107 protein-coding genes and 1 pseudogene (2 of these 108 cut by a window edge) are annotated in these 115,343 nt (G+C 49.0%); 72 read left to right on the top strand and 36 right to left on the bottom strand.

Annotated features, from left to right (window positions below; genetic code table 11):
* Positions 1-1,060 carry the 5' portion of a hypothetical protein gene (locus HRI97_RS08920; RefSeq protein WP_253725118.1) on the bottom strand. The gene continues 188 nt to the left of window position 1, outside the view, so the window shows 1,060 of its 1,248 coding nt (coding positions 1-1,060); it begins with the start codon at positions 1,058-1,060; its stop codon lies beyond the left edge, outside the window.
* A gap of 121 nt (positions 1,061-1,181) precedes the next feature.
* Between HRI97_RS08920 and HRI97_RS08915 the strand changes: the two genes are divergently transcribed.
* The 13 genes from HRI97_RS08915 to HRI97_RS08855 all read left to right on the top strand — a co-directional run bounded on the left by HRI97_RS08915 (position 1,182) and on the right by HRI97_RS08855 (position 12,800).
* Positions 1,182-1,352 carry a hypothetical protein gene (locus HRI97_RS08915; RefSeq protein ID WP_253725117.1) on the top strand — a complete coding sequence of 57 codons (171 nt, stop codon included), beginning with the start codon at positions 1,182-1,184 and terminating at the stop codon, positions 1,350-1,352.
* A gap of 57 nt (positions 1,353-1,409) precedes the next feature.
* Positions 1,410-2,615: an ATP-binding protein gene (locus HRI97_RS08910; protein WP_253725116.1), complete on the top strand. Its 1,206-nt coding sequence runs from the start codon at positions 1,410-1,412 to the stop codon at positions 2,613-2,615.
* 27 nt (positions 2,616-2,642) lie between these two features.
* Positions 2,643-3,578, top strand: a complete 936-nt coding sequence (locus tag HRI97_RS08905) for a hypothetical protein (protein WP_253725115.1) — start codon at positions 2,643-2,645, stop codon at positions 3,576-3,578.
* On the top strand, positions 3,578-4,108 hold the full coding sequence (locus HRI97_RS08900; protein WP_253725114.1) for a hypothetical protein: 531 nt from the start codon (positions 3,578-3,580) through the stop codon (positions 4,106-4,108). The genes HRI97_RS08905 and HRI97_RS08900 overlap by 1 nt, the downstream gene beginning before the upstream one ends.
* Positions 4,105-4,899: a hypothetical protein gene (locus tag HRI97_RS08895; protein ID WP_253725113.1), complete on the top strand. Its 795-nt coding sequence runs from the start codon at positions 4,105-4,107 to the stop codon at positions 4,897-4,899. The genes HRI97_RS08900 and HRI97_RS08895 overlap by 4 nt, the downstream gene beginning before the upstream one ends.
* Positions 4,899-5,327, top strand: coding sequence for a hypothetical protein (locus tag HRI97_RS08890; RefSeq protein WP_253725112.1), 429 nt, complete (start codon positions 4,899-4,901; stop codon positions 5,325-5,327). Before HRI97_RS08895 ends, HRI97_RS08890 begins: the two co-directional genes overlap by 1 nt.
* A gap of 11 nt (positions 5,328-5,338) precedes the next feature.
* Positions 5,339-6,184 (top strand): hypothetical protein, encoded by an 846-nt coding sequence (locus tag HRI97_RS08885; protein WP_253725111.1) that lies wholly within the window; start codon positions 5,339-5,341, stop codon positions 6,182-6,184.
* A 184-nt stretch (positions 6,185-6,368) separates the two neighbouring features.
* A complete protein-coding gene (gene yajC / locus HRI97_RS08880) occupies positions 6,369-6,776 on the top strand; it encodes a preprotein translocase subunit YajC (RefSeq protein ID WP_180485440.1) in 408 nt (135 codons plus the stop codon).
* A 15-nt stretch (positions 6,777-6,791) separates the two neighbouring features.
* Positions 6,792-8,612 carry a protein translocase subunit SecD gene (gene secD / locus HRI97_RS08875; RefSeq protein ID WP_253725110.1) on the top strand — a complete coding sequence of 607 codons (1,821 nt, stop codon included), beginning with the start codon at positions 6,792-6,794 and terminating at the stop codon, positions 8,610-8,612.
* Positions 8,612-9,856: a protein translocase subunit SecF gene (gene secF, locus HRI97_RS08870; RefSeq protein ID WP_253725109.1), complete on the top strand. Its 1,245-nt coding sequence runs from the start codon at positions 8,612-8,614 to the stop codon at positions 9,854-9,856. Before secD ends, secF begins: the two co-directional genes overlap by 1 nt.
* A gap of 468 nt (positions 9,857-10,324) precedes the next feature.
* On the top strand, positions 10,325-10,777 hold the full coding sequence (locus tag HRI97_RS08865) for a hypothetical protein (protein ID WP_253725108.1): 453 nt from the start codon (positions 10,325-10,327) through the stop codon (positions 10,775-10,777).
* Positions 10,778-10,888: 111 nt separating this feature from the next.
* Positions 10,889-11,746, top strand: coding sequence for a 4-hydroxy-3-methylbut-2-enyl diphosphate reductase (ispH, locus tag HRI97_RS08860; RefSeq protein WP_253725107.1), 858 nt, complete (start codon positions 10,889-10,891; stop codon positions 11,744-11,746).
* Positions 11,739-12,800, top strand: a complete 1,062-nt coding sequence (locus tag HRI97_RS08855) for a Gfo/Idh/MocA family protein (RefSeq protein ID WP_253725106.1) — start codon at positions 11,739-11,741, stop codon at positions 12,798-12,800. Before ispH ends, HRI97_RS08855 begins: the two co-directional genes overlap by 8 nt.
* Positions 12,801-12,968: 168 nt before the next feature.
* Here HRI97_RS08855 and HRI97_RS08850 read toward each other — a convergent pair whose 3' ends face one another.
* Positions 12,969-14,084 carry a D-alanine--D-alanine ligase family protein gene (locus tag HRI97_RS08850; protein WP_253725105.1) on the bottom strand — a complete coding sequence of 372 codons (1,116 nt, stop codon included), beginning with the start codon at positions 14,082-14,084 and terminating at the stop codon, positions 12,969-12,971.
* A gap of 466 nt (positions 14,085-14,550) precedes the next feature.
* On the opposite strand from HRI97_RS08850, the gene lysS reads away from it, so the two are divergent.
* From lysS to asd, 11 genes are all read left to right on the top strand, one after another.
* Complete coding sequence (gene lysS, locus HRI97_RS08845) at positions 14,551-16,146, top strand: lysine--tRNA ligase (protein ID WP_253725104.1); 1,596 nt, start codon at positions 14,551-14,553, stop codon at positions 16,144-16,146.
* Positions 16,147-16,213: 67 nt separating this feature from the next.
* Positions 16,214-17,947: an ABC transporter ATP-binding protein gene (locus HRI97_RS08840; RefSeq protein ID WP_253725103.1), complete on the top strand. Its 1,734-nt coding sequence runs from the start codon at positions 16,214-16,216 to the stop codon at positions 17,945-17,947.
* Positions 17,948-17,950: 3 nt separating this feature from the next.
* Entirely contained in the window at positions 17,951-19,852 is a 1,902-nt protein-coding gene (locus tag HRI97_RS08835; protein WP_253725102.1) for an ABC transporter ATP-binding protein, read from the top strand.
* Positions 19,853-20,244: 392 nt separating this feature from the next.
* Complete coding sequence (gene aroF, locus HRI97_RS08830; protein ID WP_253725101.1) at positions 20,245-21,267, top strand: 3-deoxy-7-phosphoheptulonate synthase; 1,023 nt, start codon at positions 20,245-20,247, stop codon at positions 21,265-21,267.
* 39 nt (positions 21,268-21,306) lie between these two features.
* A complete protein-coding gene (locus HRI97_RS08825) occupies positions 21,307-22,224 on the top strand; it encodes a prephenate dehydrogenase (RefSeq protein WP_253725100.1) in 918 nt (305 codons plus the stop codon).
* A gap of 33 nt (positions 22,225-22,257) precedes the next feature.
* A complete protein-coding gene (locus HRI97_RS08820; RefSeq protein WP_180485459.1) occupies positions 22,258-22,791 on the top strand; it encodes an adenine phosphoribosyltransferase in 534 nt (177 codons plus the stop codon).
* 75 nt (positions 22,792-22,866) lie between these two features.
* Positions 22,867-23,898: an aspartate--ammonia ligase gene (gene asnA / locus HRI97_RS08815; RefSeq protein ID WP_253725099.1), complete on the top strand. Its 1,032-nt coding sequence runs from the start codon at positions 22,867-22,869 to the stop codon at positions 23,896-23,898.
* 30 nt (positions 23,899-23,928) lie between these two features.
* Positions 23,929-24,855: an RluA family pseudouridine synthase gene (locus HRI97_RS08810; RefSeq protein WP_253725098.1), complete on the top strand. Its 927-nt coding sequence runs from the start codon at positions 23,929-23,931 to the stop codon at positions 24,853-24,855.
* A 12-nt stretch (positions 24,856-24,867) separates the two neighbouring features.
* Complete coding sequence (locus HRI97_RS08805) at positions 24,868-25,827, top strand: D-2-hydroxyacid dehydrogenase (protein ID WP_253725097.1); 960 nt, start codon at positions 24,868-24,870, stop codon at positions 25,825-25,827.
* A gap of 65 nt (positions 25,828-25,892) precedes the next feature.
* Complete coding sequence (gene dapA, locus HRI97_RS08800) at positions 25,893-26,798, top strand: 4-hydroxy-tetrahydrodipicolinate synthase (RefSeq protein WP_253725096.1); 906 nt, start codon at positions 25,893-25,895, stop codon at positions 26,796-26,798.
* Positions 26,799-26,872: 74 nt separating this feature from the next.
* Complete coding sequence (asd, locus tag HRI97_RS08795) at positions 26,873-27,973, top strand: aspartate-semialdehyde dehydrogenase (RefSeq protein WP_253725095.1); 1,101 nt, start codon at positions 26,873-26,875, stop codon at positions 27,971-27,973.
* A gap of 260 nt (positions 27,974-28,233) precedes the next feature.
* On the opposite strand, the gene HRI97_RS08790 is transcribed toward asd, so the two are convergent.
* The 6 genes and pseudogenes from HRI97_RS08790 to HRI97_RS08765 all read right to left on the bottom strand — a co-directional run bounded on the left by HRI97_RS08790 (position 28,234) and on the right by HRI97_RS08765 (position 33,042).
* Positions 28,234-28,971 (bottom strand): DUF4469 domain-containing protein, encoded by a 738-nt coding sequence (locus HRI97_RS08790; protein ID WP_253725094.1) that lies wholly within the window; start codon positions 28,969-28,971, stop codon positions 28,234-28,236.
* Positions 28,972-29,335: 364 nt separating this feature from the next.
* Positions 29,336-29,773, bottom strand: a complete 438-nt coding sequence (locus HRI97_RS08785) for a DUF6884 domain-containing protein (RefSeq protein WP_253725093.1) — start codon at positions 29,771-29,773, stop codon at positions 29,336-29,338.
* A 14-nt stretch (positions 29,774-29,787) separates the two neighbouring features.
* Positions 29,788-30,966, bottom strand: a complete 1,179-nt coding sequence (locus HRI97_RS08780) for a leucine-rich repeat domain-containing protein (RefSeq protein WP_253725092.1) — start codon at positions 30,964-30,966, stop codon at positions 29,788-29,790.
* Between the two features lie 312 nt (positions 30,967-31,278).
* Positions 31,279-31,464: a hypothetical protein gene (locus tag HRI97_RS08775; RefSeq protein WP_253725091.1), complete on the bottom strand. Its 186-nt coding sequence runs from the start codon at positions 31,462-31,464 to the stop codon at positions 31,279-31,281.
* A gap of 117 nt (positions 31,465-31,581) precedes the next feature.
* A pseudogene (locus HRI97_RS08770) lies at positions 31,582-32,310 on the bottom strand (transposase); the annotation flags it as partial.
* 138 nt (positions 32,311-32,448) lie between these two features.
* On the bottom strand, positions 32,449-33,042 hold the full coding sequence (locus HRI97_RS08765; RefSeq protein WP_253725090.1) for a transposase: 594 nt from the start codon (positions 33,040-33,042) through the stop codon (positions 32,449-32,451).
* 240 nt (positions 33,043-33,282) lie between these two features.
* Here HRI97_RS08765 and HRI97_RS08760 point away from each other — a divergent pair, with 240 nt between their 5' ends.
* The 4 genes from HRI97_RS08760 to HRI97_RS08745 all read left to right on the top strand — a co-directional run bounded on the left by HRI97_RS08760 (position 33,283) and on the right by HRI97_RS08745 (position 38,081).
* Entirely contained in the window at positions 33,283-35,205 is a 1,923-nt protein-coding gene (locus HRI97_RS08760; protein WP_180485488.1) for a DNA topoisomerase IV subunit A, read from the top strand.
* Positions 35,206-35,220: 15 nt separating this feature from the next.
* Positions 35,221-35,823: an IMPACT family protein gene (locus HRI97_RS08755; protein WP_253725089.1), complete on the top strand. Its 603-nt coding sequence runs from the start codon at positions 35,221-35,223 to the stop codon at positions 35,821-35,823.
* A gap of 157 nt (positions 35,824-35,980) precedes the next feature.
* Positions 35,981-37,123 carry an FIST signal transduction protein gene (locus HRI97_RS08750; RefSeq protein ID WP_253725088.1) on the top strand — a complete coding sequence of 381 codons (1,143 nt, stop codon included), beginning with the start codon at positions 35,981-35,983 and terminating at the stop codon, positions 37,121-37,123.
* A 16-nt stretch (positions 37,124-37,139) separates the two neighbouring features.
* Positions 37,140-38,081: a methyl-accepting chemotaxis protein gene (locus tag HRI97_RS08745; RefSeq protein ID WP_253725087.1), complete on the top strand. Its 942-nt coding sequence runs from the start codon at positions 37,140-37,142 to the stop codon at positions 38,079-38,081.
* Positions 38,082-38,093: 12 nt separating this feature from the next.
* On the opposite strand, the gene HRI97_RS08740 is transcribed toward HRI97_RS08745, so the two are convergent.
* On the bottom strand, positions 38,094-38,864 hold the full coding sequence (locus HRI97_RS08740) for a histidine phosphatase family protein (RefSeq protein ID WP_253725086.1): 771 nt from the start codon (positions 38,862-38,864) through the stop codon (positions 38,094-38,096).
* A 3-nt stretch (positions 38,865-38,867) separates the two neighbouring features.
* Positions 38,868-39,713 carry a pyridoxamine kinase gene (locus HRI97_RS08735; protein WP_180485494.1) on the bottom strand — a complete coding sequence of 282 codons (846 nt, stop codon included), beginning with the start codon at positions 39,711-39,713 and terminating at the stop codon, positions 38,868-38,870.
* A gap of 162 nt (positions 39,714-39,875) precedes the next feature.
* Between HRI97_RS08735 and cimA the strand changes: the two genes are divergently transcribed.
* From cimA to HRI97_RS08685, 10 genes are all read left to right on the top strand, one after another.
* Positions 39,876-41,480 carry a citramalate synthase gene (cimA, locus tag HRI97_RS08730; protein ID WP_253725085.1) on the top strand — a complete coding sequence of 535 codons (1,605 nt, stop codon included), beginning with the start codon at positions 39,876-39,878 and terminating at the stop codon, positions 41,478-41,480.
* Positions 41,481-41,543: 63 nt separating this feature from the next.
* Complete coding sequence (gene leuB / locus HRI97_RS08725; RefSeq protein ID WP_253725084.1) at positions 41,544-42,629, top strand: 3-isopropylmalate dehydrogenase; 1,086 nt, start codon at positions 41,544-41,546, stop codon at positions 42,627-42,629.
* An 85-nt stretch (positions 42,630-42,714) separates the two neighbouring features.
* Positions 42,715-44,025 carry a sn-glycerol-1-phosphate dehydrogenase gene (locus tag HRI97_RS08720; protein ID WP_253725083.1) on the top strand — a complete coding sequence of 437 codons (1,311 nt, stop codon included), beginning with the start codon at positions 42,715-42,717 and terminating at the stop codon, positions 44,023-44,025.
* Positions 44,026-44,108: 83 nt separating this feature from the next.
* Positions 44,109-45,446 (top strand): sn-glycerol-1-phosphate dehydrogenase, encoded by a 1,338-nt coding sequence (locus HRI97_RS08715; RefSeq protein WP_253725082.1) that lies wholly within the window; start codon positions 44,109-44,111, stop codon positions 45,444-45,446.
* A gap of 12 nt (positions 45,447-45,458) precedes the next feature.
* Positions 45,459-46,721 carry an alcohol dehydrogenase catalytic domain-containing protein gene (locus HRI97_RS08710; RefSeq protein WP_253725081.1) on the top strand — a complete coding sequence of 421 codons (1,263 nt, stop codon included), beginning with the start codon at positions 45,459-45,461 and terminating at the stop codon, positions 46,719-46,721.
* A 97-nt stretch (positions 46,722-46,818) separates the two neighbouring features.
* Positions 46,819-48,393 (top strand): leucine-rich repeat domain-containing protein, encoded by a 1,575-nt coding sequence (locus tag HRI97_RS08705; RefSeq protein WP_253725080.1) that lies wholly within the window; start codon positions 46,819-46,821, stop codon positions 48,391-48,393.
* Positions 48,394-48,591: 198 nt separating this feature from the next.
* Positions 48,592-50,271 (top strand): dihydroxy-acid dehydratase, encoded by a 1,680-nt coding sequence (gene ilvD / locus HRI97_RS08700; RefSeq protein WP_253727312.1) that lies wholly within the window; start codon positions 48,592-48,594, stop codon positions 50,269-50,271.
* A gap of 82 nt (positions 50,272-50,353) precedes the next feature.
* Complete coding sequence (ilvB, locus tag HRI97_RS08695; protein WP_253725079.1) at positions 50,354-52,063, top strand: biosynthetic-type acetolactate synthase large subunit; 1,710 nt, start codon at positions 50,354-50,356, stop codon at positions 52,061-52,063.
* Positions 52,064-52,175: 112 nt separating this feature from the next.
* Positions 52,176-52,544, top strand: coding sequence for a metal-dependent transcriptional regulator (locus HRI97_RS08690; RefSeq protein ID WP_180485503.1), 369 nt, complete (start codon positions 52,176-52,178; stop codon positions 52,542-52,544).
* Positions 52,545-53,095: 551 nt separating this feature from the next.
* Complete coding sequence (locus HRI97_RS08685; RefSeq protein WP_253725078.1) at positions 53,096-54,595, top strand: carbon starvation CstA family protein; 1,500 nt, start codon at positions 53,096-53,098, stop codon at positions 54,593-54,595.
* A gap of 144 nt (positions 54,596-54,739) precedes the next feature.
* On the opposite strand, the gene murJ is transcribed toward HRI97_RS08685, so the two are convergent.
* Positions 54,740-56,347: a murein biosynthesis integral membrane protein MurJ gene (murJ, locus tag HRI97_RS08680; protein ID WP_253725077.1), complete on the bottom strand. Its 1,608-nt coding sequence runs from the start codon at positions 56,345-56,347 to the stop codon at positions 54,740-54,742.
* Between the two features lie 648 nt (positions 56,348-56,995).
* Here murJ and HRI97_RS08675 point away from each other — a divergent pair.
* Entirely contained in the window at positions 56,996-57,949 is a 954-nt protein-coding gene (locus tag HRI97_RS08675; RefSeq protein ID WP_253725076.1) for an L-lactate dehydrogenase, read from the top strand.
* 273 nt (positions 57,950-58,222) lie between these two features.
* On the opposite strand, the gene HRI97_RS08670 is transcribed toward HRI97_RS08675, so the two are convergent.
* Together HRI97_RS08670 and HRI97_RS08665 are read right to left on the bottom strand one after the other, a co-directional pair.
* Positions 58,223-59,365 (bottom strand): glycerate kinase family protein, encoded by a 1,143-nt coding sequence (locus HRI97_RS08670; protein ID WP_253725075.1) that lies wholly within the window; start codon positions 59,363-59,365, stop codon positions 58,223-58,225.
* A gap of 87 nt (positions 59,366-59,452) precedes the next feature.
* On the bottom strand, positions 59,453-60,085 hold the full coding sequence (locus HRI97_RS08665; protein ID WP_253725074.1) for an adenylate kinase: 633 nt from the start codon (positions 60,083-60,085) through the stop codon (positions 59,453-59,455).
* A 451-nt stretch (positions 60,086-60,536) separates the two neighbouring features.
* Between HRI97_RS08665 and HRI97_RS08660 the strand changes: the two genes are divergently transcribed.
* The 14 genes from HRI97_RS08660 (at position 60,537) to HRI97_RS08600 (ending at position 70,485) form a co-directional block, all read left to right on the top strand.
* On the top strand, positions 60,537-60,752 hold the full coding sequence (locus HRI97_RS08660; protein WP_253725073.1) for a hypothetical protein: 216 nt from the start codon (positions 60,537-60,539) through the stop codon (positions 60,750-60,752).
* On the top strand, positions 60,721-62,058 hold the full coding sequence (locus HRI97_RS08655) for a M23 family metallopeptidase (RefSeq protein WP_253725072.1): 1,338 nt from the start codon (positions 60,721-60,723) through the stop codon (positions 62,056-62,058). Before HRI97_RS08660 ends, HRI97_RS08655 begins: the two co-directional genes overlap by 32 nt.
* Positions 62,040-63,248, top strand: coding sequence for an SH3 domain-containing protein (locus tag HRI97_RS08650; protein ID WP_253725071.1), 1,209 nt, complete (start codon positions 62,040-62,042; stop codon positions 63,246-63,248). Before HRI97_RS08655 ends, HRI97_RS08650 begins: the two co-directional genes overlap by 19 nt.
* 175 nt (positions 63,249-63,423) lie before the next feature.
* The gene (locus HRI97_RS08645) at positions 63,424-64,512 is read left to right on the top strand and encodes an AAA family ATPase (protein ID WP_253725070.1); all 1,089 of its coding nucleotides are present in this window, start codon (positions 63,424-63,426) and stop codon (positions 64,510-64,512) included.
* 2 nt (positions 64,513-64,514) lie between these two features.
* Positions 64,515-65,015: a hypothetical protein gene (locus HRI97_RS08640; RefSeq protein WP_253725069.1), complete on the top strand. Its 501-nt coding sequence runs from the start codon at positions 64,515-64,517 to the stop codon at positions 65,013-65,015.
* Positions 65,016-65,056: 41 nt separating this feature from the next.
* Complete coding sequence (locus tag HRI97_RS08635; RefSeq protein ID WP_253725068.1) at positions 65,057-65,344, top strand: M23 family metallopeptidase; 288 nt, start codon at positions 65,057-65,059, stop codon at positions 65,342-65,344.
* Positions 65,341-66,462 carry an SH3 domain-containing protein gene (locus tag HRI97_RS08630; RefSeq protein ID WP_253725067.1) on the top strand — a complete coding sequence of 374 codons (1,122 nt, stop codon included), beginning with the start codon at positions 65,341-65,343 and terminating at the stop codon, positions 66,460-66,462. Before HRI97_RS08635 ends, HRI97_RS08630 begins: the two co-directional genes overlap by 4 nt.
* Entirely contained in the window at positions 66,438-67,289 is an 852-nt protein-coding gene (locus HRI97_RS08625) for a M23 family metallopeptidase (protein WP_253725066.1), read from the top strand. Before HRI97_RS08630 ends, HRI97_RS08625 begins: the two co-directional genes overlap by 25 nt.
* Positions 67,286-68,407, top strand: coding sequence for an SH3 domain-containing protein (locus HRI97_RS08620; protein ID WP_253725065.1), 1,122 nt, complete (start codon positions 67,286-67,288; stop codon positions 68,405-68,407). The genes HRI97_RS08625 and HRI97_RS08620 overlap by 4 nt, the downstream gene beginning before the upstream one ends.
* Before the next feature lie 82 nt (positions 68,408-68,489).
* Positions 68,490-68,795 carry a hypothetical protein gene (locus HRI97_RS08615; protein ID WP_253725064.1) on the top strand — a complete coding sequence of 102 codons (306 nt, stop codon included), beginning with the start codon at positions 68,490-68,492 and terminating at the stop codon, positions 68,793-68,795.
* A gap of 12 nt (positions 68,796-68,807) precedes the next feature.
* A complete protein-coding gene (locus HRI97_RS08610; RefSeq protein WP_253725063.1) occupies positions 68,808-69,161 on the top strand; it encodes a hypothetical protein in 354 nt (117 codons plus the stop codon).
* Positions 69,158-69,697, top strand: coding sequence for an RNA 2'-phosphotransferase (locus HRI97_RS08605; protein WP_253725062.1), 540 nt, complete (start codon positions 69,158-69,160; stop codon positions 69,695-69,697). The genes HRI97_RS08610 and HRI97_RS08605 overlap by 4 nt, the downstream gene beginning before the upstream one ends.
* 31 nt (positions 69,698-69,728) lie before the next feature.
* A complete protein-coding gene (locus tag HRI97_RS12575; RefSeq protein WP_301338883.1) occupies positions 69,729-69,857 on the top strand; it encodes a hypothetical protein in 129 nt (42 codons plus the stop codon).
* A 106-nt stretch (positions 69,858-69,963) separates the two neighbouring features.
* Positions 69,964-70,485 (top strand): hypothetical protein, encoded by a 522-nt coding sequence (locus HRI97_RS08600; protein WP_253725061.1) that lies wholly within the window; start codon positions 69,964-69,966, stop codon positions 70,483-70,485.
* Between the two features lie 323 nt (positions 70,486-70,808).
* Here HRI97_RS08600 and HRI97_RS08595 read toward each other — a convergent pair whose 3' ends face one another.
* On the bottom strand, positions 70,809-71,753 hold the full coding sequence (locus HRI97_RS08595; RefSeq protein ID WP_253725060.1) for a cation diffusion facilitator family transporter: 945 nt from the start codon (positions 71,751-71,753) through the stop codon (positions 70,809-70,811).
* A gap of 178 nt (positions 71,754-71,931) precedes the next feature.
* On the opposite strand from HRI97_RS08595, the gene HRI97_RS08590 reads away from it, so the two are divergent.
* Positions 71,932-72,768, top strand: a complete 837-nt coding sequence (locus HRI97_RS08590) for an SDR family NAD(P)-dependent oxidoreductase (protein WP_253725059.1) — start codon at positions 71,932-71,934, stop codon at positions 72,766-72,768.
* Positions 72,769-72,794: 26 nt separating this feature from the next.
* Here the strand turns inward: HRI97_RS08590 and HRI97_RS08585 are convergent, their stop codons facing one another.
* Positions 72,795-73,610: an aldo/keto reductase gene (locus HRI97_RS08585; RefSeq protein ID WP_253725058.1), complete on the bottom strand. Its 816-nt coding sequence runs from the start codon at positions 73,608-73,610 to the stop codon at positions 72,795-72,797.
* Positions 73,611-73,803: 193 nt separating this feature from the next.
* On the opposite strand from HRI97_RS08585, the gene HRI97_RS08580 reads away from it, so the two are divergent.
* The gene (locus HRI97_RS08580) at positions 73,804-75,060 is read left to right on the top strand and encodes a M48 family metallopeptidase (protein ID WP_253725057.1); all 1,257 of its coding nucleotides are present in this window, start codon (positions 73,804-73,806) and stop codon (positions 75,058-75,060) included.
* 82 nt (positions 75,061-75,142) lie between these two features.
* Here HRI97_RS08580 and HRI97_RS08575 read toward each other — a convergent pair whose 3' ends face one another.
* The 5 genes from HRI97_RS08575 to mgtE all read right to left on the bottom strand — a co-directional run bounded on the left by HRI97_RS08575 (position 75,143) and on the right by mgtE (position 80,596).
* Positions 75,143-75,748 (bottom strand): hypothetical protein, encoded by a 606-nt coding sequence (locus tag HRI97_RS08575; RefSeq protein WP_253725056.1) that lies wholly within the window; start codon positions 75,746-75,748, stop codon positions 75,143-75,145.
* Positions 75,738-76,460: a hypothetical protein gene (locus tag HRI97_RS08570; RefSeq protein ID WP_253725055.1), complete on the bottom strand. Its 723-nt coding sequence runs from the start codon at positions 76,458-76,460 to the stop codon at positions 75,738-75,740. Before HRI97_RS08570 ends, HRI97_RS08575 begins: the two co-directional genes overlap by 11 nt.
* Positions 76,461-76,521: 61 nt before the next feature.
* Positions 76,522-78,279 carry a S1 family peptidase gene (locus tag HRI97_RS08565; protein WP_253725054.1) on the bottom strand — a complete coding sequence of 586 codons (1,758 nt, stop codon included), beginning with the start codon at positions 78,277-78,279 and terminating at the stop codon, positions 76,522-76,524.
* Between the two features lie 168 nt (positions 78,280-78,447).
* A complete protein-coding gene (locus HRI97_RS08560) occupies positions 78,448-79,155 on the bottom strand; it encodes an SGNH/GDSL hydrolase family protein (RefSeq protein ID WP_253725053.1) in 708 nt (235 codons plus the stop codon).
* 61 nt (positions 79,156-79,216) lie between these two features.
* Positions 79,217-80,596, bottom strand: a complete 1,380-nt coding sequence (mgtE, locus tag HRI97_RS08555) for a magnesium transporter (protein WP_253725052.1) — start codon at positions 80,594-80,596, stop codon at positions 79,217-79,219.
* An 873-nt stretch (positions 80,597-81,469) separates the two neighbouring features.
* Here mgtE and HRI97_RS08550 point away from each other — a divergent pair.
* The 11 genes from HRI97_RS08550 to kduI all read left to right on the top strand — a co-directional run bounded on the left by HRI97_RS08550 (position 81,470) and on the right by kduI (position 91,951).
* Positions 81,470-82,372, top strand: a complete 903-nt coding sequence (locus HRI97_RS08550; RefSeq protein WP_253725051.1) for an Rpn family recombination-promoting nuclease/putative transposase — start codon at positions 81,470-81,472, stop codon at positions 82,370-82,372.
* Positions 82,373-82,836: 464 nt separating this feature from the next.
* Complete coding sequence (locus HRI97_RS08545; RefSeq protein WP_253725050.1) at positions 82,837-83,196, top strand: hypothetical protein; 360 nt, start codon at positions 82,837-82,839, stop codon at positions 83,194-83,196.
* A 1-nt stretch (position 83,197) separates the two neighbouring features.
* Entirely contained in the window at positions 83,198-85,156 is a 1,959-nt protein-coding gene (locus HRI97_RS08540) for a tRNA uridine-5-carboxymethylaminomethyl modification enzyme MnmG/GidA (protein ID WP_253725049.1), read from the top strand.
* A gap of 68 nt (positions 85,157-85,224) precedes the next feature.
* On the top strand, positions 85,225-85,776 hold the full coding sequence (gene lspA / locus HRI97_RS08535; RefSeq protein WP_253725048.1) for a signal peptidase II: 552 nt from the start codon (positions 85,225-85,227) through the stop codon (positions 85,774-85,776).
* Positions 85,766-86,167, top strand: a complete 402-nt coding sequence (locus HRI97_RS08530) for a hypothetical protein (RefSeq protein ID WP_253725047.1) — start codon at positions 85,766-85,768, stop codon at positions 86,165-86,167. The genes lspA and HRI97_RS08530 overlap by 11 nt, the downstream gene beginning before the upstream one ends.
* A 12-nt stretch (positions 86,168-86,179) precedes the next feature.
* Positions 86,180-86,902, top strand: coding sequence for a 5'-methylthioadenosine/adenosylhomocysteine nucleosidase (locus HRI97_RS08525; RefSeq protein WP_253725046.1), 723 nt, complete (start codon positions 86,180-86,182; stop codon positions 86,900-86,902).
* Positions 86,903-86,925: 23 nt separating this feature from the next.
* The gene (locus tag HRI97_RS08520; protein ID WP_253725045.1) at positions 86,926-88,434 is read left to right on the top strand and encodes a DUF1538 domain-containing protein; all 1,509 of its coding nucleotides are present in this window, start codon (positions 86,926-86,928) and stop codon (positions 88,432-88,434) included.
* Entirely contained in the window at positions 88,431-89,078 is a 648-nt protein-coding gene (locus HRI97_RS08515) for a P-II family nitrogen regulator (RefSeq protein WP_253725044.1), read from the top strand. Before HRI97_RS08520 ends, HRI97_RS08515 begins: the two co-directional genes overlap by 4 nt.
* Positions 89,075-90,085, top strand: coding sequence for a biotin--[acetyl-CoA-carboxylase] ligase (locus HRI97_RS08510; RefSeq protein WP_253725043.1), 1,011 nt, complete (start codon positions 89,075-89,077; stop codon positions 90,083-90,085). The genes HRI97_RS08515 and HRI97_RS08510 overlap by 4 nt, the downstream gene beginning before the upstream one ends.
* A 179-nt stretch (positions 90,086-90,264) precedes the next feature.
* Complete coding sequence (locus HRI97_RS08505) at positions 90,265-91,068, top strand: gluconate 5-dehydrogenase (RefSeq protein ID WP_197927102.1); 804 nt, start codon at positions 90,265-90,267, stop codon at positions 91,066-91,068.
* A 40-nt stretch (positions 91,069-91,108) separates the two neighbouring features.
* Complete coding sequence (gene kduI, locus HRI97_RS08500) at positions 91,109-91,951, top strand: 5-dehydro-4-deoxy-D-glucuronate isomerase (RefSeq protein ID WP_180486651.1); 843 nt, start codon at positions 91,109-91,111, stop codon at positions 91,949-91,951.
* Here kduI and HRI97_RS08495 read toward each other — a convergent pair.
* The 14 genes from HRI97_RS08495 to metA all read right to left on the bottom strand — a co-directional run bounded on the left by HRI97_RS08495 (position 91,948) and on the right by metA (position 107,803).
* The gene (locus HRI97_RS08495) at positions 91,948-93,024 is read right to left on the bottom strand and encodes an ABC transporter ATP-binding protein (protein WP_253725042.1); all 1,077 of its coding nucleotides are present in this window, start codon (positions 93,022-93,024) and stop codon (positions 91,948-91,950) included. The genes kduI and HRI97_RS08495 overlap by 4 nt on opposite strands.
* Before the next feature lie 13 nt (positions 93,025-93,037).
* Positions 93,038-94,753, bottom strand: a complete 1,716-nt coding sequence (locus HRI97_RS08490) for an ABC transporter permease (RefSeq protein WP_253725041.1) — start codon at positions 94,751-94,753, stop codon at positions 93,038-93,040.
* 189 nt (positions 94,754-94,942) lie between these two features.
* Positions 94,943-95,983: an ABC transporter substrate-binding protein gene (locus tag HRI97_RS08485; protein WP_180486648.1), complete on the bottom strand. Its 1,041-nt coding sequence runs from the start codon at positions 95,981-95,983 to the stop codon at positions 94,943-94,945.
* Positions 95,984-96,197: 214 nt separating this feature from the next.
* A complete protein-coding gene (locus HRI97_RS08480; protein ID WP_253725040.1) occupies positions 96,198-96,995 on the bottom strand; it encodes a response regulator transcription factor in 798 nt (265 codons plus the stop codon).
* Complete coding sequence (locus HRI97_RS08475) at positions 96,992-98,680, bottom strand: sensor histidine kinase (RefSeq protein ID WP_253725039.1); 1,689 nt, start codon at positions 98,678-98,680, stop codon at positions 96,992-96,994. The genes HRI97_RS08480 and HRI97_RS08475 overlap by 4 nt, the downstream gene beginning before the upstream one ends.
* A complete protein-coding gene (locus HRI97_RS08470; protein ID WP_253725038.1) occupies positions 98,673-99,698 on the bottom strand; it encodes an extracellular solute-binding protein in 1,026 nt (341 codons plus the stop codon). Before HRI97_RS08470 ends, HRI97_RS08475 begins: the two co-directional genes overlap by 8 nt.
* Before the next feature lie 131 nt (positions 99,699-99,829).
* Entirely contained in the window at positions 99,830-100,525 is a 696-nt protein-coding gene (locus HRI97_RS08465; RefSeq protein ID WP_252722112.1) for an MgtC/SapB family protein, read from the bottom strand.
* Between the two features lie 2 nt (positions 100,526-100,527).
* The gene (locus HRI97_RS08460; RefSeq protein WP_253725037.1) at positions 100,528-102,048 is read right to left on the bottom strand and encodes a tripartite tricarboxylate transporter permease; all 1,521 of its coding nucleotides are present in this window, start codon (positions 102,046-102,048) and stop codon (positions 100,528-100,530) included.
* Between the two features lie 17 nt (positions 102,049-102,065).
* Positions 102,066-102,512 (bottom strand): tripartite tricarboxylate transporter TctB family protein, encoded by a 447-nt coding sequence (locus tag HRI97_RS08455; protein ID WP_180486643.1) that lies wholly within the window; start codon positions 102,510-102,512, stop codon positions 102,066-102,068.
* Positions 102,513-102,629: 117 nt separating this feature from the next.
* The gene (locus HRI97_RS08450; RefSeq protein WP_180486642.1) at positions 102,630-103,613 is read right to left on the bottom strand and encodes a tripartite tricarboxylate transporter substrate binding protein; all 984 of its coding nucleotides are present in this window, start codon (positions 103,611-103,613) and stop codon (positions 102,630-102,632) included.
* Positions 103,614-103,751: 138 nt separating this feature from the next.
* Positions 103,752-104,528, bottom strand: coding sequence for a response regulator transcription factor (locus HRI97_RS08445; protein ID WP_253725036.1), 777 nt, complete (start codon positions 104,526-104,528; stop codon positions 103,752-103,754).
* Between the two features lie 2 nt (positions 104,529-104,530).
* Positions 104,531-106,228 (bottom strand): sensor histidine kinase, encoded by a 1,698-nt coding sequence (locus HRI97_RS08440; RefSeq protein WP_253725035.1) that lies wholly within the window; start codon positions 106,226-106,228, stop codon positions 104,531-104,533.
* A gap of 17 nt (positions 106,229-106,245) precedes the next feature.
* A complete protein-coding gene (locus HRI97_RS08435) occupies positions 106,246-106,866 on the bottom strand; it encodes an HAD-IA family hydrolase (RefSeq protein ID WP_253725034.1) in 621 nt (206 codons plus the stop codon).
* A gap of 28 nt (positions 106,867-106,894) precedes the next feature.
* Complete coding sequence (gene metA, locus HRI97_RS08430) at positions 106,895-107,803, bottom strand: homoserine O-acetyltransferase MetA (RefSeq protein ID WP_253725033.1); 909 nt, start codon at positions 107,801-107,803, stop codon at positions 106,895-106,897.
* Positions 107,804-107,850: 47 nt separating this feature from the next.
* Here metA and HRI97_RS08425 point away from each other — a divergent pair, with 47 nt between their 5' ends.
* Together HRI97_RS08425 and HRI97_RS08420 are read left to right on the top strand one after the other, a co-directional pair.
* Positions 107,851-108,855, top strand: coding sequence for an alpha/beta hydrolase fold domain-containing protein (locus HRI97_RS08425; protein WP_180486636.1), 1,005 nt, complete (start codon positions 107,851-107,853; stop codon positions 108,853-108,855).
* Positions 108,856-108,869: 14 nt separating this feature from the next.
* Entirely contained in the window at positions 108,870-110,348 is a 1,479-nt protein-coding gene (locus HRI97_RS08420) for a peptidase U32 family protein (protein ID WP_253725032.1), read from the top strand.
* Between the two features lie 40 nt (positions 110,349-110,388).
* Here the strand turns inward: HRI97_RS08420 and araD are convergent, their stop codons facing one another.
* Positions 110,389-111,114, bottom strand: coding sequence for an L-ribulose-5-phosphate 4-epimerase AraD (gene araD, locus HRI97_RS08415; protein WP_253725031.1), 726 nt, complete (start codon positions 111,112-111,114; stop codon positions 110,389-110,391).
* A 28-nt stretch (positions 111,115-111,142) separates the two neighbouring features.
* The gene (locus HRI97_RS08410; protein WP_253725030.1) at positions 111,143-112,747 is read right to left on the bottom strand and encodes a xylulokinase; all 1,605 of its coding nucleotides are present in this window, start codon (positions 112,745-112,747) and stop codon (positions 111,143-111,145) included.
* Between the two features lie 183 nt (positions 112,748-112,930).
* Between HRI97_RS08410 and HRI97_RS08405 the strand changes: the two genes are divergently transcribed.
* From HRI97_RS08405 to dxs, 4 genes are all read left to right on the top strand, one after another.
* Positions 112,931-113,590, top strand: a complete 660-nt coding sequence (locus HRI97_RS08405) for a hypothetical protein (RefSeq protein WP_253725029.1) — start codon at positions 112,931-112,933, stop codon at positions 113,588-113,590.
* A complete protein-coding gene (locus HRI97_RS08400) occupies positions 113,580-114,506 on the top strand; it encodes a hypothetical protein (RefSeq protein WP_253725028.1) in 927 nt (308 codons plus the stop codon). The genes HRI97_RS08405 and HRI97_RS08400 overlap by 11 nt, the downstream gene beginning before the upstream one ends.
* Positions 114,507-114,618: 112 nt before the next feature.
* Entirely contained in the window at positions 114,619-114,813 is a 195-nt protein-coding gene (locus tag HRI97_RS08395) for a DNA-directed RNA polymerase subunit omega (RefSeq protein ID WP_180486632.1), read from the top strand.
* Positions 114,814-115,104: 291 nt separating this feature from the next.
* Positions 115,105-115,343: the start of a 1-deoxy-D-xylulose-5-phosphate synthase gene (dxs, locus tag HRI97_RS08390; RefSeq protein WP_253725027.1), read on the top strand. Its footprint extends 1,705 nt past the window's final position; 239 of the gene's 1,944 nt are visible here — the first part of the coding sequence; it begins with the start codon at positions 115,105-115,107; its stop codon lies beyond the right edge, outside the window.

Raw genomic sequence — 115,343 nt, 5'->3', positions numbered from 1 at the left:
TTTCCGTTTCCAGCGCACGGTTATAGGGCGCTCTTACAATCGCAAGAAGACCGTGCATACCGCCGAACCTTATATATTCCTGCATATTTGAATACTCATAGATTTCATATCGATCGGATACCGCAAGCGTAATCTTTTTTCTATTGGGCAGAGATTCAATGATGCGGGTAACTTTTTTATCATTTGATAAAAACGAAGTGATCATTATAGAGTAGGTAGAATCCGAATATTGTACCGCTTTTATCGGAACCCGTATTTGAATCGATACGCTGCCGTCGGAGAGGTTGGAAAAACGGGGTTGGTCATCGGAAGCGAGCGGAAGCCATAATCCGAGTAAGCGCGAAAAAAAGCCCTTGCCGCTTTCCCGTTCCACGGGAAGAAAAACCTCCGTAAAGGGAACCTCTTCTCCGTCCTTATAATCAATAAAATTACCTTGTAAATTCAGCAGCAGCTTATCTTTTGCCGGATCCAAGCCGGTTGCATCATAATAATACAGTAAATCCGAAATCGCTCTTTTGGGCATCAAAGCCAATAATTCAGCATATGCATAATCGGCGATAAAATCGGGATGAAGTTTTTCCCGCGGAATCCGTTCTAAAATATATTCAAATTGCTTTATCGCTTCAAAAGGTCTGCCGGCATGCGCATAAAATAAACCTGAAAACCACTTATAGCGGTAATCTTTGTCTTTCAGTTTATCTATTGCATTATAGGCTCGTACGGTTTCTTCATAAGAATCGTCGGCATCCAAATGATACAGAGCTTCGCATACATAAGCTTTTAAAAGCAAATATTCCTGATTTTTATTTTCCGGATATTCGGAAAGTATTTTGAGAATACCTTTAAGTTTTTCCCTGTACTCGGCTTTGGATATCGGCGCCTTCCAATATTCATCGGGAATGAACCCGCTTAAAAACGGCGCATTTTTGTACAAAAAATCGAGTTCATCGGCATATTTTTGCACCTTTTTTATTTTTGACGTATCGATATACTGTATGTCAAAGCAAAAAATCTTGCAAAAAGTAAAGAACAGGACGAAAATAAAAAAACGTTTTTTCATTGCGGCCTCCCGTACAATTCTATAGAACCACGGTTTTTACTCTTATAGGGAACCTCTAAAAACTGCAGTTTTTAGAGATGCCCTATAGTATGTCAGCAAAGCGGTATTTTTACAAGGACGAATGTTGAGTTTTGAAGGCGCAGTCCGAAAAGATAGCTTTCGGCAGATCGGCGATACCGTTTCGACTATGATCGAAGTCGTATACAAGGTTTCGATTTTATCGACTATAATCGAAATTGTGTTGATTTTATCGATTGTTTCGACTATAATCGAAGTATGTAAAATCGGATAGCTAAGGCAAAAACCGCCGTCCGAAAGGTTGCGCTTTTATGTTGTTGGAGGTTCTTTTATGGATCGCATTATCAGACCGAAGTATATAAAGCAGATTGCGCAATTCGTAGACAAGCCGGTTATTAAAGTGTTGACCGGTATGAGGCGGGTCGGAAAGTCCACGCTTTTAACGATAATAAAAGACGAAGTTTTAAAAAATATATCCGACAAAAATAAAATATACCTCAATTTCGAGTCGTCCGAACTTTTCGATATAACTACCGCAAAGGCTTTGCGCGCTTATTTGCAGCCTATAATTCAAAAAACAAAAAAGAAACTATATTTTTTCTTCGACGAAATACAAACGGTTGCAGGCTGGGAAAAAGTCGTCAACAGTCTCAACGTGGATACAAATTGCGACATTTACATAACGGGATCGAACTCAACGCTTATTTCGGGTGATCTTGCAACACTGCTTTCGGGGCGGTATACGACCTTTGAAATTTATCCGTTTACCTTCGGCGAATTTGTGCAGGTTTTTAAAAATAAAAAAATATCTAAAGAAGCGCTGTTCGACAAATTTTTGCAGATCGGCGGAATGCCTTTTTTGCACTATTTCGATTTGGATGCTTCTCCCTGTTTTAAATATTTGAACGATGTGTATAATACCGTATTGGTCAAAGACGTTTTGCAGTACAACAATATTCGGGATGTCGACGGGTTTAACCGCATTTTATCCTATGTGCTTGAAAACATCGGGCACACCTTTTCGGCAAACGGCATTAAAAATTATTTTAAAAACGAAAAACGGAACATTTCAATCGATACGATTTTAAATTATTTGGAATATTGCAAAAACGCTTTTATCATTAAAAAAGTTCCGCGCTATGATATGGCTGGCAAAAAAATCCTCAAAGTGGATGAAAAATATTATGTAACCGATCACGGGTTCCGACAGGCGCAGGGATTTTCCAACACAAAGGATATCGAACGAACGCTGGAAAATATCGTGTTTATCGAACTTGCGTCGAGGGGCTATGAGGTAAAAATCGGAAAACTGAAAGACAGGGAAATCGATTTTATTGCACAAAAAAACGATCGGATTTTTTATTATCAGGTCGCCTATATGTTGACCGACGAAAAAACGCGCGAGCGTGAATTCGGGATGTATAAATCGATTGAAGACAATTTTCCGAAATACGTGCTGTCCATGGATCGAGTCGATTTCGGCAGGGACGGCATTATTCATAAAAACATCGTCGATTTTTTATCGGAGACGGTGTAGAGAAAAGGGGATGAGGAAAGGAAGGTTATGAAAAAAATATTGACTTCATTATTTTTTTTAATTTTTATTTGCTCAAATTGTTTCTGCGGCGATTTGGAAAGGAAATTTGAACAAATTTTAAGTACCCAAAAAGAATATGAATTAAAAAAGATAAAAAACGATCCCTACAAGATGATGCGGTTTCCCTATGATTTGACGGATCAAAAAATTCGGGAAATGAGCGCTACGAAAGTTGTTTCTACAAAAAAGGTGATTTTATCATCTTTTGACAAAGATTTTTATTATATTGCCTGGTATTATGTTTATAATCCCGAAGTAATTTATAGTTATTTGTATGAATTATCTGATAACAAATTATTGGAGCAAAGTTCCGTTTGGATACAAAAAATCGAATTCAATACTGACAAATCCAATTGTATTTTTGATATGATGGATTATCGTTTTCCCGGATTTTTACACAAACCGAATTATTTCAGTAATTATTACGATTCAAATTTTTATTTTCAATGTGAAGCAAATAGAATTGAAAACACGCTCAGCTATATTAAAGATATTGATACAGATGGAAATGACGAGATTTTTTCATTAGAGAGTATACATGCAAGTTCTTTAGCTACATATTTTATTATTTACAAATATGTCAATCAAGAATGGAAAGAAGTTTTGTGTTCAGCTTTTTTTGGCTGGGAGGAATTCTGGTCAGATGAAAATTATACAAAAGAAGAATGGTACAACCCTAAGCCCTTCCCTTACGATTTCGTAGAATATAAAGGAAAGATAGGTCTAAGAATTATTTGTTATGATCGACCGAAAGACTGGCCGACGCATTATCATGCTCAGTTTTGGGCTTATGACGAAAAAATGCAAAAATATGAAATGCTGGAAGAAATCTGGGAAGCAGAAGAAGACACGCCGCCGGACGGACTGATTTTTGTACCTCCTATAAAGAGTTTCTCCGATTAATGAAATCAACAAATCAAGGATATGTTGTGATGGTATCTAAGGGAAAAAAACATGAAAAAAAACGATTATTTCCAGGGTGCAATAACCTAGAAAGTATTCTTAATGATAATTTAGAAAAAAAACATAAAAATTCTTTTTTTTATTATTATAAAATTAGTAACTATTGGTGCGATATTCTTGAAGAAGCAAGTAAAAACGAAACAACAGGAATAAAAGAAATAAATCTTGAACAGGCACAAAAACTGGCAAACCAAGGATATGTGGTAATCGCTTGTTATAAAAATAATAATTTTAGACATGGAAATAACCCAACATCCCCTCACTTTGCAACAGTTAGACCAAATTTTAATATAACAACATATGAACCTAGTGAGGTTCAAGTGGCAAATGTTGGTAGTGAAAATAAAGTTATGAATATTTCTGAGCCAAATTGTTTTGGCACTAGAGATATATCGTTTTATTACAACGAAAAACAACAGTTTAATAAAGATCTTGATTCTATTAAATCATTTTTAAGGAAAAAAACATGAAAAAAAAATTATTATTATTTATTCACTGCATAATAATGTTAGCATTATTTTCAGAAGAACCATTGAATAACGATATTTCATTTCTTAAGAAGATTTCCATTTCCGACTCAAAATATTCATTTTATATTAAAGAAGAGAAAAACCATTATTCCATAATAAAAAAATATAATAATATTAGTATAAAGACAACAACTACTAATCATTTTTCTTTCTCTATTTACAAGCAATTAATTGATGATGCTGACGTTTTCAATTACTTAGATCATGACGAACCTCTTTTTCTAAAAAAAACCGTTTTTTTTTCAAATTATTTGAATTCGAATTTACAAAAACAGTTAGAAAAATCCAGACTTCGTAATACATCTTCTTTTATTTTTGATATTAATAATGATAATGAAGATGAAGTCATTTACTTTGGTTATCCGTATACGGGTTCTAATCCTAGTGGATTGAGTATATATAAATATATAAATGGCGTATGGAAAGAAATCTTTAATGAGTGCTATTTCGGCTGGGATGATTTCTATTCAGATAAAAACTACTTAGCGGAAGAATGGTTCACCCCTAAGCCCTTCCCTTACGATTTCGTAGAATATAAAGGAAAGATAGGTCTAAGAATTATTTGTTATGATCGACCGAAAGACTGGCCGACGCATTATCATGCTCAGTTTTGGGCTTATGACGAAAAAACGCAAAAATATGAAATGTTGGAAGAAATCTGGGAAGCGGAAGAATACACGCCGCCTGACGGACTGATTTTTGTACCTCCTATAAAGAGTTTCTCCGATTAATGAAATCAACAAATCAAGGATATGTTGTGATGGTATCTAAGGGAAAAAAACATGAAAATTCTTTTTTTTACTATCAAAAGCCAAGTAACTATTGGTGCGATATTCTTGAAGAAGCAAGTAAAAACGAAACAACAGGAATAAAGGAAATAAATCTTGAACAGGCACAAAAACTGGCAACCCAAGGATATGTGGTAATCGCTTGTTATAAAGATTCTACATTTAGATATGGAGCGCCGCATTTTGCAACAATCAGACCGGATTGTAATGTAACAACTTATACAATAGACAAAGTAAAAGTGGCAAATATTGGTAGTTTTATTGATATTTGTTCTATATATCAGGCTTTTAATGCTAACCCAATTAAGCTGTGTTATAATACTAAACAGTTATTTCAAAAGGATTTGACATATATAAATCAATTTAAGTGAGGAATTTATAAATGAAAAAGAAGTTCTTATCAATAATTATTCTTTTCTTATTATTTTTTATTGAAGCACAATCTTATAAAAAAGAAATTCAAGAATTGATGGATAGCGGCGAAACGCTGGAATATACGAGGCCTTTAAAAGTTAATAATCAATTTTCAAACTATTATTTTGCTTATTTTACTAGCAGACATTGGGATTATACTTATAAAAGAAAAGGAATTACTTGTCCGATAGTAGTGAGAGAAAATAATAAATTTAAGATTGTAAACTCGATCTATCCTAATAAATACTTTTCAGAATTGGAAGAGCTTACAATAAAAAATGAAAAAATAATTGATACAGCGTTTTTTTATAATTATGAAAATTCAAACTTTTATAAACAGTTTAATTCATATAAATTAAATAATTGTTTGATTTTTATAGTAGATATCGATAATGATGGAAATGAAGAAATTCTAAACTTCGGGCAGGCAGAAATAAACTCATCCAGCGGATTCGTGATAACAAAATACATAGGTAATGAATGGAAAACTGTTTTTTCTCAATCGTATTTCGGTTTTTATGATTGGAATCCATCTATATTAACAGGGGAGCCAAATGATAAATCTATGTTTGATGATGAATGGTTCACCCCTAAGCCCTTTCCTTACGATTTCGTAGAATATAAAGGAAAAGTCGGTCTTAGAATCATCAGCTATGATCGACCGAAAGACTGGCCGACGCATTATCATGCTCAGTTTTGGGCTTATGACGAAAAAATGCAAAAATACGAAATGCTGGAAGAAATCTGGGAAGCGGAAGAAGACACGCCGCCCGACGGACTGATTTTTGCAGGGGCAAAAGAAGGTTTAAATTGAACGGCGCTATTTCAGACGTTCGATTTAAACTTTCCGTTTTTTTACAACGGCAAAATTATCGCGCGAACGGATGTATCGCCGTTTTCGCATCGCCGGTATCGCTCTTGACGCGCCGACTTCTCTCGTGATATGCTTATAAAACTGGCATTTTTGTCAAATTTTAATAAAATGAAGGGGCTATACAATGTCGTTTATTCCTTTTTTAATGGGCGCAGCCGAAGGCGGTGCGGCAGGCGGCGCGTCGACAACCGGCGGTTTTATGTCATCGATCGTGATGATGGTGCTGCTCGTCGTTATTTTTTATTTTTTCCTTATCCGCCCGCAGAGCAAAAAGCAAAAAGAAACGCAGAAGATGCTCGACGCGCTGAAAAAAGGCGATAAAGTCGTTACGATAGGCGGCATTCACGGCGTCGTTTCTTCGGTTGACGAAAAAAACGTCATCGTGAAAGTGGACGATACGACAAAGATCAAATTTACGCGGAGCGCTGTCGCCGCAATCGAAAATCCCGAAGCTCCTGCAAAAGACGCGAAAAAATCTTCCGACGCCGATGCGGAAAAATCTTCGGAAAAACCTTCAGAGGAAAAGAAATAAAACGGAGCTGTCAGCATGAATAAACGTACTCGTTTTGTAATCCTGCTTGCGGTGCTTGCCGTTTGTTTCGCTTTTCTGTGGCCGTCGATCAGCTGGTACTACGGCACGCCGAAAGAGATGAAAGCGCTCGCACTCGGCTCCCTGCAGAGCATTAAAGATTACGCGACCGTAAAAGCGTCCGACGATGTAAAGGCGTTTACGGATGCGGCGCGAAAAGATCCGAACGCCCCACTCGATAAATCCTACGGCTGGATAAAAAAGATCGTCGTGCGGAACTATAAAAATATGGACGTAAAAGAATCGTCGCCGAAAAGCGCGGTGCTCAATTGGATAAAAAAGATTGTCTCGCGGACCTATAGAAACAGGGAGTCGAAAGTGCCGTCGCCTTTGACGAAAAGCGCGGTACTCAACGCATTTTCAAGCGAACAGGAATTCCGAGAAGCGGTGCAGGCCCGCTATCGCGACACTATTTTAAAAGCGAAAAAGCAATATCAGAATTCGGTAAAGCTCGGACTCGATCTGTCCGGCGGTATGAACATCATCGTCAAAGCCGATCTGGACGCCGCCGTAAAAAATCAGGAAGGAGCCGATACGGCCGAATCGAGCGCGACGCTCAAAGCGAACGCGATGCAGCAGGCGATCGACTCGCTTTCGAGCAGGATTGACCGCTTCGGTCTCACGTCTCCGGTGATCCGACAGCAGGGCGAAGACCGCATCTATATCGAAATCCCGGGAGCTGCGGAAGCGGATGCGATCAATACGATCATCATGGGAAAGGGCATTTTGAATTTCCGACTCGTCGACGATGCGGCAACTCAAGCATTTAATAATTATTATTTGCAAAATCCCGGAAACGTCTTCGCTTCCGACGGTACGCTGCTCGACGCTTCCGTTATTCCCGCCGACTGTGAAGTGCTCGGCCTCTATCAAAACGACGACTACGGTCTCGAAGATCGGATCGGCTGGCTTGCCGTAAAAAAAGAGATTGCGCTCGACGGCCGGCATATCAAATCGGCGGAAGTCGGTTCGAGCAATTTAACGAACCGTCCCGAAGTCGATTTCGTGCTCGACGGCGACGGTGCCGTGATTTTCGGCGAGTTTACGTCGGCTCACGTCGGCGAGCGGCTCGCCATTGTAAACGACAACAGAATCCGCTCGGCGGCGACGATCGAAAACGCGATCACCGGCGGCCGCGTTGCGATAACGGGTTTCAATCTCGAAGAAGCGCAGACGCTGCAAAAAGTGCTGCAGACCGCGTGGCTTTCCGTGCCGCTTTCGGTCGAAAGCCAGCAAGTCATCGGCGCCTCTCTCGGACAGAAGGCGAAGCGGATGGGTATCATTGCGGTGTTGGTCGGCCTCGGTGCGATTATGTTTTTTATGCTCGTCTACTATAAAGGTGCGGGCGTCAACGCGTGCGTTGCGCAGATCCTCAACCTCTACATCGTATTTTCGGTGCTCTCGGCGTTCAATATGACGATTACGCTTTCGAGTATCGCCGGTATGATTTTGACGATCGGTATGGCGGTCGATGCGAACGTTATCATTTTCGAGCGCATCAAAGAAGAGCTTTCCGACGGCAAAGGACGTACGGCAGCGATCGCCGCAGGATTCCGCAATGCGTTTTGGGCGATCATGGACTCGAACATTACGACCTTTATCGCGGCGATGTTTTTGTCGCAGCTCGGCAGCGGTGCGATTCAGGGCTTTGCGGTCAGCTTGGCGATCGGCGTCGTTTCTTCGGTATTTACCGCCTTGTTCGTCTCTCACCTCATGTTCGATTTCAATACCGACGTGTTCCGTAAAGATACCGTGAGCATCAGCTGGAGGGTAAAATAATGACGCGAAAGACGATACATTTCAGCAAAGGTTTCCTTCCGTGCGCGATCGTCAGTACGATTATAATCCTTTCGGGCATCGCGGGATTTTTTATACGCGGCATCAATTTCGGTCTCGACTATCGTCCCGGTTTGCTCGAAGAAGTGCGCATCGCGCCCGCCGTTTTGGACGTGAGCTATTCCGGCAGCGCGAACGTCAGCCTCGACATGAGCGGTGAGGGGATCGATGTCGTCATAAGCGGAACGGGTTCGGAAAACAAAACCGAAACGCTTTCGTTCGCCGCGAACAAAACGGTTTCCGATCTCGCGTCGAGTCTCAATGCGATCGACGGAATTCACGCGCAAGTCAATTCGAACGCATCGTCTTCGACGGCGGATCTGTTCGTCGATACGAACGCGTCGAATAAACTTTCATCGACTCCGTACCGTTTGTATTCCGCCGGAAAAATCGATGTCGCCGTTTCGCAAGTGCGCGAAGCGCTTTCGTCGATCGAAGGCATTTCGATTCAGCAGCTCGGTGCGGGAGAAGCGGCGAGTTTTCAAATCCGCATGGCCGATAAGGGTGACGGAAAATCGAGCGCCGATCTGCAAAATACGGTTTTGACGAATCTGAAAAATAAATTCGGAGCCGATAACGTGGTCGTCGTCCGTACCGATTTTATCGGTTCGAATTTTTCGCGCGCGATTGCAGTGCAGTCGATCATCGTGCTCGCCTTTGCCGTTGCGCTTATATGGCTGTATGCGACGATCCGATTTCACTGGGACTTTGCGCTCGGCTCGGTACTCGCGCTCATCCACGATTCGCTTGTCATGATAACGTTTATCGTGTGGTCGCAGATGGAATTTTCGACGATGACGGTAGCGGCGATTTTGACGATTGTCGGTTATTCGATCAACGCGACGATCGTTATCCTCGACCGCGAACGTGCGCTTTTGCCGATCATGAAAGACACGAAGAAATTTACCGACATCATCGATCAGGCGCTCACCGATACGCTGAGCCGTTCGATCATCACGACGGTGACGACGATGTTTGCGGCCGCTTCCCTCTACGTGTTTACGCAGGGCGATATCAAAAACTTTGCGCTCGCGCTTCTCGTAGGACTTGTCAGCGGTTGTTATTCGTCCATATTCATTTCGAGCGGATTTATCGCCGCGACGCGAAAAAATTGGAAACCGGAATACGGCATTCACCATTCGCTGAAACTCCAAAAAGGCGTGTTCGACGTCGGAGTAAGCGTGTAAGCGCATTTCATTGACACAGTTTTGAAAAATGCCGCGCAGGAATGCGCGGTATTTTTTTATGGCCTTTGGTGTTGAGACGGTTTTTTATAACATTCTTATCGCGATAATCGTTATAAAACGATTTGCATTTCTTTCTATGCATAATTGATTATTTACTGTCATAAGCATACGGATAACTGTTTCAAATAATAAAAAAAACACTTGCTTCTTTTATAGAAAACGGAATAGAATATTGTTATGAAAAAAAAATGGATTATCATATGCAGTATATCGATACTGATATCGGCCGCAATTTTTGCAGATACGGAATTTGACGTATATTATTACGCAGTGCCTGTTACGGACACCTATACTGCAGTAAATAAGGATAAATTCGCTCATAAATCCGCATTGGGGATCGGCAATGATCTAGGGTTTTATTTTGTCAATTTTCCGCATGCGGATATCGGAATTGCATGCAATTACGGTGTGGAATTTTTTCGTACGGCGGAAGTACCGTTTATTTCGAAAATTATTTCTTCGCAATTTGCCGTATTCGATTGGGCTGTATGTGCATTTGTAAATGCCGCTCCGGTCGTGCGTTTTACCGTCAATCGATATCATTCATTTATCGTTTCGCAGGGGATACAATTTCGTCTGCTTTTTGCAGAAAAGTCGGAAAACGAGGAAATGGGTATGCTCGCATGGCAGATGGACGCATTTTTACACGGCGGGTATCGGTTGTGGGTGTTGAACAAAACGAACTTCCGTCTCGGACTTTCGACCGGTGCATATATTTTCGTTCCTGTCGGAGTTGCTTATGCGGCGGGAATAACACACGGAGGTATAAAGGCTTCTTTAAATGAGATGACAGGAGGCGGTTTCGGGGCCAGGCTGTATGCAGGGGTGTGCATGAATTTCAACGGTCGAAACCGAAATTGAATGTTGCAACGCGGAGAAGCGATCATCTTTTTATGAACCGATTATTATTCGCTATAATTTCTTTTTCATCATGCAGTGTACTAAATTTCCCGTTCGAGTTATACTGCCTCTATGACTGTCATCCGCTCCGATGTCCTCGGCTGCTGTTTCGGCGTGCGCCATGCCCTCGATGCGGCGCAAAGGGCGATTTCGGACAATCCCGGAAAAAAAGTATATACGCTCGGTCCGCTCATCCACAACCGTCTTGCCCTCGAAGCGCTTGAAAAGCAGGGGCTTTCGGTGCTCGGCGAAAACGATGCCGAAAAGGCCGAATACGGCAGCATCGTCATCATCCGCGCGCACGGCGTGCCGCCTGAAACGATCGAAACGCTTCAAAGCCGGAACTGTACGGTCGTCGATGCGACCTGTACCCGCGTTACCGCAAGTCAAAAGCTCGCTTTCGAATACGCGCAAAAAGGCTGCACGGTGCTGTTTGCAGGCGATGAAAAACACGGCGAAGTCGCAGGCATTGCGGGCTACGCGAAAGAGCGTTTCGTGCTCGTGCAAAACGCGGAAAAAGCCGAAACGCTTTCGCTTTCGGAAAATGAAAAAGCGGTGCTCCTTTCTCAGACGACGTTCAGCAAAACGGAATTCGAAAAAATTGCGGAATTGTTAAAACGAAAGTGTCCCTCGCTCACCGTCATACATACGATTTGCCCCGCGACGAAAGCAAGGCAGGATGCGCTTTTAAAGCTCTGTCCGAACGTGGACGGCGTACTCGTCGTCGGCGGCAAAAACAGCGCGAATACGAAGCGGCTTTTGCTTGCCGCAAGAGCACAATCGTGCCGCGCCGATTTGATCGAAACGGCGGATGAGATCCCGTGCGATTATTTTAAAATGAAAAGGGTCGGCATTACCGCCGGAGCGAGTACGCCCGATTACATAATCGATGAAGTCGAAGCCGCTCTTACGGAGCATAAAGATGCGTAGCAAAAAAAAATATACTGCGGCGATAATCGGTACGGGGAGGATCGGTTTTACGCTCGGTTTCGATAAAAAACGAGAGCAGCCGGCAAGCCATACGGCAGCTCTCCTCAAAAATCCCCGTATACGCATTATTGCAGGCTGCGACACCGATGCCGAAAAACTTGCGGCGTGGAAACGGTACTGCAGAGGAGCGGCTTCTTATCATACGGCGAGCTATCTCTTTGCCGCCTGCAATCCCGATATCGTCGTCGTTGCGGTCAATGAAAGCGCGCATGTGGAAGTAGCGCTCGAGGCGATACGGAGTAAGCCGAAATTACTGATTTTGGAAAAGCCCGTCGCGCTGTGCATGAAAGACGGACTTGCGATCGCAGACGAAGCGAAAAAATACGGCGTGCCCGTGCTCGTAAACCACGAGCGGCGCTTTGCCGACGATTACGCGGCGGCAAAATTCTACATAAAAAAAATCGGTGCAGTTCAGCGCGTGCGCGCGGAACTCTGCTCCGGTCTTCGCGTCTACGGTAAAAAATACGAAGCGTCCGGCGAGTACAGTCTCTTTCACGACGGCACGCACCTCGTCGATATCGTGCAGTATTTGCTGTCGGACGATTCGGATAACGCGGAAACGGAAACGAGACGGAGCGTGCTGTACAATATGTCGATTACGGGCATATACCGCGATAAAAGCGATCCCTCTGTCGTGCAAAATCTTTCCGCGCATTTCGCGTCCGATGTCTGTTCCGACATCACGCTTACGATGAGCGGGCGCTCGCGTTTTTTTTCGTTCGGCGTCGACATACTCGGAACCGAAGGGGCCGTCGCGGTCGGAAACGGCTATGCGAAATTTTACCGGCGCGAAAAAGCGAAGCTGTACACGGGATTTTATTCGCTTGCCGAAGATAAAAAAGTTTCCGTGCCGAAAAAGACACGCTGCTTTTCGAATATGGTGAAAAGCTGCGTCGATTTCCTCGACGGAATCGCTCCTCTCAAATCGACGCTCGAAGACGGATTGCAGACCCTCGACATCCTCGAACGGATCCGTGCGGAACTTTGCGCATAAGCTTATTGCATGAAAGTGCAGCCTACGCCCGCGCGAAGCGGTGCGAAGCAGCGACCGCAGCAAAGCGAGGACGCCGAGTGTGAGCGAGCCGCGAAGGGCGGGATGGCAAAAAAGTTTCGTCCGAAGTCCGTTCGTGTACCGGGATTTTGCGCGGCAAAAATACGGCACTCAGCGCGATGTTTTTAAAACGCTTCGCTCTTTGCGGCGGAGAATCGCTTCTTCGATCAGCAATTCGGTGAGACAGGTAAAACTCAAGCCTTCGCTTTCGCAGGCTTTCGGAAACATGCTGATAGCCGTAAAACCCGGCATCGAATTGATTTCGTTGAGATAGATTTCGCCGGAGTCTTTGTCGAGAAAAAAATCGATGCGGCTCAAACCCGATGCGTCGACGATTTTGTATGCGTTCAGTGCGATGTTTCGGATTTTTTCGCGGAGGCTCTCGCTTATGTCCGCCGGTATGCGCACGCCGTCGCTGTCTTTGTATTTTGCGTTGTAATCGTAAAACTCGTGCGTCAAAACGATTTCACCGGGTCCGTATACGCTAACGCTTTCGCGCACTCCTTCCGCCGCCGTCGTATTTCCGGTGACGGCGCATTCGAGTTCGCGGGCGTTTATCGCCTTTTCGATAAGCACTTTATCGTCCCACAAAAAAGCGTCCGCGAGTGCGACCGAAAGCGCCTTTGCGTTTTCCGCTTTTGCAGCGCCGTTCGAAGAGCCCGCCGCGGATGGCTTTACAAAAAGCGGAAAGCCGAGTGTACTGACGGCTTTTTCTACGAGTGCATCGTACGCGCGCGAATCGAGCACATCCGCTCTCCGCACGGTAACGTAGGGGACGACGGGAATGCCCGCCGCCTGAAGGACGACCTTTGTTTTTTCTTTGTCCATCGTGAGCGCGCTCGCCGTGACGGAGCAGCCGACATAGGGGATGTCCGCCGTTTCGAAGAGTCCCTGAATGGTGCCGTCTTCGCCGTTCGTACCGTGAAGGACTGCGAACGCGACGTCGATGTCGAGCATCCGGCCGCCCGCCGAAAAGGCCGCATTTTTCATTCCGGGAGCGACCCTTATTTCAGCGCCTTCTTTTTCCGTTACCCTAAGCGCCGCCTTTGCGTCGGCTTTTACGCGGTCGAGTTCGGCATCGTCCTGTAAAAACCATCGTCCGTCTTTTGTGATGCCGATGAGAATGATTTTATGCTTTTTGTCGATGTGCCGCGCGACCGCCGCGCCCGACATGAGCGATACTTCGTGCTCGCCGCTTTTTCCGCCGTAGATAAGTGCTATCGTCATAGAACGAGTATAGCACTTTCGGTGCGCCTCGGGAATGGCTTAGCGCAAAATGTGAAATGTAAAGGCACAGGCGCCGTCGTGCAAACGCGCACATCGCGCAGACGTATGAGAGTGCGTAAAGCAAACGTAAAGTAAACTGTTGTCTTTTCCTTTCACTCGTGATAGGATAGGCAAATCTGCGCATTTTTTGCGTTGTCATTTTAATAGGTCGAATGTCGAGTTTGGAGAGTATGAGCTAATAAAGCTGTGTTTTCGGTAAGAACCCGTCCGCTTAGCCGCGGTCGAGCTTTTAGGGCAGGCTTCCGTAAGCCTAACGCTCGAAACGGCACGCAGCCGGAACCTTGCCATAAGCATAATTTGATTTGCTTTCCAAACTCGCCATTCAGTCGGTGAGCGAATCGGATGGAAAATTTCGAGTTTAATAAAACTCGAAATTGAATTTAACAAATTGCAATCGGGAAACAATATGGGTATCGATAAAAAACTTTTGTGCCATTGGGCTGACCGCGTCGCGGACACTATCGTTTCGGAGCGGGGCGAGCGCGATTTATATACCTGCGCTTCGGGCATAACGCCGTCGGGTACCGTGCATATCGGGAACTTCCGCGAAATCATCACGGTCGATTTAGTCGTGCGCGCGCTGCGCGACCGCGGCAAAAACGTGCGATTTATCTATTCGTGGGATGATTACGATGTGTTCCGCAAAGTACCCGCGAATATGCCGAATCAGGACGAGCTGAAAAAATATCTGCGCTTTCCGATTACGATGGTGCCCGATACGACAGGACGCGATAAAAACTATGCGCGCCATCACGAAGTCGATATCGAGCGGGAGCTTCCGAGAGTCGGCATTCACCCCGAATTTTTATATCAGGCTCAACGCTACCGCGAAAATCGCTACGCCGAAGGTATGAAAAAGGCGATGCAAAATCGCAAGCTTATTAAATCCTGTCTGAACGAATACCGCGACGACGCGCACAAAATGAAATCGGACGAAGCGTATTGGCCCGTTTCGGTGTTTTGTTCGAAGTGCGATCGCGATACGACGGAGATCACCGGCTACGACGGCGAATACGGCGTATCGTACAAATGCGAATGCGGACATGAAGCGACCGAAGATCTCCGCACGTCGAAGGGCTTTAAGCTCGGCTGGAGAGTCGATTGGCCGATGAGATGGAACGAAGAAAAAGTGGTGTTCGAGCCGGGCGGAAAAGATCACGTGAGTCCCGGCGGTTCTTACGATACGGCAAAACTCGTTTCGAAAAAAGTGTACGGCTGGGATGCACCCGTTACGATGAAGTACGATTTTGTCGGCTTAAAGGGAATCCCCGGAAAGATGTCGTCGTCGAAGGGCAAAGTCATCGCGCTTTCCGACGCGCTTTGCGTGTACCAGCCGGAAGTGCTGCGCTATATTTTTGCCGTCAACAAAGTCGATCACGAATTTGCGATCAGCTTCGATCTCGACGTCATCACGGTGTACGAAGCGTACGACCGCACCGAGCGCATCGCATGGGGGCTCGAACAGGCGAAAAACGACGACGTTGCAAATCACGAAAAGCGCGTCTATTTGCTTTCTCAAATAGAGCCCGAGCTGCCGCGTGTCATGCCTTATCAAATCGGCTTCAGAATGCTCACGACGCTTTTACAGACCTATTCGGGCGATATCAATGCGGTTATCGCATCTTTGAGCGACGTACGTGACGAACAAAAAGATTGTTTGAAGCGGAGATGCGAGTGTGCGCGGTATTGGATTACCGAATGCGCTCCGGAAGATTTTAAATTTGCACTCCGGATCGAAAGCGGGGCGCTTGCGTTAAGCGATGCGGAAAAAGCGGTCGTCGAAAAGATAAAAGGCGATGTGCTGCCCTTTGTCGAATCGAGCGGAGAGCAGGAACTTTCGCAAAAGATCTACGACACGGCCGTCGGATGCGGCATTAAGCCGAAAGAGCTTTTTGGTATCATGTACCGCGTGCTCATCGGCAAAGAGCAGGGACCGCGGCTTGCAAGCTTTATGAAAATCATCGGAAAAGAAAAGCTCGAAAAGATTTTATCGAATTATTAATTTGCCGAACGAGCGCATGCCGAAAAACGTATGGTAAAATATTTTTTGCCGTGCTATACTTTCGGCCATGCCGGCGCTGCGAAATCTGATTAGAGGACTTGAAAAAAAATATATTGCATATACGTGTTTGTCTCCGTTTACGATGATCGGAGAGGTTGTCATGGAGACGGTGATTCCGTACATCATGTCGCGCATCATCGACGTGGGCATCGCGCAGGGCGATATCGCTTATGTCGTGCGTACCGGCGGCATTATGATAGGCTGTGCGATCGTTTCGCTTTTGTGCGGTGCGGCCGGAGCATTCTTTGCAGCTTCCGCTTCTCAGGGATTTTCCCACAATCTCAGGCGAAAGCTCTTTGCAAACGTGCAGGATTTTTCTTTCGCCGATATCGATGAGTTCGGAACGGCTTCACTCGTCACACGCCTTACCGTCGACGTGACGAATGCGCAAAACGTGTATCAGACGCTCATCCGTCCGAGCGTGCGCGCGCCCTTTATGCTCGTATCGGGTACGGTTATGGCATACGTTATAAATCGCCGCCTCGCTTCGATTTTTCTCGTTTCGATTCCGATTTTAATAATCGCCATCGCCATCGTTTCTTCGAAAGCGTATCCCCGGTTCGGAAAAATGCTTGCAAAATACGACGCGCTCAATACGATCATTCAGGAAAATCTCATCGCGATCCGAGTTGTAAAAGCTTTTGTGCGCGGAAAATTCGAATGCGAAAAATTCGCTTTTTCGGCGGACGGCGTAAGACGTGCGCAGGTTTCGGCGGAAAAAGTTGTTTTATGGATTTGGCCCGTCATGCAGATGACCGTGTACAGTACGATTATCGCTTCTCTGTGGTTCGGCGGCAATATGATAATTGCAGGCGATATGAAAACGGGAGAGCTCGTAAGCTTTCTTTCGTACATCACACAAATCCTCATGTCGCTTTTAATGCTCGGCATGATTTTCGTTTCGCTCGTGCTTTCCCGTGCGTCGATCGCGCGCATAAACGAAGTGCTTGATAAAAAAAGCTCCGTCGCACCTCCCGATGCCGGACTGAAAATTATTAAAGACGGTTCCATCGATTTTGAAAACGTATCGTTCCGCTATTCCAAAAAGGCAGGCAGCTTCGCCCTTGAAAACGTCAGCCTGCACATTGCAAGCGGACAGGTCGCAGGCATCATCGGCGGTACCGGCTCTTCGAAGACGACGCTCGTTTCGCTTATTCCCCGCCTGTACGATGTAAGTGCCGGTGCGGTAAGGGTCGGCGGAGAAGATGTGAGACGCTATGATTTGACGGCTCTCCGAGACGGCGTTTCGATGGTGCTGCAAAAAAACGTTTTATTCAGCGGTACGATAAAAGAAAATCTCAAATGGGGCGATAAAGAGGCGAGCGATGAAGCGATCGTTGCGGCGTGCAAAGCGGCGGATGCCGCAGTCTTTATCGAATCTTTTCCGTCGGGTTACGATACGGTGCTCGGGCAGGGCGGCGTCAATATTTCCGGCGGGCAAAAGCAGCGGCTGTGTATTGCGCGCGCATTGTTGAAAAATCCGAAAATATTGATTTTCGACGACAGCACGAGCGCAGTCGATACGGCGACCGAAGCGCGTATACGCTCCGCTTTAAAAAATTCGCATCCCGAGACGACGAAGATCATCATCGCGCAGCGCATTTCATCGGTGCGGGACGCCGACGTCATCTTCGTGCTCGACGAAGGCAAAATAAGCGGTTTCGGCACGCATGAAACATTGTTAAAATCGAATGCGATCTATAGAGAAGTGTACGAGTCGCAGCGGACGGTCGGGGTGTAGGCTATGCCGGAAACAAAGCGATTCGAAAAAAAAGGCTATGCGAAGCCGAAGCATACGCGCTCGACGATAAAGCGGCTCGCGTCTTATATGGCGCAATACAAAGCGTTGTGGATTGCGGTTTTCATCCTTATCGCCGTAAACGCAGGATCGAGCGTCGTCAGTTCGTATGCGATAAAACCCGCTCTCAACGACTATATCATTCCGCTTATCGGAAAACAAAATCCCGATTTAACGAAATTTATTAAAATGCTCGGCTTTGTTTTTTCGATTTTTGCCGCAGGCTCTTTCGCTTCATGGGGCAGTTCTCGTATCATGCTGCATATTTCGTCGGACGTGTTCTTTCGGATCCGAAGCGATCTGTTCGAAAAACTTGAAACGCTCCCGATAAAATATTACGATACCCGTACGCACGGCGAAATCATGTCGCGCTTTACGAACGATATCGATACGCTGCGCGATGTGTTCAGTCAGAGTTTGGGGCAGCTTTTTTCGTCGGCCATTACCGTCTCAGGCATATTTGCAATGATGATCGTGCTGAGTCCCGTGCTCACGCTTATCGCCGCCGCTTCGATTGCGCTCATCATGCTGCTCGCCGCTTTTGTCGGAAAAAAGAGCGCGGGCGCATTCCGCGATCAGCAAAAAAATATCGGACGGGTAAACGGCTATATCGAAGAACTCATCGAAGGGCTGCGCGTCGTCAAAGTGTTCAATCACGAACGCGAAGCGATCGCTTCTTTTGCTTCGCTCAACGGCGAGCTTTGCGCTTCGGGGATCCGCGCGAATGCTTACGCGGGTATGCTCATGCCGCTTATGGGAAATCTTTCGCACGTTCAGTACGCGCTCGTCGCGGTCGCAGGTGCGCTCTTCGTCATCGGCGGCAAGCTCGACTTGGGTTCCATCGCCGCCTTTTTGCAGTACACGCGAAATTTCAGCCGGCCGATAACGATGATGAGTCAGCAGTTCAACGGAATATTGAACGCGCTCGCCGGTGCGGAGCGGGTGTTCGCGGTCATCGATGAGGCGGGCGAAGCCGACGAAGGAAAGCTGTCCCTTGTCAATGCATGTGAAGCGCGCGATAAATTCGGGAAAACGCAGCTCGTGCAGTCTTTCGCATATACCGGCGAATGGGCGTGGAAAGATCTCTCCGACACGAAATTGATAAAGCTGCGAGGTGACGTCGCCTTCGATCACGTGAGTTTCGGCTATGACGAAGGAAAAACCGTTTTGCACGACATTTGTATACGCGCCTTACCCGGACGGAAGATCGCGCTCGTCGGCTCAACCGGCAGCGGAAAGACGACGGTGATAAATCTTTTGACACGCTTTTACGACGTCGCCGAAGATTCGGGCAGCATCACGTACGACGGCATTCCGATCAATAAAATCAGAAAAGACGATTTACGCCGTTCGCTCGGTATCGTGCTGCAGGACACGCATCTTTTTTCCGGAACGATACGCGACAATATCGCCTACGGCAATTTGGAAGCAAGCGATGCGCAGATTGTCGCTGCGGCTCGCCTTGCAAATGCGGACGCTTTTATCCGCAGACTTGAAAAGGGATACGATACCGTCATTTCGGGCGACGGCGGAAATTTGAGTCAGGGGCAAAGACAGCTCATCGCGATCGCGCGCGCCGCCGTCGCCGATCCGCCGGTGCTCATCCTCGATGAAGCGACGAGTTCGATCGACACGAGAACCGAAATGCTCATTCAAAAAGGCATGGACAGCCTTATGAAAGGCAGGACGGTGTTCGTCATCGCGCACCGCCTCAGCACCGTCCGCAATGCGGATGAAATCGTCGTGCTGGAACATGGTACGATCATCGAGCGCGGTACGCACGATGAGCTCATCGCGTCGGGCGGCCGCTATTATCGACTGTATACGGGCAGCGCGATTTTGGAGTAGGGGGATGGCGAAGCGTGCGGGCGTCGGCCGGGCTATGACAAGCGGCAAATCGGTCGGGGAATCGGTTGCCGAAGCGCTGAAGTAAATCGATTGTATTCTACGGGCTTCGAGAAACGATATTCGGCAACGCCCTTGACAAACGCGATTATTTTTCGCTAGAGTAAAATCATGAAACACGGTTTTTCCGTAAAAAACGATATGCGCTCATTTTGTGCAAGCGGCGCCTTGCGCGGGGTATACGCTTATTATTACTATCGTTTTTTCACTTTATGCGGAGAAGTCCTGCCGGCCTGATGCCCGGTACGTGTTTTACTGAAAGCAAGTAAACAGAGGGAACTCTCCGGAGTTCCCTTTTTTGTTTTAAATTATTAAAGTTTTTATAGGAGTGTGCTATGATTATTGTTTTGAAAAAAAATGCGACGGATGCCGAGATGCAGGATTTTATCCGGCAGTGGAAAGAAAAGGGGTACGGCGTACACGTTTCGCGCGGTGAAGAAGCGACGATTCTCGGTTTGCTCGGCGATACGACAAAGCTCGATACGGAAAGCGTCATCGCCGATCCGATCGTCGAAGACGTAAAGCGCGTTACGGCTCCGTATAAAATGGCAAACCGCGCCTTCCATCCCGACAATACGGTAATCGTCGTCGGTACGGGAGGATCTGCGGTACGATTCGGAGGCGATACGGTTCCGGTGATCGCAGGTCCCTGCTCCGTCGAAAGCGAAGAGCAGGTCGTTGCGATTGCAAAAGAAGTCAAAAAGGCGGGCGCAAAACTGCTGAGAGGCGGTGCGTTCAAACCGCGCACGTCTCCCTATGCGTTCCAAGGGCTCGGCGCGCTCGGTCTTGAATTTTTAAAATCGGCAAAAAAGGAAACGGGGCTTCCGATCGTCACCGAATTGATGGACGTGCGCCAGCTGCAGTATTTCGCCGACGTCGACGTCATTCAAATCGGTGCACGCAATATGCAAAATTTCGATTTATTAAAAGAGATGGGCAAAGCGGGGAAACCGATTTTATTAAAACGCGGCATGGCGGCGACGGTCAAAGAACTGCTTATGTCCGCCGAATACATTATGGCGAGCGGCAACGAAAACGTCATACTCTGTGAACGCGGCGTGCGCACTTTCGATTCCTATACGCGTAACTGTCTCGACGTGAGCGCCGTTCCGTATCTGCACAAAGTGAGCCATCTTCCCGTCATTATCGATCCGAGCCATGCGTGCGGCATGAGCTGGATGGTGCCGACGCTTGCAAAGGCGGCGGTCGCGGCGGGTGCGGACGGCCTCATCATCGAAGTGCATAACGATCCGAGCCGCGCGCTGTGTGACGGAGAGCAGAGCCTGCGCCCGGACGAATTCGCTTCGCTGATGAAAACGCTCGCCCGCGTTGCGGAAATCGAAAGACGAAGCGTGTAACGGCACCGTACATAATGCGCACAGTTTATGGGGGAAATTATGAATGCAATGAGTAGTCTTCGGGATGCCGTTTACGGCATCGTCGGACTCGGTATCATGGGCGGTTCCGTCGCAAAAGCGATACGCTCCAACGTGCTCGATATGCCTGATTCTCCGGGAAAAATTTTTGCGTGCGATGCGCTTGGCGCAACGCTCGACGCTGCCGTCCGAGACGGCGTTATCGACAAGGGCTTTGCTCCGAGCGAAGCGGGCGCGATGCTTTCCGAGTGCGATATCGTATATATTTGCCTTTATCCGCACGCGACGCTCGAATTTATTAAAGCGCACCGAGACGATTTTAAAAGCGCTTCGATCGTCACCGACATAAGCGGCGTTAAAACCTTTTTAGCCGACGGTCTTGCAAAATTTTCGAGAGACGACGTCGATTTTATTTTCGGGCATCCGATGGCGGGCGGAGAAAAAGAAGGCTATGTCAATTCGAACGGCGCGTATTTTAAAGGGCGAAATTATATTTTGATGCTGCAGCCTTCTAATAAAGCCGAAAACGTTGCGCTCATAAAAAGCCTTATCGCCGCGATGGGCTTTACGCGCATCGTCGAAACGGACTGCAAAACTCACGATCGAAAAATCGCATTTACGAGTCAGCTCTGCCACGTTATCGCGTCCGCCCTCGTCAAAAGTGCCGAAGACGAAACGATCACCGAATTCGGCGGCGGCAGCTTTGAAGACTTGACGCGCATTGCGATGATCAACGCGCCGCTGTGGACGGAACTGTTTCTCTCAAACAAAGACGAACTCCTTTCGCATATCGATTCATTTGAAAAGCAGCTTGCGCTTATAAAAAAAGCCGTCGCGGAAAGCGATGCCGCCTCGCTCGAAGCCTACCTCGAAGACGTCCGCACGCGGCGCATGAATATGGGAACCTTCGTCGTAAAAACGAGTAAGCGTTCGTATTGACGAGGTGAAGCCCGTTCATTAAAATCGATAATTATGACCGATCTTGAAGTGCTCGACGGCGCGATCCGTCGTGTTCCCGACTTTCCGAAGCCGGGGATTCTTTTCTACGATATCACCGGCATCTTCGTCAATCCGCAGGCGTTTTCGTTTTGTATCGACAGCATGGTAAACATATACCGCGATAAACATATCGATGCGATTGCCGGCGTCGAATCGCGCGGCTTTTTGTTCGCGGCTCCGTTTGCGCTTCGCATGGGTATCCCGCTCGTGCTCGTGCGTAAAAAAGGAAAACTTCCGGGCGATAAATATACGTGCGCGTATTCGCTCGAATACGGACAAGCGGAAATCGAAGCGCATAAATCGGACATCCGAAAGGGAAAGCGCTATCTCATCGTCGACGATTTGATCGCGACGGGCGGAACGCTCCAAGCTTCCCGTAACCTTATCGAACAGGGAGGAGGAATCGTTTCCGATTTTTTCGGCGTCATAGGACTTGCCGATCTGCACTACAAAGAAGCGCTTGAGCCGATACGCGTTACGACGCTCATCGATTATCACGGCGCATGATCGTGCATACGTTTAAGGAAGACCTCTGAGATTTGCAATTTTTGAAAATTATTAATTATTAATTACGGATATTTTATGAATGAATTGCCGTTGCATTACAAGCCGATACTGAATTCGAAAGAGACGGAACACGCGATCGTCCTGATAAAAAATTTTTTCCAAACGGCGCTTTCGACCGAATTGAATTTGACGCGCGTTACGGCGCCGCTTTTCGTACAGAGCGGACTCGGCGTAAACGACGATTTGAACGGCGTCGAACGGCCGGTATCGTTTCCGGTAAAAGATATGGAAAACAAGCGCATGGAAATCGTGCAGTCGCTCGCCAAGTGGAAGCGCTTGAAAGTGACGGAGCTCGGCATGCGATCGGGTTTCGGCATTTACACGGATATGAATGCGATCCGTCCCGACGAAACGCTCGATGCGATTCATTCTCTGTACGTCGATCAGTGGGATTGGGAAATGGCGATCGAGCCTGAAAATCGCACGGTGTTTTACCTGCACGAAATCGTAAAAAAAATTTACCGCTGCCTCAAGCGCGCCGAGTTTTATATTTACGATCACTACGCTTCGATTGCGCCGTCTCTCCCGGAAAATATTACGCTTTTGTATGCCGATGATTTGGAAAAGGAATACCCCGCTCTTACTCCGCACGAGCGGGAAGCGAAGGCTGCAAAAAAATACGGCGCGGTGTTTATAACCGGCATCGGCGGAAAAATGCCGAGCGGTTCCGTTCACGACGGGCGCGCGCCCGATTACGACGATTGGATTACCGAAACGGGCGACGGACACCGCGGCTTGAACGGCGATATCATCGTATGGAACGGCGTGCTGAAAGCGCCGCTCGAACTTTCGTCCATGGGCATCCGCGTTTCTCCCGAATCGCTGAAAGCGCAGCTCAAAGAGCGGGGCTGTACCGACCGCGAAAAATTCGAGTTCCACAAAAAATTATTAAAAGGCGAACTGCTGCAAACGCTCGGAGGCGGTATCGGGCAGTCTCGCTTGTGTATGTTTTTGCTCAAAAAAGCGCACATCGGCGAAACGCAGGTGAGCATTTGGCCGAAAAAAATGATTAAAGACTGCGCCGACTTGGGCATCGCGCTTTTGTAGCGCGGACATCCGCATAAAAGCGGCTCTGCGGTGGAAACGATTTTTTTTATCGCCGATGAAGCTTCCCGTCTCGACGAGCTTTTGCGAAAAAAACTGCCGCCGTATTTCGGTACTGAAGCATCCGTAAGCAATTCCAAAATACGGCGCCTCATCATCGCAGGCGCGGTATTTTCGAACGGTGCGCAGCGCCGCATCCCCGCGTATATGATAAAAAAGGGATGCCGCATCGCCGTAAAAATCGATCGGGAAAAATTTTTTTACGAAAAGCAAAACGACGACATATCTTTTGAACTTTCCGAAAAATCGATTTTATACGAAGACGATTTTTTAATAATCGTCGATAAACCCGCTTTCTTTCTTACCGAACCGACGATTGCGGGAAAGCGGGACAATATGCACGACGCCGTCATATCGTGGCTGTGGAAAAAAAATCCTTCGCTTCGAAACAAGCCGTATGCGGGTATCATGCACCGCCTCGACAGGACGACGAGCGGGGTTTTGCTTTTTACAAAACAGCGTTCGGTAAACGCGCGCATACACGAACTGTTCGAAAACGGCGGCGTGCGAAAAATATACCGCGCCCTCGCCGCAAAACCTTTTGCGCCGCCCGAAGCGTACTTCAGCGTCGAAAGCAGAATCGGCAAGCTCGGCGGAAGCGGCATGTGGGGTGAAGTAACGGACGGGCGAGGGCGCTTTGCGCGTACGGATTTTACGGTGCTCGGCGAATGCACGAGGGACGGAAAAAAATTGTTAAGAATTGAAGCGAAGCCCCTTACGGGACGCACGCATCAAATCCGCATTCACCTCGCCTCTCGCGGTATGCCGATTTTCGGCGACGAACGCTACGGCGGAGAAAGAGCGGAACGGCTTTTTCTGCACGCGTATTCGCTTTCGTTTGTGCATCCGGTAAGCGGCGATATGCTTACGGTGTGTGCAAAGCTGCCGGAAGGGTTTTAATTGGAGGTCGATATGAAAAAACTTGTATGCGTGTGGAATCTGACAGCGGAACAAAAGCGCGCGCTTGAAACGGAGGCGCACGATCGATATGAAGTAGCGTACTGCGCGGCGAATGACGCGACAAAGGAACTCATACAAAGCGCCGAAATCATCTTCGGAAATGCGGATCCTGTTTTATTAAAAAATGCTTCGAATCTCAAATGGATGCAGCTCAATTCCGCAGGCGCCGATGCGTACATCGCTCCCGGCGTTTTTCCCGTCGGCGCGAAACTTACCAATGCGAGCGGCGCATACGGACAAGCCGTCGCGGAGCACATGTTCGCCGTCATGCTCATGCTTATGAAAAAGCTGCACCTGTACCGCGATGCGCAAAATAAATCCGTATGGACCGATATGGGAGATGTGACGACGCCTGAAGGCGCGTGCGTTTTGATTGTCGGAACGGGCGATATAGGAACGTATTTTGCCCATCTCGTTAAAGGCGTCGGCGCTTACACGATCGGCATAAAACGAAAGGCCGCCTCCGCGCTTGATTTTTTCGATGAAGTGGCTGCGATCGACAAACTTGACGAAATGCTGGAGCGTGCCGATGTCGTTGCGTCCGTTTTGCCGTCGAATGCGTCGACCGAGGGAATGTGGAACGAAGCGCGATTTTCCCGTATGAAAAGGACTGCATTTTTTTTGAATGCCGGACGAGGCAGCGCCGTAAATTCTGACGACCTCTATGCGGCGCTTACGGAAAAACTGATCGCCGGTGCGGCAATCGACGTTACCGTTCCCGAACCGCTTCCCGCCGATTCGAAGCTTTGGAAAACGCCGAATTTGATTTTGACACCGCACGTTGCAGGCGGGTATCATTTGCCGGAAACTTTTCGGCGCATCTTTGCGATCGCGCTCGATAATTTGAAACGCTTTACAAACGGACAAGCGCTTGTCAATGAAGTCGATTTTACGACCGGCTGTCGAAAATAAAATGCATTGCTCAAAACACATAAACGTGCGATAATGCGTTCATCATTCGAAAATGCGAGGCGATTATGATACGGTTACGCGGTGCATTTACGGCGATGATTACGCCGATGAAGGAAGACGGTTCGATCGATTATGACGGATATCGAAAGCTGCTCCGTTTTCAAATGGAAGAGGGCATCGACGGACTCGTGCCGCTCGGTACGACGGGCGAAACGCCGACGCTCGATGAAGACGAAGAACAGCGTATCATCGACGTCGTAATGGAAGAAGTGCGTGCGTTCGAAAAAGCGAAGAGCGTCAAAGTGCCTGTCGTCCTCGGCGCGGGCAGCAACAATACGAGAGATGCCGTCCGTTACACGGAGCGCGCAAAAAAAGCGGGCGCGGATGCCGCTCTCGTCGTAACTCCTTATTACAATAAACCTTCGTCCGAAGGCATATTTCGGCACTTTGAAGCGGTTTCTCGCGTAGGCATTCCGATCCTCGTGTACAATATCGCCGGCCGCACCGGAAAAAACATCGATACGCCGACGCTTTCGCGCATCGCGGATTTGCCGAATATCGCGGGCGTAAAAGAAGCGAGCGGCAGCATTTCGCAGATGACGGACGTTATCGCGACGATTAAATCGAAGCATCCCGACTTTGCCGTACTGAGCGGGGATGACGCGATGACGCTTCCGCTTTTGGCGTCGGGCGGCGACGGCGTCGTATCGGTCGTTTCGAATGCGGCGCCTGCTCTCGTTTCGGAAATGGTAAGAGCGGCTCTTTCCGGCGATTATGAAGCGGCGCGGAAAATTCATTATCGCCTGCTGCCGTTTTTCAAAGCGGCTTTTATCGACGGAAATCCCACGTCGATAAAATATGCGATGCGCGTCAAAGGTTTGCCTTCGGGGAGCGTGCGTTTGCCGCTCGTCGACGTGCACGACGAGGCGAAAAAGATTATCGAAGAAGCGCTTTCGGCGTGCGGATTATAACGCACGGATTGTAAGGCGTGCGTTGCGCTCCGCCGAATTTACATTTGACGAATAAAATTATTAAGGAAATTGTTATGGAAAAGATACCGGTAGGCGTGCTCGGTGCGACGGGCATGGTCGGTCAGCGCTATATCGCGCTGCTTGAAAATCATCCGTGGTTTGAAGTGAGCTATGTTGCGGCAAGTCCGCGCTCCGCGGGCAAATCGTACGAAGAAGCGGTCGCAAACCGCTGGCTCATCGGAGCGGATATCCCTTCGGGCGTTGCAAAGCTTACCGTCGAGGATGCGAACGACGCACCGCGTGCGCTCGGCAAATGCGCCTTTGTGTTCAGCGCGCTTGAAATGAGCAAAGACGAAATCAAAGCGCTCGAAGCGCGCTATGCGGCGGAGGGTATACCCGTCGTTTCAAACGCGAGTGCAAACCGCTGGACGAGCGATGTACCCATGCTCGTACCGGAAATCAACTGGGCGCACCTCGACGTGATCGCGTTTCAAAAACGGCACTACGGCTGGGACAAGGGCTTTATCGTCGTAAAGCCGAACTGTTCGCTGCAAACTTATATGATGCCGATCCACGCCCTCATCCGGGCGGGCTATCCGATCAAGTGCATGATCGTAACGACGCTGCAGGCGACCAGCGGGGCGGGGTACCCCGGCGTGCCGTCCTTCGACATGATCGACAATATCGTGCCGTTTATCGGAGGCGAAGAAGAAAAAACCGAGCGCGAATGTTTGAAGATACTCGGTTCGGTCAAAGACGGCGAAATCGTCAATGCGGCGGGCCCTGCCGTATCGTCGACGTGTACGCGCGTTCCCGTCGTCGACGGACACACCGCCTGCGTAAACCTCGACTTCGATTTACCGCAGGAGAAAAAACCTTCGATCGAAGAGATCGCGCGCGTGTGGAAGAGCTATCGCTCGCTTCCGCAGGAATTGCAGCTGCCGTCCGCGCCCGTTCATCCGATCGTGCTTCGCTCCGAAGAAAACCGCCCGCAGCCGAGGCGCGACCGCGAAACCGAAGGCGGCATGGCCTGCGTTATCGGACGGCTCCGACCGTGCAACGTGTTCGACGTAAAATTCGTTTCGCTGAGTCACAATACGAAACGCGGTGCCGCGCTCGGCGGTATTTTGAACGCGGAACTCTTGAAGGCTAAAGGCTTTTTCGACGCGCTGTAAGGGGGGACGCTGAAGCGGACGAGGGTTTCGGAAGCGGTATACGCGAGCTTCGTGCAAGTGTATACGAGCGCTTCGCAGGGCGGTATACGAGAGATCCGAGTCGCGGCATACGAAAAGCGCGTATCGCCGTATACGAAAAGTTCGTAAGGCGCTATACGAGCGGTACGGAATATACGATCGGATCGAGACTGTGCACGAATAAAATATCCGCTCGAAAGGGCTTGCCTTTGAGCGGACAGCCGGATGCGATTGCTTTGAGATTATCTTTTGGCGGTGCAGCTAAGTTTACAGACGATTTCGCGGAGCTCTTTCAATACGGTTGCGCTTCCCGTGTACTTTGTGCGCACGATGACGGTCGTTTTGCCTTCGGGAAGCGATGAGGGAACGCGGGCGATGAGCTGACCGGGCTTATTGACCGAAAGGCGGCGGGAGGTTTTGTGCTCCGCACCGTCGGCTCCTTTGAAAAACACACCCTGAGCGGCATCGCTTTCATCGACTTTGATTTTTTCTCCTTCGATGATGAGGTCGTCTCCGATCGTGATTGTGCCGTCCGACAATCCCGTCGCCGTGTCGGTGACTGACGTGATGCGGAACGAATCGTCTTTTAAGCCGAGTACTTTTATGGTGATATCGTCGAGGACGGCTTTGAAGTCGTGCGTCGGAATGAGGTCTACGGTACGCTTATGTACGGCCGCGTTATAGGGCGAGTTTTCGGTTTTCCACACGCCCGTAACGCGCGGGGCGATCTGCACGATGCCGTCGATAAAGCTCATGCCGTCCTGAATGAAGTTTTTTACCGCTTCGTCGCGGAGGTTCAAAATATTGATGATGGTTTCGCGCCGGAACTCGCTTCTTTCTTTTGTGATGACGTCGGCGATGTCTTCGTTCCGTTTCGCTCCTCCGCGGAAACGGACGTCCGCGATGCAGTCGCGCTCGGTATCTTTTGAAAGCGTGTTCGGACGAAGGTAGACTTCCCATACGAACTTTTTCTTTGACATGGTGTTCTCCTCATAAGGGGGAGCCCTTAGACCCCGTCTTGCAGGGGCAGGACGACACCCCCGTTCAGGGCAGGGGTTTCTTCCTGCCCCTACGACCCCATCCTTCTTCCTCGCACTGCTTAGGGCTCCGCCTTAAGAACCCGAAGAATAAAGAGCGGGAGGCGCTTATGGAAGCTTCGGGCGGGGTGTCCGCCGGAAGACGCGGGTAAACCGTAAGAAGAGCGGCGCGTGTAACCGGGCGGTTTACCTTTTGAGTGTCTTTATACCTTCTTATGTAATTGATAATTTGTACTGTGTAACGGATTTATCAATTACACAGTACGGAAAATTATCCGTTGAAACGCCGGCCGCTTTCGGCAGTCCGCTAGGCTTTGATGCCCCGTTTTGCAAGCTCTTCTTTGAGCCAATGTAATTGACTGCCTATGCCGCCTATTTTGTGCAGGGGCGTTTTATATTTTTTAAGGGCGGGGATGAGGTAGTGAAAATACTTTTCCCCTGCGAGTATGGTGAACTCGTCTTTTTCCATGTCCGTCTTTTCCTTTAACGAAGCAAGGACTTTTTGCGCCCATTTTTTTCTTTCGGCGGCAGGTTGTGTCTTAAAATTACCCTCATGATAAGAGATTTCCCTTGACAGTTCGAGCAGATGATATTTATCCGAGAGGATGAATATCATATCGGGTTTTAGGACGTGTTTAGCATAGGCAAGCTCTTTTTTATATAAGCTGCCTATGTATAAATCTTCAGCCCTGTGTTTGCCCGGCTCTTTTTCTTTGGAACACGAAATCAATACGACCTTTTTCATTTTTCTTCCTTCCCTTAGGGAACTTCCCGTATTTGGCTTGCTTTTATGCCGCTGCGGCTGTTGAGCAACAAGTTCTTTATGTTGCCGCCCGCCTTTACCGTAAATACGGCATCCGCTTTACAGTTTCCGAACGCCGAGCTGTCGATAAAGGTAAGCTGGGTACACTGTGTAAAATCGAAAGCGTCGACCTTATTGCAGTTGGAAAAAGTACTGCTGCCGATAGTCTTGAGGTTTGCAGGCATGACTACCGTGCCTGCTATTTCCGTACAGCCGTAAAAGGCATTGTAGTTCAGCGTTTCGAGGCTTGCAGGTAAGGTCAAACTTGTCAATCCCGTACAACTATCGAAAGCATAGCTGCCGATAGTTGTAAGCGAGGCGGGAAAGTTCACTTGCGTTAAGCTCGTACAACCCGAAAACGCACTGCCGGCTATCTCAGTAAGCGTTGGCGGAAAGGTAACCTGCGTTACGTTCGGCGCACGGCACAAGAGCTTTGTTTTATTGAAATCGTAGATGATATTGTCTTCAGAAGACAAGTGCGGACTTGCCGCATCCACCGTAAGCGTTGTAAGATTTGTACAGCTTGAAAAAGCGCTGGCTGCAATCGTTTTAAGGCTTTTAAGCAAAGTTACCGCCGTTATCTTCGTACAGTTTCCGAACGCCGAGCTGTCGATAAAGGTAAGCTGGGTACACTGTGTAAAATCGAAAGCGTCGACCTTATTGCAGTTGGAAAAAGTACTGCTGCCGATAGTCTTGAGGTTTGCAGGCATGACTACCGTGCCTGCTATTTCCGTACAGCCGTAAAAGGCATTGTAGTTCAGCGTTTCGAGGCTTGCAGGTAAGGTCAAACTTGTCAATCCCGTACAACTATCGAAAGCATAGCTGCCGATAGTTGTAAGCGAGGCGGGAAAGTTTACTTGCGTTAAGCTCGTACAACCCGAAAACGCACTGCCGGCTATCTCAGTAACGCCTGCGGGTATGACGAGGGCGCCCGAAGGCGTTTCGTTATACCCTTTAAGCACGCCGCCTTCGATACGCAAGTTCGGATCGGGACCGCTCGGTATGTTCGGCTTATTTTCGATACTTTGCGGGCAGCCCGTAAGCAGCAGTGCCGCTGTCAACAGTGCGGCCGTGATGAGCGCCGCCGCTCCTCTGCACGTAAAAGCTTTTGCCTTCGTGTCTTTACGTTTTGTCATAGATGACTCCCATAAAAACTTTTGCAGGAAATATCAATTTCCGAAAAAGTTTTTAGCCGTGCGCGTATGCGCACACGTTCAATAGTCGAGTTTGCAAAATAAAGCGTATCGTATTCATGCGATTTTTATCGAAACGACACGTATACACGTCTTCTGCAAACATCCAAGCAAACTCGAAATAAAAAGTGTCGGCGATATTTCAGACGACATTTTTTATCGTACCTCCTTTTGGATGAGAAAATAAAAAACGCACGGAGACTTTGTCCCGTGCGTGCGGTATGCGGTGAGAAAATGCTGTATGCGGAGAGCGTATTATGTAAGCGTTTCGGGGACGGGCGGGTAGGGTTTACGCTGCGAACGAACGAACGAACGAACGAACGAACGAACGAACGAACGAACGAACGAACGAACGATGATGCACAATTCGGCGGCTTTGTCAAGTACCGGATCGTAGTTTTGCGTTACAGGTATATACGTTGTGCCGGCGTCGGCGTTCATGGCTCCCTCTCGTCCTAGGCAATCGGATTGATCAGGTTGTCCGCTATAGGTATTATAATCCGTTTTCGCGCATATTGCAACGCGGCGGTATAATGAGCTTTTTCGTTTGTCGCATATTTATCCGGTAGCAGACAAAAAAGACCTGATTTTATCTTTCTCCTTTGCTTTATACATGGCTAATGCAAAGGCAATCATTAGGATATACGCAAGCGTCAGTCTGAACGTCATTTTCTTCTGACCACGGATAGTGTGCCTTTCAAAGCCGAACATAGTATCCAGACGGCTGTTTACGCGTTCCAAAGCACTCCTCATAGCATACATCTTTTTCCATTTGAGGCTGTCACGAGGTACCGCTGTGAAAATTCTCCTGTCCGTTGCAAGAGGAATCCTGATTTCCTTCGGAATAGAACAGCTCTTGCTGTCCCCACAGGTTATCCCGTAATATTTTGCAGGACAGCCGTATTTAATTGCTTTCCTGCCCTTTTCATATCCGCGGCACACCATCTTTTTTTCCTTTCCATCATGCCCGCAGGAACAGAACACCTTTCCGTCGAATGTATGTGTTATACGCATATCCGCCTCAAGCGCTCGTGTCGTTTCCGGCGGAGTTTGCCAGCAGTTCCGTATATCAATTACCGCAGCTATTTCATGTTTCTCAAACTTCTTAATCAAGGAGCTGTCATCATACCCCCTGTCACCCGTAAAATACTCGCATCTCGTAAGGATTTCAGGCGTATCTTGCCCGATTGTATCAATCATTTCGTGGGCTTTTACTATTTCGCTTTCTGATGCCTTCGTAAGTTCAAACCATACCGGCAGTTCATACTGCGTGTCGGCAATCAGATGAAGGTTTAAAAGCCGCCGCTAAATAAGCGCGGCATCTTTTAACTTCGAGTTTTCTTCGAAAACTCGTTTATCAACAGTGCACAAAAAGCGCACGAAAACGGCATTCTCGGAAATTGAAATTTCCTCGCATGTCGTTTTTTAAGGAACGGTATAGCCGAACCATGTTTTTACGATTGCTTTCAGTTTATTGTAGTGGCTGTGATTTCCCCAGTTGGCATCGCTGTCGCCCCTGCGGTCATTACTTCCATCCTTTGTGTATTTGTCTGATTTTCCTTTTGCAAAGCTTCGAATCGCTTTTCCGTCTATTCCAAGATATTTTCCGAAATCCGGCAACACCGCGTAGCATTCTTCCCTCAGATGTATAAACACTTCTTTCAGCAAATCTATATGTTTCAAGATATTCTCTATGAAGCGGCTGTAAACTCCCGCTTTCGGTATGCACCCTTCTCCTTTGAGTACTGCAAAGCCGCAGATGTCGCACAGGGCAGGGTTCCGCTTTAGTTCACGACGCAGGCTTTCTATCGTTTCATGTTCGAAAACAATTCCTGCAATAATTGAATTCCAGACTGCCCTCACCGGATAATCATCCCGTCCATGTCCGCGTGCTGCTTCCAGGACTTTCATAAACGGTTCATCTTTTAGTACCGGCAACAGGATTTCCAGCCGACGCAATCCGTCAAAATTTCCGTACTGTTCCCACCCGAACAATGGTTTTTGTGCTATAATTGCCATAGTGTTTTTTGGGGGCGTTTTTCTCAGCTATTTGATTCTTTCGGGAAAAACGCCCTCCTTTTCCCCCTTTCATTGCTGTTTATTAGAATTTTATCACAGCTTTTCATTTTCTTGTGGGAGAAAATTTTTTTTCTACTACTCGTATTTCTTTATCTTATATGGATTTATTTACATACGAAATAGCTCATTCCGTATCGCGTCGCAAGACAGAAGTCCGCATTTGCTGTATACTGAAACGATATGGCATACGTAAAAAATCTTTTCGACAGCAATTTTATTCAATACGCGAGCTACGTTATCCGAGATCGTGCTATCCCCGAACTCGTCGACGGACTGAAACCGGTACAGCGGAGAATCCTCCACACGCTTCTCGAAGCGGACGACGGCAAATTTCACAAAGTCGCAAACGTCGTCGGTCAGTGCATGAAATATCACCCGCACGGGGATGCGTCCATTTATTCGGCGCTCGTCGTTCTTGCCAATAAGGATTTGCTCGTCGACCGGCAGGGAAACTTCGGAAACCTCTACACAGGAGACTCTGCTTCCGCGGCGCGTTATATCGAATGCCGTCTGCGTCCCATTGCACGCGATATCCTCTACAATCCGAAAATCACCGATTACGTTCCGAGCTACGACGGGCGCAATAAAGAGCCCGTTATGTTCCGTGCAAAGCTGCCTCTCGTGCTGATTTTGGGCGCGGAAGGGATCGCCGTCGGCATGAGTACGAAAATCCTTCCTCACAATATCCGCGAAGTCATCGAAGCCGAAAAAAAATGTCTGCGCGGCGAAAAGTTTACGCTCTATCCCGACTTTCAAACGGGCGGTCTCATCGACGTATCGGACTATCAGGACGGCTTGGGGAAAATCGTTACAAGAGCGAAGATGGATTTAAGCGACGAAAAAAAGATTACGATTACCGAACTGCCCTTCGGTTCGACTACCGAGTCGCTCATGGACTCGATCGAAAAAGCGGCAAAGAACAATAAAGTGCGCATCGCGTCGATCAACGATTACACGGCGGAAACCGTCAATATCGAAATAAAGCTTCCGCGCGGCGTGTATGCCGCCGATGTCGTCGATGCGCTTTACGCGTATACCGAATGCGAACAGACGATATACTGCAACCTGCTCGTCATCCGCGACAATATGCCGGTACAGATTACCGTAACCGACGTTATTAAATTTCACGCAAAGCAGCTCATCGGCGTGCTGAAAGACGAACTCACCGTCGAGCGTGCCGAACAATTCGAAAAGCTGCATTTGCGGACGCTTGAGCGCATCTTTATCGAAGAACGCATCTATAAAAATATCGAACAGATGAAAACGCAGGAAACGGTCGTCGCTGCGGTAAAAAAAGGTTTTGTGCCGTTTAAAAAAGAGCTCCTGCGTCCCATAACCGACGACGATGTCGATCACTTGCTGAAGATTCCGATCCGCCGTATTTCGCTTTACGATATCAACAAAAACCGCCAGGAAGTGGAAGCCGCAAAAAATCGCATCAAAGAAATCGACAAGCTTTTAAAGCACCTTGCCGCCTATGCGATCACGTGGCTCGACGGTTTACTTGCAAAGCTCGATGCGGAAAAGACGCAGCGTCTCACGACGATCGCGGACATCGAAAAAGTCGACGTCAAAGAAATCGTCAAGCGCGACATTCCGCTCAAATACGACGGTACGTCGGGCTATCTCGGAACGGGCGTTTCGGGCGGTGTCGAAGTGCTTAAAATTACGCCCTACGACAGGGTGCTCTTTGTCAGGCGGAGCGGCATATTCAGCGTAACCGATTCTCCGCAAAAAGTTTTCGTCGGGCCGGGCATGTTTTGGTGCGGGCTTGCGGACAAAGAAAGTCTTTCGAAAGTGCTCTTTACGGTCATCTACCGCGACCCCGAAACGAAATACGTTTTTGTTAAACGATGCCGCGTCGAAGGTTATATCATGAACCGCGACTATTTTTTTGCGCCCGACGGCAAAGAAGTGCTCCACGTCGATACGCGGAAAAATTTTACGTTTACGCTGCATTACGTGAAAAAAGCGCGGTTAAAAAAACTCGACGAAAGTTTTAAAGCGTCCGCATTCCCCGAAAAGGGATTGAAAGCGCAGGGTACGAGAGCAGCTCCGAAAGAAGTCGAATCTGTCGACGTCGAGCCTCCGAAAGAAGCTTAAGCGGAGAAAAGTTTTTTGGATGCGCTTACAGGCTATGCGGTTTTTGAAACGCTCGTAAAGCATTCGCGCTTTATTGCAGAGCTTTTGCCCTGCGCGTCGCAGAGCGAAGCGCGGGAATTGTTAAAATCGCAAAAAGCGAAGTATTCCGATGCTTCTCACGTCGTCCACGCTTTTGTCACGGGTCCTTCGGCCGAAATACGCGGCATGAGCGACGACGGAGAGCCTTCGGGGACGGCTGCGCGTCCGGTGCTCGACGTGCTGTGCGGAAGGAAGTGTACGAATGCGCTTTTGACCGTTACGCGTTATTTCGGCGGAACGCTCCTCGGTACGGGCGGTCTTGTTAAAGTGTACGGAGACGCCGCAAAGGCGGTTATTGAAGAAGCGGAAAGGCTTGGTGCCTTTTCGGAGCTTATCGAAAAAACGCGTTTTTCTTTTACCGCTTCGTATGCCGCCTATGAAAAGCTTCGGCACATTATGAAAGAATTTCGTCTTTTCGATATTGCAGAACGCTTCGAATCGGCGGTAAGCGTAAGCGGAGAAATCGAAAGCGGGGAATTGCAAAAATTTTCCGATGCGCTCCGCGATGCGAGCGGAGGCACGGTTTTGCTGCACGGGTGAATACGTGTGCGCTTTTGCGCATTAATGCGGTATTTTCGACAATTTCTTTGATTTTGTGTATTTTCCCGATAGTGTTTTTTTGCATTGCGGTTTTTCGATTATGGGGTTATTATAGTAAGCAGGGTAATTCCCAGACCAAACAACAGGATGGTGCAGTATGAAACAAGAGGTAGTAAGTACAGCGATTACAGGCGATATACACGAAGTTGTAAACAGTCTGTGTCGAGCGCTGCAAGCTCCGTTTTCGGCATACAGCGCGGTGATTTTTTTTGCGAGCTCGATCTATGATTTTTCCGCTCTCTCCGCCGAGATAAAGGCGCGTTTTCCCGATGCTGAGGTTATCGGGACGACGACGTGCGGTGAGATATCCATGAAAGGATTTACGAATCATTCTATCGTGCTGACTGCCGTCAGCGGTCCCGAAATACGTTTTTCAGGGGTATTGCTCGACGCCGTAAATAAATTTCCGATTATCCACAAAAAGAAAATTTTGTCCGCGATGAACAGATGCGGCATCGACGCGAACGATCCCGCTTGTCATATGCACGCTTTTGCGCTCGCTTTTGTAAACGGCATCTGTCAGGCGGAAGAAGCGCTGCTTTCCGTATTTTACGCAGTCGTGCCGAACGATAAATTCATCATCGCAGGCGGCGGGGCGGGCGACGATCTGCAATTTAAAAAAACCTATGTGAGTTATAACGGAGACGTCATTTCGGACGGCGCGGTTATTTTATTTTTTCATACGTCGCTCAAATTCGATATCAGAAAGGAAAATATCTACAAGCCGAACGGAAAGCAGGTAACCGTTACGCAGGCGGATGTCGCCTGCCGTCTGATACGGACGATGAATTATTCTTCACCGAGAAAAGAATATGCGGAGGCGGTCGGCTGTCCCGAAAGCGGCGTCGGCGACATGACCTTCGATCATCCGTTGGGAAGACGGATCGGCGATGAAATTTTTATTACCGCATTCGATAAATTCAATCCCGACGGTACGGTAAATATGCAGGGGCGAATTCTTCCCGGAAGCATTATCGATATCCTCGAGCCGGATGATTATGCCGAAATTACACGAAATACGTGCGATGAAATCATCCGTGCGATACCGCATCCGCAGTTTGTCATGTTTATCAATTGCGCTTTCCGCGCGCTGCTCTTTGCCAGAGATAAATCGGGACCCGTTATGACGAGCATATACAATGCGAAATTTCCCGTGTACTGCGGTTTTTCGAGTTACGGCGAATTGTTTCGAAAAGTGTACTTGAATCAGACATTGGTTTCAATCGTTATCGGTGAATAAGTACAGGGAGGTTTTTATGGCTACACAGGATATAACGGTAGATGCGGTATTGGACGGCGGTCTTGAGCTTTTGCGGATTTTGATGGACTATTGTAACGATACGACAAAAGACGACGCGGTAAAACGGGAAAATCTCGCGGTCATAGAAAACGAACGTGTTTTGCAGCAAAAGCAGGAAGAAACGCTTTTAAACCTTTCGGATATAAGCGATTCTATCGGCAAAAGCGCCGACGTTATGATCGGTGCGAATCAAGAGACGGTCGAAAACCTTGAGCAGACGCTCGAGCAGTTCAGCGATATTTCGATGCAGGTACAAAAGATTGCAGAAAGCGGCCGCACCTTTTTTAATCAATTTTCCCAGCTGAACACTGAAATAGTTTCCATAGAAAAATTTATCGTTGCCATTCAAAGCATCGCCATGAATACGCAGCTGCTCGCGTTCAACGCTTCGATCGAAGCCGCTCACGCGGGGCAAGCGGGTAAAGGCTTTCGCGTCATTGCGAATGAAATAAAAAAGCTTTCGAGCAGCACGGACGATATGTCGCGAAAGATCAGCGAAACCATCAATCGCCTCCGTTCCGATATCGATCGTTTGGTTTCCCTGAACGAAGAAAATACAAATAAACTCGTGACACTGCAGCAGTCGGCAAAAGGTTCGCTGAAAACTATCGAAGACATAAAAGAGGGAAACAGCGAAACGTTTCAATCGATGTCGACACTTGTCGGGCGCTTAAAAGAGAGCGGCGATTCCATTTCGGAAACGATTGCCAATATCAACGAAGTAGACCGCTTGAACCGGCAAAAAGAAAAAGCGATCAGCGATGATCAGATACAAGGCTTAATACAGATGAACGACCGTATTTCGTTTATCATTCAGCTGCAGCAAATATTCCTGTACCTCAAAGAAAAGCTTGCGGGTGCGGACAACCGCATTGCCGTCGATTCCTTTGCAAGTTGAGCGGAAAGCGCATCAGTCGTAGAATACGTCGGTAAAGTACCCTGCGGCCGAAGGCGCTTCGTTTCCGTCGTGCAAGTGATTCGTGTCGCCGAAAGTTTGCACGCGGAAAAATGCGGTGCCGGGAACGCGCTCTTCGGATGCGAGGGCGGTCACCGATGTCGGCGCGACGTAAAAGCCCTGCCACAGCTGCATGGGCGATATTTTTACGAGATGACCGATGATCGCGAACATGACGCCCAAGTGGCAAAAAAAGACGAGCGTTCGGTCGTCGTAGGATCGTTTAACGGGCGCGATCGAATCGTTGAATACGCCTTTTTGACAGTGCGTGCCGTCAGTCCGGTAGATGCCGCCTTCACGCACGAAGCCGTAGCGCGCGAGGATGCCGTCAAAGCCGGTGCACACTTCTGCAAAGTGCTGTGCGATATCGCCCGATTCCATGACGGGCGCGTGCATCCACTCGTCGACGTCGAGGAGCGCTTTGTTTGCGGGATCGGTATAAAAAGAGGGGAGCCAGTCCCACGCGATTTTGCTTTTGCCCGTCTCGGGGTCGCGCACTTTATAATGAAATTCTTTGAGCCAATCGCATATTTCGGCTTTGCGCCCGGTATCCTGCATCGCGATTCGAGCCGTCTCTTCGGCGCGTCCCATGGGCGAAGCGAAAAAATCGGTGACGCGCCATTTTGCGACGCGTCTTGCAAGCAGGGCGGCTTCGCGCTTTCCCTTTTCGGTAAGTATGTCCAAATCGTAATTCGGGTCGCCGTGCCGGATAAATAACAGGCGCATCCGTTATGCTCCGAGCCGCTTTACGAGGTAAGGAATAGCGCTTTCGAAATCGACGCCGTACCAATTGTAGTCTTTGTGCGAAACGGTCGCTTTGATCGATTCGACGACGAAGTCCGCCGCGAGTGCATAGGATTGTTCGAGCGAAAGACCGCGCATGAGAGCGCCGACGCAGACGCTTGCGAAGATGTCGCCGGTGCCGTGAAAGCTCGTCGCGCATTTTTCATGAAAGTAATTCGTGTAATCTCCGCTTGCCGAATCGTAGGACATGATGCCGATCTTTCCGGGTTCGGAAGCGAACTCGATGCCCTTTAAAACGATGCGCTTTGCGCCGAGGGCGGCGAGTTTTTTGAGCATATCTTTGATGTATGCCTCATCGTATGAACCTGCAGCTTTATACGGAACGCCGAGCATAAACGACGCTTCGGTCATATTCGGCGCGATGACGTCGGCGAGGCCTGCGAGCTTTGCCATCGCGAATGCGAACTCCTGCGTAAAGCCCGGATAAAGTTTTCCGTTGTCGGCCATACACGGATCGACGAAGACGAGCACGTCTTTTCCGCCGAAGTCGGCGAACATTTTTTTCATCAAATCGAGCTGTTCGAAAGAGCCGAGGTAACCGGTATAGATCGCGTCAAACGAAATCTTTTCACGTTTCCAATGATCGCATATCGGCGTGATGTCTTCCGTGAGATCGCGGAACGTAAAACCTTTGAATGCGGTGTGCGTCGAAAGCACTGCCGTCGGCAAAATGGCGGCTTCGACTCCCATCGCGGAAATGACGGGAAGCGCTACGGTGAGCGAGCACTTTCCCACGCATGAAATGTCCTGTACGGTGACGATTCGTTTCATAATATTTTCCATCCTTGTTTACATATCGATCGGATGGCAAGGTTTGAAAAACGGTACTTTCAAAAATTGCTATCCGACTGTTTCGTATGATCCTAGTGATATTGCATTTTGCTGTCAACGGCGCACTTCCCATTATCCGCCGTTTCCATTATAACTATCGGTATGCGTTCAAATACTAGGGTCGATATCCTCGACTCGACGCTGCGCGACGGCGTGCAGGGCGAGGGTATCAGTCTTTCGGTACAGGATAAAATTCACATCGTGCGTGCGCTCGACGAACTCGGTGTCGCGTATATCGAAGCGGGGAACCCCGGCTCGAATCCGAAAGACATGGAATTCTTTCAGGAAATAAAAAAAACGCCGCTTGCAAATGCGAAACTCTGCGCTTTCGGCGCGACGCGCAGAAAAGATATTTCGTGCGCGGAAGATGTAAACGTACAAAGCCTTTTGGCGGCGGAGACGGAAGACGTCGTCATATTCGGAAAGTCGTGGACATTCCACGTCGTCGATATTATTAAAACGACGCTCGAAGAAAACCTTTCGATGATCCGCGATACGTGCGCATTTTTAACGAAAAACAACCGCCGTGTCATCTACGACGCCGAACATTTTTTTACCGGCTACCGGCACGATAGAGACTATGCGCTGAAAACGCTCGCCGCGGCAATCGAAGGGGGTGCCGGCGTGCTCACGCTTTGCGAAACGACGGGCGGCTGCCTCATCGACGAATGTAAAAAAGCGGTTGCCGATGTGTGCGCGCATTTCGGACGTGAAGCCCTTGTCGGCATCCACACGCACGACGATTCGGGGCTTGCCGTTGCGAACTCGCTCGTTGCGGTTGAAGCGGGAGCCCGTCACGTACAGGGAACGCTTCTCGGCTTCGGAGAGCGTACGGGAAACGCAAACCTTGCGACCATCATCGCCGACTTGCAGTTGAAGATGGGCTATACCTGCCTTCCGGATGAAAAACTGAAATCGCTTACACCGATCGCGCGGCGAGTAGCCGAAATCGCGAATATCGCCCTGAATCCGCAGCTGCCCTATGTCGGCGCGAATGCGTTTGCGCACAAAGCGGGGATGCACATCGATGCGGTTATTAAAAATCCCGATGCGTACGAACACATCGCCCCCGAAAGCGTCGGAAACTCCCGCGTGTTCCTCATGAGCGAAGTTGCCGGGCGCAGCATGATCATCGAAAAGATTAAAAAATTCGATCCGGCGATTCAAAAAGACGATCCGGTCGTTTTGGAAATTATTAAAAAAATGAAAGAGCTCGAATTCGAAGGCTATCAGTTTGAAGGAGCCGACGGAAGTTTCGAACTGCTCGTGCGCAAAACGATCGGAAAATACCAGCCGTTTTTTACGCTGCATTATTATCAGACGAGCGGTATCAATCCGAGGCCCGAAAAGGGAGTCAACGCATGTGCGCAGATTAAAGTTGAAGTCGACGGACAGATCGCGGTGAGTGCGGGCGAAGGCGACGGTCCCGTCAACGCGCTCGATATCGCGCTCCGCCGCGCGCTCGAAAAATTTTATCCCGCAGTAAAAAAGATCCGGCTCACCGATTTTAAAGTCCGCGTCATCGACGGAAAGTCCGCGACCGCAGCGCGCGTGAGAGTCCTCATCGAAAGCACCGACGGGGTCGATTCGTGGACGACGGTCGGCGTTTCGGCGGATATCATGGAAGCCTCTTGGCTCGCCCTCGTCGATTCGTTCGAATATAAATTGATAAAAGATATCGAAAAACATTTTCGAAAAATGATATGAGCGCGCATGTCGGATTTTAATAATTAATAAAATTCGATTGTATGTGCGCTAAGTGAGGTTGATATGAAAAAAACGATTGCGCTTATTCCCGGCGACGGAATCGGACCGGACGTCGTAGCGGAAGCGGTGCGCGTGCTTGATGCCGTCGCAAAAAAATACGGACACGAGTTTGTATATAAACACGTCGTTGCGGGAGGGGCTGCGATCGACAGCCGGCAAAACCCGCTTCCGAAAGACCAGCTCGATATCTGTCTCGCATCCGATGCGGTGCTGCTCGGAGCCGTCGGCGGGCCGAAGTGGGACAACGTCGCGCCTGAAATGCGCCCCGAAAAAGCGCTCCTCGGTTTACGGGGCGGCATGAAAGTGTATGCGAACCTCCGTCCCGCCGTCATGTTCAAACAGCTCAAAGAAGCCTGTCCGCTTAAAGACTCCGGCGACGGTATCGACATCCTCATCGTGCGCGAATTGACGGGCGGCATCTATTTCGGCGAGCGGGGTACGTCGGAGGACGGAAAGAGCGCGTGGGATACGGAAAGGTATTCGTGGCATGAAATAGAGCGCATCGTGCGGCTCGGCTTTGAAGCGGCGCAAAAGCGGCGAAAAGTGCTCACGGTCGTCGATAAAGCGAATATTCTCAACACGAGCCGACTGTGGCGCAAAGTCACGGAAAGCGTCAAAGGCGATTATCCCGACGTTTCGCTCGGCTATATGTATATCGACAACGCGGCGATGCAGCTCGTGCGAAACCCGAAGCAGTTCGACGTCATCGCGACGAGCAATATGTTCGGCGATATTTTAAGCGACGAAGCGAGCCAAATCACGGGTTCCATCGGCATGCTCGCATCCGCGTCTCTCGGCGACGGAAGCGGGCCGGGACTCTACGAACCGATTCACGGATCGGCACCCGACATTGCGGGTAAAGATGCGGCGAATCCGCTTGCGACGATTTTATCCGCAGCGATGCTTTTGCGCTACAGCTTTCACGCGGAAACCGAAGCGCGCGCGATCGAGACGGCCGTCGAAAGCGTGCTCGACGAGGGTTGGCGCACCGGAGACATTGCGGGAGATATTGCGGCGGTAAAGGCTGCGGGAAAACTTGCCGGTACGAAAAAGATGGGCGAGCTCGTAGCCCGGCGCATCGCAGGATAGAGGACGGGGCTTACGGCGATTTGGCGCCGAAAGCGCGGCTTTGTCAGCCGGTATTTTCAAGATTTAACATCCGACCGAGGTATATATGATACGCAGCGAACTGCTGATGAAAAGCGGTGCGGTGAGAGAAGTTGCCGAAGCGTTCCGTAGAAAATTTCCGGGTAAAAAACCCTTAATCATAGAAGATACGAACACGCAAGCCCTTGCCGAAGATATCGTCGTTTCCCGGTTTGACGAATGCAGCAGTCATTGTTTCGATGCAAAAACGATATATGCGGACGATGAGCACGTTTCGGCTGTGCAGAGGGCGCTCGAAGAAAAGCCCGACGCTATCGCCGTTGCACTCGGAAGCGGCACGATCAACGATCTGTGCAAGCGGGCGTCCTATGTTGCAGGCGAGCGGCCGTATATGTGCATCGCAACCGCACCGTCGGTAGACGGCTTTACGAGCAACGGTGCGGCCATCACCGACCGCGGATTGAAGACGACGCTTCCGTGTCCCGCTCCCGTTCTCGTTGTCGCAGATACGGATATTTTGTCGAATGCGCCGATCGATATGATCGCAGCAGGTTACGGCGATTTGGCGGCGAAAGTCCCTGCGGGCGCGGATTGGCTTATTGCAGATGCGCTCGGTATTGAAAAAATCGTTGAAAGTGTATGGGATATGGTACAGCCCTCGCTTAAAGCCGCGATTTCCGAACCTGCAAAACTTCGCGCTCGGGATCCCGCCGCCGCCGCGGCCGTTTTTACAGGGCTCATTCAAACCGGTTTTGCGATGCAGGAGTATTTCGATTCCCGTCCGGCAAGCGGCGCCGAGCATCTTATGAGCCACGTATGGGAAATGCGCGGTTGCTGCACCGTCGGCGGTAAAGAAGCTTCTCACGGTTTTAAAGTTGCGATCGGTACGCTGACGACTACCGCAATTATGGAAGAATTATTAAAATTATCGAAACGCGATGTGGAAAAAGCGGCCGCATCGTATAAACCCGAAACGTGGGAAGAGCGGCAAAAATCGATCGCGCATTTTGTCCGAGAGCCGTCGGTGCGGGACAGACAAATCGAAATATGCCGGAAAAAGTTTTTGGAAGGAGATGCGCTCGCCGCACGGCAATCTGCGATCGCGGCAAAGTGGGATGAGCTGCTGCAAAAAATCGAAGGGCAGATTATCCCGTTTGCAAAGCTGAAAGAGATGTTTCAAACGGCCGGCTGTCCGACCGAACCGAGTGATATTTGCCTGTCGAGCGAAAACCATCGATACGGTATGCGCGTTGCTCAGATGATGCGGAACCGATATACTGTTGTCGATTTGCTGTACGAAACGGGACTGTTTGATGCGATGATCGAGCGCATTATCGATCCGGCGGGCGGCTATTTCAGCACATGGGACAAAGCCTAATATGCTGCCGCAGCGTGCTGTTTTTAAGATGAGCTTGCCGTCCGGCACAGCGTCCTGATATTTTTTGCAAAGGATGTGACGATATGGAATTGAATAACGGCGGATCGTGCGGCTGCGGGAAAAAACACGTATGCGACGTAAAAAAATTAATAATCGAAAAAGGTGCGCTCGCATCGCTTCCGTCGTTGCTTTGTGAAGCCGGCGCCGAAAAGCCGTTTCTTATAATGGACGGAAATACGAAAAAAGCGGCGGGCGATACGGTTTCGGATATTTTAAAAAATGCCGGCATACCGTTTTCATTCTATGTATATGAAACGACCGAACCGCTTGCGCCGACGGAGGAAACGTTCGGGCGTGTTATGATGTTTTGGGACCCGTTCTGCGATTGTATCGTCGCCGTCGGGAGCGGGGTCATCAACGACGTTTCAAAGCTCGTATCGCGCGTGAGCGGACGTCCGTATATCCTCGTTTTGACGGCGCCGAGTATGGACGGTATGGTTTCTCCGACTTCATCGATGGACGTGCAGTCGCTCAAAGTATCGCTTCCGTCCGCTACGGTGCACTCCGTCGTTGCGGATATCGACGTTTTGGCACATGCTCCCGTGCGCATGATTTTGGCGGGATTCGGCGATATGCTTGCCAAGTACGTCAGCGTAACGGAATGGAAGATTTCGCACATCATCACCGGCGAATACTATTGCGAAAAAATCGCATCTCTTTTGCGAAGCGCACTGCAACAGGTATTCGATGCCGCCCCTCGTTTATTGTCGGGGGACGAAGATGCGGTACGGTCATTGACCGACGGACTCCTGCTTGCCGGCTGCGCGATGGCGTATGCGGGCGTTACGAGGCCTGCGAGCGGCATGGAACACTATATTTCACATATCATCGATATGCGGCATCTCGTCTTCGGAACTCCTGCGGATTTGCACGGCATTCAAGCGGGCATCGGGACGCTGTATACGCTGAAATTGTATGAGGAAATCGAAAAGATCGATGCGATAGATATTGGAAAAGCCGAACGATATGTCGCCGCTTTCGATTACGATGAATGGAGCAAAACGCTGCGCGCCTTTGTCGGAAAATCCGCCGAGTCGATGATCGCGCTCGAAGCGAAAGAGCGCAAATACGATAAAGCCTCGCACAAAGTACGCATAAAAAAGATTGCCGAAAAGTGGCTCGAATTGCGCAGTGTGATGAAAGAGATGCTTCCGCCTTCGCAGAAAATCGAAGATACTATGAAAGCGCTCGGCATGCCCCTGCGTCTTACGGAACTCGGTGTCGCCCCGCGCGATATTCCGACGCTTGTAAAATGCACGAAAGATATCCGCGACAAATACGTCGGAACGCGCCTGCTTTGGGATATCGGCGAACTTGACGACATACTGCAGAAAGTTTCGGAAAATTATTTTGATATATAGAGAGGTTTTAAAATGCCGGTAAAAGCGGTGCGCATACACGGTGCAAATGATTTACGTCTCGATACGTTTGAACTTCCCCCCATTAAAGACGATGAAATCCTCGTAAAAGTGGTTTCCGACAGTATATGCATGTCCAGCTATAAGTGCGCCGTACTCGGAACAAAACACAAGCGCGTTCATCCCGATGTTGCGGATCATCCGGCAATAATCGGGCATGAGTTTGCCGGCGATATCATAGAAGTCGGCTCAAAGTATACATCCCGTTTTAAACCCGGTATGAAGTTTACGATCCAGCCGGCGCTCAACTACAAGGGTGAAATGTGGTCGCCGGGATATTCCTATGAATTTTGCGGGGGCGATGCGACGTACTGTATTTTGCCGCACGAAGTTATGGAGCTTGACTGCCTGCTCGAATATAAGGGTGACGCATATTTCGAAGCGTCTCTTGCGGAACCGATGTCGTGCTGTATAGGCGCTTTTCACGCGTGCTTTCATACGCAGATGGGAGTATACGCTCATGAAATGGGGATCAAAAAAGGCGGAAAGCTCGCGCTGCTTGCTGCGGCGGGCCCCATGGGACTCGGCGCATTGATGTATGCCGTTCACTGCGACAGACGGCCGTCGCTCATCGTGCTTACCGATATCGATGAAAAACGCATAGCGCGCGCAAAGAAAATTTTCCCCGAAGCAGAAATGAAAAAACTCGGTGTGCAGGTCGAAATAATCAATACAAACGGCAGCCCTGATCCAGCAGGGCAGCTTAAACGCTATGCGCCTGAAGGCTTCGACGATGTGTTTTGTTTTGCCCCCGTGGCTTCCGTACTGTCGCTCGGTTCCGCCGTTTTGGGACGCGACGGTTGTTTGAATTTTTTCGCAGGCCCGACCGACAAAAATTTTTGTGCCGACATAAATTTTTATGACGTCCATTATAATGCAACGCATATTATCGGGACGACGGGCGGCAATGTAAGCGACATGAGAGAATCGCTTCGCATGACGGAAGAAGGAACGCTCGAGCCTGCAGTGATGGTTACGCATATAGGCGGTCTTGCAAGCGCCGTAAAGACAACGCTTGAACTTCCGAAAATACCGGGCGGCAAAAAACTGATCTATACGCATCTCGATCTCCCTCTCACGGCGATCGAGGATTTCCGTTCTCTCGGAGTGAACGATTCCCGTTTTTGCCGGCTTGCCGATATCGTAGACGCTCACAAGGGACTGTGGAATGCGGAGGCGGAAAAGTATTTGCTTGCCAATTGGAATAACGAACGTTAAGCGATTTCAGCGGCAGCAGTATAAAACAATTTCGGCGGTAACGGTACGGATTCCTTTTGTAATTTACAAGATCCGGTATTCGGGTTATTATACCGGTATGAGAGGTGGTACTGAAAGAAGCGGATTGTTGCTTTCGGATGACCGTACTGCAGTCGTTTCGTTTATTCCTGCAGCGTCTATTGAAGCTGTCGATATTCCCGATTCCGTTACGGTCGTACCGGCATCGCTTTTTTCCGGCTGTGCTTCGCTTAAAAAGATAAAGCTTTCGGCTTCTCTCCGTTCGATTCCCGACCGGCTCTTTGAAGGCTGCTCTTCTCTTGAAAAAATTATTATGCCGCCCGAAATCGATTCGATCGGGCGTGCGGCTTTTTCCGGCTGTTCATCGTTAAAATCGATTCCGTTTCGCGCCGGTCTCACGGAGCTTTCGGAAGATGTTTTTTCGTATTGCACGTCGCTGACGTCGCTTATCGTGCCCGATACCGTCGAGCGGATCAAAAGCGGCGCCGCTGCCGACTGTACGAAACTTGCCGCCGTTGTATTGCCTTCTTCGCTCAAAACGCTCGAAGCGGGTGCTTTCGCCGGCTGCTCCTCGCTCCGTCATATCCGCATTTCGGAAGATAACGATGTTTTTTACGTCGATGAAAAGGACGGCTGTCTCTATCGCCGTAAGGATGCCGTCATCGTGCTCCGTCCCTGCGATTTTGAAAAGGCTGCGGCAAAATTGATAAAATCGGCGGAAGACGAATTACGCACCGACGAGCAAAAAAACGGCGGGACGCCCGAAATCGACCGATATGAAGAAAGTTTGCGCACAGCGGAAGACGGTGTCGAGGCGCAGGATGTATCGGAAGGGGCGGTTGCAAAATTTTTAAAAAAATCCGATAATTCGGATACCGTAGAAAACGATCGGAGCGAAATATCGGAAGACGTACCGGATGAAATCGAAATTCATAAATTTAATAATACCGAACCGAACGATGTAATGGAGAAAAAAACGATGGCGAATATCGATCAAGCAAGTGTCGATGAAATTTTCAAAAAGGCTTCCGAAATCAAATCGGAAAATACGGAGACGGCCGACGACGGATTTAAGCCTATTTCTCAGGACGAACTCAATCTGCTCGTCGCTGAAAGCGATATCCTCCGGCAAAATACGCCGGCCGATATAACCGCTTCCGCAAGCGCTCAGGAACACGAATGTTCGGTTTCGGGCGATTCGCTTTTGAAGCGCATCGCGGATGCGGCAAAAAAATACGAATGTATCGATCTTTCGAATCCGGACGGCAGAAGCGATTGGAACGACGGCCTCTACGTGTTTGCCGAAGGACTCGTGCTCGATTCATCCGGGAGCGGACACTTTTCGAAAGCGCTTGAAAACTGCTCGCGTCGGATCGCGGCGATCCGCAAGTATTCAAAGATTTTTATGTATTACGGGCTTCCGTTCGGAAACGATGAATTCGCTCATCTCTTTGCCGGCTTTATTGCCGAACGCAACACGGTATACGCGTGCAGCGCTTCGAAAATGTCGCTCCTTTCCGGAGATGCCGAACATTTTGCGTCTCTTGCCGGAATCAGCCTTGAGCGGGATCAAATCGAATGCACGAACGAGCGTGCGGGAAATCCCGAAACGAAGCTCATCAAACTGATGCTGCAGGATAATTATTCGGCGTAAGTTGCGGTTGAAAGCTTTTTATACGTGTAAAAATTGCAATAGGCGAAGCTGTATGTAGCCCGAATGCTTGTTCCAGCGTTAATTAATTATACTAAATATCTGAAATATTTGTTTAAAAATCTCTTGACTAGTATCGCCTCGATGGATTAGGATAGATCGGTATTTTATTCCGTCCGACGGAGGTGTACAATGGCACAGATGAAAAGCGATAATGCAAAAAAAGGTATGGAACGTGCGCCGCATCGTTCGCTGTTTTATGCGATGGGATATACGGACGAAGAATTGCGTCGTCCGCTCGTCGGCGTATGCTGTGCGAAAAACGAAATCATTCCGGGACACTTCGAACTCGACCGTATCGCCGAAGCTGCAAAGGCGGGCGTCCGCATGGCTGGCGGTACGCCGATAGAATTTCCGTCGATCGGCGTATGCGACGGTATCGCGATGGGGCACGAGGGGATGAAATACTCTCTCGTAACGCGCGAGCTTATCGCCGATTCGATCGAATGTGTTGCGAAAGCGCACCAGTTCGACGCGCTCGTGCTTATCCCGAACTGCGATAAAATCGTTCCCGGCATGCTTATGGCGGCAGCCCGCCTCAACCTTCCGACGGTCGTCGTTTCAGGCGGCCCGATGATGCCCGGCCATGTAACCGATTCTTCGAATCCGTACGCGGCAAAGGGTTTGAGTTTAAGCGATATGTTTGAAGCCGTCGGCGCCGTCGCTGCGGGAAAAATCGACGAGGCGCAGCTCAAAGAGCTCGAAGAGCGCGCCTGTCCCGGCTGCGGTGCGTGTTCGGGTATGTTTACGGCGAACAGCATGAATTGTCTTACCGAAGTGCTCGGTCTCGGGCTTCCCGGAAACGGGACGATTCCCGCGGTGACCGGGCGGCGCATAGCCCTCGCAAAAAAAGCGGGCATGCAGGTTATGGAAATGTTTGACAAGGGGATCACCGCACGCGCCATGATGACGCCCGCTTCGTTTCGCAACGCGCTCACGGCGGATATGGCGCTCGGCTGTTCGAGCAATACGGTGCTCCACGTTCCGGCGATCGCGCACGAAGCGGGCGTCGCGATCGATCTGCACATGATAAACGATATCAGCGAAGTAACTCCGAACCTCTGTCACCTCGCTCCGGCCGGTCACACGTTTATGAACGAACTCGACGACGCGGGCGGCGTTGAAGCGGTGCTCGCGGAGCTTGCAAAAAAACGATTGATAAAAACCGATTTGATCACGGTTACCGGAAAGACGATCGCGGAAAATATTAAAAACGCCGTCAACAGAAATCCTTCGGTGATTCGGCCGATCGAAAATCCGTTTTCGTCCAACGGCGGTATCGCCGTTTTGTTCGGCAACCTCGCGCCCGACGGCACGGTCGTAAAGCGGAGCGCCTGCGCAAAGGAATTGATGAAGCATACGGGACCTGCCCGCGTATTCGACGACGAAAAAGACGCGATGGCGGCGGTGCAGAGGCGCGACATTAAACCCGGCGACGTCGTCGTCATCCGTTACGAAGGACCGAAAGGCGGGCCGGGCATGCGCGAAATGCTCGCCGTTACCGCAGCTCTTGCGGGGCAGGATCTCGACAAAGACGTCGCGCTCATCACCGACGGGCGATTCAGCGGCGCAACGCGCGGCGCGTCTCTCGGACACTGTTCTCCCGAAGCGGCCGTCGGCGGGCCGATAGCGCTCGTGCACGAAGGCGATAAAATCACGCTCGACATAAACGCGTATACGATCAAGCTCGAAGTGAGCGACGAAGAGCTTCAAAAGCGAAAGACCGAATGGAAAGCTCCGCCTCCGAAAGCGACGGAAGGCTACCTCGTCCGCTACGCAAAGCTCGTATCGTCCGCGGACAAAGGTGCGATTTTACAGTGACCCTTTGTGCGCGTCTGCGCACTTTTGCCGGCGGCACGACGTGCGCAGCATACGAAACCGAAATTTAATAAAGGGATGATTGATGAACTATACCGGTGCGCGAATTGTCATAGAATGCCTTATCGAACAGGGGGTCGATACCGTTTTCGGCTACCCCGGAGGGGCGATCCTCAATATTTACGACGAACTGTATAAAAATAAGAATCGTCTGCGCCACATTCTCACCGCTCACGAACAGGGCGCTTCTCATGCAGCCGACGGCTATGCGCGTTCGAGCGGCAAAGTCGGCGTCGTCATGGCGACAAGCGGGCCGGGCGCGACGAATCTCGTCACGGGCATCGCGACGGCGTACATGGATTCGGTTCCGATCGTCGCGATCACGTGCAACGTCATAACGCCGCTGCTCGGTAAAGACAGCTTTCAGGAAATCGATATCACGGGCGTGACGATGCCGATCACCAAGCACAATTTTATCGTGCGCGATGTCCGACAGCTTGCCGACACGATACGCGAAGCGTTTTTTATCGCAAAGACGGGGCGACCCGGTCCCGTGCTCATCGATATTCCGAAAGACGTTACGGCAGCCTCCTGCGATTACGTTTCCGCAGATGCTTCTCCCGATGTGCAATTTTCGAAGCGCAAAGCGAGTCTGCACCGCATTATGACGGTATGCGATATTCCCGACGAAAAAATCGATAAACTCGCCTCGCTCATCAATGCGTCGGAGCGTCCCTTTATCTACGCGGGAGGGGGGGTGATCATATCGGATGCGTGCGAAGAACTTAAAGCGCTCGCCGAAAAAGCGCAGATCCCCGTTTCGATGAGCCTTATGGGGAAGTCCGCGTTTCCGAATACGCACGCGCTTTCGACGGGAATGATCGGCATGCACGGGACGAAGGCGTCGAACACGGCCGTCGATAGGTGCGACCTTTTGCTTGCGATAGGTACGCGTTTCAGCGACCGCGTCATAGGCGATCCGAAACGTTTTGCGGGAAGGGCGAAGATCATGCAGATCGACATCGATCCCGCCGAAGTGAACAAAAACATCGCTGTCGTCGATTCTCTCGTCGGAAGTATAAAGGATGCGCTTTCGCGCCTCGTGCCGCTCGTCGAAAAAAGGAAAGCGTCCGAGTGGAACGCGAAGATAGACGAATGGAAAACCGAAGTTCCTCGAAGCCGGAAACGAAGCGGCAAGCTTTCTCCGAAATCGATTTTCGAATACGTCAACGGCAGTGTCCCCCCGGACACGATCATTACGACGGAAGTGGGGCAGCATCAAATGTGGACGGCGCTCTTTTATCGCTTTGAAAAACCGCGTACCTTTCTTACGTCGGGAGGATTGGGGACGATGGGATTCGGCACGGGAGCCGCGATCGGCGCGCAATTTGCAAATCCCGATAAAACCGTCGTGCACTTTGCAGGCGACGGTTCGTTCCGTATGAACTGCAACGAGCTCGCGACGATAAGTCACTACGGTCTTCCGATTATCATCGTTGTTTTCAATAACGGTGCGCTCGGAAACGTCCGCCAATGGCAGACGCTCTTTTACGAAAAGCGATACAGCGCGACGACGCTCGACTTCGCGCCCGACTTCGTAAAGCTCGCCGACGCTTACGGTGTGGCAGGTGTCCGCGTTACGAGCGAAGCGGAATTCAAAAAAGCGTTCGATGCGGCGCTCGCTTCCGGAAAGCCCGCTGTGATCGACGCTGCGATCGACAAAGATGAAATGGTGCTTCCGATGATTCCGCCGGGAAAATCCGTCGACCGCATTATGATGGACATCGACCTGTAAAACGCCGTACCGTTCGGACGATGCTTTTTAAAATACGGCATTTTAAACGTGGCAATTAATCGATATATGCGGTATACTAAGTGTGTCGTATAGTGACGGAAACGGAGGCAATATGTACGAGTCCGGTGAAGATTATCTCGAAGCGATCCTCAGAGTCAAAGAAGCCAAAGGTACGGTTCACTCGGTCGATGTCGCAAAAAAGCTCGGCGTTTCCAAACCGAGCGTGAGCAGGGCGGTCGGCATATTGAAGCGGGACGGCTATCTCGAAGACAGCGAAGGCACGGAACTCGAATTTACGAAAAAGGGGCTTGAAAAAGCGACGAACGTGTATTCCCGCCATCGTCTGCTCACCGATTTTTTTGCAAAGATCACCGGCGTCTCCAAAGAGCAGGCGGAAGAAAACGCGTGCCGCGTCGAACACGATATCGATGCGGATATCGTTTCGGGTATCGAAAAGTGGATGAAAAAAAATAAAAAATAATGTACAGAGCAACTGTACCGGATAAGCTGCGTGTTTCGCCTACGCCCGCCCGGCGCGGGGCTGCAGGCAGCGACCGCAGCGGAGCGAGGACGCCGAGCGTGAGCGAGCCGCAAAGGGCGGGATAGCCGATACGTTTCGTCCGTATGTCCCTGTCGATTTAAATTATTTTTTGCTGAAACGGTTTTCCGCTTTTTATTTCGGTATTTTTTCATGGTTTGTTTTATAAATTTTTTGTTTTACAAATTGCGGAAGAAGGTGTATACTGATTGTGTCTAAGTTGTACCTGTTACACTTACGATTTGGATGGCGGTTGTATGTCGGACGATAAAGATCGGTGCCCGGTGCCGACTTTATCTCGATTTTGCGTAAAGCGCTGTCGCGATCTGCACGTAAAATCGTATTACTTATTTATTATGTAAAGTGTGCGCTCGCTCGAAGTGTCGGAGCAGAGTTCTTCGTTGTGAACTACGCGCACGGCTAAAAATTTTTCGGGATGTGCGCTTTGCTGAAAGCTTTGCCGCAGGGTTTTCGAAGGTTTTTAGGGAGGATGTATGGTTTCTTTCTTTCTATGTATCGGTCTGCTTATAGCAGGGTATTTCGTGTACGGAACGCTTGTCGAAAAAGTGTTTCAGCCCGATGCGAATCGGCCGACGCCCGCCATGGCAAATCCTGACGGTATCGACTACGTTCCGATTTCGACGCCGCGCGCGTTCCTCGTTCAGCTTTTGAACATCGCCGGTCTCGGGCCGATTTTCGGCGCGATTTCGGGCGCGTTGTGGGGGCCGAGCGTCTACCTCTGGATCGTCGGCGGTACGATTTTTGCCGGAGCGGTGCACGATTATCTTTCGGGTATGCTGTCCGTACGAAACGACGGCGCGAGTATTTCGGAGATCACGGGAAAATATTTGGGTCCCGTCATGATGACTGTCATGCGCATATTCAGCGTCGTTTTGCTCGTCATGGTCGGCGTCGTCTTTATGGTAGGGCCGGCAGGCTTGCTCGCGCTTTTGACGCCGGAATGGCTCAACGTAAAAGTATGGACGGTGATAATCCTCGTCTACTATTTCCTTGCAACGCTGCTTCCCGTCGATAAAGTCATCGCGCGCTTCTATCCGATTTTCGGCCTCTTCCTCATACTTATGGCGGTCGGCGTTTCGGTTGCGACGATGATAAACAACGGCGTCCGCCCGATGATGGAAATTACGCTTGAAAACCTCTATCCCGCGGCAACGCAAAAACCGATTTGGCCGCTTATGTTCATCACGGTCGCCTGCGGCGCCATATCCGGTTTCCACGCGACGCAGTCGCCGATCGTTTCGCGCACGATACGGAACGAAAAAGACGGCCGCAGAGTATTTTACGGAGCGATGGTTGCGGAAGGCATCATTGCGATGATTTGGGCGTCTGCCGCAATCGCGTTTTTCTGGAATAAAGACGGTGCCGGTACGGGCTTGAAAGCGATGCTCGAACTGGGCGGCGGAAACTCGAAATCGGTATACGCTATCTGCACGGGGCTTCTCGGAAAAGTCGGCGGGGCGATCGCGCTTATCGGCGTTATCGTCTGTCCGATCACGTCAGGCGATACCGCGTTCCGCAGCGCGCGTATGGTTATCTTCGATTGGTTTAAGCTCAACGAAAAGGATCTTAAAATTCGCCTTTCGATTGCGACTCCGCTGCTTTTGATCGGCTACGGCATTTCGTGGATCAAATACGGTATCGTCTGGCGGTATTTTTCGTGGTCGAACCAAACGCTCGCGATGATCGTATTGTGGGCGGGAGCGGCGTACCTTGCGACGAATTATCCGAACAGAAACCGCTGTTGGATTGCCGCGGTTCCCGCAACCTTTATGTCCGCCGTATCGATTACCTATCTCTGCTATGCGCCGGAGTGTTTCAATCTCGTGCGGCTCGGACAGACGGGTATTACGATTTCCTATGCGGTCGGCATCGTCTTTGCGGTCGTTTTCCTCTTCCTGTTTATGTTCAGAATTTATTTGAATCCGAAACACAGCCTCGAACTGCAAAATAAAACGATTATCGGCCGCAAATAAATCGTAGTGCGCAGAACGCGTAAAAAACCGCCCGGAACGTCAGCGATGGCGTCGGGCGGTTTTTTATTCGTGCGGACGGTTATCTCATATACCGCACGTACCAAAGAGTATTAAAGCCGACTGCAATAGTTTCCTTTATGATAGTTACCGTAAAGCGTGCCGACGTTTGAAGAATTTTTCCCAAGCGGCTTTTGCGATTTCATCCCGCGTGAGTGTAAGAAGCGCGATGCCTATTGCGGCGAAGAGGAGCGCGGAAACGGCGACGACGCTTCCGTCCGAAACGACGCGGCCGTGCCCTGCAAAAAAAGATACGAGGCGCGGTCGGACGATATGGACGGGAAGAGAGGCGGCGAGTGAAAAAATTATTATTTTCAATTCATACAATACCGACGATTTAATAATCTTTTTGGTATCGACGGAGCGCAAACGCGGAAGCGCGGCGCATAAAAAAACGGTATTCGCAAAGCTTGCGATCGAAAGGGCGAGCGCGATGCCGGCTCCCTTCATACGTCCGACGAAAAGGGAAGCGAGCGCGATATTGACGGCGAAATTGAAAATGCCCGCGAGCGTCGGAAGCACGGTATTTTTTTGCGCGTAAAACGACGGAGACAAAACGCGGTTTTGCGCGATAAAGACGAGACCGATCATGTGAAAGCGAAATACCGAAAGCGTCATCGCTACCGATTCGTCGGTAAAGTTTTTCGTTTTATAGACGAGCGAAATGATTTCCTTTCCGCAGATAAGCGAATAAAACGTAACCGGAAGCGCTATCAGCGTGATGATTTTTACAGCGCGGATAAGCAGCGCCGTAAAATCGTCCCACCGTTTTTTTTGCGCAAGCGCGGACATGTCCGGCAAAATGACCGAACCGATCGACACGGCGAATATGCCTAAAATCAATTCCTGCAGCCGAAGCGAATATTGCAGGCTCGCGTATATGCCGATGCCCGCGCGCTTTGCGAGCGTGCTCGATACGACGTCGTTTATCTGGTATGCGGCCATACCGACTACGGTCGGAAGGACGAGGAGCATGACGCGTTTCGTGCCGGGATTCGTAAACGCGCTTTTAAGCGATGCGAACGAAACGCGCCACTTTGTTCGCAGTACGAAGGGCAGTTGAAAGAGCATTTGCGAAAAGCCGCCTGCGATGACGCCTGCCGCCATAGCGCGTGCGGGGTTCGCCGTATATGGGGCGAGTATGTACGTGAGAGCGATGACGACGGCGTTGAACAAAACGGGAGCGAAGCCCGACGGAGTGAAAACGCCGACGCCGTTTAAGATTCCCTGAAAGAGAGCGGCGACGGAAACGACGGCGAGATAGGGAAACATGATACGCGTGAGAAGCACCGCTTCCGGCATTGTCGCCGCATCCGTGCTGCCGTAAAATACTTTAATAATCGCGGGCGTAAAGACGATACCCAAAGCGGTGACCGTTCCCGTCAAAAACGTGACGAGGGTAAGCGTCGATGAGATAAAGTCCTGCGTTTTTTTTCTGTCGGCGTCGGACGAAATGTCTTCGACGTATGAGCGGAAAGTCGGAATGAAGGCGACGGAAACGCTGTTTTCCGCGAAGAGCCTTCGAAAGAGATTCGGCAGTTGAAATGCGATACCGAATGCGTCCGCTATCGCTCCGGTTCCGAGAAAAGCCGCCTTTGTCATTTCGCGCACGAGACCGAGTATGCGCGATAAAAGCGTGACGACCGAAAGGTGAATGCCGGAGCGTACGAGTGAATGCGATTTTGTTTCCGTCATTCGTTAAGCATAGCGCAAGAAGCGCCGCTTGTGCAATGTGCCGCGCTTATTCACAGGGCAAGCGCACCGGAAACTATATTTTCTAAAAAATAGCGTATAATGTAAAAAATCGGCTGCACTCCCGGCAGCAGCCCTGCCGTTCGCCGCGGCAGACCGTAATCGGAATCGGACTGCGCAATCTCTTTTTACAAAGAGATTGCTTGCCATCGGTCAGAGCGGCTCGGCGGCAGTTCCGCTGCCTCGCGTTCCGCCTTTTTTATGTAAGTACGCGCTTCTTTTCTAAGTACCCATTTCCGGTGCGCTTGTCCCGGTAACGTTTTCAGTACACGGACGGTGATTTTTTCGCTATATTTATTATATGGTCAAATGTCGAGTTTGGAAAGTATCAACCCATAACGCTGTGCTTTCGGCGAGAACCTGTCCGCTTAGCCGCGGTCGAGCTTCTGGGGCGGGCTTCCGTAAGCTTAACGCTCAAAGCGGCACGCAGCCGGAACCTCGCCGAAAACATAGTTTTATTTGTTTTCCAAACTCGCCATTCTGACGATGGGCGAAACAGTTGGAAAATTTCGAGTTTTAGGAAACTCGAAATTGAACCTATATAAATGAAATCTATTACGATCGAAATCGAAGCTGTAAGGAGCGGTAACTATGAGTGTTGTCAACGCGAGAAAAATAGGTGTTATCGGATGCGGATTTGTCGGCGCATCGTCGGCGTTCGCATTGATGGAAAGCGGTCTGTATTCGGAAATGGTTTTAATCGATGCGGATCAAAATAAAGCCGAAGGCGAAGCGCTCGACATAAGCCACGGGCTTCCCTTTGCAAGTCCGATGAAAATATATGCGGGCTCATACGACGACATACGCGATGCGTCGATCGTCGTCGTGACGGCGGGCGCGGGGCAAAAGCCGGGAGAGACGCGGCTCGATCTCGTAAAAAAGAACGTTGCGATTTTCAAATCGATTATTCCGGAAATCGCAAAACGGGATTTTCAGGGCGTACTGCTCATCGTCGCAAATCCCGTCGATATTTTAACGTATACGGCGGTAAAGCTTTCGGGGTTGCCGGAAAACCGTGTGTTCGGTTCGGGTACCGTTCTCGATACGGCGCGGCTGAAATATCTTTTGGGCGAACACTTGAGCGTCGACAGTAGAAGCGTCCACGCCTTTATCATAGGTGAACACGGAGACAGCGAAATCGCCGCGTGGAGCTGTGCGAACGTTTCGGGCATCAAGCTCGACCGCTTTTGCGATATGCGGGGTTTTCACGAACATGAAGATTCCATGCGCAGGATCGCCGAAGAGGTCAAAAACAGCGCGTACGAAATCATCGAAAAAAAGAAAGCGACGTATTACGGCGTGGCGATGGCGGTCAGGCGCATCTGTCAGGCGATCAGCCGCGACGAAAAATCGATTTTGCCGGTATCGACGATACAACACGGCGCTTTCGGAATCGAAGGTGTTGCGCTGAGTATGCCCGCTGTCGTCGGAAAGGATGGAGTGGAAACGCAGGTGCCGCTCGAACTCGATGAAAAAGAAAGGGAAGCGCTTTTGCAGTCGGCGGGGACGCTTAAAAAAGTCATCGACGAATCGGTGTGTCTGTAATAGAGAATCTCTAAAATCCAGCCGAGTTTTTAGAGGCACTCGATACTAAAAAACGGCAGTGTTTTCAAAATACGCTCAGCCCGGATGCGCAGGACACCCATTCGCGGCGTGCGCCGCGAATGCGGGGCTGTCTCTAAAGTCGGTTACTTTTTCGACAGCCCCATGAGCGTGAGCGAATCCGGAGCAGCCGGTTCTTCCGACCGTCCGCTCCGAAAAATATTTTACTGTTTGTTCGTGCGGAAATTTGATGCTCCGCTTGTTGACGGACGGCTTTCAGGCTCGCGCTTTTATGCATTCGATAAAGCGCATGATGTTTTCGACCGTGAGCCGAAGATCGCTTTTGGCGCGAAGCTTTGCGCGGCTGTAGTCGACTGCGACACGGTTTATGCTGAAGACTGCCGATACGCCCGTGTCGTAGGCCGCTTCGATGTCGTCTCCGATATCGCCGACGACCGCGATGAGCGGCACTCCCGCCTTTTTCGTACGGCGCGCGATGCCGATGACGACTTTTCCGCGCAGGCTCTGCGTGTCGATTTTTCCTTCGCCCGAAAAAACGCAGTCCGCGTCTTTGACGAGTTCGTCGAATTTCACCGTGTCGAGCACCGTTTCGATACCCATCTGCAGCTTTGAATCGAAAAATACGTTCATGCCGTAGCCCATGCCGCCGGCAGCTCCCGCGCCGGGCATGAGAGCAGCGTCTTTGTGCAGATCGCGTTCGACGATTCGGGCGAGGCTGCGGAGTCCCGAATCGAGCCTTTGTACCGCTTTTTCGTCGGCGCCCTTTTGCGGACCGAAAACGTATGCGGCTCCCGTCTCTCCGTAGAGCGGATTGTCGATGTCGCACATCGTAACGATTTCGATGCCCTTGAGCGATGGATGCAAACCGGACGAGTCGATATGTTCGATGTCGCAGAGCGTGCCGCCCGTCGGAATGAATTCTTTTCCGGTTTTATCGATAAACTTTACGCCGCATGCCGCAGCCGCTCCGCAGCCGCCGTCGTTCGTCGCGCTTCCTCCGAGCCCCATGATGAGTTTCGTACAGCCGTCTTCGATTGCGCGAAGAATGAGAGCGCCCACTCCGAACGTCGTCGTCTTTTCGGGATTGCGCCTGTCTTCGACGAGGGGAAGCCCCGCGCAGGCAGCCATTTCGATGACGCCCGTTTTTCCGTCGGAAAGCTTTCCGTAAAACGCATCCATTTTGTTAAAATAGGGATCGTCCGCGGATACGGTGATTTTTTTTCCGCCGACTGCGGTGAGAAAGGCGTCTACGCTGCCTTCACCGCCATCTGCAACGGGAATGCGTATGACGTTCGTTTCGGGATAAAATTTTTTTATCGCTTTTTCCATGATGCCGCATATCTCTGCGGAACTCATCGTGCCTTTAAATGAATCGGGGATCAGTACGATTTTTTTCATTGCATCGCCTCCTTAGGCTGCTGTCCATTTTTACGTACAATTTGCAGCGCACACCGCTGCATAGGATGCCGTGCGACACGGCGGACATCATTTTTTCGGAAACGCTTTTTTGAATTCGTTTAATAACTGTGCCGTTTGAACGGCGCCGTCTATGTCGGTGAGCTTTCCCCTCGTGCGGTAAAAATCGATAAGCGGTTCGGTCTGTTCGCGGTATACGTCTATGCGGTGCAAAATCGATTCCTGTTTATCGTCGTCCCGCTGATAGAGTTCGCCGCCGCAGTTGTCGCAGACGCCTTCTTTTTTCGGCGGCAGCGTGAGCACGTTGAAGTTCGTTCCGCATTTTTTGCAGACGCGCCGCGTCGAAAGGCGCTTGATGACTTCTTCATCTTTGATAACGAAATTGACGACCCTTACGTCGTCGCAGATTTTCGTAAACGCTTCGGCCTGTGCGAGGGTACGCGGAAATCCGTCGAGGATAAAGCCGCCTTGCGTGTCGTCCGCTTCGAGCCGTTCTTTTACGAGCGCGCATGTGATATCGTCGCTGACCAAGCCGCCCGAGTCGATGATGCTTTTGACTTTTTTCCCGAGTTCCGTTTGATTTTTGATCGCTGCGCGGAAAATATCGCCCGTCGAAATATGCGGAATCTTGTACTCTCGTGCGACTTTGACGGCGAGAGAGCCTTTGCCCGCTCCCGGAGGCCCTAAAAAGATGAAATTCATAATTACCCCTGTGCTGTATATGCGTTTTGAATTATGCATATTTATTTTAACCGCTCATGTAAAATACGTCTAGGGTACACGCGTATCCCGCATGGAAATTGTTTTATCTATAAAATAGATTTTAAAGGGGGAAAGCCTTCCCCTCGCGCGCACTCCGTTGCGCGCTGCCCCTTCCTGCGGGGACACCCCGCAACGCCCCGTCTGTCCGACGCTTTTATAACGGCGCCCGAAAAACCGAGCCTCGAACTCATTGTCAGTGTGACGAATATCAATTATAATAAGGGAAGTAAAATATTAAGTGCGTGCAAACTGAAAGAGTACACACTGTTCATCGGAGCGGGCGGAAACTATCTATTTTCAGAATAACAATTGTCGCGTCCATATTAAAGTAGGAGCTTTTATCTCTGTAGATACGAATGTAACGGAAGTACAAAAAACACTTATACGGGATTTGACAAATGAAGTCATTCCCGAAATGCAAAAAACACAATTAGAACCTACGAATTCCTGTGATAATCCGCCGAAGTTGTTGTTTGGGTATAAAGGGAAAAAAGCATACGATGTTATCGTCAAAAGTCCTTTTGCTGAATTGTCGCGCCCGCAATTTCTTGAAACGTTTACCATGCAATCTATATTTGAAAAAGCAATGTTTCCTGCCGAATTATGACGACATTGTAACGGTATCGAAGAACAGCGAAACGATTATTGAAGGGGTAAAACACTGTCATTTTATTGTGAATAATACTATGTATTTAGTCCCCCAAGATACGGTGGATGCGAACAAGACAAATTTATTAAAAGAGTTTATGGAGGAATGTGAAACCGTCAATTTCGGTAAAAACGTACTGACGACAAATTCCGTATGCCCGACAGATAAGTTGATAATCGACAATGTGGAACAGCAAAACATAAAAGCGTATAAAAAAGCACTTCGTACACGGCTGCAGGAAAAAGCGCCGGAGTTGGTGGGGTATGTGCATGATGAAGAGATAAATACCGGTTACAATATCTATGCGAATGAAGAAAATACGTCATTTTATAAATTACTGGACGGGTATTTGAAGCGAACCGTAAGCTTACATCCGCTCGAATGGGATTTTGAAAAGATACGGAACGATAAGGTTTGTGAAACGCGGGGGAAAGCACCGGTAAATGAACATGCATGCTGCGATATTTTTGCAGACTTGCGAAAGGCGGATGAAAAGACCTTTAAGACGAACAGTTTTTATTTTGCCTGTGCACCGTATTTTTATAATAAGATGGAAGCGTTAGGTTTGTTGTTTCGGAATCCGTATGAGGGAAAAACGTATCGGGAACTGCTGAATGGCGTTTTAGACCCGATTGACGGGGTGAATATAGATACGGCAAAAGTAATTTCAAATCCGGGAATGACAACTTTGTATGACGCCAAAAAGGATTCAGGGAAGGCATTTGTTGGATATAACGGTGTAAAGTATTCAGGTGTAAACGGATTCTTTAATGCACAATATTTACCCTATCATCGCGGCTACACGGAATATTGGCATGAAGGGATTGATTTTAGAGGCAAGACAGGTGCAACGATAGTTTCTCTTGTTTATGGAACCGTATTGCGATGTGGAAAAAGAGCGAATAATGACGAGGGATTCATCATAATTCAATCTAAGGAAGATGAACAGTTGTTCTATCTTGCGCTTCATGTTGATCGTACGACTATAAAAGTAAAAGACGGCGAAGCGGTGTATCCGGGGATGGCGCTCGGTCAAACGGTTTTTCTGCCGGATAGTAAAGGCAAAAATGTTTCACATTTGCATGTGAGTGTAATAAAACTGCCGGAAGGAGTGAAGGCGGTATCACCGACTGGTGTAATCATGCCTCGTGTAAATACATTTCCTGTTTGGGGACAGGAACATACGAAAAATCAGGAAATATGGAAAAATATGATAAATCCGTTTAATTATACTGATCCAATACCATGGAAAGGAAGGTACTGATGAAAAGGTTTCTATTTTTAATTGCAATATGTTTAATCCTAACAAATGTAAATGCTCAAAAATGGGATTATCTTTATGATTTCTCAAAATATGCGGGATTTACCGAAAAAACATATAAAACCGTTAGAAAGGCAAACAGCTATGATGAATATGGAAAAATCATAGACAGGGTAAATCGCGATCAGAGGTTTGAATCATCAAAATTTGCGTATGTGCAAGACAGAACAAATTCGCCTTTTGATACTTTTGAATATATGATTAGCTATGAAAGCGGCTGGATTTCTACAGACGACCTCATTCTTGCCGATTCAAACGTTTTTCCCGATGCAATAACAACTGCTAATAAAAACCGTTTTGAAAAAAAATGGATTCCAACTTGGTACAATGTTATTCTAAATTCATCTAGGCGGCTTGAAGAATTTTCCCGTGAATACGCAGGATATTATGACGGTTCGGAAGAGGATAGTTTGACCGGACTATGTAACATTATATTTAAGAATACAATTCTTATTTTTAAAACAAGTCTGGCCCTTACAATTTTTTCAATAAAGGATATACGGCAAAAAAATAATGTTTATTATGTAAATTGTGAATTAAAAAGAAGTGCACAGTCGCATTTTAATGAATGGTATAAATTGGAATCTTTTAATAATCTTCCCGACCTTAGGGTACGGCAAGATGCACTATTTATAGTTGAACAGAACGGTAATCGTCTCCGGCTTTATAACGGCGAAAACTATAAACTTATCATTGAGCTTATGCAGACAAATCAGGAGTGGATTGGTTTGATGCTAAAATACATCAATTCGGAATATAAAAATAAACCGTCAAACTTAAAAGTAATTGAAGAAAAGTTGGAACACCCTTGGTCAAATCCCGTAACGGGACTTTATGCTACTTCCGTACGGTCGGGTGAGGCTGCCGCTTTTTCCAACGTCGCCCCAAACAAAACTATGATTGTCAAAGAAAACCTCAAACTTCGAAGCGGAGAAGCGACAACCACTTCCGTTCTCGCTATAATGTCTGCCGGAACAAGGGTCAAAATCCTAACGCTTGGAAAGCAGGCGACCATCGACGGCATTACAAGCAATTGGGTGCAAGTGGAAGTGCAGGCAGGCGCGAAAGACAGGGACGGGAAAGCTATAGCTGCGGGGACAACGGGCTGGTGTTTTGGGGGGTATTTGAAGTAGGTGAGAGTACTGCGAGCTTAGCGTAAACATTGCATATAGGCATTTTCCATCCGTTTCGTCCACCAACTCAATGGCGAGTTTCGATTCTCGTAATAATTGACAGATAAAAAAAAATACATTACAATTTTATTAGTTCTGAAAAACGGAACTAATAAAATTGTGCGGGATATGTCGTATGGTCGTAATGAACTTGGAACTTAATAATCTGTTCGGGTTTCAGGACTTTAAAGTCAATTTTTCTTATCCCAAAAAATTAGTAAAATCTACCGTCGAAAACGAATATTTGGAAACAAAGCCGAATTTTCGTTACAAAAAAGTTAATATTCTCATGGGTGCAAATGCTTCCGGAAAAACATCGCTGGGTAAGGCTCTCGCGAATATTTTTTATTTTCTCAAAAGGAAAGACATAAGCTCTTTTGACGATACTTTTTTAGATGAAAAAACCGAAGCATACTTTTCCATCGATTTTTTAACCGGTGCCGATGCTTTATACAGAGCTGTCTGTACGTTTTCACCCGGTAAGATACTGTCGCTTGATATTTTTTCTTCCGAAATAACAGTCACCGATTCGTATGAAACATGTGTAAAGAGACTGAAGAAAGTATCCGGAAAAGAGGATAATGAAAAGTTAGCCGGCTTGCCTCAAAGCGGATGGGGCTGGTTGTGCACGTTCCCGAGAGATGAAAAAAGTTCATCCTTACTCAAAGATGATACGGATATATTGAATTTAAATATCTTAAATGCGGTTTTGCAGACGCTTGATACTTCCATTACGGAGGTTTTGCAGAGTACCGAAGTCGAAAACAGCTATATTATCAAAAGCAAAAACGGCGATCTCTTTGTGCAAAACGGAGAAGTCGTTGATAAAAACTTTTTATCAAGCGGAACAAAAGCCGGTTTGGATATAGCCTTTCTTATCAGCGCGTTATACGGAGATACGCACGGTTTTTATTATTGTGATGAACAATTTTCATTTATACAAAGCGATATCGAACAATCCATTTTAAGTTTGATGATTTCGTTATTGAAGCCTAAAACACAGTTATTTTTTACGACGCATAATGTAGATATTTTGGATATGAATCTGCCGATACATTCATTTATGTTTTTAAGAAAGGATGAAAAGATAGAGGTTGTTCATCCTGAAGAAAAAATAAAGAAGAATGATATATCCTTGAGAAATGTTGTAAAAAATGATGTACTGAATATTTCTCCGGATATAAATAAAATTCTTTCAATCGAATATCTTACAGCAGAGAGATAAGTATGGCGCTCGATACCGTGTATTTTTATTTGGTCGAAGGGCAAACGGAAGAAAAAGCCGTAAAGATATTAAAAGAAAAATATATTGCATCGGGGAAAGTGATAATCTTACATCAGCGGAAAATAAATAATACCCTTCTGCGGATTATGCCTGCGCATTCAAAAAGCGTTATAGTGTTTGATACGGACAGTCCTGATACGGTGCATACGCTTGATACAAATATCGATATGCTTACACAAGAGAACATAGAAGCGGTTTTGATTCCCCAAGTAAACAATTTTGAAGATGAAATCGTATACGCCACTTCAGTAAAAAATATAAAAGAGCTTTTACACAGTAAATCAAACAGCGATTTTAAAAGCGATTTTTTAAAAGAAAAGCATTGCTTGAAAAAACTGGAGGATAAAGCATTTGATATACATAGATTTTGGTCAAGAACGGCCGATAAAAGTTCTCCTTTCGGTAAATACGAAAACAATTCAAGTAAAATTAAAATAAAGTAATTTAAGACTTTCAATAACACATTCAAATCGGTGAAACACCGGTGAAGCCGCCCGGTGATATTGTTGCCCATGCGGGGAATACAGGTAACTCTACAGCAACGCACTTGCATTTGGAAATGATACAGTGCGATTTAGAGATGGGAGATAAAGCGAGGGAACGAGTTCTCGATATGGAATATAATCGATTACATGAAAAGGATGGCGGAGAAAAAAATACGGATACTGCGAAGCTGGTTTTTAAAGGCGGAAAAGATTATTATTTTAAGGGAGATGACGGAAGTGATAATTGGAAACACTATCGCTTAAATCCGTTAACGGGGAAAAAATGATGAAAAAGATTTTTGTATTGTTATGCATGGTGCTGTATAATCTGTATTGCTTTGCAGCGGACTACAGAGTTATTAAAGACAGTAAATTATACGACGGGAATTATTATTATCGAGGGAATATAAAAAAAGGAACGCTCGTTCAATTATGGGATACTTTTATTTCAGATGGTACTAATTTAAGCGGTAATATCGTCGATTTTGACTATTGTTGCACTATAAATTGGTATGGCGAAAAACGCTTAATCGACTTGGAAGCGATTGTACCAGCCGAAACGAAAGATTTGTTTGACCCGGATATAGTAACAACCAGTTTAAGAAAGAATGGAAAATATTGGACGTATGTAGAAGACTGCGATGTACTTTTTTCTCGTGATAGGAAGACGTACTATGAAAAGAATAAAGCGGCGATAGATTATTATGAACAGAAGGTACGAGGAAGCTATGACGGTCCTTGGTATGAAGGTGGAGTTCCTTTACGTACTTCAGGAATTTATAATGTTGCATTAATTTTATGCAAGGAATGGCGAGTTAGCCTATTTGTTAAGAATATAGAAAAGACGAAAAAAGGGTATAAAATTGTTGCAGAAATATCGAATACGGAAGTTGAAGAATATGAACATGACTATAAATTTTTAAAAGAAACATTTATTGTAGGTTCTGATATCACATTAATATTACACATTGATGGAGATTATTTGTCGTTTTATACAGAGACAAATCATTTGGTTGTTACTTGTGTGTTGGTCGACGATGTATTCAAAAAACAATATAGACAATTAATTGCAAATAATACCTGCGACCTCTCCCGCGTCACCTGGCCGCGCCATGCCGACGGTTCTTGCGACTACGAAACGATAAACAAGCTACAGCAGGGTAAACGCTGCCGCGCTTCCGACAACTTGCGGCTTCGCTCAAGCGGCAGTACGGCAGGCAAGCCCGTCGTAACGATCGGCAAGGGCACGCAGGTAAAAGTGCTTGCCGTCGGAGCAGAGCAAACCATCGACGGCATTACAAGCAATTGGGTGCAAGTGGAAGTACAGGCAGGCGCAAAAGACAGGGACGGGAAAGCTATAGCTGCAGGGACAAGGGGCTGGTGCTTTGGAGGGTATTTGAAGTAGATGCTCTTTATGTTGCGTATTATCTGAATAATGCCGGAGTGTTTGAGTTCAATCCGTATGAAGGTGTCCCCGTGCGCTTACGACATCCTATCTCGGAAGCTGAAAGAAAAAAAGTAAAAGATAAAGAACATCTGGCTCAAACGACGGTAGAAATTACATATAATCCCGGCTTTGTACCGGCAGTACCTTCGGATACGAATTCAAGCAAGGATAATAAGTTTTTGAGCAACTGTTCTTGCAATGGGATGGACTTTGCGGCAGTCAATTTTTGTTATCATTGTGCTTCATACGAAGATATTGTGGGCGTTCCGCATAGCGGTGTAGATTTTCCCGGAACAGATGACGGGAAAAATAAACATGCACCGATCATTGCATTGGTTTACGGTCGGATATGGGCGTGTACAACGGGTAACGGGAAGATAAAAGAAAGCGATCCAGACGGGGGGTACGGACGTGTCATGATAATAAAAGGAGATAACGATAAACTATATTTACTGGCGCACTTGCATGATTTTGCCGGACGAACAGCGGGAGAGTACGTGTCGCCCGGCGATATTGTTGCCCATGCGGGGAATACAGGTAACTCTACAGCAACGCACTTGCATTTGGAAATGATACAGTGCGATTTAGAGATGGATATGAGAATGGATATGCCGAAAGTGTTAGATACTAATTATAACCGATTACATGAAAAGGACGGAGGAGAAAAAGGAAGCGAGAGGGCTTTTTTGAAGTTTACTTTTAGAAAGAAAAATAAAAATAGTTATTTTGTTGCTGAGGAGTCGTGGAAAGACTATCGCTTAAATCCGTTAACGGGGGAAAAATGATGAAAAGATTATTTTGTTTAGTAAATTTATTGTTCAGTATTTTTTATAATTTATGTGCCGTTGACTTCAAAATAACGGAAAAGACAAAGATTTATGATTGGGTTAACGAAGTTTTTTATGATATTGAAAAGGGAACACTGGTGCAACCTAAATCATATTTCGTTTATGATAAAAATCAGGTCCTTTCTAAAGAAATGAATGTGGAAAATGCATATGTAATTGAATACAAAGGGCATGAATATGCTATAGATTTCAACTGTATAATACCAGCCGCAACGAAAGATTTGTTTGACCCGGATATAGTAACAACCAGTTTAAGAAAGAATGGAAAATATTGGACGTATGTAGAAGACTGCGATGTACTTTTTTCTCGTGATAGGAAGACGTACTATGAAAAGAATAAAGCGGCGATAGAGCATTATGAACAGGAGGTACGAGGAAGCTATGACGGTCCTTGGTATGAAAACGTAACAATAAGTCCCTCAGCTATTTATAACGTATCCATTACTTTAAATAACGATTCAAGAGTAATGCTGCTTGTAAAAAACATACATAAAACAACCAACGGATACAAGGTTTTGACGGAGGTATTAAAATTTGATTCGTTTGAATATGACGCAAGTTATAAGTTTATAAAGGAAACGTTTATTCCTAAAGCGGAAATTACTTTAAAGATAGTAAGAGATGGAGAGTATCTGCATTTTTATACCGAAGACGGCAGGACGATTATTTCATGTGCTTTGGTAGATGAAGAGTTTGCTACGCAATATGAAAATCTAATCCAAACGAATAAATGCGACCTCTCCCGCGTCACTTGGCCGCGTCACGCCGACGGCTCTTGCGACTATGAAACGGCGGTGCGGCTGCAATCCGGTAAGCGCTACCGTGCATCGGACAACCTGCGGCTTCGTTCAAGCGGCAGTACGGCCGGCAAGCCCGTCGTAACGATCGGCAAGGGCACGCAGGTAAAAGTGCTTGGCATAGGCGCGGAGCAAATCATCGACGGCATTACAAGCAATTGGGTGCAGGTAGAAGTGCAGGCGGGTGCAAAAGACAGGGACGGAAAAGCTATTGCCGTTGGAACAACGGGCTGGTGCTTTGGGGGGTATTTGCAGTAGATGCTCTGTGTTTTGCGTACCATTTGGATAAAGCCGGAGTATTTGAGTTCAATCCATATGAAAAACATACTTTTTCATACGGTTGGAAATATTTAAAACAGGATGGGGCGACAATGGTTTCTCGAGAGCAGGAAGTGTTACAACAGTAGATAATACCCGTGTTGTTGCCGCGCGTCAGGCGAGAATAGATGTACAAGCCAACATTCACGCGTATGATGAATTATTGCCAATTGAATATATTGTCAGATTTACAACTAAAAAAGCGGTTTCTAAAACAGGCGGAGATGCTGTAGAATCGAGAATCGGACTTTTCCAAATCGGAAAACAAAAATCATCATTCAGAACTGATAATTTGTTTGGTTCTATTGATATAACGGCTATACATTAATTGGCGGTGATTATGGAATGTTTTAATATTGGAACTATATACAATGATTTTCGGTATCCGAAATTGTTTATAAAAGTATTGGAATTGAATTTAGTTGATTTTGACTCTTGGTATTTTATGTCGACAGAACAAGTTATGATACGAATCAATGGCTTAATAAAAAGATACCCAAAAAGGAAATTGATACCATTTGCGAGACGCGACGATAACGATGATATTGCTTGTTTTGAAGTAGGCAAAGGACAAAGGATTCAGATTATACATGATTTTGCTTCAGAAGGGTATGAACAACGAAGTGAATATAATAGTTTTGGAGAATGGATGAAAGTTATCGTTGATGAATTGATTAGGAATGAAGAAAAATGAATTATACAGAACTCAGTAAAGAAATATCATATGCTCTGCGCCATGTACCTTGTGAATATGAATTAGAAATGGATGAAGATGGTTGGGTAGAGGTAGAACAATTATTAGAATCCTTGAGAGAAAATGAACGGTGGAAAAATTTGCAACTGACTGATTTAGAAAAAATGATTGAGAAATCCGAAAAAAAGAGACATGAACTAATAGATGGAAGAATTCGGGCATTTTATGGACACTCATTTCCAATGCATATAAAAAAGGAAAAAGAAATTCCGCCGGGAGAGTTGTTTCATGGAACCGCACGAAGATTTCTTAGCAGAATTGAAAAAAATGGATTATTACCGATGCATAGACAATATGTCCATCTTTCAGTCGATATTGAAACTGCAATTCAAGTAGGAAAAAGGCATGATGATGAACCGGTTATTCTTCGTATAGATGCTATAAAAGCATGGAATGAAAATACTGCGTTTTATCGAGGAAATGAAAAAGTCTGGTTAGCGGATTGTATCCCCATGAAATATATTGAAAAGATTTAACCTAGAACCGCATAACATCTAAATATTAATCATGGAGGGAAATAAAATGTTAATTGCAAAATACGGAAACGGAACACTCGGACAAGTTGAAGAATTTGAAAAAAAATACAATATTTCTTTTGATGAAGAATACCGAGATTTTCTAATAAGAATATATTAGTCGATTTGGAAAGACTAGTGATATATGGGAACCGGGAGTTAGGTATTAATACAGAAACTGGAATAGTGTACCATGCAAGAATGATATATTAACGGGAGAAATAAATATGATTTTCAGCGTAACAAACACGAAAATTTCTTATACCAGAAGTATCGAAAGTATGGGGGAAGGATTAGTTTTATTTAAAATAAAAGCTATCGATAAACATTTTGGATTAAACTATCATTATTTTTTTGAAGATAAGAAAAAGCCTCCGCTTGATTTAGCTATTAACCCAATAAATGGAGCAGTAGAGTATGTGAGTTTTTTTGCACAGGATGAGCGATTAACTTCAAAAACGAAGAATATAAACTTATGTATTTTTGAAACTCAAATATTTTTTGATACTTCGAATTTTACTGAAGCATGTTCAACTGTATCTAGATTTAATGAATTTGAACTACAAAAAGATGAACTTGGTAATATATGGGTACTTCAAAAACATTTAATGAATGATATGAAAGCATATAAAATAACAGAGAAAAATTTTTTACTATTTGATTTTCAGAATGAATTTGCCGGTATACTACTGAAAAATATTTCTGCATTTGAATATAAAGAATTGCAGACCTCGAAATGTATAGAATGAGTGACCACGGTATACTTTCCTGTTCAGTTAGTTATAACAGGGATAATAACGGTAGGACTTGCGATAGCAACAGGCGGCACGAGTATAGCAACAGAACTTGAGGTTGCAATGGCAGCTGCGAGTATTGTATTAAGCGCAGCGAGTACAGTCGGTTCGATACGCGGAGTATTGACAGCTGACGAGCTTGTGGAAGCGGCGTTAGCATACGTCTACAGAGCATTGTATGACGGTCATTTTTGACGAAAGAAAGAATGGCTTTATTAGCCTCTTTGCGCTTGCGTGCTTATAAGCCCGCAAGTGCAAAGTTTTTTTTCGCGCGTCCGTTATCTCACGTCGTTTTCGTCAAGCCCGTACTGTTCGTTTTCATCGTTCAGTCCTGCGGGTTCCACGTGTACCATGATGTCGTACACGTCGGGGATGGCGCATCGGACGGCGCTTTCCACTTGACAGGCGATTTCGTGAGCTGCCGACACGCTCATATCGGCCGCCACTTCTATATCCAAATCGATATCCCAATGCGAAGCGATTTTTCTGATCCGCGCTCGGTGCGGATGCGACACTCCTTTTACGGAAGATGCGGCGTCGAAAAGGCGCTTGTATATTTCGCGGTCGGTGTTTCCGTCCATGAGTTCGGTATTCATATCCGAAAAGATCGCTATCGCATTTTTAATAACCCATGCGCTTACGAGGAGGGCGGTAACGGGATCGAGTGAAGGGCAGCGGAAAAACCGCGCAGCTCCTATGCCTAAAAGCACACCCGAAGACATGACGATATCGCTTTTCATATTCTGTGCGTTCGCTTTGATTATGGCGCTGCCGCTTTTTTTACCGAGCGTATACTGCGTTACGGCGAGTATCGCTTTTCCCGTAATCGATACTGCGGCTGCAGCGAGTGCCGCAGGGCTCACTTCGTTTTTGTACGAGTGCCCGATAAGAGAGCCTATGGACGAAATGGCGAGCTGCGTGCCGGCAAAAAAGATGACGAAAGACAGCGCCATCGTCGCCGTCGTTTCCGCCCTGCCGTGTCCCCACGGATGTTCTCTGTCGCCCGGCCGCGAAACGATAGTGCTTACGACGAGCGTCATGAGCGCGATTGCGACGTCGGTGAGCGAATCGATGCCGTCGCCCATAACCGCAAGGCTTCCCGAAACTTTCGAAAGAAAAATCTTTACGCATGCGAGCGCAAGATTTCCGAAAAGCGCAATATATCCCGCCCGCCGCATGAGCGCGGTATGTCTTTCATCTCTGTCCGCCGTGTTTAATTCCATAGCGAATAATTTTAACAAATAGTATGCGGCTCTACAAGCGCGACGACAACGTGTGTCGGCAGTGTGCGGAATAAAATCGATGAACGAAAGTGAGGGCGACGCGGCGATCGGTATCGGCATGAAAGCGTAACCGTACCGTATTGACGGAAAAGGGGAAGCGCCTTATTATTTCCCTACAATGATAAAGATTGCAATGATAACGGGCGCCTCGAGCGGACTCGGAAGCATCTATGCGAAGCTCATAGACGGACGGAAAGATATCGATGAGATTTGGCTCATCGCGCGGCGAGAAGACAAATTGTTTGAGCTCTCTTCGTCTCTCGAACATCGGACGAATATTCTTCCGCTCGATTTGACAAAGCCTGTAAGTATCGACAGACTGGAAAGCGCTCTCAAAGCGAAAGCGGAGCGCTCGTCATTGTACGATCTCTCATCCGCAGACGAAAAAAAAGACGAGAGCGGCATAACGGTCGCTTTTCTCGTAAACTGCGCGGGCGTCGGCAAAATCGGCAATTACTGCGATATAGAGCGAGATGACAACGAGCGCATGATTGCGCTTAACTGTACGGCATTCGTCAATGCGGCGAATACCGTTTTACCGTATATGAAGAGGGGCGCAAGAATTATCAATATTTCGAGTACGTCCGCGTTTCAGCCGTTTCAGCACCTCGCCGTGTATGCGGCAACGAAAGCGTTCGTGTTGAGCTGGTCGCGTGCGCTTCACTGGGAGCTCTTTACGCGCGGCATCCGCGTGACGGCGGTGTGTCCCTATTGGATGAAAAAAACGGAATTTATTAAAAACGCGGAGTCGAGCGGTATTCCTCTTTCTCACTCCGTCCGTAATTTTCATTTCGGCGACGATCCTGCATTCGCTGCGCGCCTTTCGCTTTGGGGAAGCGCTTTAAACTTACCTGTCGTAACGACCGGAGTCGTGAGTACGCTGCACCGCCTTATTGCAAAGATTATACCGCGAGGGATCATGCAGGCGCTGTGGGAACTTTGGCGGCTCTTGTAAAAGCGGCCGCCTCGACATTCGTGCCGTTAAAAGTCGAAATTATCGGGATCCTGTTTTGTGATGCCCGTATCCAAATCGCTTATCTTTTCCATTTCGTCTTCGGTGAGACTGAAATCGAAGATGTCCGCATTTTCTTTGATGCGTTTCGGATCGACGGATTTCGGAATCGTAATGATACCGTTTTGATAATCCCAGCGGAGCGTTACCTGCGCTGCGCTTTTTTTGTACGCTTTGGCAATTTCAGCGATCGTTCTGCTTTCAAGCACGATGCCGCGGCCGAGCGGACTCCACGCTTCGGGGATAATCGAATGTGAAGTGCAGTAGTCGCGGAGACTTTCGCGGGTCAAAAACGGATGGCATTCGAATTGATCGACTGCCGGAATGACGTTGGAGACGGCGGCGAGTTCTTCGAGATGGTGCTCCAAAAAATTGCTTACGCCGATCGCCCGCACTTTTCCCGACGCGAGGAAGTCTTCCATGTATTTCCACGTGTCGATAAATTTACCCGGCACCGGCCAGTGAATCAAATACAAATCGATATAATCGAGTTTGAGCTTGTTGAGGCTTTCGTGGAACGCATCTTCCTGTCGATTGTCTCTCTGATCCTGATTCCACATCTTTGTCGTTACAAAAACTTCTTCGCGCGGCACGCCGCTTTCGCGGATCGCTTTGCCGACTTGCGTTTCGTTATTGTAAAAGACCGCCGTGTCGATGAGACGATAACCGCATTCGAGAGCCGTCCGTACCGCTCGAATCGTCGCGTCTCCCGCTTTGTAAACGCCGAGTCCGAACTTCGGCATGAGGATGCCGTTGTTAAGCGTAATTCTTTCGTCAAGTCCCATACGAAACCTCCGTTATTAAAAACTGCGACAGCATATTCAGTATAATAAAATAACGGAAAAAAATACATCGCTTGAAAGACGGTAAACGGGCAAAATAATAATTGCAATACCGTTTCGATTTTATGTGCGGTGCAGTTGTCCGCGGGAAAGATCGCCCTTTGCGTATGGACGAGAAAAACGTTATACTCGTTCCATGCAATTTTCAAACCTTTTTGTCATCCTCTATTGTGTCGGAACTTTTCTTTCGTTTTTATTACATAATTTTATTGAGCGAGCCCAATACGTGTTTCGAAAAAAATACGGACGCGACATACCTCCGGAACTCGCGCCGTATATTACGTTGGCCGATGCGGAAAAAACGTGTGCATATAAAGATGCGTGCTATCGCCTTTGGGTTTTCGAATACGGTACATCGACGGCGCTCGGCGCGGTTTTGCTGCTTTCGGGCTTTTATCCGCACGTTTTCCGTGCGCTTAAGTCCGTATCCGACAATCCGTATGCGCTGACGCTCATCTTCGCGCTTACGGTATCGATTCCGTCCGCCGTCTTATCGCTCCCGTTCGAATGGTATGAAGAGTTTGTCATCGAAAAGCGTTTCGGTTTTTCTTCGATGACGCTTCGGCTTTGGATCGCGGATAAGCTCAAATCGATCGCCTTAGCCCTCATCGTGTCGGTGCTTTTACTTTCGGCGATGACGGCGATCTTCGAACACGTGAGCGCATGGCCCTTCGTGCTCGCAAGCGTTTACGTTGCGTTTTCGCTTCTCATGTCGTTTATCTATCCGCGCCTCATCGCTCCTCTTTTTAATAAATTTACTCCTCTCGGAGAGGGTGCGCTCAAGTCGCGTATCTCCGATTTTATGGAGCGCACGGGATTCAAATCGAGCGGAGTTTTTATCATGGATGCGTCGAAGCGCAGCAAACACTCGAACGCGTATTTTACGGGTTTCGGAAAAACCAAGCGCGTCGTGCTTTACGATACGCTCGTCGAACAGCTTTCGGTCGATGAAGTCGGCGCCGTCCTCGCGCACGAACTCGGCCACTATAAAAAACATCACATCGTAAAGCGTTTTGCCGTGACGATTCCGCTTGTGTACATCGTCCTCTTCGTCGCCGCCCGCCTCACTTCATGCGAAGCGCTTTACAGCGGATTCGGCTTTTCGTATGATGCGGCGCTTCCGTACATGAAATTCATCGCGCTCTTTTTGTTGTCGGAAGTTTTCGGCGCCTACGGCATCTTTGTTCGGCTTGTTTCCAATTTCTTTTCGCGAAAAGACGAATACGAAGCCGACGCGTACGCAAAGAAATTGTGCGGGTCCGGGAAACCGCTTTCGTCGGCGCTGATCGCATTGAATCGGGAAAACAACGGCGAAGTGCGGACGGCGAAAATCTACAGCGCGTTTACGTATTCGCACCCGACGCTGCTCGAACGCCTTCGCGCGCTGGAGTAGGAGCGCTTTTAACAATATATGCCCGCGCGTGCAAAAAAAAATCCTGCCCGATGAAGGCAGGATTTTACCGGATTAACGGATTTTATTTCTTTTTGGGTTTCTCTTTATGTTCGACCAGTTCCGCACGATACAGTTGTACGTTCGTGCCGAGCTTTTCATTGAGCATTTTTTGTGCCGCATCGAATTCATCGATGTGTTTTACCTGTGTCGGGCGCAAATCATAACCTTCGAGAGTGTAGACAAAAGTACCGAGGTATACATAGCGCGCTTCAGGAGGAAACGAAACATCTTTGCCGACCGGAAGCTGCAGCAACGAAAGGTAATCTTGGCTGAATAATTTTACGACAAATTGTTGCAGGTAGAATTGTTTTCGTACTTCGCTTGAACTCAATATCGTTTGAGAAAACTGGCCGAGCTCTCCTCTCATGGGGAGAAGCGGAACATTATTCGGAGCAATTTCGAAATACACATATCCGTAGCGCGGACCGATTGCTCTGTTATTTACGGCATCGAATCCTATGGCGTAAAAATCCATATCGAGATTATTTGTGATTGCGACGCGGCATATAAAAGCGACTTTACTGCTGTCAACCTTTTTCCATTTGCTGAATTCTTCAGGATCTTCCGCGAATACGGCCGCACAGAGGCATAGCGATATTACAATCGTTAATAATTTTTTATTTTTCATTTTTTATCTCCTCCAGCCGTGCGTTGAGAAGCGGTTCCCAGTCGGTGTCTTTATAATATCGCAGTGCGTGTTCAATCGCTTTTTGTTCGCAGACGCGCAGATCCGGTATGTTACATTCTTCCTCGTACGTCTCTCTTATTTTTTTATCGTTCTTATACGTGCGGCAGATATATCGCTCGTCACCGTCAAACAGATTTTCAAAATCTCCGACATAGTAGATACCCGGTTTCGAGGGAACCGTAAAATCGTAAGCGTGCGTTCCGAATCCTTGTATGCCGTTGACAAAGTAATCGATGCGGTATCTGCTCATAAATATGCGTTGAAAATAGAGACGATATTTTCCGCCCGGAACGGCGGGTTTGAAGAAAAAATAATTTTTGCCGAGATATTCCAAATGCTGCGCGGGCTTTGTCGTATCGATTTGAATATATCGGGCGATTTCGGGCGTCGGCATGGAAAATATGCCTTTTTTAAATGTATTGCAGCTTCCGTATACCAGCACGGAATTTTCGGGCGTATATGTTTCGCAGATTTTTTTGAGCTTTGACTGCTTTGTCGGCATAAAAGTCGAGTTGTATATCTCGTCGCGGTTTTGTCCGTCGGCGACAGCGACTGTCACTTCCTTTTGCCCGCCCAGCGAAAACAACGTAAAGCATCCAGTCAACATCATTGTCGCTGTAATGAGCGCAATGATTCCGATTGCTTTTCTCATCGAATAACCTCCTTAATACAAACGTATATGTATCGCGTCCTTTCGAACTATCAAAGAACGCTTATTCCCTGGTAGCCAGTTTTATGCCGGCAAATATAGTCATATTGTGCGCGTGTTCGACACTGCCTCCGAAGAATTCCGAATAGATCGAGTGCATATACTGAATGCCTGCCATGGGAGCGAACCAATCGGTTATGCGGTACGACGCATAGGCACCGCCTCCGATACCGAAATAAAAGCGAGCGCTGGATTCATCAATTGACTTCATCACAAAATTTGTAAACCCGGGTCTCACTTCCGCAAAGGGAGCGACGATGAATTTATTGAATGCGAGCGGTACTTGGAAACGGAGCGCAGCGCCGACGGTTGTCATCGATTTCGCTTCCTTGTATTTTTCTTCGTTATATTTATTCCTTATGGCGACATTGTTCACTTTTTCGGTTTGGATAAAGGGACCGCCGCCGAAATAGGTGTTCATAAACAAAACCGAAAGATTGAAGCCCGGCGTCTGCGATTCGAACGGAATGAGCACACCGCCTGAAATATTGATAAGATAGGGATCATCGATTTCAAGGCCGGTTACGCTGCTTGCGCCGGATCTTTTTTTCGCTTTCTTTTTCGACGATGTTTGAGCTTTCGCTTCACCGAATTCGGAAAGTCTCCAAACGCCCTGTTCTTCCGTCCACAGAGACGGGATCGCGTCCTTACCCTGAGGCGTAAAGGAAACTTTCATGCCGTTCGTCGATTCTTCGGCTGCGCTTGCTTCGGTCGTAAGTGCGCCGTCATCTCCTTGAAATGTTTTCCACACTTTGTATGCGAGCGCGTAGCGCAAGCCTTCGATCGGATCATAGGCGAATATTTCGACGATGACGGAGCGGACGCTCGAAGGCGCGGTTGCAAGTACATCGAGAAAATCGTCACCGCCGGCTTTTGAGACCATTTCGTTTGAAATGTATTTTCCGAGCGAAAAGAAAAGTTCGTTTTTATCTGCGGTCGATTTTACGAACTGTTTTACACGTTCGTCGATATTTTGTTTTTTCTCTCCGGCGATATTCCTTTGTATAAAAGATTTGATGATCGCCGCGGGAATTGAAAAGTTCGTCGATTCACGGTACGTCGCTTTCCACGTATTGATTCCGATAACCGAATATCCCGCTTCGGATTTTGAATCGGCCGTCAAAAGCGGACCGCCCGAGTTTCCCGCATCGACTTGCGCCGAATGCTGGATGAGCGTCGAAATGTCGGGGGAAAGAAGTTCTTTGATTTTCGCCCGCGCATTCGTTACCGTGCCCTTGCCGAGCTGCCACATCGGATCGCTTCCCAATCCGGGGAAACCCGCCGACCACACTTCATCTCCGTCACGGACGGAGACATTGCTCAGCGTCAAACCTTTTCGCGTGTACGAATCGGGCAGGGCGACGAGTGCGATATCGATGTCTTCATCGACCGCGATGATTTTAAGTTCTTTGTAACTCGAATCGGAACCGTCTTCGTTTTCAAATTCCACGTTGACCGTTTCCGCCTCTTTGACCACGTGGCGGTTCGTGACGACATAGGGCTTGCCGTTCGATGCGTAAAATACGAAACCTGAACCGAACGATCCCTTTAAATACGCGTCGATATTTTTTGCATACGAAGCGTATCCGCGGTTTTCAAGTCTGTCGCGGTAATCTTTTAAAAAGGTGACCGTATCTTTCGGCAAATTGCTGCGCACGATGCAGACATAATTCCGAAGCGGTGCCGCAAAAACTGCTGTGACTGAAAAGCACAGGACCAAAACGCCGTAAAGGCATTTTTTAATAAAATTGCTAATCTCCATGATGGTGAATTATACTCGAATGAAAGCGGATAGGCAATATCGCCTGTCGTATATTGCCTATCGTACATCAAGAGGCTTGCAAGAGGCGGCGGAACCGTATTTTCCGGAAACAGCGTGTACTGTAAAAGACCGGCGGCGCTTCCGGCGTACGCCTTACCGTTTACCCGCTTAAAATTCTTTGTGCAGCCGCGGAAGCTCCCGGATCCACACGTCCGCCATATACGCGTAGCCCGAAGCGTTCGGGTGAATGCCGTCTTCGCACATGAGCGAGCGATAATCATTTGCTTTGAGGAGCGCCATGCGCATATCGACAAATTGGACACCGTGAGTGAAGGCGTATTTTTCGATCGAAAGCGAATAGAGTTCGTGAGTTCTGTACAATCTGAATATATCGCCGTCGAGAAATCTGTCGATATTTTGTTTGTTTTGTCCCGATGTGATCGTCTTATACCAGTTGTCGATAACGAGCGGCGGCATCGTCATCAAAAGCGGGGTGATCTTATGCGCGCGGAGCGTTTCGACCGCTTCGTCGAGCATACGCAAAAAGTCCGGGAGCGGGTTTCGAGGTTTGTGCGGAGAAGCGGGATTTTCGCTTATCGGTGTCCAATCGTAATCGCAGTCGTTGCCGCCGCTTTCGACGATGCCGACATCGCAGCGTAAGCCCCGTTCCATATCGCGCTTGAGCGTACGAAGCGCTTTATTGATGACGTTGCCGAACACGCTTTTATTGATAAGCATAAACTTGAGTTCTTTTTGAGCGAGGGCGAGACTGTTTTCTTCTTCAAGGACGTCGAAGCGGCTTTCGCTGTAGCCGGTGACCGCTCCTTTTAATATCGAATCCCCCCAGACGGCTATCGTGTGTATTCCGTTTTCCATAAATATGCCTCTCGTTTTGTTACGCTACACGCATGCACTTTGCGCGCGCAAGATATATCCGCTATATGCCGAGCATCGCTTTGGTGATGCCGAAGTAAATCAAAAGCCCCGTGATGTCGACGATCGTCGTGAGTGCAGGGCTTGCGATGAGGGCGGGGTCGATTTTGACTGCGGCCGAGGCAAGCGGGAGCGCCGCACCGATGATGGTCGCGGAGATGACCTGCACTGCGAGCGCAATCGCTATAGCCGTGCCTATCTGTACGAGGGTGAGGGTGGCGGGGATCGTCGTACCGCCGCTCATAAGATTGACGCGCAAAAATGCGATCGCTCCGAGCACGAGACCGAGCATGAGCGAAATGCGGAGCTCTTTCCATACGACGCGCAGTATATCGTGTTTGTCGATTTCTTTCAGCGCGAGCGCCCGAACGATAACCGTCGCGGCTTGGCTTCCGGTATTGCCTCCCATATCGGTGAGCATGGGCATGTAAAACGTGAGCAGCATGAGATGCGCGATCGTATTCTGATAGGTCTGCAGTACGGCGCCCGAAAAAAAATCGAATATCGCGAGTACGACGAGCCAGATGACGCGCCGTGAAAAATGCGCCCACGCGGACGTGTTCAAGTACGACGTTTCCTGATGTTTTCCGGTGATCGCCATAAAGCGTTCCATATCTTCCGTACGCTCTTCTTCGACGACGTCCATCGCATCGTCGTGCGTGATGATGCCGATGAGGAGCCCTGAGCTGTCGACGACGGGGAGGACAAGGAGACCGTATTTCGTTATCGTAAACGACGCTTCTTCCCGATCGGCGTCCGCAGTGATTTCCGCAGCCGGCTCTTTTTTTATGGAAGCGAGGCTTGCCGCAGGTTTTGCGAGGATCAAATCGGTGAGCGTTACGTAGCCGCACAGTTTTCTTTCTTCGGTGAGCACGAATATGACCGATACCGCTTCCCTTTGCGCGCCCTCGAGCCGTATGCGGTTGATCGCTTCCTGCACCGTAAACGATTCGGGAAAGGCGACGTAATCGGTCGTCATCACCGAACCTGCCGTTCCTTCGGGATAGGACGAAAGCTTTTTGATTTCGTCGCGTTCTTTTTGCGCGAGGAGCGGGAGCACTTCGTCGAGCCTGTCTTCCGAAATCGATTTTGCGAGGTCGGTGCGTTCGTCGGGCGGCAGTATTTTGAGCAGCCGTGTGAGCTCTCCGTCGCTCAAAAGTTCGGCGGTTTCGGATTGGAGCGTGTCGGGAAGTTCACGGAAAATGTCGATCGCCGTACGCGGATCGAGCTTTTTGAACAGATGATATATCTCTTCCGGCTCCAATCCTTCGATGAGTTCGGCGTCTTCCGTCGGATGATGAGTATTCAAAAAACGTGCGACATCGGCATATCGTTCTTCTTTGACGAGGGTTTCGATATCGGGCGAAAGCAATTCCGTCTGCATGTGCGGCCTCCAAAAATGTGACGAGCGGTTTGCGCGCGTATTGGTTTATGGACGCATTATAGCATAAAACGTATAAAAAGAAAAATATTGTACGATAGAAAATATCGGGACTTCCGCCGTTATCCGAAACTTTTTATGTGTTGCAGACTGCCTCGTAAACTCCGAAATCGCAATATCTTAGCGATATATATATTTAGTGAAGTATTATCAAGATAACCGCACCGAAAATCGTATTCCTAAAAAATAGCGTATAACATAAAAAATCGGCTGCACTCCCGGCAGCAGCCCTGCCGTTTGCGCGGGCAACTTCGCGCTTCGCGCTCGTTGCAAGTGCCGCGGCAGACCGTAATCGGAATCGGACTGAGCAATCTCTTTTTACAAAGAGATTGCTTGCCATTCCTTATAGTACGGCATTGCAGAAAATGTCAATTTTCGAAAATGCCGTACTCGTGTGCGAAAGCACACACGTATAAACTCGGTCTGAGCGGCTCGGCGGCAGTTCCGCTGCCTCGCGTTCCGCCTTTTTTATGTAAGTATGCGCTTCTTTTCTAAGTATCCATTTCCGGTGCGGTTATCCCGGAGGTCGATAAAAAGCATCGGCTGAAATAGCGCCTCCGCTAAAGTCCGGAGCCGAAAAACGCCGAAGCGTTTTTCTTTTATGGGAGACACTCGCGATTTCTGTGCATTGCTCGAAATCGCAGCGTTCTTATCTCGAGTTTGCGTTGCAAACTCGACTATTGAACGTGTGCGCCGCTTGAAACTTCGCGCTTACGCGCTCGTTGCGAGGCGCGCGCACAGAAAAAACTTTTTCGGAAGTTGCAACTTGCTTGAAGCTTCGCTGCAAGTACCTGCAAAAGTTTTTTGAGAGGTCTTATGGCAAAGCATAATCGCCGGTATAAGGATTCGGTCTTCGTCGATTTTTTCGGCGAAGATAAAAACGCGAAAGCGAACTTTCTTTCGCTCTACAACGCGCTCCACGGGACTTACCTCGACATATCTGCCGAGCTTGAGCCGCTCAGGCTCGAACAGGTGATGTATATGGCTTTCCGCAATGACGTCGCCTATCTCATAGATGACAAAATCATCGCTCTCGTAGAACATCAAGCTACTGTAAATGCCAACATGCCGCTCCGCTTTTTACAGTATGCCGCTCGGCTTTATGAGCGCATACAAAACCCGCGAGACCGTTATCTCAGACGTTTGAAAAAGATTCCGACGCCTGAGTTTTACGTATTCTACAACGGGAAAGAGGATTATCCCGAAAGCACGACGCTCCGTCTTTCCGATGCCTTTATGACTATACCCGAAAAGCCTGTTCTCGAACTTGTTGTCAGCGTGACAAATATCAATTATAATAAAGGCAGTAAGATATTGCATACATGTAAACCGCTTGCGGAGTACACGCTGTTCATCGAAGCCGTGAGGCGGCATACGAAATTCGATCCTGAAAACGGTTTTCAAAACGCGATCAAAGAGTGTATACAAAATGACATCTTGCGTGAATATTTACAGCGGAAGTCAAAGGAGGTGATGAACATGTTAATTGCCGAATACGATTATGACGTCGATATTGCCGTGCAGCGGGAAGAAGAACGGGAAATCGCACTGAAAGAAGGCGAAGCGAAAGGTTTTTCTCTTGGTGTTACACAGGGCATTTCCGAAGGCTCATATCAGGCGAAACTCGAAACGGCGAAGCTCATGCGAACGCATAACTATCCGATTGCCGAAATCTGCACGATAACCGGTCTTCCCCTGTCTGAAATCGAAAAGCTGTAGCTCCGGTTTCATATTATTAATCCCTTTACTTTTGCACACATACGGCATATACTGTAGGCGATGAAAAACGTATTTGCCGCGTATAAGTCGTACGGAGTACTTGACACGCATACGCACCCCGCGCAAAATTCACGGCTTCACGGCTTCACGGCTTCACGGCTTCACGGCTTCACGGCTTCACGGCGAACTTCGTCTAAAATCGAAAACATACGATCATCTCACACAATACGGCATATGCGTCCAATGTGTGAAACATGTAACGCATTAAGCAGTGATGTGGAAATTGACATAGGAAATACCCCTATGGTTGAGGTGAATCCGTAGCTAACGGTGTATTATCATAGGCGGCGTTACGTATGGTATGTCGGGTAAAATGACTTTTCAAAAAAGGCTCACTTACCCATTATCCATTCTATCTCCTCCCGTTGCAGAAAAAACGGCGATGTGATAGTGTTGCACTGCCTATGAAATCCAAACCTTTCGTATCCGTGCTGCTCCTCTCTCTTCCGCTTCTTTTTACCGGCTGTTCGTCCTTTTCCGGTGAAACCCTCGGTACGGTCTATGTGATTTTTTTGTGGATAGGCGGCGCTGCAGGCTATCTCATTTCCGATTTTATTTGGTCGGGCGACGACGCGGGAAACGAATACACGCCCGCATGGGAAGTGATCGCGTGGTTTGCGTTCACAGCGCTCGGCATCGTTTTAGGCTATGTGAAGCCCTTTTTCCTTTTTTCGGGATTCCTCATTTCCGTTATGACGCCCGTCGCCGGCATGACGGTCATTATGCTCATCGTCCGCGTTTTGAGAAAGAGACGGAAAAACTGACATGTCCGGTTTTTACGATTTTTATGACGTCGCAGTCGTCGGTGCGGGGCACGCCGGGATCGAAGCCGCCCTCGCGTGCGCGCGTATGGGATTGAAGACGCTCGTCGTAACGCAGACGATCGAATCGATCGGACGCCTGTCGTGCAATCCTTCGATCGGCGGCATCGCAAAGGGCAATATCGTCCGCGAAATCGACGCGCTCGGCGGAGAGATGGCAAAGCTCACGGACGCATCTCTCATTCAATTTCGGCTCCTCAACAAAAGCAAGGGGCCGGCCGTACGCGCTCCGCGCGCTCAAGCGGATAAAATCGTCTATTCCGAGCTTGCACGGAAAACGCTCGAAGCGGAGCCCAATCTTTCGACGCTCATGGACACCGTTACCGATATCGTGACGGCGGAAAGTTCGACGCCGCTTCCGCCGCATTCGGAGGGGAGCGCGGAAGAAGGAACGATACCGGGCGAAAAAAGGGGCGAAACGCTCGGCGCGGCTATGCGCCAGAAAATCACCGGCATCGTAACCGAGCGGGGGCGCGTCGTTCCCGTGCGTGCACTCGTGCTTACGACGGGAACCTTTTTGGGCGGACGTATATTTATCGGCGAATACGACGCTCCGTGCGGAAGGCTCGGAGAGGCCGCCGCACAGGGTTTGACGGACTCTCTTCGGAAACTCGGCTTTACGACGGGGAGACTGAAAACCGGCACTCCGCCCCGCGTGCTTAAAAAGACCGTCGATTTTTCGAAGCTCGACGTGCAGGAAGGAGACGCCGACGTTATCCCCTTTTCATACGACAATACCTCAGTCGATCGCCCGCTCGTACCCTGCCACATCGTATACACGAATGGCGAAACGCACCGGATAATCCGCGACAATGTTCACCGCTCGCCGCTTTTCAGCGGAAAGATTTTGGGGATCGGGCCGCGCTACTGTCCGTCCATCGAAGACAAAGTGGTGCGCTTTGCCGAGCGCGAGCGGCACCAGATTTTCGTAGAACCGGAAAGCCTTGAAACCGATGAAATCTATTTGAACGGATTTTCCTCTTCGCTTCCCGAAAGCGTGCAGGATGCGTTTTTGCGCACGTTGCCGGGCTTTGAAAACGCCGTGCCGTCGAGACCGGGTTATGCGGTCGAATACGATTACGTCGAACCGACGCAGCTTTTTTCGTCGCTCGAAACGAAGCGCGTCGCGGGGCTTTTCAACGCGGGGCAAATCAACGGAACATCGGGCTACGAAGAAGCTGCGGGGCAGGGCATCGTCGCGGGCATCAACGCGGGCTATTACGCGAAAGCGCATCGAAAAATCTGCGGTCCCATGTGCGCTTCTTCCGACAATATGCGCTCGTCTCCCGAACGCTTGAACGACGCTCTCGAAAAAGCGCAAAGGGATGCGGGCTTTAATAATTTCCGAACGATACCCGAATGGCAGCCGCTCGTACTCCGCCGCGACGAAGCGTATATCGGCGTATTGATCGACGATTTGGTGACGCTCGGCACAAAGGAGCCTTACCGCATGTTTACCGCGAGAGCCGAATATCGCTTAAAACTCCGAAGCGATACGGCCGACCGCCGCCTTGCTTCTTACGGCTTTGCCGCGGGCTTAAAGACGAAAGCTCAGTTCGACGCCGTAAACCGAAAGTATGCCCTGCGGGAAGAGATATTCGAAAAATTATTAAAAGACCCCGCGCTTGAAAACCCCGGCTACGGCGAAAGCGAATGGGAAGAAGCGAAAATCGATTTCAAATACCGTTACTATATCGAAAAGCAGGACAGGCGTGTCGAAAAGATGCACCGCATGGAAAGCGCGCGCATCCCCGACGATTTCGATTACGCATCCGTCGTATCGCTTTCCGCCGAATCGCGCGCAAAGCTCGAAAAGATCCGCCCGCGCACGCTCGGGCAGGCGGGACGTATTTCCGGCATCCGCGTGAGCGACGTTATGCTCCTCATGGTATATTTAAAATAGCAAAACCTGTTATCGGCTCGACGGCGGCTATATACGGCAATGCCGTTTATCGGTATACTTATACAATTATGGAAAACAAAACGAAGATCGAAAAGTTCGTGCCGCTCGTTTTGACGCTTTTGGTCGTCGCGGCCGATCAAATTACGAAATATATTGTCGTTAAAACGATTCCGCCGTTTACAATAGGCGCATCGTTTTTCGGCGGCATACTGCGTCTCGTGCACGTTTCGAATACGGGCGTCGCTTTCAGCGTCGGCGACAGCTTGCCCGATACTGCCAGACGATTTTTGTTTGCGATCCTTCCGCTGGTCGTGATCGGCATCGTGTTCGCCGTATACTTCAAAAACAATACGTTTACGAAGCTTCAGAGATGGGCGATCTGCGGTATCGTCGGCGGAGGACTCGGAAATCTCGTCGATCGGTTTTTGCGCGCCGAAGGTGTTGTCGACTTTATCGATGTCGATATCCCGAATATCGCCGTGCCGGGATTGTTTTCGCTTGAACGGTGGCCGACCTTCAATATCGCGGACGCGTCTGTCGTCGTGTGCTGTGCGATCCTTATCGTTTCGTTTATGAAAGCGGCCCATACGGAAAATAGGGGAAGTTCGCATGGAATATAATAATTTTTCCGATATCGACCGCACGGAAATCGAAGCGGAAAAGAAACGGCGTCAGGAAATTATTAAAAAGGGAGAGATCGGACGCAATACGATTCTTTTTACGATTGTAAGCTGTATCGTCCAAGTGATCCTTATGCTCGTTCTTATGATAGCGCTGTATGCCGTCGCGGCCGTTATTTTTTATCGTATCCTCCGGCTGCAATCGGCGCTTCCTATCCAAATTGCTTCTCCGCTCGTATTTGTCGGAGGGATGATTTTCGGTTTTATCCTGCATAAAAAAATCATGTACGTGATCATTGACAAATTGAATCTGTACGACAAACTGCAAAAGGGACTCGGCGATTATTATCGCCCGCGCAAATCGCGGAATGACAAGCAGGGCAATTCGTAAATCGGAGCATCCATGAAAAAAATCGGCATTATCGGAGCGATGGAAGTTGAAGTGCAAACGCTTGCATCTTCCATGACCGGAGAAGACGGAAAGGGCAGTGTAAAATTAATAAAATCCGGACATCTTTCGTTTTATGACGGTATGCTTTCGGGTGTCCGCGCGGTCGTCGTAAAAAGCGGCGTCGGTAAAGTGAACGCCGCTCTCTGCGCCCAGCGTCTCATATCGGAATTCGGTGCAACGCATATCGTAAATACCGGCATCGCGGGAGCCGCCGCTTCATCGCTCGGCGTATTCGATGTCGTCGTTTCAACCGATGCGATGTATCACGATGTCGATGCGACTCTTTTCGGTTATAAACCCTGCGAGATTCCGCAGATGGATGTATATCGTTTTCCGGCGGATGAGAATTTGATACGGGCTGCCGAAAAGGCGTTTGCAAAAACGGATGCGGCGAAAAAATATACATTAGTAAAAGGCCGCGTCGCTTCAGGCGATCAGTTTATCGCGGACGGAAAAGTCAAACGGCATATAAAAGCGCTGTGCGATCCCGCGTGCATAGAAATGGAAGGAGCCGCTATAGCGCATACGTGCTATTTGAACGACGTACCCTTTGTGATCATACGCGCCATGTCGGATGCCGCGGACGACAACGGGGGAAAAGCGATCGCGTTCAACGAAAAAGCGGCCGCCGAAGAGAGCGCGGCCATCGTTAGTGAAATGATGAAATTATTATAAGCGGAGTTTATATCTAAGCAACTATGAACCTTTTGCAGAAATTTAAAGAGACGGCGTCGTCCGTGCTTCCCGTCATGGCAATCGTGCTCATACTCGGAGTTACTGCAGCCCCGCTCGGGAGCGATCTGCTTTTGCGATTTTTCGTCGGCGGCATTTTGCTCATCACGGGGCTGACGATCTTTTTGCTCGGCGTTGACGTCGGCATCCTTCCGCTCGGAGAGCAGGGCGGTTCGGAGCTGACAAAGCGGCGAAATCTTCCGCTTTTGCTCGGCGCGTCCTTTCTCATCGGTTTTCTCGTCACCGCGTCGGAGCCCGATATCCAAGTGCTCGCCGATCAGGTGCGGAGCGTTTTTCCCCTTGTAAACAAACTGCTTTTTATCGTGATGATAGCGATCGGTGTCGGGCTCTACATCATGCTCGGACTTTTGCGCACGGTCATGCACCTGTCGCTGAAGATAATCCTTGCCGTTTCATACGTCGTTATCTTTATACTCGCGTTTGCAGCTCCGCAGAGTTTTATCGGTATCGCCTTCGATTCCGGAGGTGCGACGACGGGCCCGATGACGGTGCCCTTTATCATGGCGCTCGGTATCGGTGTTTCTTCGGTGCGCATGCATTCGAAGGGCGGAACGAGCGACTCTCAAAGCGATAATTTCGGGCTCACGGGTATGGCATCCGCAGGGCCGATCATGGCGGTGCTGCTCTACGGTTCGGTGCTCTCTCATCACGCGCGTACCGTTTCGGAAGCGGCCGCTTCGGGTGCGGGCGGAGAAGCGGTGCAGGGGCTTCGCGCATTCGTTGCGGTGCTGCCCCATATCGTGCGGGAAGCCGCTTTTTCGCTTCTTCCCGTTGTCGCGCTCTTTGTCGCGTTTCAGATTTTTTTGCTGCGTATGCCGCCTCGTAAAGTCGCTCGTATGATCGCGGGTTTTATCTACAGCTATATCGGGCTCGTCGTCTTTCTTGTCGGCGTCAACGGCGGTTTTATGGCGGCGGGGCGAAAGCTCGGTGAACTGCTCGGCACGCGCGCGGTTCAAAGCGGCGGGCTTTGGACGGCGCTCCTTATCGGCACGGGGCTTTTGATCGGTGCGGTCGTCGTGTGTGCCGAGCCCGCCGTGTGGGTGCTCACCGATCAGGTCGAATCGATTTCCGGCGGTACGATAAAGCGAAAAGCGCTTCTCGTCTTTTTATCCGCGGGAGCTGCGATCGCGATAGGGCTTTCGATGGTGCGGGCGCTCACCGGATTCAATATCATGTACATCCTTGCCCCCGGCTATGCGGCGGCTTTTATATTGATGCTCTTTTGTCCGAAACTTTTTACCGGCATCGCCTTCGATTCGGGGGGCGTCGCTTCGGGGCCCATAAGTTCGACCTTTGTACTTTCGTTTGCGCTCGGCGCATCGCAGGCATCGGGCGGCAGAACGGACGCGTTCGGCGTGATTGCGCTCATCGCGATGACGCCGCTTATCGCGATCCAAGTGTTCGGCCTCGTATTTCAGCATAAAAAAAAGAAAGGGGAAAGAGGAGAAAAATGACGGCATACAATTTAATAATCTGTATCGTTCCGCACGACGAAGGCGAGTTTATTACAAAGACTGCGGTAAGCGCGGGTGCGGGCGGCGGGACGGTTATGATGGGGCGCGGTACGACGGCGAGCGGCGTGCTGCATGCGCTGGCGCTCGGCGATATGCCGAAAGACATCGTGTACATACTCGTTCCCGCAGAAAAAAAATCGGATATCGTCGGTGCGATTGCCGCCGCATCGGAATCGAAAAAGAAAAAATTCGGCGTGCTCGTTACCGTCGATGCGGCGAAATTATTAAAAATAGGAACGGTTTCGGGAGGCGGAGATTATATGGCTCAAAAAACGACACATCAGATGATTACCGTGATTGCAAATAAAGGCTATGCGGACGACATCATGGCGGCGGCGCGGAAAGCGGGCGCCGGAGGCGGTACGGTCATCAATGCGCGGGGGACTGCGACGCCGGGAGATGCGAAATTTTTCGGTATGGAAATCATCCCCGAAAAAGAGATGATATTCATCATCATCGATTCCGAAAAGCTCGACGGCGTTTTCGAAGCCGTCCGTACGCTGCCCTGCCTTGCCGAACCCGGAAGCGGTATCGCGTTTTGCACACCGGTCGGAGACTTTACCCTGCTCGGAAAAAAATCGTGAAAACTGCCGATGCCGTACTGTGTGCGCTTTCAAAGCCCGAGACGGCGGACGGTTTTATTTCGGGTGAATCGCTTGCCGCCCGTTCAGGCGTTTCTCGGCAGGCGGTGTGGAAAGCGGTACGGCAGCTGCGCCTGCAGGGCGCCCGGATCGAAGCCGTGACGAACAGGGGCTATCGCCTTTCGGGTGCGGGCGGCATCCTTTCGGAAGAAGAGGTTTCTTCGCTTATAGACGAAGCGCTGCATGTGCGCGTTTTCGTCTATCAAAAAATCGATTCGACGAATACCGAAGCGAAGCGGCGTTTGGCTGAAGCTTCCGACGTGCGCTCCCTCGATCGCACCGTGATCGTCGCGTCCTCTCAAACGGCAGGCCGCGGGAGGCTCGGACGAAAGTTTTATTCGCCGGACGGTTCGGGCTTGTATCTTTCCATCATCTATGCGCCGAATGAAAAAATCGAATCGCCTGCACTGCTGACCGCGACGGCGGCAGTCGGTGTATGCCGCGCGCTCTTTTCGGTTTACGAAGCCGCGGCCCAAATCAAATGGGTAAACGATATTTTTATGCGGGGCAAAAAAGTTTCGGGCATCCTCACCGAAGGCCTTACCGATTTTGAGAGGGGCGGCATATCGTGCGCGGTCGTCGGCATCGGCGTAAATATCGCACCCGAAGATTTTCCGCGCGACATCGCAGCCGTCGCGACTTCCGTGCTCGACGACAAAAAAGCGGATACGAAGCGAAGCGCGCTTGCGGCGGCGATCGTAAACGAAGTGCTTTCGATTTACACATCCGGAAAAAAAGGTTTTGTCCGTGCAATGAAAGAATACCGCGAGCGTTCGCTTTTGACGGGAAAAACGGTGACCGTGCACCCCGTCGTAGACGGAGCGGAAGCGTACGAAGCGGAAGTGCGGGGCATAAGCGAAGACGCGAAATTGATCGTAAAAACCGGAGACGGAAAGGAGCGCTTTCTCGACAGCGGTGAAGTGACGCTCCATTCGCACCGGGAGAGATGAGCAGGCGGCTTTTCGCTTTATTATTGACAGCGGTTTGTCTTCCGAACATTGCGGATAAACGGATAAAAATGATATACTGTGCTCTGTAAATTCGATTATTCGAAAGCTGCGCGGATATCCGGACGGCGAAAAATTTTTAAAATTATTATTTTTGTAAAAAATTTTACGGAGGTATTTAAATGGATGTGATGAAGTCGTTTTCGCTTGCCGGAAAAACGGCGTGGGTGACGGGCGCTTCGCACGGCATCGGCTTTGCCATCGCTTCGGCGCTTGCGGAAGCGGGAGCTAAAGTCGCCTTTAACGAGCGTCATGCCGACAAGCTTGAAAAAGGAAGCGCCGCTTATAAAAAAGCGGGTCTTGATGTGCGCCCGTATCTCTGCGACGTTACCGATGAAGCCGATGTCAAATCGACGGTAAAAAAAATCAACGCGGATTTGGGCGTTATCGATATCCTTGTAAACAACGCAGGCATCATCCGCCGCGTGCCGATGACGGAGTTGACCGTCGAACAGTATAAAGAAGTTATCGATATCGATTTGGTTTCTCCTTTTATCGCGGCAAAAGCGGTTGTTCCGCAGATGATTGAAAAAGGCCACGGTAAAATTATTAATATTTGTTCGATGATGAGCGAACTCGGACGGGAAACGGTAAGCGCCTATGCCGCGGCCAAAGGCGGCTTGAAGATGCTTACGCGGAATATCTGCAGCGAATACGGTAAATACAATATTCAATGCAACGGCATCGGGCCGGGTTATATCGCAACGTCGCAGACGGCTCCGCTTAGGGAAAAACAGGCGGACGGTTCCCGTCATCCCTTCGATTCGTTTATCATTTCGAAAACGCCTGCGGAGCGTTGGGGAACTCCGGACGATCTGAAAGGTCCTGCGGTGTTTCTTGCAAGCGATGCGTCGGATTTTGTAAACGGCCACATACTCTATGTCGACGGGGGTATCCTCGCGTATATCGGCAGACAGCCGAGCTGAAAAATTAATAATTATTAATCTGTGTAAGGAAGGATGATATATGGATATTCGCTATTCGGTCGGAAAAGAACAATTCAAACGGATGACGACGAAAGAGCTCAGAGACGAGTTTCTCGTACGCAATATTTTTCAAGCAAACGATGTATCCGCCGTATATTCTCATATCGACAGAATTGTAACCATGGGTGCGATGCCGACGACGGAAAAAATCGATATCGAAAAAAATATCGACGCGATGAAAGATTTTGGCGTATCCTATTTTTTGGAGCGGCGAGAACTCGGTATCGTAAACATCGGAGGAACGGGATTTGTCGAAGCGGACGGCAAGCGCTTTGAGCTGAAAGGGCGGGATGCGCTCTATGTGCCGCAGGGCACGAAATCGGTTTTGCTCGGAAGTGCCGACGGGGCGAATCCCGCAAAATTTTATATGAACAGCGCGCCCGCTCATCGTCCGTTTCCGATAAAATTAATAAGTTTGAACGATGCGAAGCACTTGAATCTCGGCAGTAAAGAAGGATGCAACGAGCGCGTCATCAATCAGTATATTCATCCGGACGTTTTGGAAACGTGTCAGCTTTCGATGGGACTGACGCAGCTTGCCCCCGGGTCCGTGTGGAATACGATGCCTGCCCACACGCACGAGCGCCGTATGGAAGTTTATTTTTATTTCGACATCGCCGAAGACGAAGCCGTTTTCCACTTTATGGGTTCACCGTCCGAAACCCGCCACATCGCCGTGCATAACGACGAAGCCGTCATCAATCCGAGTTGGTCGATTCATGCGGGCTGCGGCACGAAAAACTACACATTCATTTGGAGCATGGTCGGTGAAAACAGAACGTACACCGACCAGGATGTGATACGCACTCGGGATTTGCGCTAGAGAATGTGCAGGTTATGGCTTTCGAAGTTGAGGTAGGCTTTGTCTCCCGCTTCGTAAAGCTTGTGATTTTTCGGGTTGTATTCGGTGATCTTTATCATCATGCCGTTTACGTCGACCTGATAATACTGATACGAGCCCATAAACGTCGAAAGCGTTACCGTGCACGGGAGCACTCCTTTGTCGGCGAGCGTAATCGATTCGGGGCGCAGTACGATTTTGCATGAGTCGCCCTTTGAAACTTTTTCAAAGGATTCGGCGGTGATATCGACGCCGCCGACATCGACGTGTATGGCTTTGGAATCGATCGACGTTACGCTTCCGGTCAGGAAGTTCACTTCGCCGATAAAGTCCGCGACGAATTCGTTTTTCGGCTGATAGTAGATTTCGCGCGGCGTTCCCATCTGTGCGATTTTGCCTTTATTCATGATGATGATTTGGTCGGAGATGCTCATAGCTTCCGACTGGTCGTGCGTAACGTAAATCGCCGTAATGCCGACCGTCTGCTGGATGCGCCTGATTTCGGTACGCATTGCGACGCGGAGCTTTGCGTCGAGATTCGAAAGCGGTTCGTCGAAAAGCAAAACGCTCGGCTGTACGACAAGCGCGCGCGCGAGGGCGACTCGCTGCTGCTGTCCGCCGGACAGCTGATTCGTCATGCGGCCTTCGAGCCCTTCGAGTTCGACGAGTTTGAGCATGGCCATAACGCGCTCGGCTATTTCGTCTTTTGTAACTTTTCTGATTTTTAAGCCGTAGGCGATATTGTCGAAAACGTTGTAGTGCGGCAAAAGCGCGTAGCTTTGGAACACCATTGCCGTATCGCGCTTGTTCGGCGTGAGTTCGTTGATCGCTTGATCGCCGATGTAGATTTCGCCCTTGTCGGGGCTTTCAAATCCCGCGACCATGCGGAGCGTCGTCGTCTTTCCGCAGCCTGAAGGGCCGAGCAGGGTGACAAAGCTGCCGGGTTTGATGTCGAGCGAAATATCGTCCACTGCGGCAAAATCTTTTTCCGTTTTATAATCTTTGTAAATCTTCGTTATGTGATCGAGGCGTACGCCCTTTTGTTCTTTTGACATAATATTCCCCTTGTTATTTTTGTTTGCGGCTTGTGCCGAATTTTCCGGTAAACAGATTCATCAGCGTAATCGCCGTATACGTGATAATGATCAGTATGGTCGCGTATGCGCAGGCTATGCCGTAGTTGCCTTTTTCCGCGTGTTCGTTGATGCGCACGGTGATGAGCACGAACTGCGGAGTGACCAGCAGAATGATCGCTGAAATCGCCGTGATGGAACGCACGAAAGTCGTAACGAGTCCGCTGAAAAAGGAATCCTTAATAAGAGGAAGCGTCACCGTCGTAAATACGGTGAAGCTGTCGGCACCCAAATCGTAGGCGGACTCTTCGATCGATTTATCGATCTGCCTCAGAGCTGCGATGCCGCTTCGCGTACCGATCGGAAGCGAGCGCACGATGAACACGATAACGAGAATCGCTCCCGTGCCGTAGAGCCCCTGCATAAAACCGGAGTGAAAGATGCCGCTGTTGAAGCCGCGGATAAAGCCGACGCCGAGAACCGTTCCCGGAACCGCCATCGCAAGCATAGCGATGAATTCCATAAATCCCTTGCCGGCGAATTTTCGCTTTACGACCAAGTAGGCGATTATCATCGAAATGAATGCGGTGATGGGAGAGGCGATGAGCGAAAGCCAAATCGAATCGAGGAATACTTTGTATCCGTTATTTTTAAAAATGTACTGATACCATTTGAGCGACAGGCTGTAGTTCCGTCCCCAAATCTTAAAGAGAGAGCCGAATACGACGAGGATGTAAAGCACGATAACGAACAGCGAAATGACGATGCTGATCGTGACGAGCGGAACGCGTACGCTTTTGTCTTTTATGCGCATGCGCTCCCGAGAGGCTTTGCCCGTAAGGGTAGCGACCGATTTCCGCTCGAGCCGATATTTTTCGACGATGAATAAGCCCATCGAAATAAAGAGCAGCACGACGGCCATTGCGGTAGCGCCGCTTTTATCGTATGCGCCGGTGAGCTGCAGATAAATCGACGTTGCGAGCGTGTCGAAGTTTCCTCCGATGATCATCGGGTTTGCAAAGTCCGCAACCGATTCGATAAAGGTTACGAGAAAGGCGTTACCGAGACCGGGAAGCAAAAGCGGAAGCGTTACCGACGTAAACACTTTCCATCGTGAAGCACCGATATTGCGAGCGGCTTCTTCGAGTGAAGGATCTATGTTTTTAAGCAAGCCTTTGAGCATGAGGTAGCAGACGGGAAAAAATGTAAGTGTCTGTACGAGACAGATGCCCGGAAGGCCGTATAATTTTGTCGTACTTAAATTGAACAGGTTTCGCGTGATGATACCCGTGCGTCCGAAAAGCATGATCGCCGAAAGAGAGAGAACGAAGGGGGGCGAAACGACCGGCAGCACGGAAACGATTTTAAACAGGCTTTTGACGAATTTGTTTCCGACGCTGACGTACATGTCGACGTATGCGAAGAGAAAGCCGACAAGAGTGGCGAGGATGCCTGAAATAAAGCCGAGCTGCAGCGTATTTGAAATCGCCTTTCGAAAGCCCGACATCCCGAAAATGCGGGCGAATACGGAAAGCGTGATTTGATTTTCTTCGTACACGCTGTCGACAAGCAAAATCGACAGGGGATAGACGATAAATAAAACTAAAAACAAAAATATGCCGAATATTGCGGTGATGAGGATCGGATCGGCAAACAATTTTTTTCTGTCGAGCGTTTTGCTTTGCATTCCCGCGCTGTATGGTTTTGTCATAATAAAAATCCACGAAAAAAGATGATGTGCTGCGGCACGGATCGCACCGCAGCGGTAATTGAAATTAATAATTATTCGTGCAGAGGATTTAATACCCCGACGCTTGCGTCGTAACAAAGGGTATTAAAGCCGACTGCAACCACCTTATGAGAACAACATACCCCGACGCTTGCGTCGGGGGTATGTTGATTATTTTGTTTTAACGCGGTCGTCGCTTGCGATGACTTTAAAGAAATCCTGTACGTACTGCGACGTGTGGTATTTCGCGTCTTCGAAATCGTAGTTGATCGTTTTGATTTTATCGAGACCGGCTTTGACGGCCGCTTTAACGGGCTTCGCGTTGTCGATGACGAGGAACTGATACGAACCGTTTTCCTGAGCGAGGTTTACGCAGTCGGGTGAAAGCGCGAACTCGATGAATTTCTGCGCGTTTGCGACATTTTTTGCGCCTTTGAAAATTGCCGTCGCTCCGATTTCGTAGCTCGTACCGGAAGCGGGCGCGGTCATGCCCAAATTGTCGTATCCGTTGTCGACGATCTGATAGACGACGTCGTGCAGGAAGCCGATGCCGATGACGATTTCGCCGGTCGGAACGAGCTTCGACGGGCCGGAACCGGACTTCGTGTACTGGACGATATTTTTATCGAGCGCTTTGAAATACTCCATCGCTTTGTCGTGTCCTTTCATCTGCACCATCGTGTTGACGATGAGTTTTCCCGTTCCCGCCGTATTCGGGTTTGCGAACGAAACCAAGCCTTTGTACTGCGGTTTTATCAAATCGTCCCAGTCTTTCGGCGGCTGGATGCCGAGACGCTTGATTTCTTCCGTGTTCCAAAAAAAGCCGAGGATGCCGCGGTAGATTCCGAACCAGTTGTTGTTCGCATCTTTGAACTGCGGTGCGATGATGTGTTTTGCATTTTTCGCGTTGTACGGGAGCAAAAGTCCTCTTGCCGCCGCTTCGTTGTACGGGTCGGTCGTGCCGCCGAACCATACGTCCGCCGACGGTTTGCCGTTTTCTTCGGCGATCTTCGTGAGCACTTCGCCCGTCGAAAGGCGCTGGTAGCTCGTTTTGATGCCGGTGAGTTTTTCGAATTTCGCACATACGGCGCTGACGTATTCTTCTTCGCATGAGCCGTAGACGACGAGGGAACCCGCGTTTTTGTTGCCGGCGGCAAAGAGCATACTGCCGGCGAGCAAAAGCGAGCCGATGACTGCACAAATCTTTTTCATAATGGAAATCCTCCGGATATTGAATATCTTTAAGAAAATTGTAAGGGGGGAATTCCGTATTCGCAATGCCGATTTTATATAAAAATATCCCGAAAAATGAACCGAACGGAGCGCGATGCGGAAAGACGCGAAACAGGCTTGCAGCCGATCGGGCCAGACGTGTCGAAAAGTATGTTTTCTAAAAAATAGCGTGAACGTAAAAAATCGGCCGCACTCAGTCGGGCGTTCGATTTTTCCGTTTTCCGTCCGGCTTTGCGAGTTCCGTCGGCGGAAAACCCGCATAGGATTTGAACACTTCGTAAAATCGCTTGTACGACGAAAAACCCGTCATCGATGCGACTTCGTAGACGCGGTATTTTTGATCGGAAAGGAGGCTTACGGCTTTTTGAATCCGGTACGTGTTCAAAAAATCGAGGAAAGTCATCGACGTGTGTTTTTTAAATAATCTGCTCAAATAACTTGCGCTCACTTTGAGCGTTTCGGCAAGCGTTTCGATATTCGGATGCCCCGCGTAGTTTTGTTCGATCGCGCTGAGGCAGGCTGCGATATACGGATTGTCGGAAACCGGGGGCGGAAGAAAGGGCGACGGGGCGCTGCCTGTGTTTCCCTCGCGTTCGGCTTTTTGTGCGATGCGGTTTTTTTCAAGCTGCTCTTTTGCTTTTAAGACGACATCTTTGATTTTTTCTTCGTCTACGGGTTTTAAAAGATAATCGAAGACGCGGAGGGCGATGGCGTTTTTGGCATAGTTGAAATCGGAATAGCTTGTAAGCACGATCGGGATAAAATCGATTTTTTCCTTTTGCGCTTCCGCTATCATATCGAGTCCGCTCATGCCCGGCATTTTTATGTCGGTGATCACGATGTCGGGGCGCAGGCTTTTTATCTTTTCGAGCCCTTCCGTACCCGTTGCCGCGGAAGCGACGACGACAGCGTTCATGGAAAGCCAGTCGATCGTATACAAAAGCCCCGAACGGATAATCTCTTCATCTTCGGCAATCAGTATGCGTATCATAGTTTACTCCGAATGACCGGCAGGCTTATGCGCACGGTCGTTCCGCTGCCCGCAACGCTGTCGATCGTCATGCCGTATCCTCGTCCGTACAAAAGCTCTATGCGCCGCTCGACGTTGTATAAGCCGATGTGATTCGTTTTATTGCTCTGCGCGCGGATGAGTTTCCGCATCGCTTTCAGTTCGCTTTCGTCTATGCCGGCTCCGTCGTCGCGCACGACGATATACAGTTTTTTCCCGACCGTATGCGCTCCGATCGAAACTTTCATGCGCTCTTTGTCGGCGAAGCCGTGCTTGACGGAATTGTCGATTAAAGGCTGCACGATGAGCTTCGGCACGACGCAGTTTTGTACTTCGTCCGGCACGTCGATTTCGTATGCGAATTTTTTACCGAAGCGGAGTTTCAATATGTACAGATAATGTTCGATGCGGCGGATGTCTTCACCGATCGCGGCCGTCGACGCATCGTTGTCGATGCTGTAGCGCAAGAGTTCCGAAAGGCGCAGAATCGTTTTTTGCGCTTTATCAGGATCGAGTTTTATTAAAAATTTAATATTTTCGAGCGTGTTGTATAAAAAGTGCGGATTGAACTGCATTTCGAGCTGTTTGATTTCCGCGATATAACGTTCGTGCGTTTCTTTTTTATTTTCATCGATGAGGCGCTGTACCGTGTCGAGCATGTCGTTGTACGCGTTTGCAATCTTTTGGAATTCGACAGTGCCGGAAGCCGCAAGTCGTTCTGCGAGATTGCCGCGTTCGACTTCGCCGCACAAGTCTGCGATCTGTGTGAGAGAACGCGATTCCTTTTCCGCGATTTTAGCCGCGCTGACGAAAAGCCCTGCGATAACAAGGGCGAGAACCGAAAGCGTCGTCAATACGATTATTAAAAAAGCGCTCCGCATCTGCTGTGTGTTTTGAAAGGTGTAGACGTTGAAGATGCCGTCCGTTGTCGTTTCCCGAAAGACCGCTTCGTTTTCCGTAAAATAATAGCGCCTGTCGCTTCGATAGCCGGCCGCGAGCTTTCCGAATGCGTTCGCCGCGTGAGGGAACGAAGAGGCAAAGAGCGTACCCTTGGCGTCGGTGATCGCAAAGGGGAGCGCCGGATTGAAATATGCGCGTATGTCTTTTTCGTCTATCGTAAAGACGATATAGCCGCCGATTCTGTCTTTTGCGCCGAGCGCGCATCCGATGACGATTTCGCTTTTTCCGCTTGTATTGTATTCCGACGATAATTCGATCACCGTTTGATCGGGCTTTTCGCGCATTCTGCCGAGTGCACCCCATGTAAATTGATTTTGCCATTCGGGAACGATAAAGTCGTCATCAGTCCTTCCTTGCAGTACGATACCGTACGACGGGGAAAGCAGCGTAAAATTCGCGGCGATCTTTTGCGTATGGATAAATTCTTTCAACACGGTATACGCTTCGGAGACGAAAGGTGCGTCGTCAAAAATTCTTCTTTCGGAAGAAAGACTTTTCTCTTCGATAAAAGCGCCGTATGAGGCTACGGCTGCGTTCAAAACGGAGGCAAGCTTTTTGTTTTCGCGCGCGAGCGTGCGGTAGAGATTTACGTTCCACAGAAAAACGGAAGTGATGATGACGATACTTGCAAACGCGACGGACGGAATGAGCGAATGCGCTATGAACGAGCGGCGTATTTCTTCTTTGAAATGCACAGTGCTACTCATCGCTTTGCCTCGCGCTTTCAAAGATATCGAGAAAGCGCTCTACCCATTCGCTTTGATGCGACGTCGTATACGCGTAATCTACGGAGATGCACTTGATTGCGCTCTTTGCCGGAAGGAGGCTTTTCACTTCGACGTCGCTTCGTACGGAACGGCGGTTCATTTTTTTTGCGATATAGCTTTGTACGTTTTTTCCCGTCACATAATCGATAAATCGGACGGCATTGTCTTTGTGCCGGATTTTTTTCGGCATATAGACGCCGTCGGGAGTAAAGACGACGCCTTCGCTCATGTAGACTAAGGCGATGTTGTCGTCTTTTTCGGCAAAATTGGCGCCGCCCTCTTCGAAAGTTAAACCGACAGCAAAGCGTCCGTCCGCAACTCCGTTATAGACCGCACTCGAAGAGTTTAAAAGAATGCCGTCGAGATTTTTGCACAGCGTTTTTACGTAGTCCCAGCCGTCGTCGGGATTTCCTTTGCCTTCGGCATAGAGCATATTTATTAAATGTTCCCATGCCGACGACGACGTTTCCGGGTTTCCGAACGCGATCGCGCCTTTTAATTTCGGATTGAGGAGATCGTCGTAGCCTGAGACTACGACGTCGCCGAGCCGCTTTTTGTTGATCATTAAAACGCTCGGCACGTCGGAAAAGCGGTTCAACATGCCTTCGACGTTTTTATATTCATTTTTGATATACGCTTCGTTCGCACTTGTATAAGAATCGAAGAGTGAAGAAGCGGGAAGCACCGATGCGTAGGAGCCGCCCCACAGCACATCGTACGGAGAAGCGTCGGGGTGCATTTGAAGATTTTTAAGTATTTCTTTTGTGCCGCCCTGTACGAGTTCGACGGCGATCCCCGTTTCGTTTTCGAAATTCTCTATGACGGGAACGATGAGTACGAGCGGGTGGGGACTTGCGACGACGAGCGTGTTCGCATCGCCGCCTTTCGCCTTTTGAAAGCAGCCCGTAAAAACGAAAAGCGCTGCGGAAAACAAAAGCGCGCGGAAAGGGGTACGCATAGCGTCAGTATAGCACGGATCGCCCTCGTTTGAAACGGGGGCGCGTTATGGGGGCGAAAAAAAGGAACCGACTTTTAAGACAACTCTATATAGTCAAGACGGTTGTCCTGAGTCGATTGTTTACCGACACGTTACAATTCTTCGATGTATTTTACACCTTTGAGTGCGCCGAATTGCTGAATGACTTCGGCATGGTTTTGCCGCTTCGGGAGCGAGATCGCGATGTTGACGCCGACGTAATCTCCGTCGAGCAGCGATTTTTTCATTTCGATGTCTGACAACGTGCAGTTCATTTTGCGTGCTTCTTTTACGAACGACGTAAACGCTTCCGTCGATTTGAATTCGGCGAAGACGATCATCGAACGGCTCATCGCGTTCATCCGCGCGTCGATCCTGCTCATAATCGTCAGGATGACGAGCAAAAAGAGTCCGGTGATAAAGGCGCCGATATAAAATCCCGCCCCGATCGCAAGACCCAATCCCGCCGATCCCCAAAGACCGGCGGCGGTTGTAATGCCTTTAATGCGCATATTGCTTATCATAATGCTGCCGGCGCCGAGAAAGCCGATGCCGCTGATGACTTGCGCGCCGAGCCTCGCGGGATCTCCCGTGCCGTAGAATTCGACGAGGTATAAGTCCGTGATCATGATGAGCGCCGAAGAGAGGCAGACGATCATATACGTGCGAAAACCCGCGGGGCGGTGTTTTCTCCCCCGCTCGAGTCCGAGTATGCCTCCGAAAGCTACGGCGAGCGCGAGGCGCACGAACACCGAAACGGTATTCAGCGATGTCAGTATTTCCGGCAAATCAAAAACGGCATTTGTCATTATCAGTCTTTCGGCATATCCGCGTTCGGATCGCGCTCCTTGTATTTATTTTCCAGTTTTTGCATGAGCATGGGAGAGAATATACTGAATACGCACAAGGTTATCAATACCCAGCAAACCGGCGTTGAAAACAGGATAGCAGGATTTCCCTTCGAAAGCAAGAGCGAGCGGCGAAGGCCGCGTTCTCCGATCGGACCGAGGATGAGAGCTAAGACGATGGCTGCGGAGTTGAGGCCGAAGAGTTTTACAAAGTAGCCGATGACGCCGAAGATGAACATGATGACGACGTCCGCCATGCTGTTGCGGATCGCATAGGATCCGACGACGCTCAGTGCAAATATGATCGGGATCAAAATCGCGTCGGATACGCGCGAAATTTTTGCAAACCATCTGCTGCCCCACAGTCCCAGCGCGAGCATAAAAAACTGTACGAACGCAAAGCCCGCAAAAAACGTATAGGTGACGGCTGCGTATTTGTTGAAGAGGTCGGGACCGGGCTGCATATTGTGGATCAAAAGACCGCCCATGAGAACCGCCGTAACGCTTTCGCCGGGGATGCCGAGCGTGAGCGTCGGAATGAGAGAACCTCCGGTAACCGCGTTGTTCGCCGCTTCGGAGCCGGCAACTCCTTCGATGCTTCCGTGCCCGAACGCTTCTTTATGCTTCGATGCGCGCCGCGCTTCGTTGTAGCCGAGGAAAGACGCGATCGACGCGCCCGCACCCGGGAGGATACCGATGACGTTGCCGATAATCCACGAGCGCAAAATCGTCGGCGCGATCAGTTTCATCTCCTTACGGTTGAGGAGGACGCGGTCGTCGAACTCGACCAATTCTCCGGCTTTACGGATTTTGTGATCGGCGAGCACGAGGACTTGCGACATCGAAAAGAGACCGATAAGCGTCGCGGTAAAGGGGAGTCCTTCATACAAGGCCGCCTGTCCGAACGTAAAGCGGAATACGCCGTTCATCGTATCCATGCCGATGGTCGAAAGCAAAAGACCGAACGCGCCGGAAATGAGTCCCTTTATCATGGAGTCGGAGCTGACGCCGGCGATGATCGTCAAACCGAAAATCGAAAGCCAAAAATATTCCGGGCTTCCGAAAGCCATCGCGAGTTTTGCAAGCGGCGGCGAAAAAAAGTAAAGGGAAATGCAGCTTAAAAGACCGCCGAAAAACGACGAGATAACCGCAGTTCCGAGCGCTTTGCCCGCTTTGCCTTGGAGCGTCAGCTGGTAACCGTCGATCGCGGTTGCGGCGGAAGCGGGAGTACCCGGCGTGTGAATCAATATGGCCGAAATCGATCCGCCGAAAATCGCACCGCAGTAAATGCCCGCGAGTACGATGAGACCTGTCGAAGGCGGCATACCGAAGGTGATCGGGATGATGAGCGCGACTCCCATTGCGGCCGAAAGGCCGGGCAGCGCACCGATGATGATACCGATCGTCGTGCTTAACAGCATTGCAAGCAGATTGAGCGGCATAAGTGCGTTGACGAATCCCGCGCCGATTAACGAAAAATCCATAAAATACCTCCCGCTTTTCAGATCAGCAGACCCCGCGGAAGCGGAACATGCAAAAACGTTGAAAATCCGCCGTAAATCAAAACGAGAAATACGACGGTCGTTATGACGATGTACAGCGGTTTGATCTTAAAAAATATAAGCGTTCCCGCGATGAACAAAAGACTTGAAACGTAAAAACCGAGTACGTTTATTAAAACGACGTATGCGAGCAGCATTGCAAAAACGGTAAAAAATTGCTTGGCTTTAAAATGCTCGAAGAGAAGGGGCATATCGTTTTCGATTTTTTTCTCCCGAGCGAATTTTACGAGACAGCCGATCAAATGCATCGTCGTCAATACGGCGAGTACCGTCATGATAAAGATCGGATAGATGCGCACGTCGCTCGGATATTGCAGCACCATGACAAAGAAAAAAGCGGTAATCGCATAGACTGCCGCAACTAAAATGATATCGCTTTTTTTCATATAACCTCCGAAGATGGAGACGATAAAGCTGCGGCTGCATACAACGGCTCGCCGCAGCTTTTCGAAAACGCCGATCGATGTTCATGCGGATCAATCGACGTTTTACGGCATGCTCCGTCAGTTGAACAATGTGGGAAGCGTATTTTTGACGAAGTCCTCCTGCGCGTCCATAAACTGGCCGAGCGCATCGGGTGACATAAAGTCGAGTGCGAGACCTGCGTTTTTGCTCTTTTCGATATTGTCGGGATCGTTTATCGTTTTTTCGAATGCATCGACATAGAAATCGATCGCGGCCTGCGGGGTACCTTTCGGCGCGACGAGGGCGCGTGCCGAACCGTAGACGAGGTTATAGCCTTTTTCTTTCAGCGTCGGAACGTCCGGCATTTCTGCGAGACGGTTTTCCGTGTAAGTCGCGAGCACTTTGAGCTCTCCGTTATCTCCGATGAGCGGGGCGACATCGGCCGATTTCGGAACGGACATATCGACTTCGCCCTGACGAAGCGCGAGGAGCTGGTCGGCGGTTCCGCCGTAGGGGATGCAGCTGATTTCAAAACCGGCCGCTTTTGCCAAAAGCTGCGCACCGATGTGGTTCGACGCTTTGACACCGTTCGTCGAGCATTTGACTTCGTTTTTATGCGCTTTGCAGTAGTCGATCAATTCTTCGATCGTGTTCCACGGCGCGTCTTTGCGTACGACGACGACCGAGGGTTCGAACAGGTGATTGCAGATCGGAACGATCGAATCTTTCGTAAAGGGGCTGTTCGGCTGGATGGAAAGCGAACTGAATGTCGGCAGATTGATAAAGCCGATCGTGTAGCCGTCGGGCTTTGAAGTGGCAAGCGTCGTATATCCGATCTTTCCGTCGGCGCCTTCTTTGTTCGTGACGATGAGCGTTTTGCCGACATATTTTTCGGCAACGGAACACAGGATGCGCGCTCCCGTATCCGTACCGCTTCCGGCTTTGTATGCGACGATAACCGTTACGTCTTTTTCCGGTTTCCAGCCCGCACCCGATGCATCGGCGCCGCTTCCCGATTTTTTCGAGCAGCCTGCGAGCACGGCGGCAGCAAGAGCCGCCGTTAAAATAATGCTTCGTTTCATAGTACATACCTCTTATTTATTAATTTTAATTCCCCTTTATTAATAACACAATCCTAAAATTCGGTAAAAAGGTTCGGAAAAATGAACTTCACACGTTTGTGCCTGTGTCTTCGTTTGCCGTGCAAATGCACCGAGCGGTTACCTGACGAGCTTTGACGGCGCGTAACCCGTGTAGCGCTTAAAAACCGTACAAAAATATTTGTAATTCGTAAAACCCGTCATTTCGGCGATTTCGTACATGCGGTATTTTCCCGTGGCGAGCAATTCGGCAGCCTTTGCGATACGCAAGCCGTTGAGCAGATCGACAAAGGTCATATTCGTTTCCCTCTTGATTTTTCTGCTCAAATAGCTTACGGAAACGCCGAGAGAGGCCGCTATATCTTCTATAGTAATCTTTGTCCGGTAGGCGTCTTCAATGCGCTTGATCGTTTCCGCGACGTAAAAGTTGCCGCTTTGTACGCTGCCGTTGAAAAATCGAAGCACGCGGCCGCTTTGATCGACTTCCGTTTTTCCCGTTCCGTCGATATCGGTTTTCGCCGATTCGCCGATTTTCTCTTTTGCTCTTTCGATCGCTTCTTCGAGTTCGTCGTCTACGATCGGTTTAACCAAATATTCGCCGACGTCGAGGAGGATCGCCTGTCTCGCATAATCGAATTCGCTGTAGCTTGACAGGATGATCGCGTAAAAGCGTTCTCCCGATTCTTTTGCTTTTTCAATCATTTCGAGACCGCTGATACCCGGCATGCGGATATCTGCGATGACGATGTCGGGATGCGTCTCTTTGATCTTTTGTAAACCTTCAAGGCCGTCCGCCGCTTCTCCTATGACGGTGCAGCCGAGTGAAAGCCAATCTATCGTGTAGGTGAGGCCGCGGCGGATCAGTTCTTCATCTTCTGCGATAAGCACTTTATACATAATCAAAATACTGCGGGAAAAGATATCGTTATCGAAGTTCCGCGATGCAAGCCGCTTTTAATAATCATATCCGATTTTTCTCCGTAGAGCAAGCGTATGCGTTTTGCGATATTGTACAGGCCGAAGTGATTCGTCGTCCGCGTACGCTCGGAAAGCATCTCGTGCAGTTCGGAAACTTTTTTTTCGTCCATGCCGTTACCGTCATCCGTAACGTTGATGATGAGGTTTCCGTTTTCGATATGAGCGCGTATAATAATTAATAATTTTCTCTTTCCGCCGGTTCCGGCTAAACCGTATTGGATTGCGTTTTCGATGAGCGGCTGCACGAGGAGTTTCGGTACGATGCAGCTTTGCGCCGCTTCTGAAACATCGAGTTTACAGTCGAGCGTATCGGTAAAACGGAAGCGCTGGATCGCGATATAGTGTTTCGTATATTCCAAATCTTCGGCAAGCGTACACCTTGCTTCCGAAGCGTTTATACTGTAGCGAAGCAGTTTTGAAAGATGATCGATGATCGCAGGGACGGCGTCCGGTTCGAGGGTTACCATGTATTTGATAACCTGCAGCGTGTTCGACAGAAAATGCGGATTGAATTGGCTTTCAAGCTGTTTGATCTGCGCCCTCGTCGTCTCTTCGTTTATCTCTTTGTTCTTCCGCAGCAGCTCGTCGATGCTTTGAATCATCGTATTGTACGAATTCGCGATGACGGCAAATTCGTCGTTTTCTTCGAGCGTCATCCGCTTTGTTAAATTGCCTTTTTGTACTTCGTCGAAGCACGCCGCTATTTTATCAATCGAATTCGTCCGCTTTGTAACCGAGCGCGCAACGGCCGCATAGGTGATGAGGCCTGAAAGCGCGATGATGCACAGCAATATCGAACCGCCTAAGACGAGCATTGCGAAAGTCCGCTTGACGGCGGAAAAGGTATAGACGATAAACGTTTCGTCTGCGAGACGGATATGACGCTCCGTTTTAAAATACCGATTGTTTTTAAAAGAAAAAAACGACGCTGCCTTTGCAGCCTGCGGATCGATACGGTTAAAATTGCCGGTAAACATCGCCGTCGATGAAAGCGCTATTTCTCCGTAGCGGTTCGTGACGGCGATATTTGAAACGTGCTCGAGGGTGTGGGTTGTAAAATAGAATGCGGGGATGACAAATACGGCACAGCCTTCGGCGAGCTTTTTTCCGATGAGGAGATTGCCGCGGAAAAATGTGCACTGAACGGTGCCCGGCCGCTCCTCCATCCGCTTGTATAAACCCCAGTTCCGTCCGACATCGGGCGGCATAAAGGAGAGCGGCATCGATGTGGAAGAAAAGAGCAGGCGGGAATTTTCATCGAAAAGGTAAAAATCGGCCGAATGTCCCTGCCGATTCATAAATTGAATTTCAAGCGTCAAAAACGTATTGGCGTTTTCACCTTGCGGCAGTTTCGCCTCGAAGTCGAAGGCCGAAGCATTCAATTCCTGTACATAGGTTTGAAAGATCGAGCGAAGTTCGTGAGCGACCGCTTCGTTGTCGTTTTTGTTTTCCGCAAGGATACCCGCGTTAAAGTAAATGTATGCAAAAATGCAAAACGCGATCGCCGCCGAAAAAAGAGGCAGGAGAGACGAAACGGCGACGATACGGAGCATCGCATCGTGAAAACTGTTTTTTTCGTATTTTACCGCACGCATCGTTTTCAGCCCGTGTTCGATCATCGCATTTGCCGTATTTATTAAAATTTATTAAAATCGATTTTACAGTCGTTTCCCGAAACAGACAGAATGAATTCCTTCGCTTTATCGGCGCCTGTAAAGCGGTGAGCGTGTATGCCGAGGCTTTCCGCGGCGCGCACATTTGCTTCGGAGTCGTCGAAAAAGAGCATATCGGAAAAATCGTATGTTTTTTCTTCGTTGCGGATATACTGCCAAAACGATACGTCGGGCTTTCTCGTGTGCATAAAACAGGATGCGTACACTTTATCGAAGTCGGCGTAAAAACCCGCTTCCGAAAGATAGTCGTAATACACGTCGAACGTGTTCGTTCCGCATACGATGCGCGCGTCCGATTTTTTTATCGCTTTGATGAGTTTCGTCGTTTCGGTTTTCAGCGTCGGGCGGAAGAATTTTTTCCAATAATTTTCCGTCGGACGGGGGAGCTTTGCGCGTTCGGCGACGAGGAGTGAAAATTCCATCGATGTGATATCGCCTCGGGCCGCCGCGCGGTACAGATGGATGTACGGCGAGTTTTCTTTCGGAGTATCGGGAAGACCGAGTGCTTTCATCGCTTCCGGCCACGGCTCGTCGTTTTCGACGAGTACGCTTCCCATATCGAAAATAAACAGATACTTTTTCATAATCCGGACTTCCGATTAAAATTGTTAATCATACGAAATTGAACGGTGTTTCCTGATAGACGTAATAGTTGAGCCAGTTCGAATAAAATAAATACGCCGTGCTTCTCCACGTCGAAGCGGGCGTTTTTTGCGGATCGTCGCCCGGAAAATAGTGCTCGGGTATTTCAATGGGAAGATTCTTTTTTTTGTCGCGGGCATATTCTTCGGCAAGCGTGCCGGTGTCGTATTCGAGGTGCCCGGTCATAAAGATTTCGCGGTTGTCTTTCGACTTGATGAGCGTCGTTCCCGATTCTCGTGAAGAAGCGAGGGCGACGAGCGCTTTGCAAGAAGCGACGTCTTCGGCTCGGATCGTCGTGTGGCGCGACTGCGGAATCGGAAAGCTGTCGTCGAAACCGCGCAGCAGCGGATCGGCATTCGTGAGGCGCGTGTTCATAAATACGCCGAACATTTTTTTGTCGAGCGGGTATTTGTCGATACCGTAGAGGTGATACAATCCCGCGAACGCGCCCCAGCACACGTATAACGTTGAAAATACGTTCGTCTTCGCGTAGTCCATGATGGCGCACAGTTCGTCCCAGTAATCGACCTGTTCGAAAGGCAGTTGTTCGACGGGCGCACCGGTGATGATCATGCCGTCGAATTTGTGCTTTAAAAGCGCGCTCGTCGTGATGTAAAACTTTTCGAGATAATAGCGGCTCGTATGGCGCGACACGTGATTTTCCATACGCACGAGCGATATTTCAACTTGCAGCGGCGTGTTTGCCAAAACGCGCAAAAGCTGCGTTTCCGTTATTTCTTTTACCGGCATAAGATTGACGATCGCGATTTTGAGCGGACGGATATCCTGCGCTTTTGCCCGTTTGTCGGTCATGACGAATACGTTTTCGCGCTCGAGGATGCTGCGTGCCGGTAAATCCGATTGAATCTTAATTGGCATAATAAACGAGTATAGCGGAAGTTCTTTAAATTTGCTATACTGCTCCAATGGCAGTACAGCAGGACAGGCGGGCGGCGCTCAAACGGCTCAAGCTTCTCGTCTACGCTCCGAAATTAAATGTCGACTCTTTCCGAAGCAAAATCGAAGAAACATTTGCGTGTCCCGTTTTGCCCAATCACGTCGACTGCACGGATTACAATTACGGCGGGGTTTCCTGTGATGTCCTTTCACCCGAAATATATTCTTCGAGGCGTATCGTCATCTATATTCACGGCGGCTCCTTTGTCGCAGGCTCCCGCGCTTCGTGGCGAGGCTTTTGCGCCCGCCTTGCGGCAAAATCTTTCAGCCGCGTCGTCGTGCCGGAATTCCGCCTTGCGCCCGCGCATCCCTATCCCGCAGCGCTTGAAGACGTGCAGGCGGTGTTCCGTACGGTGTACACGGAATTGCAGGTCGCCTGTTCGCTCGACGCTTCTGCGGAAAAAGCTGCCGCGCATCCCGAGATCATCATCGCCTCCGACGGCTCGGGCGCTTCGATCGCCTGTGCGCTCCTGTTCAGCCTCCGCGAAAAATACCGTGCAGGCGTTTCCCGTCTCGTCTTTTTCTCTCCGTGGCTCGATTTTTCCGAAGAAGCCGCCGCTGCAAAGGGCAAAAAAGCTTCGGACGAATTGATAAACGGAGAAACGCTTTTGCGCTGCGGAGAGATATATACCTTCGTTTCCAATTTAACGAATCCGCTCGTTTCTCCTTTATACGCGGCAAAAGAACAGCTTTCGGATTTTCCGCCGGTGTATATACAGTGCGGCGAAAAGGAGCTTTTGCTCGGCGATATCGAACGGTTTTCGGAGCTGCTCGCATCGAACGGCTCGCAATGCGAACTCGATGTGTGGCCGAAGATGATGCCGTTTTTTCAGTTTGCCGACGATCACCTGTGGGAAACGCACCTCGCGATCGGAAAGGCGGGCAGCGTCATATCCGGAGAAGGCGATACGGATGCGGGCACATCCTTTCACAATAAGCCGCGTCTCGAAAACTCTTTGCAGTCGGACGCGTAGCGCGCAGTTTTGCGATGGAACTTCTTTCGCCTGCAGGCAATGTAAAAAAATTATACTGTGCATACGCGTACGGAGCGGACGCCGCGTACATCGGTCTCAAGCATTTTTCGCTCCGCGTCAAAGCCGACAATTTTTACGACGACGAATACGAGCAAGTATGTGAGCTCAAAAAACGCTTTCCCGGAAAAAAACTTTACTGCGCGCTCAACATCGCCTTTCACAATGACGATATCGCTTCTTTTCAAAACAATATCGATTATTTTAAGCGCTATCCGATCGATGCGTTTATCGTGCAGGATTTGGGCATCGTGCCGATTTTGCAAAAAGCGTTCCCCGGCGCGGCGCTTCACTTGAGCACGCAGGCGAGCTGCATCAACGCTTCCGCCGCTTTGTTTTATAAGCGGCTCGGATTTAAACGCATCGTGCTCGGACGGGAAGCTTCGCTAAAAGAGATCCGAGAAATTAAAGACGCCGTTCCCGATATGGAGCTCGAAGCCTTTTGTCACGGCGCCATGTGCATCGCCTATTCCGGTCGCTGTCTTATGAGCGCCTATCTTACAGGTAGGAGCGCTCAGAGCGGTTTTTGCTCTCATACGTGCCGCTGGAATTTCAGCGTGAGCGCGGACGAAAATCGGTTTTTCGATGCGGATGCTGCGAAGCGTCTCGCCTCATCGGGTGTATTGCGGCTTTCGGAAGAAAAAAGAGCAGGTGAATATTTTCCGATTTTTGAAGGCGATAATTTTACCGCAGTCCTTTCGAGTAAAGATCTCAATATGATCGATAAGCTTTCGGATATGAAAGACGCGGGTATCGACGCGATAAAAATCGAAGGACGGATGAAAAGCGTGTATTACGTTGCGCTCGTAACGAGGGCGTACCGTAAAGCGCTCGACGCGCTCGACGGCAAAATTTCTTTCGAAGAGGCTGCTCCTTTTATCGCAGAGCTCGACAATGTGCCGCATCGGGAATCGACGACGGGATTTTACTACAGCCGCGAAGACGCCGACGTGACGACAAGCGGCGCATCCGACAGTCCCTATGCGCTTGCGGCGGAAATCGGAAGCGAAGTGAGCGAAGCGGAGCAGAGTTCGATCTTTTTGCGCGGAGAAAAAACGGTGTGCGATTTTCAAAAATCGCTTGCGGCTTTGTGTAACGAAGCGCGCTTTGCGCGCGAACGCGATTTAAAAAATCATCCTGAAAAAATACCCGCCGCAGCCGAAAAAAAAGACGGCTGGCGTATGTATGAGTTTACGCCTTTTAATAAAATCGATACGGCCGATACGCTTGAAATCATTTCGCCCGGATGCGCGCTTCGAAAAGCTGAAGCGGGCGAGTGGCTCCTCATCGATTCCGAAACGGGCACGCTTCGTTCATGGGCATTCGACGGACATCCGTGCGTGCTCTACAGTTCGACGGCGCTTGAAAGCTCTTCTCTCGTTCGTATCCGCGACGAAGCGTACCTGCCTGAGCGGGCGAAAGCATCGAAGCGGTAGACGGATTGTTCGGCGGGCTGTCGAGCAATTTAAATTGCCTCTATCTGTTTTGCTGTCCGTAGTAAGCGGCGGGACCGTGCTTTCGCATATAGTGCTTGTTGACGATGTAGTCGGGAAGCTGCATCGCGCCCGGATTGACGAGTATCGTATTGAGCGCCATCTTGCACACTTCTTCGAGGACGACGCCGTTGTACACCGCTTTTGCCGCATCGCTTCCCCACGCAAAGGGGCCGTGTCCGCCGACGAGTACCATATTCGTTTCGGACGGATTGTAGCCGTGCTGTTTAAAATGTTCGACGATCAGCGTACCCGTCTCTTTTTCGTAATCGCGTTCGACGGCTTCTTTTGAAAGATAGGGCGTACACGGGATTTCCGTTTGGATGTGATCGGCGTGCGTCGTACCGAAGAGCGGAACGGCGCGCATCGCCTGTGCCCAACCGACTGCAGCCGGCGAATGCGTGTGGATGATTCCGCCGACTTTGCATCCGCCTTTTACAGCGAATTCTTTATACAAAACGATGTGCGTCTGCGTATCCGAAGACGGGCGCAGTTTCCCTTCGACGATTTTTCCGTCCAAATCGACGACGACCATAGCGTCGCTCGTCAATTCGGAATAAGGGACGCCCGACGGCTTTATCGCAAACACGCTTTTTCCCGCATCGAATGCGGAAACGTTGCCCCACGTGTACACGGCGAGATCGTGTTTGGGGATTTCCATATTCGCTTCGTATGCTTCTTCTTTTAAACTTTGATATGCACCTGCCATATTTGTCTCCCGTAAAAAATTGTCGTTTCTACCAATCGATGTATTCCGTCGCGGCTTTTACGACGGGCAATCCCTTCGTATAGCGCGCAAAGAATGTATTGAATCCTTCGACGTCGGCGGGATCGGGTACGACGGTTTTCGATTCGCTCGATGCAAATACGTCTTCGTTTAAAAATTGCGCGAGGCTGCGTCCGTTTTTATGTACCATATATGAAGCGAGAAGGGCGATTCCCCATGGGCCGCCTTCGCCCGCCGTCTCGAGAGCGGCGACTTTCGTGTGCATTGCCGCCGCCATAACGCGAAGACCGGTTTCCGCCGTTTTGAAAAATCCTCCGTGGCAGACGAGGGTATCGAGGGCGACGTGCTCTTTGTCGAACAGAATGTCCATGCCGGTACGTAGCGCGCCGAGTGCGGTAAAGAGTTGGGCGCGCATAAAATTGGCAAGGCTAAAGCCGGCACTTTGCGTTCGCACAAAAAGCGGTCGTCCTGATTCGAGACCCGTCATCGATTCGCCTGAAATATAGTTGTACGGCATGAGACCGCCGCAGTCTTTGTCCCCTTTCAACGCGAGGCCGAGCAGCGTATCGTAGAGCGTTCCTTTGTCGAAGCGAGCGCCGAGAGCTGCCGCCGCTTCACCGAAAACGCCGATCCAGCTGTCGTATTCTCCGGTACAGTTGTTTGCGTGTGCCATCGCCGTAAGAGAACCGTCGGGCGTCGTCACCAAATCGATTTTGCAGCTGTACGTTTTTGAAAGCTCTTTTTCGAGCACGACCATCGCAAATACGGATGTGCCTGCCGAAACGTTGCCCGTGCGCTTTGCGACCGAATTCGTTGCGACCATGCCGGTGCCCGCATCTCCTTCGGGCGGGCAGAGCGGAATGCCGCTTTCGAGCGCACCGTCTTTGTCGAGCAGAGCGGCGCCTTCTTTCGTAAGAGAACCCGCGTCGTCTCCCGCAACGAGCACTTCGGGCAAAACGCTTTCGATATTCCAGCCGTACTTTTTTTCCGCGACGAGCGATGAAAACCGGCCGAGCATTTTTTTATTGTAATTTTTTGTTGCGATGTCGATCGGGAACATACCCGACGCATCTCCCACACCGAGCACTTTTTTCCCTGTCAGCTTCCAATGCACGTAGCCTGAGAGCGTCGTCATAAACGCGACGTCTCCGACATGCTTTTCGCCGTTTAAAACAGCCTGATACAGATGGGATATGCTCCATCGTTCGGGAACGGGGTAATCGAAGAACGCCGAAAGCTTTGCCGCCGCTTCCGTCGTGATCGTATTGCGCCAAGTACGGAACGGGACGAGCAGATTGCCGGACTTGTCGAAGACGAGGTAGCCGTGCATCATCGCGCTGATGCCGAGCGCTCGCAGCTTTGTGAGCTCTACGCCGTACTTTTGCATGACATCTTCTTTCATTCGAGCGTAACTTTCCGCGATGCCTTCGTACACTTTATCGAGCGGATAGGTCCAGATGCCGTCGATAAAGGAGTTTTCCCAATCGAAAGCACCCTGTGCGACGGGGACATTTTTCGTATCGATGAGCACCGATTTTATCCTCGTCGAACCGAGTTCGATGCCGAGGATCGCTTTGCCCGATCGTATTTCTTCTGCGATGAGTTTTGCTTCCATAAAATATTGCCGCTCCTGATGTACCCGTATAATGTATCCGTGATTACGGTATAATCTTTCGGTACTTATTGTCAAGAGATGAGAAAACAAGAGCTTTTTCGTTTGTCTGCTGCCGGATAAAATATGGGACAAACGAAAAGCTCATACGTGGATTTTTTCACGATATTGTGTTATGGTTATGGTATGAAGCGTCCGCTCCTTTTTTTTGCGTTCGGTATCCTTTTTTTTGCCGCATCGTGCTCGGACAATCAAGCCGTCTTCGTCTCCGATCCGGGGGAAACGCTCCGCGCGAAAGCCGCCGTAAAAGATGCGGATACGCTGTGGACGCGCGAAATCGAAAAAGAAAGGCTTGTGCAAACGATTGCCGAAAAGAACGGCATCCTCTCTTCGGTAAAGCTTGAAGCCGAATCGGTGATCGCTTCGCTTGCTCAGCCGGCAGAGCTCTATCCTTTTGTGAGCGGATTAGGAAGTCTCGATACTTCCCTCGTATCGCGCGAATTGCAAAACGCGCTCGACGCTTTTATTTCCGCACTTTCCCGCAACGAGAGCGCGGACGCATCTTTTGCCCCTGAAAATTTATTTTCGTACGTTTTTTTTCTGTCGGATTTGAAAAGCGGATGGAAAACGCATTTCGGACGGGATTTTCCGGATGCGCAAACGCCGCTTTTTAATTCATCTCTTTGCGCTTCTCCGTTTATCGACGATGCGGGAGCGGAAGTTCCCGTGCGTTTCGCTTTTTCCGGCGGCAGCGTCGACGTGCTGCTCTATTTCGAAAAAGACGGAGAAACGTATAAAATTAATAATATCGAAATACGGAAATGGGAGCGGTTCGATGGAAAATAATACTTTAACCGGCATAGAGCGCGAGCTTGTACTCCGGTATTTGATCGACGGGAATGTTCCCGTTACCGTAACGCCGATTGAAAAAGAAGACGGATCGGGAGAGACCGTGAAACCGCCTTCGTCCGCCGTGTTTCCCGTTGCGCTTAAATCGGAACAATTCGCTTCGGGCGGCGGCGATATAATTTTATTAAAAAATCCGCCGCAGTCGGTAATCGGCTTTGCAGGAAAGCGGGTGCGAATAGAATTCTATTTTAACAGTGTCGGGCTTTTTTTTATCACGGAAATGCGATCGGTAAAATCGGGACTTGCCTTTGCCGCTCCCGAAGCGATTTGCCGCATAAAAAATACCGAAGTGAAACACGATTACGATTTTTCGGCGACGATCTACTATTCGTGCAGCAATAAGGCGACCGTCAATTTCGACTGCGTGCCCTGCGAAGGCTGCGAACTTTTTGTGCGTCCCGTGTGGGCATCGATCGCGCTTGAAAATCAAAAGGCTGCAAAAGCATATCTCGAACGATTTGTCGCCGAAGCGAAAAAAGAAAAAAACGCGGGCAACGGCTTGCAGCTCATTCCGATATGCCGCTATCTTACGGAACGGGAGACGAGAATAAAATCGTTTTCGGGAAGCGTAAAACCGCTCGACATCCTGTATGTCGATCACGAACGCATCGTATTCGGCAGCACCGATGAAAATTTTCAGCTTTCTCGAGGTGCGGAATACGCGCTCAAATTGTCGTTTTCGCTGAAAAAAGGACCCGTAGCCAAGCGTGACGTTTTTGCGACCTGCGTGCCTGCAAAGATATACCGCGCGGACGGGGGAAGCCGAACCTGTGCGGATTGCGTCTATACATCCCTGCAGGAAGAAGACTTGCGATTTATATACGAAAAAGCGACGAAAAATTTATGCGTGTGAAAGGGAGCGTTTAAAGTCGTTTGTTTTTCGACGGTCTGCAGCACCGGCAAAGACCTTTACAACGCCGCATCTTTTTCTTATAATGTCGTTATAATATCGCATGAGGTAGTATATGGTATTTCCGCTTGAAGAACTTGTAAAATACAGCGACAATATTTATGAAATCACCGTTGCGGCGAGCCGCCGTGCGTTTCAGCTGGCAAAAGTCGAAGATCCGGAAATCGAAGAAAACGACGGTAAAGTCGTCTCTCTTGCCGCACGTCAGCTTTTTGACGACGAAGTGACGTTTAAAATCGAACGACAATAAGGCTGTGCGTCGACCGCCGATTCTTTTTGCACTTACGGTTCTTAAAAAAAACTGTTTTTGCTGCATAATGTTCCGTCGCGCTCTTGACGTACTGCGTGAATTTTGCGATACTGGAAAACACTATTCGATGTAAGGAGTATGTCGTGCCCTGTGGGAAAAAAAGAAAACGTCAAAAGATGGCGACACATAAGCGAAAAAAGATGCTCAGAAAAAACAGACACAAGAGTAAATGATTTTTGCTTAAACTTTGTGAACAGGCCGCGTGTGTTCGTGTAACCGCTGCGGTCTTTTTTGTTTGTAATACGGAGGTTTTTTACGATCCTTTCCGGCATACGTTCCCCTGCAGATATTAAAAAACTTCCGACATCCGAACTTCCTTTTCTTGCCCGTGAAATCAGAAAAACGATTATCGAAGTCGTCGGTAAAAACGGCGGTCATCTCGCAAGCAATCTCGGCGTCGTCGAACTTACGATTGCGCTGCACCGCGTGTTTTCGAGTCCCGAAGACGCGATCGTATGGGATGTGAGTCA

Source organism: Treponema socranskii subsp. buccale, from assembly GCF_024181585.1.
In the GTDB taxonomy this organism is placed as follows: Bacteria; Spirochaetota; Spirochaetia; order Treponematales; family Treponemataceae; genus Treponema_D; species Treponema_D buccale.
This window is presented reverse-complemented; position numbering and strand designations above follow the sequence as displayed.

Excerpts from the sequence above, each read along its gene's own strand:
- HRI97_RS08505 (WP_197927102.1), top strand. The coding sequence starts at position 90,265 with ATGGATGTGATGAAGTCGTTTTCGCTTGCCGGAAAAACGGCGTGGGTG.
- HRI97_RS08620 (WP_253725065.1), top strand. The coding sequence starts at position 67,286 with ATGATGAAAAGATTATTTTGTTTAGTAAATTTATTGTTCAGTATTTTT.
- HRI97_RS08495 (WP_253725042.1), bottom strand. The coding sequence starts at position 93,024 with ATGTCAAAAGAACAAAAGGGCGTACGCCTCGATCACATAACGAAGATT.
- HRI97_RS08750 (WP_253725088.1), top strand. The coding sequence starts at position 35,981 with ATGAAACAAGAGGTAGTAAGTACAGCGATTACAGGCGATATACACGAA.
- HRI97_RS08895 (WP_253725113.1), top strand. The coding sequence starts at position 4,105 with ATGAAAAAAAAATTATTATTATTTATTCACTGCATAATAATGTTAGCA.
- HRI97_RS08590 (WP_253725059.1), top strand. The coding sequence starts at position 71,932 with ATGATAAAGATTGCAATGATAACGGGCGCCTCGAGCGGACTCGGAAGC.
- HRI97_RS08780 (WP_253725092.1), bottom strand. The coding sequence starts at position 30,966 with ATGACAAAACGTAAAGACACGAAGGCAAAAGCTTTTACGTGCAGAGGA.
- HRI97_RS08595 (WP_253725060.1), bottom strand. The coding sequence starts at position 71,753 with ATGGAATTAAACACGGCGGACAGAGATGAAAGACATACCGCGCTCATG.
- HRI97_RS08410 (WP_253725030.1), bottom strand. The coding sequence starts at position 112,747 with ATGGAAGCAAAACTCATCGCAGAAGAAATACGATCGGGCAAAGCGATC.
- dapA (WP_253725096.1), top strand. The coding sequence starts at position 25,893 with ATGATACGGTTACGCGGTGCATTTACGGCGATGATTACGCCGATGAAG.
- ilvB (WP_253725079.1), top strand. The coding sequence starts at position 50,354 with ATGAACTATACCGGTGCGCGAATTGTCATAGAATGCCTTATCGAACAG.
- HRI97_RS08630 (WP_253725067.1), top strand. The coding sequence starts at position 65,341 with ATGATGAAAAAGATTTTTGTATTGTTATGCATGGTGCTGTATAATCTG.
- HRI97_RS08530 (WP_253725047.1), top strand. The coding sequence starts at position 85,766 with ATGGAATATAATAATTTTTCCGATATCGACCGCACGGAAATCGAAGCG.
- secF (WP_253725109.1), top strand. The coding sequence starts at position 8,612 with ATGACGCGAAAGACGATACATTTCAGCAAAGGTTTCCTTCCGTGCGCG.
- HRI97_RS08915 (WP_253725117.1), top strand. The coding sequence starts at position 1,182 with ATGTTGAGTTTTGAAGGCGCAGTCCGAAAAGATAGCTTTCGGCAGATC.
- mgtE (WP_253725052.1), bottom strand. The coding sequence starts at position 80,596 with ATGCAGACGGAATTGCTTTCGCCCGATATCGAAACCCTCGTCAAAGAA.
- HRI97_RS08455 (WP_180486643.1), bottom strand. The coding sequence starts at position 102,512 with ATGAAAAAAAGCGATATCATTTTAGTTGCGGCAGTCTATGCGATTACC.
- leuB (WP_253725084.1), top strand. The coding sequence starts at position 41,544 with ATGAAAAAAACGATTGCGCTTATTCCCGGCGACGGAATCGGACCGGAC.
- HRI97_RS08540 (WP_253725049.1), top strand. The coding sequence starts at position 83,198 with ATGTCCGGTTTTTACGATTTTTATGACGTCGCAGTCGTCGGTGCGGGG.
- HRI97_RS08395 (WP_180486632.1), top strand. The coding sequence starts at position 114,619 with ATGGTATTTCCGCTTGAAGAACTTGTAAAATACAGCGACAATATTTAT.
- HRI97_RS08715 (WP_253725082.1), top strand. The coding sequence starts at position 44,109 with ATGGAATTGAATAACGGCGGATCGTGCGGCTGCGGGAAAAAACACGTA.
- HRI97_RS08585 (WP_253725058.1), bottom strand. The coding sequence starts at position 73,610 with ATGGGACTTGACGAAAGAATTACGCTTAACAACGGCATCCTCATGCCG.
- HRI97_RS08905 (WP_253725115.1), top strand. The coding sequence starts at position 2,643 with ATGAAAAAAATATTGACTTCATTATTTTTTTTAATTTTTATTTGCTCA.
- aroF (WP_253725101.1), top strand. The coding sequence starts at position 20,245 with ATGATTATTGTTTTGAAAAAAAATGCGACGGATGCCGAGATGCAGGAT.
- HRI97_RS08460 (WP_253725037.1), bottom strand. The coding sequence starts at position 102,048 with ATGGATTTTTCGTTAATCGGCGCGGGATTCGTCAACGCACTTATGCCG.
- HRI97_RS08605 (WP_253725062.1), top strand. The coding sequence starts at position 69,158 with ATGAATTATACAGAACTCAGTAAAGAAATATCATATGCTCTGCGCCAT.
- HRI97_RS08515 (WP_253725044.1), top strand. The coding sequence starts at position 88,431 with ATGACGGCATACAATTTAATAATCTGTATCGTTCCGCACGACGAAGGC.
- lspA (WP_253725048.1), top strand. The coding sequence starts at position 85,225 with ATGGAAAACAAAACGAAGATCGAAAAGTTCGTGCCGCTCGTTTTGACG.
- HRI97_RS08675 (WP_253725076.1), top strand. The coding sequence starts at position 56,996 with ATGAGTGTTGTCAACGCGAGAAAAATAGGTGTTATCGGATGCGGATTT.
- HRI97_RS08435 (WP_253725034.1), bottom strand. The coding sequence starts at position 106,866 with ATGAAAAAGTATCTGTTTATTTTCGATATGGGAAGCGTACTCGTCGAA.
- HRI97_RS08690 (WP_180485503.1), top strand. The coding sequence starts at position 52,176 with ATGTACGAGTCCGGTGAAGATTATCTCGAAGCGATCCTCAGAGTCAAA.
- HRI97_RS08570 (WP_253725055.1), bottom strand. The coding sequence starts at position 76,460 with ATGAGAAAAGCAATCGGAATCATTGCGCTCATTACAGCGACAATGATG.
- HRI97_RS08705 (WP_253725080.1), top strand. The coding sequence starts at position 46,819 with ATGAGAGGTGGTACTGAAAGAAGCGGATTGTTGCTTTCGGATGACCGT.
- HRI97_RS08885 (WP_253725111.1), top strand. The coding sequence starts at position 5,339 with ATGAAAAAGAAGTTCTTATCAATAATTATTCTTTTCTTATTATTTTTT.
- HRI97_RS08820 (WP_180485459.1), top strand. The coding sequence starts at position 22,258 with ATGACCGATCTTGAAGTGCTCGACGGCGCGATCCGTCGTGTTCCCGAC.
- HRI97_RS08565 (WP_253725054.1), bottom strand. The coding sequence starts at position 78,279 with ATGGAGATTAGCAATTTTATTAAAAAATGCCTTTACGGCGTTTTGGTC.
- HRI97_RS08665 (WP_253725074.1), bottom strand. The coding sequence starts at position 60,085 with ATGAATTTCATCTTTTTAGGGCCTCCGGGAGCGGGCAAAGGCTCTCTC.
- HRI97_RS08805 (WP_253725097.1), top strand. The coding sequence starts at position 24,868 with ATGAAAAAACTTGTATGCGTGTGGAATCTGACAGCGGAACAAAAGCGC.
- HRI97_RS08645 (WP_253725070.1), top strand. The coding sequence starts at position 63,424 with ATGGTCGTAATGAACTTGGAACTTAATAATCTGTTCGGGTTTCAGGAC.
- HRI97_RS08850 (WP_253725105.1), bottom strand. The coding sequence starts at position 14,084 with ATGACGATAGCACTTATCTACGGCGGAAAAAGCGGCGAGCACGAAGTA.
- ilvD (WP_253727312.1), top strand. The coding sequence starts at position 48,592 with ATGAAAAGCGATAATGCAAAAAAAGGTATGGAACGTGCGCCGCATCGT.
- asnA (WP_253725099.1), top strand. The coding sequence starts at position 22,867 with ATGAATGAATTGCCGTTGCATTACAAGCCGATACTGAATTCGAAAGAG.
- HRI97_RS08400 (WP_253725028.1), top strand. The coding sequence starts at position 113,580 with ATGGAAAATAATACTTTAACCGGCATAGAGCGCGAGCTTGTACTCCGG.
- HRI97_RS08685 (WP_253725078.1), top strand. The coding sequence starts at position 53,096 with ATGGTTTCTTTCTTTCTATGTATCGGTCTGCTTATAGCAGGGTATTTC.
- HRI97_RS08440 (WP_253725035.1), bottom strand. The coding sequence starts at position 106,228 with ATGATCGAACACGGGCTGAAAACGATGCGTGCGGTAAAATACGAAAAA.
- HRI97_RS08405 (WP_253725029.1), top strand. The coding sequence starts at position 112,931 with ATGAAGCGTCCGCTCCTTTTTTTTGCGTTCGGTATCCTTTTTTTTGCC.
- HRI97_RS08520 (WP_253725045.1), top strand. The coding sequence starts at position 86,926 with ATGAACCTTTTGCAGAAATTTAAAGAGACGGCGTCGTCCGTGCTTCCC.
- HRI97_RS08475 (WP_253725039.1), bottom strand. The coding sequence starts at position 98,680 with ATGAGTAGCACTGTGCATTTCAAAGAAGAAATACGCCGCTCGTTCATA.
- HRI97_RS08720 (WP_253725083.1), top strand. The coding sequence starts at position 42,715 with ATGATACGCAGCGAACTGCTGATGAAAAGCGGTGCGGTGAGAGAAGTT.
- HRI97_RS08825 (WP_253725100.1), top strand. The coding sequence starts at position 21,307 with ATGAATGCAATGAGTAGTCTTCGGGATGCCGTTTACGGCATCGTCGGA.
- HRI97_RS08650 (WP_253725071.1), top strand. The coding sequence starts at position 62,040 with ATGGAAAGGAAGGTACTGATGAAAAGGTTTCTATTTTTAATTGCAATA.
- HRI97_RS08835 (WP_253725102.1), top strand. The coding sequence starts at position 17,951 with ATGCCGGAAACAAAGCGATTCGAAAAAAAAGGCTATGCGAAGCCGAAG.
- HRI97_RS08490 (WP_253725041.1), bottom strand. The coding sequence starts at position 94,753 with ATGACAAAACCATACAGCGCGGGAATGCAAAGCAAAACGCTCGACAGA.
- kduI (WP_180486651.1), top strand. The coding sequence starts at position 91,109 with ATGGATATTCGCTATTCGGTCGGAAAAGAACAATTCAAACGGATGACG.
- HRI97_RS08765 (WP_253725090.1), bottom strand. The coding sequence starts at position 33,042 with ATGGCAATTATAGCACAAAAACCATTGTTCGGGTGGGAACAGTACGGA.
- HRI97_RS08480 (WP_253725040.1), bottom strand. The coding sequence starts at position 96,995 with ATGATACGCATACTGATTGCCGAAGATGAAGAGATTATCCGTTCGGGG.
- HRI97_RS08425 (WP_180486636.1), top strand. The coding sequence starts at position 107,851 with ATGGCAGTACAGCAGGACAGGCGGGCGGCGCTCAAACGGCTCAAGCTT.
- HRI97_RS12575 (WP_301338883.1), top strand. The coding sequence starts at position 69,729 with ATGGAGGGAAATAAAATGTTAATTGCAAAATACGGAAACGGAACACTC.
- HRI97_RS08910 (WP_253725116.1), top strand. The coding sequence starts at position 1,410 with ATGGATCGCATTATCAGACCGAAGTATATAAAGCAGATTGCGCAATTC.
- HRI97_RS08890 (WP_253725112.1), top strand. The coding sequence starts at position 4,899 with ATGAAATCAACAAATCAAGGATATGTTGTGATGGTATCTAAGGGAAAA.
- HRI97_RS08465 (WP_252722112.1), bottom strand. The coding sequence starts at position 100,525 with ATGACAAATGCCGTTTTTGATTTGCCGGAAATACTGACATCGCTGAAT.
- HRI97_RS08670 (WP_253725075.1), bottom strand. The coding sequence starts at position 59,365 with ATGAAAAAAATCGTACTGATCCCCGATTCATTTAAAGGCACGATGAGT.
- HRI97_RS08900 (WP_253725114.1), top strand. The coding sequence starts at position 3,578 with ATGAAATCAACAAATCAAGGATATGTTGTGATGGTATCTAAGGGAAAA.
- lysS (WP_253725104.1), top strand. The coding sequence starts at position 14,551 with ATGGGTATCGATAAAAAACTTTTGTGCCATTGGGCTGACCGCGTCGCG.
- HRI97_RS08470 (WP_253725038.1), bottom strand. The coding sequence starts at position 99,698 with ATGCGTACCCCTTTCCGCGCGCTTTTGTTTTCCGCAGCGCTTTTCGTT.
- HRI97_RS08710 (WP_253725081.1), top strand. The coding sequence starts at position 45,459 with ATGCCGGTAAAAGCGGTGCGCATACACGGTGCAAATGATTTACGTCTC.
- araD (WP_253725031.1), bottom strand. The coding sequence starts at position 111,114 with ATGGCAGGTGCATATCAAAGTTTAAAAGAAGAAGCATACGAAGCGAAT.
- HRI97_RS08840 (WP_253725103.1), top strand. The coding sequence starts at position 16,214 with ATGCCGGCGCTGCGAAATCTGATTAGAGGACTTGAAAAAAAATATATT.
- HRI97_RS08580 (WP_253725057.1), top strand. The coding sequence starts at position 73,804 with ATGCAATTTTCAAACCTTTTTGTCATCCTCTATTGTGTCGGAACTTTT.
- HRI97_RS08745 (WP_253725087.1), top strand. The coding sequence starts at position 37,140 with ATGGCTACACAGGATATAACGGTAGATGCGGTATTGGACGGCGGTCTT.
- HRI97_RS08560 (WP_253725053.1), bottom strand. The coding sequence starts at position 79,155 with ATGGAAAACGGAATACACACGATAGCCGTCTGGGGGGATTCGATATTA.
- ispH (WP_253725107.1), top strand. The coding sequence starts at position 10,889 with ATGACTGTCATCCGCTCCGATGTCCTCGGCTGCTGTTTCGGCGTGCGC.
- asd (WP_253725095.1), top strand. The coding sequence starts at position 26,873 with ATGGAAAAGATACCGGTAGGCGTGCTCGGTGCGACGGGCATGGTCGGT.
- HRI97_RS08790 (WP_253725094.1), bottom strand. The coding sequence starts at position 28,971 with ATGTCAAAGAAAAAGTTCGTATGGGAAGTCTACCTTCGTCCGAACACG.
- HRI97_RS08775 (WP_253725091.1), bottom strand. The coding sequence starts at position 31,464 with ATGAACGCCGACGCCGGCACAACGTATATACCTGTAACGCAAAACTAC.
- HRI97_RS08525 (WP_253725046.1), top strand. The coding sequence starts at position 86,180 with ATGAAAAAAATCGGCATTATCGGAGCGATGGAAGTTGAAGTGCAAACG.
- HRI97_RS08445 (WP_253725036.1), bottom strand. The coding sequence starts at position 104,528 with ATGTATAAAGTGCTTATCGCAGAAGATGAAGAACTGATCCGCCGCGGC.
- HRI97_RS08735 (WP_180485494.1), bottom strand. The coding sequence starts at position 39,713 with ATGAAACGAATCGTCACCGTACAGGACATTTCATGCGTGGGAAAGTGC.
- HRI97_RS08485 (WP_180486648.1), bottom strand. The coding sequence starts at position 95,983 with ATGAAAAAGATTTGTGCAGTCATCGGCTCGCTTTTGCTCGCCGGCAGT.
- HRI97_RS08640 (WP_253725069.1), top strand. The coding sequence starts at position 64,515 with ATGGCGCTCGATACCGTGTATTTTTATTTGGTCGAAGGGCAAACGGAA.
- HRI97_RS08760 (WP_180485488.1), top strand. The coding sequence starts at position 33,283 with ATGGCATACGTAAAAAATCTTTTCGACAGCAATTTTATTCAATACGCG.
- HRI97_RS08420 (WP_253725032.1), top strand. The coding sequence starts at position 108,870 with ATGGAACTTCTTTCGCCTGCAGGCAATGTAAAAAAATTATACTGTGCA.
- HRI97_RS08785 (WP_253725093.1), bottom strand. The coding sequence starts at position 29,773 with ATGAAAAAGGTCGTATTGATTTCGTGTTCCAAAGAAAAAGAGCCGGGC.
- HRI97_RS08610 (WP_253725063.1), top strand. The coding sequence starts at position 68,808 with ATGGAATGTTTTAATATTGGAACTATATACAATGATTTTCGGTATCCG.
- metA (WP_253725033.1), bottom strand. The coding sequence starts at position 107,803 with ATGCCAATTAAGATTCAATCGGATTTACCGGCACGCAGCATCCTCGAG.
- HRI97_RS08855 (WP_253725106.1), top strand. The coding sequence starts at position 11,739 with ATGCGTAGCAAAAAAAAATATACTGCGGCGATAATCGGTACGGGGAGG.
- murJ (WP_253725077.1), bottom strand. The coding sequence starts at position 56,347 with ATGACGGAAACAAAATCGCATTCACTCGTACGCTCCGGCATTCACCTT.
- cimA (WP_253725085.1), top strand. The coding sequence starts at position 39,876 with ATGCGTTCAAATACTAGGGTCGATATCCTCGACTCGACGCTGCGCGAC.
- HRI97_RS08550 (WP_253725051.1), top strand. The coding sequence starts at position 81,470 with ATGGCAAAGCATAATCGCCGGTATAAGGATTCGGTCTTCGTCGATTTT.
- yajC (WP_180485440.1), top strand. The coding sequence starts at position 6,369 with ATGTCGTTTATTCCTTTTTTAATGGGCGCAGCCGAAGGCGGTGCGGCA.
- HRI97_RS08450 (WP_180486642.1), bottom strand. The coding sequence starts at position 103,613 with ATGAAACGAAGCATTATTTTAACGGCGGCTCTTGCTGCCGCCGTGCTC.
- HRI97_RS08575 (WP_253725056.1), bottom strand. The coding sequence starts at position 75,748 with ATGAAAAATAAAAAATTATTAACGATTGTAATATCGCTATGCCTCTGT.
- secD (WP_253725110.1), top strand. The coding sequence starts at position 6,792 with ATGAATAAACGTACTCGTTTTGTAATCCTGCTTGCGGTGCTTGCCGTT.
- HRI97_RS08740 (WP_253725086.1), bottom strand. The coding sequence starts at position 38,864 with ATGCGCCTGTTATTTATCCGGCACGGCGACCCGAATTACGATTTGGAC.
- HRI97_RS08545 (WP_253725050.1), top strand. The coding sequence starts at position 82,837 with ATGAAATCCAAACCTTTCGTATCCGTGCTGCTCCTCTCTCTTCCGCTT.
- HRI97_RS08600 (WP_253725061.1), top strand. The coding sequence starts at position 69,964 with ATGATTTTCAGCGTAACAAACACGAAAATTTCTTATACCAGAAGTATC.